104 protein-coding genes and 1 pseudogene (1 of these 105 cut by a window edge) are annotated in these 111,428 nt (G+C 71.3%); 38 read left to right on the forward strand and 67 right to left on the reverse strand.

Annotated features, from left to right (window positions below; translation table 11 throughout):
• The first annotated feature begins 24 nt into the window (after positions 1-24).
• Positions 25-585, forward strand: a complete 561-nt coding sequence (locus ACQBJO_RS00595; RefSeq protein WP_421007780.1) for a nucleotidyltransferase family protein — start codon at positions 25-27, stop codon at positions 583-585.
• Here ACQBJO_RS00595 and ACQBJO_RS00600 read toward each other — a convergent pair.
• Complete coding sequence (locus ACQBJO_RS00600) at positions 576-1,724, reverse strand: XdhC family protein (RefSeq protein ID WP_421007781.1); 1,149 nt, start codon at positions 1,722-1,724, stop codon at positions 576-578. The two genes, ACQBJO_RS00595 and ACQBJO_RS00600, sit on opposite strands and share 10 nt — an antisense overlap.
• A 112-nt stretch (positions 1,725-1,836) precedes the next feature.
• Here ACQBJO_RS00600 and ACQBJO_RS00605 point away from each other — a divergent pair, with 112 nt between their 5' ends.
• Positions 1,837-3,345 (forward strand): DHA2 family efflux MFS transporter permease subunit, encoded by a 1,509-nt coding sequence (locus ACQBJO_RS00605; RefSeq protein ID WP_421007782.1) that lies wholly within the window; start codon positions 1,837-1,839, stop codon positions 3,343-3,345.
• 147 nt (positions 3,346-3,492) lie between these two features.
• On the opposite strand, the gene ACQBJO_RS00610 is transcribed toward ACQBJO_RS00605, so the two are convergent.
• Positions 3,493-3,828, reverse strand: coding sequence for an MGMT family protein (locus tag ACQBJO_RS00610; RefSeq protein ID WP_421007783.1), 336 nt, complete (start codon positions 3,826-3,828; stop codon positions 3,493-3,495).
• 26 nt (positions 3,829-3,854) lie between these two features.
• A complete protein-coding gene (locus ACQBJO_RS00615; protein WP_421007784.1) occupies positions 3,855-4,538 on the reverse strand; it encodes a peptidylprolyl isomerase in 684 nt (227 codons plus the stop codon).
• A 39-nt stretch (positions 4,539-4,577) separates the two neighbouring features.
• Here ACQBJO_RS00615 and ACQBJO_RS00620 point away from each other — a divergent pair, with 39 nt between their 5' ends.
• Positions 4,578-5,498: an NAD(P)H-dependent flavin oxidoreductase gene (locus ACQBJO_RS00620; protein ID WP_421007785.1), complete on the forward strand. Its 921-nt coding sequence runs from the start codon at positions 4,578-4,580 to the stop codon at positions 5,496-5,498.
• 31 nt (positions 5,499-5,529) lie between these two features.
• Positions 5,530-7,014, forward strand: coding sequence for a hypothetical protein (locus tag ACQBJO_RS00625; RefSeq protein WP_421007786.1), 1,485 nt, complete (start codon positions 5,530-5,532; stop codon positions 7,012-7,014).
• A gap of 28 nt (positions 7,015-7,042) precedes the next feature.
• Here ACQBJO_RS00625 and ACQBJO_RS00630 read toward each other — a convergent pair whose 3' ends face one another.
• The 3 genes from ACQBJO_RS00630 to ACQBJO_RS00640 form a co-directional block, all read right to left on the reverse strand.
• Positions 7,043-7,684: an FMN reductase gene (locus tag ACQBJO_RS00630; RefSeq protein ID WP_421007787.1), complete on the reverse strand. Its 642-nt coding sequence runs from the start codon at positions 7,682-7,684 to the stop codon at positions 7,043-7,045.
• Positions 7,681-8,844, reverse strand: a complete 1,164-nt coding sequence (locus ACQBJO_RS00635; protein ID WP_421007788.1) for an LLM class flavin-dependent oxidoreductase — start codon at positions 8,842-8,844, stop codon at positions 7,681-7,683. The genes ACQBJO_RS00630 and ACQBJO_RS00635 overlap by 4 nt, the downstream gene beginning before the upstream one ends.
• A gap of 170 nt (positions 8,845-9,014) precedes the next feature.
• Entirely contained in the window at positions 9,015-9,974 is a 960-nt protein-coding gene (locus tag ACQBJO_RS00640; protein ID WP_421007789.1) for a 5,10-methylenetetrahydrofolate reductase, read from the reverse strand.
• Between the two features lie 80 nt (positions 9,975-10,054).
• On the opposite strand from ACQBJO_RS00640, the gene ACQBJO_RS00645 reads away from it, so the two are divergent.
• Complete coding sequence (locus ACQBJO_RS00645) at positions 10,055-10,813, forward strand: SDR family NAD(P)-dependent oxidoreductase (protein WP_255184961.1); 759 nt, start codon at positions 10,055-10,057, stop codon at positions 10,811-10,813.
• Between the two features lie 234 nt (positions 10,814-11,047).
• Here the strand turns inward: ACQBJO_RS00645 and ACQBJO_RS00650 are convergent, their stop codons facing one another.
• Both ACQBJO_RS00650 and ACQBJO_RS00655 read right to left on the reverse strand, forming a co-directional pair.
• Positions 11,048-11,515, reverse strand: coding sequence for an aminoacyl-tRNA deacylase (locus ACQBJO_RS00650; protein ID WP_421007790.1), 468 nt, complete (start codon positions 11,513-11,515; stop codon positions 11,048-11,050).
• 10 nt (positions 11,516-11,525) lie between these two features.
• A complete protein-coding gene (locus tag ACQBJO_RS00655) occupies positions 11,526-11,918 on the reverse strand; it encodes a hypothetical protein (protein ID WP_421007791.1) in 393 nt (130 codons plus the stop codon).
• A gap of 74 nt (positions 11,919-11,992) precedes the next feature.
• On the opposite strand from ACQBJO_RS00655, the gene ACQBJO_RS00660 reads away from it, so the two are divergent.
• Entirely contained in the window at positions 11,993-12,499 is a 507-nt protein-coding gene (locus ACQBJO_RS00660; RefSeq protein ID WP_421007792.1) for a DUF4395 domain-containing protein, read from the forward strand.
• An 88-nt stretch (positions 12,500-12,587) separates the two neighbouring features.
• Here the strand turns inward: ACQBJO_RS00660 and ACQBJO_RS00665 are convergent, their stop codons facing one another.
• A complete protein-coding gene (locus ACQBJO_RS00665) occupies positions 12,588-13,337 on the reverse strand; it encodes an enoyl-CoA hydratase/isomerase family protein (RefSeq protein ID WP_421007793.1) in 750 nt (249 codons plus the stop codon).
• On the reverse strand, positions 13,337-14,515 hold the full coding sequence (locus ACQBJO_RS00670; protein ID WP_421007794.1) for a thiolase family protein: 1,179 nt from the start codon (positions 14,513-14,515) through the stop codon (positions 13,337-13,339). The genes ACQBJO_RS00665 and ACQBJO_RS00670 overlap by 1 nt, the downstream gene beginning before the upstream one ends.
• A 134-nt stretch (positions 14,516-14,649) precedes the next feature.
• Here ACQBJO_RS00670 and ACQBJO_RS00675 point away from each other — a divergent pair, with 134 nt between their 5' ends.
• Together ACQBJO_RS00675 and ACQBJO_RS00680 are read left to right on the forward strand one after the other, a co-directional pair.
• Positions 14,650-14,964 (forward strand): hypothetical protein, encoded by a 315-nt coding sequence (locus ACQBJO_RS00675; protein ID WP_421007795.1) that lies wholly within the window; start codon positions 14,650-14,652, stop codon positions 14,962-14,964.
• A gap of 2 nt (positions 14,965-14,966) precedes the next feature.
• Positions 14,967-15,812, forward strand: coding sequence for an SDR family oxidoreductase (locus tag ACQBJO_RS00680; protein ID WP_421007796.1), 846 nt, complete (start codon positions 14,967-14,969; stop codon positions 15,810-15,812).
• Positions 15,813-15,845: 33 nt separating this feature from the next.
• On the opposite strand, the gene ACQBJO_RS00685 is transcribed toward ACQBJO_RS00680, so the two are convergent.
• Genes ACQBJO_RS00685 through ACQBJO_RS00715 form a run of 7 tightly spaced genes read right to left on the reverse strand, consistent with a single transcriptional unit; the run spans position 15,846 to position 24,231 of the window.
• Complete coding sequence (locus tag ACQBJO_RS00685; RefSeq protein ID WP_255184969.1) at positions 15,846-16,355, reverse strand: GyrI-like domain-containing protein; 510 nt, start codon at positions 16,353-16,355, stop codon at positions 15,846-15,848.
• Positions 16,352-16,528: a hypothetical protein gene (locus ACQBJO_RS00690; protein WP_200811194.1), complete on the reverse strand. Its 177-nt coding sequence runs from the start codon at positions 16,526-16,528 to the stop codon at positions 16,352-16,354. The genes ACQBJO_RS00685 and ACQBJO_RS00690 overlap by 4 nt, the downstream gene beginning before the upstream one ends.
• Before the next feature lie 51 nt (positions 16,529-16,579).
• Positions 16,580-17,092, reverse strand: a complete 513-nt coding sequence (locus ACQBJO_RS00695) for a GNAT family N-acetyltransferase (protein ID WP_421007797.1) — start codon at positions 17,090-17,092, stop codon at positions 16,580-16,582.
• The gene (locus tag ACQBJO_RS00700) at positions 17,089-18,957 is read right to left on the reverse strand and encodes a penicillin acylase family protein (protein ID WP_421007798.1); all 1,869 of its coding nucleotides are present in this window, start codon (positions 18,955-18,957) and stop codon (positions 17,089-17,091) included. Before ACQBJO_RS00700 ends, ACQBJO_RS00695 begins: the two co-directional genes overlap by 4 nt.
• Entirely contained in the window at positions 18,954-21,392 is a 2,439-nt protein-coding gene (locus ACQBJO_RS00705; RefSeq protein WP_430407135.1) for a GNAT family N-acetyltransferase, read from the reverse strand. The genes ACQBJO_RS00700 and ACQBJO_RS00705 overlap by 4 nt, the downstream gene beginning before the upstream one ends.
• Positions 21,389-22,726, reverse strand: a complete 1,338-nt coding sequence (locus tag ACQBJO_RS00710; protein WP_421007800.1) for a lysine N(6)-hydroxylase/L-ornithine N(5)-oxygenase family protein — start codon at positions 22,724-22,726, stop codon at positions 21,389-21,391. The genes ACQBJO_RS00705 and ACQBJO_RS00710 overlap by 4 nt, the downstream gene beginning before the upstream one ends.
• A complete protein-coding gene (locus tag ACQBJO_RS00715; protein ID WP_421007801.1) occupies positions 22,723-24,231 on the reverse strand; it encodes a pyridoxal phosphate-dependent decarboxylase family protein in 1,509 nt (502 codons plus the stop codon). Before ACQBJO_RS00715 ends, ACQBJO_RS00710 begins: the two co-directional genes overlap by 4 nt.
• Positions 24,232-24,393: 162 nt before the next feature.
• On the opposite strand from ACQBJO_RS00715, the gene ACQBJO_RS00720 reads away from it, so the two are divergent.
• Complete coding sequence (locus ACQBJO_RS00720; RefSeq protein WP_421007802.1) at positions 24,394-25,632, forward strand: MFS transporter; 1,239 nt, start codon at positions 24,394-24,396, stop codon at positions 25,630-25,632.
• Between the two features lie 136 nt (positions 25,633-25,768).
• On the opposite strand, the gene ACQBJO_RS00725 is transcribed toward ACQBJO_RS00720, so the two are convergent.
• Genes ACQBJO_RS00725 through ACQBJO_RS00740 form a run of 4 tightly spaced genes read right to left on the reverse strand, consistent with a single transcriptional unit; the run spans position 25,769 to position 29,195 of the window.
• Positions 25,769-26,914: a hypothetical protein gene (locus ACQBJO_RS00725; RefSeq protein WP_421007803.1), complete on the reverse strand. Its 1,146-nt coding sequence runs from the start codon at positions 26,912-26,914 to the stop codon at positions 25,769-25,771.
• A gap of 4 nt (positions 26,915-26,918) precedes the next feature.
• Positions 26,919-27,386, reverse strand: coding sequence for a GNAT family N-acetyltransferase (locus ACQBJO_RS00730; protein ID WP_421007804.1), 468 nt, complete (start codon positions 27,384-27,386; stop codon positions 26,919-26,921).
• A 36-nt stretch (positions 27,387-27,422) separates the two neighbouring features.
• Positions 27,423-27,554: a putative transporter small subunit gene (locus ACQBJO_RS00735; RefSeq protein ID WP_421007805.1), complete on the reverse strand. Its 132-nt coding sequence runs from the start codon at positions 27,552-27,554 to the stop codon at positions 27,423-27,425.
• A 15-nt stretch (positions 27,555-27,569) separates the two neighbouring features.
• A complete protein-coding gene (locus ACQBJO_RS00740; RefSeq protein ID WP_421007945.1) occupies positions 27,570-29,195 on the reverse strand; it encodes a sodium:solute symporter family transporter in 1,626 nt (541 codons plus the stop codon).
• A gap of 256 nt (positions 29,196-29,451) precedes the next feature.
• Here ACQBJO_RS00740 and ACQBJO_RS00745 point away from each other — a divergent pair, with 256 nt between their 5' ends.
• The 3 genes from ACQBJO_RS00745 to ACQBJO_RS00755 all read left to right on the forward strand — a co-directional run bounded on the left by ACQBJO_RS00745 (position 29,452) and on the right by ACQBJO_RS00755 (position 32,530).
• On the forward strand, positions 29,452-30,768 hold the full coding sequence (locus ACQBJO_RS00745) for an alpha-hydroxy-acid oxidizing protein (RefSeq protein ID WP_421007806.1): 1,317 nt from the start codon (positions 29,452-29,454) through the stop codon (positions 30,766-30,768).
• A gap of 61 nt (positions 30,769-30,829) precedes the next feature.
• A complete protein-coding gene (locus ACQBJO_RS00750) occupies positions 30,830-31,795 on the forward strand; it encodes a hypothetical protein (protein ID WP_421007807.1) in 966 nt (321 codons plus the stop codon).
• A gap of 108 nt (positions 31,796-31,903) precedes the next feature.
• Positions 31,904-32,530: a maleylpyruvate isomerase family mycothiol-dependent enzyme gene (locus ACQBJO_RS00755; RefSeq protein WP_421007808.1), complete on the forward strand. Its 627-nt coding sequence runs from the start codon at positions 31,904-31,906 to the stop codon at positions 32,528-32,530.
• 15 nt (positions 32,531-32,545) lie between these two features.
• Here ACQBJO_RS00755 and ACQBJO_RS00760 read toward each other — a convergent pair whose 3' ends face one another.
• Positions 32,546-34,210: a GMC oxidoreductase gene (locus tag ACQBJO_RS00760; protein ID WP_421007809.1), complete on the reverse strand. Its 1,665-nt coding sequence runs from the start codon at positions 34,208-34,210 to the stop codon at positions 32,546-32,548.
• Positions 34,211-34,348: 138 nt separating this feature from the next.
• On the opposite strand from ACQBJO_RS00760, the gene ACQBJO_RS00765 reads away from it, so the two are divergent.
• On the forward strand, positions 34,349-34,714 hold the full coding sequence (locus tag ACQBJO_RS00765; RefSeq protein ID WP_421007810.1) for a DUF2809 domain-containing protein: 366 nt from the start codon (positions 34,349-34,351) through the stop codon (positions 34,712-34,714).
• Between the two features lie 17 nt (positions 34,715-34,731).
• Here ACQBJO_RS00765 and ACQBJO_RS00770 read toward each other — a convergent pair whose 3' ends face one another.
• Together ACQBJO_RS00770 and ACQBJO_RS00775 are read right to left on the reverse strand one after the other, a co-directional pair.
• Positions 34,732-34,968 (reverse strand): hypothetical protein, encoded by a 237-nt coding sequence (locus ACQBJO_RS00770; protein ID WP_084450809.1) that lies wholly within the window; start codon positions 34,966-34,968, stop codon positions 34,732-34,734.
• Positions 34,969-35,036: 68 nt separating this feature from the next.
• Positions 35,037-35,951 carry a sigma-70 family RNA polymerase sigma factor gene (locus tag ACQBJO_RS00775; protein WP_421007811.1) on the reverse strand — a complete coding sequence of 305 codons (915 nt, stop codon included), beginning with the start codon at positions 35,949-35,951 and terminating at the stop codon, positions 35,037-35,039.
• Positions 35,952-36,048: 97 nt separating this feature from the next.
• On the opposite strand from ACQBJO_RS00775, the gene ACQBJO_RS00780 reads away from it, so the two are divergent.
• Positions 36,049-36,987, forward strand: coding sequence for an MBL fold metallo-hydrolase (locus ACQBJO_RS00780; RefSeq protein WP_421007812.1), 939 nt, complete (start codon positions 36,049-36,051; stop codon positions 36,985-36,987).
• Positions 36,988-37,087: 100 nt separating this feature from the next.
• Positions 37,088-38,680 (forward strand): HNH endonuclease signature motif containing protein, encoded by a 1,593-nt coding sequence (locus tag ACQBJO_RS00785; RefSeq protein WP_255184985.1) that lies wholly within the window; start codon positions 37,088-37,090, stop codon positions 38,678-38,680.
• A gap of 219 nt (positions 38,681-38,899) precedes the next feature.
• Here the strand turns inward: ACQBJO_RS00785 and ACQBJO_RS00790 are convergent, their stop codons facing one another.
• The 5 genes and pseudogenes from ACQBJO_RS00790 to ACQBJO_RS00810 form a co-directional block, all read right to left on the reverse strand.
• Positions 38,900-39,484, reverse strand: coding sequence for a dihydrofolate reductase family protein (locus tag ACQBJO_RS00790; RefSeq protein WP_421009286.1), 585 nt, complete (start codon positions 39,482-39,484; stop codon positions 38,900-38,902).
• 69 nt (positions 39,485-39,553) lie between these two features.
• A complete protein-coding gene (locus ACQBJO_RS00795; RefSeq protein WP_421009285.1) occupies positions 39,554-40,633 on the reverse strand; it encodes an alcohol dehydrogenase catalytic domain-containing protein in 1,080 nt (359 codons plus the stop codon).
• Between the two features lie 238 nt (positions 40,634-40,871).
• Entirely contained in the window at positions 40,872-42,410 is a 1,539-nt protein-coding gene (locus ACQBJO_RS00800; protein ID WP_421009284.1) for a hypothetical protein, read from the reverse strand.
• 499 nt (positions 42,411-42,909) lie between these two features.
• Positions 42,910-44,157: pseudogene (locus ACQBJO_RS00805) on the reverse strand (IS256 family transposase).
• 117 nt (positions 44,158-44,274) lie between these two features.
• Positions 44,275-46,056 (reverse strand): hypothetical protein, encoded by a 1,782-nt coding sequence (locus ACQBJO_RS00810; protein WP_421009287.1) that lies wholly within the window; start codon positions 46,054-46,056, stop codon positions 44,275-44,277.
• 57 nt (positions 46,057-46,113) lie between these two features.
• Between ACQBJO_RS00810 and ACQBJO_RS00815 the strand changes: the two genes are divergently transcribed.
• Both ACQBJO_RS00815 and ACQBJO_RS00820 read left to right on the forward strand, forming a co-directional pair.
• Positions 46,114-47,360 (forward strand): IS3 family transposase gene (locus tag ACQBJO_RS00815; protein WP_430407136.1). Its coding sequence is split into 2 segments (ribosomal slippage): positions 46,114-46,408 and positions 46,408-47,360, totalling 1,248 coding nucleotides; the frame shifts between segments, so codons are not numbered across the junction.
• Between the two features lie 190 nt (positions 47,361-47,550).
• Positions 47,551-48,681, forward strand: a complete 1,131-nt coding sequence (locus tag ACQBJO_RS00820) for an IS110 family transposase (protein WP_421008812.1) — start codon at positions 47,551-47,553, stop codon at positions 48,679-48,681.
• Between the two features lie 471 nt (positions 48,682-49,152).
• On the opposite strand, the gene ACQBJO_RS00825 is transcribed toward ACQBJO_RS00820, so the two are convergent.
• Genes ACQBJO_RS00825 through ACQBJO_RS00840 form a run of 4 tightly spaced genes read right to left on the reverse strand, consistent with a single transcriptional unit; the run spans position 49,153 to position 55,386 of the window.
• Positions 49,153-50,466 carry a TniQ family protein gene (locus tag ACQBJO_RS00825; protein WP_421007955.1) on the reverse strand — a complete coding sequence of 438 codons (1,314 nt, stop codon included), beginning with the start codon at positions 50,464-50,466 and terminating at the stop codon, positions 49,153-49,155.
• Positions 50,463-51,956, reverse strand: a complete 1,494-nt coding sequence (locus tag ACQBJO_RS00830) for a TniQ family protein (protein WP_421007956.1) — start codon at positions 51,954-51,956, stop codon at positions 50,463-50,465. The genes ACQBJO_RS00825 and ACQBJO_RS00830 overlap by 4 nt, the downstream gene beginning before the upstream one ends.
• Positions 51,953-52,945 (reverse strand): hypothetical protein, encoded by a 993-nt coding sequence (locus ACQBJO_RS00835; protein ID WP_421007957.1) that lies wholly within the window; start codon positions 52,943-52,945, stop codon positions 51,953-51,955. The genes ACQBJO_RS00830 and ACQBJO_RS00835 overlap by 4 nt, the downstream gene beginning before the upstream one ends.
• Positions 52,942-55,386, reverse strand: a complete 2,445-nt coding sequence (locus ACQBJO_RS00840; RefSeq protein WP_430407137.1) for a hypothetical protein — start codon at positions 55,384-55,386, stop codon at positions 52,942-52,944. Before ACQBJO_RS00840 ends, ACQBJO_RS00835 begins: the two co-directional genes overlap by 4 nt.
• A 1,548-nt stretch (positions 55,387-56,934) precedes the next feature.
• Here ACQBJO_RS00840 and ACQBJO_RS00845 point away from each other — a divergent pair.
• Entirely contained in the window at positions 56,935-57,663 is a 729-nt protein-coding gene (locus tag ACQBJO_RS00845; protein WP_421007960.1) for a hypothetical protein, read from the forward strand.
• 18 nt (positions 57,664-57,681) lie between these two features.
• Here ACQBJO_RS00845 and ACQBJO_RS00850 read toward each other — a convergent pair whose 3' ends face one another.
• The 3 genes from ACQBJO_RS00850 to ACQBJO_RS00860 all read right to left on the reverse strand — a co-directional run bounded on the left by ACQBJO_RS00850 (position 57,682) and on the right by ACQBJO_RS00860 (position 62,051).
• Positions 57,682-59,259 (reverse strand): DUF4041 domain-containing protein, encoded by a 1,578-nt coding sequence (locus ACQBJO_RS00850; protein ID WP_421007961.1) that lies wholly within the window; start codon positions 59,257-59,259, stop codon positions 57,682-57,684.
• Positions 59,256-60,527: a hypothetical protein gene (locus tag ACQBJO_RS00855; RefSeq protein ID WP_421007962.1), complete on the reverse strand. Its 1,272-nt coding sequence runs from the start codon at positions 60,525-60,527 to the stop codon at positions 59,256-59,258. Before ACQBJO_RS00855 ends, ACQBJO_RS00850 begins: the two co-directional genes overlap by 4 nt.
• A gap of 309 nt (positions 60,528-60,836) precedes the next feature.
• Positions 60,837-62,051, reverse strand: a complete 1,215-nt coding sequence (locus ACQBJO_RS00860) for an ATP-binding protein (protein ID WP_421007963.1) — start codon at positions 62,049-62,051, stop codon at positions 60,837-60,839.
• A gap of 162 nt (positions 62,052-62,213) precedes the next feature.
• On the opposite strand from ACQBJO_RS00860, the gene ACQBJO_RS00865 reads away from it, so the two are divergent.
• The 5 genes from ACQBJO_RS00865 (at position 62,214) to ACQBJO_RS00885 (ending at position 67,589) form a co-directional block, all read left to right on the forward strand.
• Positions 62,214-63,689 carry an NAD-dependent malic enzyme gene (locus ACQBJO_RS00865; protein ID WP_421007964.1) on the forward strand — a complete coding sequence of 492 codons (1,476 nt, stop codon included), beginning with the start codon at positions 62,214-62,216 and terminating at the stop codon, positions 63,687-63,689.
• Positions 63,690-63,887: 198 nt separating this feature from the next.
• Entirely contained in the window at positions 63,888-64,667 is a 780-nt protein-coding gene (locus ACQBJO_RS00870) for a fructosamine kinase family protein (protein WP_421007965.1), read from the forward strand.
• Positions 64,668-64,757: 90 nt separating this feature from the next.
• A complete protein-coding gene (locus ACQBJO_RS00875; protein ID WP_421007966.1) occupies positions 64,758-66,044 on the forward strand; it encodes a sensor histidine kinase in 1,287 nt (428 codons plus the stop codon).
• Complete coding sequence (locus ACQBJO_RS00880) at positions 66,044-66,736, forward strand: response regulator (RefSeq protein ID WP_421007967.1); 693 nt, start codon at positions 66,044-66,046, stop codon at positions 66,734-66,736. The genes ACQBJO_RS00875 and ACQBJO_RS00880 overlap by 1 nt, the downstream gene beginning before the upstream one ends.
• A 4-nt stretch (positions 66,737-66,740) precedes the next feature.
• Positions 66,741-67,589, forward strand: a complete 849-nt coding sequence (locus ACQBJO_RS00885) for a hypothetical protein (protein ID WP_255184992.1) — start codon at positions 66,741-66,743, stop codon at positions 67,587-67,589.
• A gap of 121 nt (positions 67,590-67,710) precedes the next feature.
• Here ACQBJO_RS00885 and ACQBJO_RS00890 read toward each other — a convergent pair whose 3' ends face one another.
• Genes ACQBJO_RS00890 through ACQBJO_RS00905 form a run of 4 tightly spaced genes read right to left on the reverse strand, consistent with a single transcriptional unit; the run spans position 67,711 to position 72,306 of the window.
• Positions 67,711-68,355, reverse strand: coding sequence for a LutC/YkgG family protein (locus ACQBJO_RS00890; RefSeq protein WP_421007968.1), 645 nt, complete (start codon positions 68,353-68,355; stop codon positions 67,711-67,713).
• Positions 68,352-69,818, reverse strand: coding sequence for a LutB/LldF family L-lactate oxidation iron-sulfur protein (locus ACQBJO_RS00895; RefSeq protein ID WP_421007969.1), 1,467 nt, complete (start codon positions 69,816-69,818; stop codon positions 68,352-68,354). Before ACQBJO_RS00895 ends, ACQBJO_RS00890 begins: the two co-directional genes overlap by 4 nt.
• Positions 69,815-70,579: a (Fe-S)-binding protein gene (locus tag ACQBJO_RS00900; protein WP_421008219.1), complete on the reverse strand. Its 765-nt coding sequence runs from the start codon at positions 70,577-70,579 to the stop codon at positions 69,815-69,817. Before ACQBJO_RS00900 ends, ACQBJO_RS00895 begins: the two co-directional genes overlap by 4 nt.
• Positions 70,576-72,306: an L-lactate permease gene (locus tag ACQBJO_RS00905; RefSeq protein WP_083545914.1), complete on the reverse strand. Its 1,731-nt coding sequence runs from the start codon at positions 72,304-72,306 to the stop codon at positions 70,576-70,578. The genes ACQBJO_RS00900 and ACQBJO_RS00905 overlap by 4 nt, the downstream gene beginning before the upstream one ends.
• A gap of 173 nt (positions 72,307-72,479) precedes the next feature.
• Between ACQBJO_RS00905 and ACQBJO_RS00910 the strand changes: the two genes are divergently transcribed.
• The gene (locus ACQBJO_RS00910; protein WP_421007970.1) at positions 72,480-73,208 is read left to right on the forward strand and encodes a FadR/GntR family transcriptional regulator; all 729 of its coding nucleotides are present in this window, start codon (positions 72,480-72,482) and stop codon (positions 73,206-73,208) included.
• Between the two features lie 3 nt (positions 73,209-73,211).
• Here the strand turns inward: ACQBJO_RS00910 and ACQBJO_RS00915 are convergent, their stop codons facing one another.
• Both ACQBJO_RS00915 and ACQBJO_RS00920 read right to left on the reverse strand, forming a co-directional pair.
• Positions 73,212-74,072 (reverse strand): Fpg/Nei family DNA glycosylase, encoded by an 861-nt coding sequence (locus ACQBJO_RS00915; RefSeq protein ID WP_421007971.1) that lies wholly within the window; start codon positions 74,070-74,072, stop codon positions 73,212-73,214.
• Positions 74,065-75,132: an App1 family protein gene (locus ACQBJO_RS00920; protein ID WP_421007972.1), complete on the reverse strand. Its 1,068-nt coding sequence runs from the start codon at positions 75,130-75,132 to the stop codon at positions 74,065-74,067. Before ACQBJO_RS00920 ends, ACQBJO_RS00915 begins: the two co-directional genes overlap by 8 nt.
• Before the next feature lie 89 nt (positions 75,133-75,221).
• Between ACQBJO_RS00920 and ACQBJO_RS00925 the strand changes: the two genes are divergently transcribed.
• Complete coding sequence (locus tag ACQBJO_RS00925; protein WP_421007973.1) at positions 75,222-76,529, forward strand: hypothetical protein; 1,308 nt, start codon at positions 75,222-75,224, stop codon at positions 76,527-76,529.
• An 80-nt stretch (positions 76,530-76,609) separates the two neighbouring features.
• On the opposite strand, the gene ACQBJO_RS00930 is transcribed toward ACQBJO_RS00925, so the two are convergent.
• The 5 genes from ACQBJO_RS00930 to ACQBJO_RS00950 are packed head-to-tail and all read right to left on the reverse strand — an operon-like array spanning position 76,610 to position 79,445.
• Positions 76,610-76,930: a putative quinol monooxygenase gene (locus ACQBJO_RS00930; RefSeq protein ID WP_035903762.1), complete on the reverse strand. Its 321-nt coding sequence runs from the start codon at positions 76,928-76,930 to the stop codon at positions 76,610-76,612.
• Between the two features lie 25 nt (positions 76,931-76,955).
• Positions 76,956-77,312 (reverse strand): ArsC/Spx/MgsR family protein, encoded by a 357-nt coding sequence (locus ACQBJO_RS00935; RefSeq protein ID WP_421007974.1) that lies wholly within the window; start codon positions 77,310-77,312, stop codon positions 76,956-76,958.
• A gap of 9 nt (positions 77,313-77,321) precedes the next feature.
• On the reverse strand, positions 77,322-78,200 hold the full coding sequence (locus ACQBJO_RS00940) for a bile acid:sodium symporter family protein (RefSeq protein WP_255185002.1): 879 nt from the start codon (positions 78,198-78,200) through the stop codon (positions 77,322-77,324).
• Positions 78,201-78,216: 16 nt separating this feature from the next.
• Positions 78,217-79,128: an exodeoxyribonuclease III gene (locus tag ACQBJO_RS00945; protein ID WP_421008220.1), complete on the reverse strand. Its 912-nt coding sequence runs from the start codon at positions 79,126-79,128 to the stop codon at positions 78,217-78,219.
• Between the two features lie 2 nt (positions 79,129-79,130).
• Positions 79,131-79,445, reverse strand: a complete 315-nt coding sequence (locus ACQBJO_RS00950) for a GNAT family N-acetyltransferase (RefSeq protein WP_421007975.1) — start codon at positions 79,443-79,445, stop codon at positions 79,131-79,133.
• 107 nt (positions 79,446-79,552) lie between these two features.
• Between ACQBJO_RS00950 and gdhA the strand changes: the two genes are divergently transcribed.
• Positions 79,553-80,908, forward strand: coding sequence for an NADP-specific glutamate dehydrogenase (gdhA, locus tag ACQBJO_RS00955; protein WP_421007976.1), 1,356 nt, complete (start codon positions 79,553-79,555; stop codon positions 80,906-80,908).
• A 127-nt stretch (positions 80,909-81,035) separates the two neighbouring features.
• Here gdhA and ACQBJO_RS00960 read toward each other — a convergent pair whose 3' ends face one another.
• Positions 81,036-81,296 carry a hypothetical protein gene (locus ACQBJO_RS00960; protein WP_421007977.1) on the reverse strand — a complete coding sequence of 87 codons (261 nt, stop codon included), beginning with the start codon at positions 81,294-81,296 and terminating at the stop codon, positions 81,036-81,038.
• A 31-nt stretch (positions 81,297-81,327) separates the two neighbouring features.
• Positions 81,328-81,915, reverse strand: a complete 588-nt coding sequence (locus tag ACQBJO_RS00965) for a hypothetical protein (RefSeq protein ID WP_421007978.1) — start codon at positions 81,913-81,915, stop codon at positions 81,328-81,330.
• 185 nt (positions 81,916-82,100) lie between these two features.
• On the opposite strand from ACQBJO_RS00965, the gene ACQBJO_RS00970 reads away from it, so the two are divergent.
• Positions 82,101-83,672: a DEAD/DEAH box helicase gene (locus tag ACQBJO_RS00970; protein WP_421007979.1), complete on the forward strand. Its 1,572-nt coding sequence runs from the start codon at positions 82,101-82,103 to the stop codon at positions 83,670-83,672.
• A gap of 117 nt (positions 83,673-83,789) precedes the next feature.
• Here the strand turns inward: ACQBJO_RS00970 and ACQBJO_RS00975 are convergent, their stop codons facing one another.
• Positions 83,790-84,572 (reverse strand): acyl-CoA thioesterase, encoded by a 783-nt coding sequence (locus tag ACQBJO_RS00975; RefSeq protein ID WP_421007980.1) that lies wholly within the window; start codon positions 84,570-84,572, stop codon positions 83,790-83,792.
• A 110-nt stretch (positions 84,573-84,682) separates the two neighbouring features.
• Here ACQBJO_RS00975 and ACQBJO_RS00980 point away from each other — a divergent pair, with 110 nt between their 5' ends.
• Positions 84,683-85,768 carry a hypothetical protein gene (locus ACQBJO_RS00980; RefSeq protein WP_421007981.1) on the forward strand — a complete coding sequence of 362 codons (1,086 nt, stop codon included), beginning with the start codon at positions 84,683-84,685 and terminating at the stop codon, positions 85,766-85,768.
• 6 nt (positions 85,769-85,774) lie between these two features.
• On the opposite strand, the gene ACQBJO_RS00985 is transcribed toward ACQBJO_RS00980, so the two are convergent.
• The gene (locus ACQBJO_RS00985) at positions 85,775-86,617 is read right to left on the reverse strand and encodes an SDR family NAD(P)-dependent oxidoreductase (RefSeq protein WP_421007982.1); all 843 of its coding nucleotides are present in this window, start codon (positions 86,615-86,617) and stop codon (positions 85,775-85,777) included.
• Between the two features lie 30 nt (positions 86,618-86,647).
• Between ACQBJO_RS00985 and ACQBJO_RS00990 the strand changes: the two genes are divergently transcribed.
• Positions 86,648-87,448, forward strand: a complete 801-nt coding sequence (locus tag ACQBJO_RS00990) for a maleylpyruvate isomerase family mycothiol-dependent enzyme (protein ID WP_421007983.1) — start codon at positions 86,648-86,650, stop codon at positions 87,446-87,448.
• A 20-nt stretch (positions 87,449-87,468) separates the two neighbouring features.
• On the forward strand, positions 87,469-88,479 hold the full coding sequence (locus tag ACQBJO_RS00995) for an aldo/keto reductase family protein (RefSeq protein ID WP_421007984.1): 1,011 nt from the start codon (positions 87,469-87,471) through the stop codon (positions 88,477-88,479).
• An 18-nt stretch (positions 88,480-88,497) separates the two neighbouring features.
• Here ACQBJO_RS00995 and ACQBJO_RS01000 read toward each other — a convergent pair whose 3' ends face one another.
• Positions 88,498-89,007, reverse strand: a complete 510-nt coding sequence (locus tag ACQBJO_RS01000) for a VOC family protein (protein ID WP_430407138.1) — start codon at positions 89,005-89,007, stop codon at positions 88,498-88,500.
• 78 nt (positions 89,008-89,085) lie between these two features.
• Here ACQBJO_RS01000 and ACQBJO_RS01005 point away from each other — a divergent pair, with 78 nt between their 5' ends.
• Positions 89,086-89,898 carry an AraC family transcriptional regulator gene (locus tag ACQBJO_RS01005; RefSeq protein ID WP_421007986.1) on the forward strand — a complete coding sequence of 271 codons (813 nt, stop codon included), beginning with the start codon at positions 89,086-89,088 and terminating at the stop codon, positions 89,896-89,898.
• A 168-nt stretch (positions 89,899-90,066) separates the two neighbouring features.
• On the forward strand, positions 90,067-90,516 hold the full coding sequence (locus tag ACQBJO_RS01010; protein WP_114204388.1) for a methyltransferase family protein: 450 nt from the start codon (positions 90,067-90,069) through the stop codon (positions 90,514-90,516).
• Positions 90,517-90,577: 61 nt separating this feature from the next.
• On the opposite strand, the gene ACQBJO_RS01015 is transcribed toward ACQBJO_RS01010, so the two are convergent.
• Both ACQBJO_RS01015 and ACQBJO_RS01020 read right to left on the reverse strand, forming a co-directional pair.
• Positions 90,578-91,384, reverse strand: a complete 807-nt coding sequence (locus ACQBJO_RS01015; protein WP_421007987.1) for a hypothetical protein — start codon at positions 91,382-91,384, stop codon at positions 90,578-90,580.
• 20 nt (positions 91,385-91,404) lie between these two features.
• Positions 91,405-92,196 (reverse strand): isocitrate lyase/PEP mutase family protein, encoded by a 792-nt coding sequence (locus tag ACQBJO_RS01020; protein WP_421007988.1) that lies wholly within the window; start codon positions 92,194-92,196, stop codon positions 91,405-91,407.
• A 245-nt stretch (positions 92,197-92,441) separates the two neighbouring features.
• Here ACQBJO_RS01020 and ACQBJO_RS01025 point away from each other — a divergent pair, with 245 nt between their 5' ends.
• The 4 genes from ACQBJO_RS01025 (at position 92,442) to ACQBJO_RS01040 (ending at position 95,890) form a co-directional block, all read left to right on the forward strand.
• Entirely contained in the window at positions 92,442-92,915 is a 474-nt protein-coding gene (locus ACQBJO_RS01025; RefSeq protein ID WP_421007989.1) for a pyridoxamine 5'-phosphate oxidase family protein, read from the forward strand.
• A 151-nt stretch (positions 92,916-93,066) separates the two neighbouring features.
• Complete coding sequence (gene egtB / locus ACQBJO_RS01030) at positions 93,067-94,317, forward strand: ergothioneine biosynthesis protein EgtB (protein ID WP_421007990.1); 1,251 nt, start codon at positions 93,067-93,069, stop codon at positions 94,315-94,317.
• Entirely contained in the window at positions 94,314-95,270 is a 957-nt protein-coding gene (gene egtD / locus ACQBJO_RS01035; protein ID WP_421007991.1) for an L-histidine N(alpha)-methyltransferase, read from the forward strand. The genes egtB and egtD overlap by 4 nt, the downstream gene beginning before the upstream one ends.
• Positions 95,267-95,890 (forward strand): hypothetical protein, encoded by a 624-nt coding sequence (locus ACQBJO_RS01040; RefSeq protein ID WP_185221334.1) that lies wholly within the window; start codon positions 95,267-95,269, stop codon positions 95,888-95,890. The genes egtD and ACQBJO_RS01040 overlap by 4 nt, the downstream gene beginning before the upstream one ends.
• 48 nt (positions 95,891-95,938) lie before the next feature.
• Here ACQBJO_RS01040 and ACQBJO_RS01045 read toward each other — a convergent pair whose 3' ends face one another.
• The 12 genes from ACQBJO_RS01045 to ACQBJO_RS01100 form a co-directional block, all read right to left on the reverse strand.
• Complete coding sequence (locus ACQBJO_RS01045) at positions 95,939-97,288, reverse strand: cryptochrome/photolyase family protein (RefSeq protein ID WP_421007992.1); 1,350 nt, start codon at positions 97,286-97,288, stop codon at positions 95,939-95,941.
• On the reverse strand, positions 97,288-98,298 hold the full coding sequence (locus tag ACQBJO_RS01050) for an NADP-dependent oxidoreductase (RefSeq protein ID WP_421007993.1): 1,011 nt from the start codon (positions 98,296-98,298) through the stop codon (positions 97,288-97,290). Before ACQBJO_RS01050 ends, ACQBJO_RS01045 begins: the two co-directional genes overlap by 1 nt.
• Positions 98,299-98,304: 6 nt before the next feature.
• Complete coding sequence (locus ACQBJO_RS01055) at positions 98,305-98,727, reverse strand: organic hydroperoxide resistance protein (protein ID WP_421007994.1); 423 nt, start codon at positions 98,725-98,727, stop codon at positions 98,305-98,307.
• A gap of 2 nt (positions 98,728-98,729) precedes the next feature.
• Positions 98,730-99,179, reverse strand: coding sequence for a MarR family winged helix-turn-helix transcriptional regulator (locus ACQBJO_RS01060; protein WP_421007995.1), 450 nt, complete (start codon positions 99,177-99,179; stop codon positions 98,730-98,732).
• Between the two features lie 58 nt (positions 99,180-99,237).
• Positions 99,238-99,819 carry a hypothetical protein gene (locus ACQBJO_RS01065; RefSeq protein ID WP_421007996.1) on the reverse strand — a complete coding sequence of 194 codons (582 nt, stop codon included), beginning with the start codon at positions 99,817-99,819 and terminating at the stop codon, positions 99,238-99,240.
• Positions 99,816-100,766 (reverse strand): WXG100 family type VII secretion target, encoded by a 951-nt coding sequence (locus tag ACQBJO_RS01070; RefSeq protein WP_421007997.1) that lies wholly within the window; start codon positions 100,764-100,766, stop codon positions 99,816-99,818. Before ACQBJO_RS01070 ends, ACQBJO_RS01065 begins: the two co-directional genes overlap by 4 nt.
• A 183-nt stretch (positions 100,767-100,949) precedes the next feature.
• Positions 100,950-104,591 carry a DUF2126 domain-containing protein gene (locus ACQBJO_RS01075; RefSeq protein ID WP_421007998.1) on the reverse strand — a complete coding sequence of 1,214 codons (3,642 nt, stop codon included), beginning with the start codon at positions 104,589-104,591 and terminating at the stop codon, positions 100,950-100,952.
• A gap of 40 nt (positions 104,592-104,631) precedes the next feature.
• Positions 104,632-105,390 (reverse strand): hypothetical protein, encoded by a 759-nt coding sequence (locus ACQBJO_RS01080; protein ID WP_421007999.1) that lies wholly within the window; start codon positions 105,388-105,390, stop codon positions 104,632-104,634.
• Positions 105,387-106,166, reverse strand: a complete 780-nt coding sequence (locus ACQBJO_RS01085) for a hypothetical protein (RefSeq protein WP_421008000.1) — start codon at positions 106,164-106,166, stop codon at positions 105,387-105,389. Before ACQBJO_RS01085 ends, ACQBJO_RS01080 begins: the two co-directional genes overlap by 4 nt.
• Positions 106,163-106,885: a hypothetical protein gene (locus ACQBJO_RS01090; protein WP_255185027.1), complete on the reverse strand. Its 723-nt coding sequence runs from the start codon at positions 106,883-106,885 to the stop codon at positions 106,163-106,165. The genes ACQBJO_RS01085 and ACQBJO_RS01090 overlap by 4 nt, the downstream gene beginning before the upstream one ends.
• Positions 106,882-107,616 carry a hypothetical protein gene (locus ACQBJO_RS01095; protein WP_255185028.1) on the reverse strand — a complete coding sequence of 245 codons (735 nt, stop codon included), beginning with the start codon at positions 107,614-107,616 and terminating at the stop codon, positions 106,882-106,884. The genes ACQBJO_RS01090 and ACQBJO_RS01095 overlap by 4 nt, the downstream gene beginning before the upstream one ends.
• Complete coding sequence (locus ACQBJO_RS01100; protein ID WP_421008001.1) at positions 107,613-108,341, reverse strand: hypothetical protein; 729 nt, start codon at positions 108,339-108,341, stop codon at positions 107,613-107,615. The genes ACQBJO_RS01095 and ACQBJO_RS01100 overlap by 4 nt, the downstream gene beginning before the upstream one ends.
• A 92-nt stretch (positions 108,342-108,433) precedes the next feature.
• Between ACQBJO_RS01100 and ACQBJO_RS01105 the strand changes: the two genes are divergently transcribed.
• Complete coding sequence (locus ACQBJO_RS01105; protein WP_421008002.1) at positions 108,434-109,264, forward strand: hypothetical protein; 831 nt, start codon at positions 108,434-108,436, stop codon at positions 109,262-109,264.
• Between the two features lie 37 nt (positions 109,265-109,301).
• Here ACQBJO_RS01105 and ACQBJO_RS01110 read toward each other — a convergent pair whose 3' ends face one another.
• A complete protein-coding gene (locus tag ACQBJO_RS01110) occupies positions 109,302-109,964 on the reverse strand; it encodes a 4a-hydroxytetrahydrobiopterin dehydratase (RefSeq protein ID WP_421008003.1) in 663 nt (220 codons plus the stop codon).
• Positions 109,965-110,026: 62 nt separating this feature from the next.
• Between ACQBJO_RS01110 and ACQBJO_RS01115 the strand changes: the two genes are divergently transcribed.
• On the forward strand, positions 110,027-111,428 hold the 5' portion of the coding sequence (locus ACQBJO_RS01115) for an HAD-IB family hydrolase (protein ID WP_421008004.1). 56 nt of this gene lie beyond the right edge of the window; only the first 1,402 of its 1,458 coding nucleotides appear in the window; its start codon is at positions 110,027-110,029; its stop codon lies beyond the right edge, outside the window.

A 111,428-nucleotide genomic window follows, 5' to 3' on the forward strand; every position in this document is an offset into this window, starting at 1 on the left:
CCGCATTTCCTTAAGGTCGTGCCCATGGCCCTCGTCCACGGACTCCTCCTTGCGGCCGGCGCCGGTCGTCGGATGGGCCGGCCCAAGGCTCTCGTCACCGATCCCGACGGCACCTCCTGGCTGGCCCGGGCGGTGTCCGTCCTGGACGAAGGGGGTTGTGCCGCAACGCTCGTCGTACTCGGGGCGAGCGGGGAGCGGGCGGAGCTGGACCTGCCGCACACCGCGTGGACGCACTGCCCGGACTGGGCGAAGGGGGTGGGTCACTCCCTTCGCCATGGCTTGCGTGTGCTGGGCGAGGGTGAGGCCGACGCCGCCCTGGTCCACCTCGTCGACCTGCCGGACGTCACCGCTGCCGTGGCGCGGCGGTTGCTCGGGGAAGAGGTGGGCGCGGGCTCCCTTCGCCGGGCGGTGTACTCCGGCAGGCCGGGGCATCCGGTGCTCATCGGCCGCGACCACTGGGCGCCGCTCGTCGCCGAGCTCGACGGGGACCGTGGGGCCGCGGACTACCTGCGGCGGCACGACGCCGAGACCGTCGAGTGCGCCGACCTCGCGACCGGGCAGGACGTGGACCGGCCTCAGGAGTGAGGGTGGTGGATCGGGCCGCCCCGGTCCGACAGGCGCGAGCCGGCGCCGCCCCAGCGCAGCGAGATGATCTCGGCGGCGATCGACACGGCCGTCTCCTCGGGGGTGCGGGCGCCGAGGTCGAGGCCGATGGGGGAGCTGAGCCGCGCGATCTCCTCGTCGGTGATGCCGACCTCGCGGAGCTGCGCCAGGCGCTGGTCGTGGGTGCGGCGCGAACCCATCGCGCCGACGTAGGCGACCCGCTCGAGGCGGAGGGCGACCTCGAGGAGGGGGGTGTCGAACTTCGGGTCGTGGGTGAGGACGGTGAGGACCGTGCGCGCGTCGATGCGACCGGCCTCGGCCTCCTCGCGCAGGTACTCGTGCGGCCAGCGCACGACGACCTCGTGGGCCCCTGGCAGCCGCTCCGCGGTGGCGAAGGTGGGCCGGGCATCGCACACGGTGACCCGGTAGCCGAGCAGTCGCCCTTGGTCGGCCATCGCCGAGGCGAAGTCGATCGCGCCGAAGACGATGAGCCGCGGCGGCGGTGCGAAGGCCTCGACGAAGACGCGCATGCCCTCGCCGCGACGTTCGCCGTCGGGCCCGTAGGTGAGGACCTCGGACAGGCCCTGGGCGAGCAGCCCCCGGGCGTCGTCGGTCAGCGCCGCGACCTGTCGGGTGCTCATCCGTTGGTCGAGGTGGGAGGCCGCCCGCGGCCGACCCTCGAGACCCTCCGGCCGCACGACGAGCCGCCGGCCGACGAGGGCGGGGTCCGGGTGCTCGATGACCGTCGCGACGGCGACCGGTCGGCCCGAGCGGATGTCGGCGACGACCTCCGGCAGTTCCGGGAAGGTCGTGGCGGACACCGGCTGGACGAAGAGCTCGAGCTGACCGCCGCAGGTCAGGCCCACCTCGAGGGCGTTGCCGTCGCTCACCCCGTAGCGGGTGAGGACCGGGCTCCCTTCGGCCGCGACCTCGCGGGCCAGCTCGTAGACGGCCCCCTCGACGCAGCCGCCCGAGACCGACCCGACGGCGCGGTCCTCGTCGACGAGCATCGTCGCGCCGGGCGGGCGCGGGGCGGAGTGCCAGGTGCCGGTGAGCGTCGCCAGGCCCACGGACCGACCGGCGTGCCAGGCAGTCTCGAGGTCGTCGAGGACGTCGTGCACGGGCACTCCTTCGGTCGGCGATGACGCCTGCGCAGCCTAGGCCGGTGGGCCCGGCCCCGCCTCCCGACGACGCATGGCGGGACTGTCAGCCCTCGGGCGTAGCGTCCTTCCCATGACGACCCAGGCGGGCCAGGCGCCCGTGCTCAGCGACGACGAGTTCCCCGACAACCCGTGGCCGGCGCTGTGGGCCCTCGTCGTCGGCTTCTTCATGATCCTCGTCGACGTCTCGATCGTCTCGATCGCGACGCCGGCTCTCATGGAGTCCTTCGACACGGGCATCGAGCCGGTGCTGTGGGTGACGATCGCCTACCTGCTCGCCTACGCCGTGCCCCTGCTCATCACCGGCCGCTTCGGCGACCGCTTCGGACCCAAGCGGCTCTACCTCGCCGGGCTGGCGATCTTCACCCTCGCCTCGCTCGCCTGCGGGCTCGCCCCGACGATCGGCTGGCTCATCGGCGCTCGCGTCGTCCAGGGCCTCGGCGCCTCGATGATGACCCCGCAGACGATGGCCGTCATCACCCGCACCTTCCCGCCCGCGCGGCGTGGCTCCGCGATGGCGCTGTGGGGCGCGACCGCCGGCGTCGCCTTCCTCGTCGGCCCGCTGCTCGGCGGCCTGCTCCTCGACTCGGCGGGCTGGGAGTGGATCTTCTTCATCAACGTGCCCGTCGGCATCATCGGCTTCGTCGCCGCGGCCCGGCTCGTGCCGCGGCTGCAGCAGCACGCGCACCAGATGGACTGGGTCGGCGTGGGCCTGTCGGCCATCGGCCTCTTCCTCGTGATCTTCGGACTGCAGGAGGGCGAAGGCCACGACTGGGGCCAGATCGTCGGGCCACTCACCGTCCCGATGCTCATCGGCGCCGGGGTGCTCGTGCTCGTCGGCTTCGTCGTGTGGCAGGCGCGCGGGCCGGCCGAGCCGCTCGTGCCGCTCGGGCTCTTCCGCGACCGCAACTTCTCGCTGTCCAACCTCGCGATCACCACGATGGGCCTGTCGGTGACGGCGATGATGTTCCCCCTGCTCGTGTGGCTGCAGAGCGTGCGCGGCTACACGCCGACCGAGGCCGCGCTCCTCATGGCGCCGCAGGCCATTGCGTCGATCGCCCTCGCCCGCCCGGTCGGTCAGCTCGTCGACCGCATCCACCCGCGGGTGCTGCCGACGCTCGGCTTGGGCGGCTTCGCCGTGACGCTCTTCGTTCTCTCGCGTCTGATGACCCCCGACTCGTCGATCGTCGCGGTGTGCGTCGCGATGACCTTCATCGGTGTCACGGGGGCGTGCATCTGGGGTCCGCTCGCGACGACGGCCAACCGCAACCTGCCGATCCACCTCGCCGGCGCCGGCTCGGGCATCTACAACACGACCCGCCAGGTCGGCTCGGTCATCGGGTCGGCGGCCATCGCGGCGCTGATGTCGGCCCGCATCGCCTCCCACCTCGGTCCGCAGGCGGCCGAGCGCTTCGGCTCGGGCGAAGGGAGCGCCGCCGCCGGTCCCGCAGCCCTGCCCCCGCAGGTCGCCGAGGCCCTGTCGTCCGCCTTCGCCGAGTCGCTGCTCATGCCCGCCGCGGTCCTCGCGGCCGGCGCCCTCGCCGCCCTGGCGCTGGAGCAGATGCGCCACCAGCGGGGCTGACCCCCTTCGTTGGGTTGATGTATCCGGGTGGGCTGGGACCCACCCTCATACATCGACTCGCGTGGTCGAGGTCGGGGCCACCGTTGGGTTGATGTACCTCGGTGCGCTGGGACTCACCCGGATACATCGACTCGCGCGCCCCGCCGCTCACCCGAGGTCGGCGACCGCGGCCTCCCACGCGGCGGCCAGCGCCTCCAGATCGGCGCGGTGGTCGCGGATCCGGCAGCCCAGACGGTTGGGCTTGACCTCGATGCCCTCGGCCGCCCACTCGACGAAGGCCGCCTGCCGTAGGTGCGAGGGTAGGTCGCCCGACGCATTGGTCACCCGCCACCACGTGACGTTGCCGCCGTAGACGCGCGTGATGGCGCCGACCTGACGCGGGCCGGTGCCGACGAGGGCGGCGAGGTCGCCGTAGGAGACGACCCGGCCCCGGGGCACGAGCTCGACCGCCCGCAGCACCCGCTCGACGAGGACGTCGTCCACGACTGCTCCCGTCCTCTACCCCGCGCCTACTTCTCCGCGATCGTCACGCTCTCGATGGTGTGCACCTTGGCCGGGGCGCCGTCGCCGGCGGACCCGTCGGCCTCGATCTTCTCGACCGCATCCATCCCCTTCGTCACCTTGCCGAAGAGGCTGTAGCTCGGCGGCAGCTGCACGCCCGCGTCGCCGGTGATGATGAAGAACTGCGAGCCGTTGGTGTTCGCGCCGGCATTGGCCATGGCGACCGACCCGATCTCGTAGTCGCCCTGCTGCGGCAGCTCGTCGTCGAACTCGTAGCCGGGCCCGCCGCTGCCGTCGCCCGACGGGTCGCCGCCCTGCGCCATGAAGTCCTTGATGACCCGGTGGAAGGTCAGCCCGTCGTAGTACTTGTAGCGCGCGAGCACGACGAAGTTGTTGACCGTCTTGGGCGCCTGCTTCGCGTCGAGCTCGATCGTCACCTCACCGGCGTCGGTGGTCATCGTCGCGGTGTAGGTCTTCGCCTCGTCGATGCACATCGGCGGCGCCTGCTCGAAGCTCGTGGCCCGCACCTCGGCGCCGCCCTCCGGCGGGCACTCGGTCTCGCCGCTGACCGCCGTGGTCTCGGCGCCGGACGCCCCGCCGGCCCCGGACCCGTCCCCGGACCCGTCGTCGGAGCCGCACCCGGCGAGGGCGAGCACGGCGGAGGCGGCAAGGGCGGCGGCGCGTCGGGTCATGGGCGGGAGTCTAGGAGCGCACGGAGCATGATGAGGGACATGATCGCCATCACCGACCTGCTCGGCACGACCCATCCGATCATCAGCGCCCCCATGGCCGGCGTCGCCGGCGGCCGCCTCGCGCACGCCGTCTCCGCGGCGGGCGGGCTCGGCATGATCGGCGCCCGCGGCACCTCGTCGCCGGAGTGGATCGCCGAGCAGGCGGCGATCGCGGGAGAGGGGGCCACCCCCTTCGGCATCGGGCTCATGGCGTGGGTGCCGCAGCTCGACGAGCAGATCGACGCGATCACCTCGCTCGCCGGCCTCTCGCGGCCCAAGCTCGTGTCGGTCTCCTTCGGCGACCTCGTCGAGCCCGTCGGCCGCCTGCACGAGTGGGGTCTGCTCGTCGCCTGCCAGGTCGGCAACGCGGCCGATCTCGAGCAGGCGATCGAGGCGCGCGCCGATGTCGTCGTCGCCCGCGGTGGCGAAGGGGGCGGACACGGGCGTGACGAGGTGGCCACCGACGACCTGCTCGCGATGGCCCTGGCCGCGACCGACCGTCCGGTGCTCGCCGCGGGCGGCATCTCAACCGCCGCCGACGTCGCTCGCGTCATGGGTGCCGGAGCGGCCGGGGTGTGGTGCGGCACCCCCTTCCTCACCTGCGTCGAGGCCGACAACTCGCCGGCGGCGCGGGCCGCGCTCGTCGCCGCCGACGCCACCCGCTACTCGCGTGTGCACGACGTCGCGCAGGACCTCGCGTGGCCGCGGGAGTTCGGCGGACGGGCGGTGGACACCCCCTTCGTCCAGCGGTGGGCCGGTGACGAGGACGCGATGACCGACGCCGCCCGCGCCGAGCACGCCGACGGCCGGGAGCGGGGCGACGCCGGCTACACCCCGCTCTACGCCGGGGTGGGCGTCGACCGCCTCACCTCCGAGACCGACGCGGCGAGCGTCGTGCGGTCGCTCGTGGACGGCATTTGATCTGACGTGAGCGCCGTCACAGGATGAGGGCATGAGCGACGAGACCACCGCGGGTGTGCACTTCCCGGCCGACGACCAGGGCAAGCGGTCGACGACCACCACGACGAAGGGGGTCCTCGCGGACTCGGTCCGTGGTGTCGACCCTGCGCTCGCCGAGCGCATCGACGGCGCCCGGGAGTGGCGCACCGACTACGTCGACCTCGTCCACGACGTCACCGCCGCCAGCGCCCGCTCGGCCGAGGCCGCCAGCCGGATCGCCGCCGACGGGCTCGCCTCGATGCGCCGCCGGATGGTCCTCGTCGACGAGGCCGGCAGCGAGGTGCCGCTCGAGCAGGCGCACGCGGGGATGCCCGCCGGGGCGGCCCCCTTCGGCACCGAGAGCGTGCGCGGCACGGCGGAGCCGGTCACCGAGCTGCGCGTCCCCGTCGGCGATCGCGAGCTCGCCGGCGAGGAGCTGCGCGGTCAGCTCGGCGCCTGGGTCGACGCCGGCCTCGTCGAGCCCTCCTTCGCCGAGGCGGTCGGGGAGGTCATCGACCACCCGGAGTGGCTCGCGCTGCCCGGCCACCGCGCGCTGCTCGTCGGGGCCGGCGCGGAGATGGGGCCGCTCGAGACGCTGCTGTCGTGGGGTGCCGACGTGCTCGCCATCGACCTGCCGCGCAGCCGCGCCTGGCGCTACAAGAAGGGTCTGGCGAGCCGCGGTGCCGGCACCCTGACCTTCCCCGTCGACGCCGCCGGCGACTCCGGCGCCGACGTCGTCCACCAGCCCGGGCAGGTCCTCGAGTGGGTCCGCCGGGTGCGCGGCGACGAGCCGCTCGCCGTCGGCATGCACGCCTACGCCGACTCGGGTGTGCACGTGCGGGTGAGCGCCGCGATGGACCTGCTCATGGGCGAGCTCACCGACGACGACGCGCGGACCGCGCTCGCCTGGCTGGCGACGCCGACCGATGCCTTTGTCGTGCCGCCGGAGGTCGTCGAGGAGTCCCGGCGCCGTTGGGCCGCACGGGGATTCGCGCTCAAGGGGGTGCAGGCGCCGGCCCGCGCGCTGGGCCGCGGGCGGCTCTTCGCGCCGGCCTACCGCGACGCCCGCGCGGGGGAGTCCGGCATCGCCGACGTCCTCGTGCCGCAGCAGGGGCCCAACTACGCGGTGGCCAAGCGGCTGCAGCGCTGGCGGGGCGTCGCCGCCGAGGGAGCCGGCCAGACCGTCTCCTTCAACGTCGCGCCCGCGACGTGGACCCGCTCGGTGACGAAGAACCCCGTGCTCGGCGCGGCCTACGGCGGCGCGCACCACTTCGGGGTCGAGGTCTTCCGCCCCGAGACGGTGCGGCCCCTCATGGCGGCGCTGCTCGTGCGCGACCTCGTGCGGGAGACCCCGCAGCGCGCGCACCCGGAGGAGCTCTTCAGCGAGGCGGCGGCCCACGGTGGTCTGTGGCGCGTGGGCTACGAGCCCAAGACCGCGCTCGGCGTCGCCGCCGTGGCCGGCCTGCCCGGCTCCCTTCGGCGGCGGCTGCGGGGCTGAGCGCAGCCGCCAGCCGGACGAAGGGAGGTCAGCTCCCGTCGTGCCCGCGCAGCAGCTGGCTGAAGTCGGTCACCGGGCCCAGCGGGCCGCTCGCCTCGTCACCCGTGGGTGCGAAGCCGGCGACTCCGGTGCGCTCGGCGACGACCAGGGCCGCGAGCTCGCCCGCGGCACGGTGCACGCGGCGCTCGAGGTCGGCGTCGCCACCGAAGTCCTCGGTCGCGGCGAAGACCGCGGTCGGCACGACGACCGCGCGCAGGTAGGCGAAGAGCGGGCGCATCGCGTGCTCGAGCACGAGGCTGTGCCGGGGCGTGCCCGCGGTGGCCGCGACGAGCACCGGCCTGCCGATGAGCGCGTCCTTGTCGAGCAGGTCGACGAAGGTCTTGAAGAGGCCGGAGTAGCTCGCGGTGAAGACGGGCGTCACGGCGATCAGGCCGTCGGCGGCGTCGACCTTGGCCTTGACGGCCTCCAGGCCCGGCGTCGGCCGGTTGCCCGAGACCATCGTCTGGGCCATCTCGACGGCCAGCTCGCGCAGCTCGACGAACTCGACGTCGACCGACTCGCCGCGCCCGCCCACGGCGGCGCGGGTGGCGTCGGCGAGCTGGTCAGCGAGCAGCCGGGTGCTCGAGGGCGACGAGAGCCCAGCGGTGATGACGACGACGGACCTGCTCATCGGGTGGCGACCTCCTCGCGCTGCGCCGCCGCCTCCTGCTCGGCGATGGCGACCGGGCTGGTGACGACCTTACGGTGCGGGCTGTCGGGGCCCTCGGCCACCAGCGACGCGTGGGTCGGCGGCTCGCTCGGCACGCCCTCGGGACGACGTGCCTCGAACTCCCTTCGCAGCACCGGCACGACCTCGCGGCCGAGGATCTCCACCTGCTCGAGGGCCATCTCGATCGGCAGGCCGGCGTGGTCCATGAGGAAGAGCTGACGCTGGTAGTCACCCACGTGGTCGGCGAAGGAGAGGGTGCGCTCGATGACCATCTCGGGGGTGCCCACGGTCAGCGGCGTCTGCCGGGTGAAGTCCTCCATCGACGGCCCGTGCCCGTAGACCGGCGCGTTGTCGAAGTAGGGCCGGAAGATCCGCTTGGCCTCGGCCTCGGTGTCGGCCATGAAGGCCTGCCCGCCGAGCCCGACGATTGCCTGGCTGGCGGCGCCGTGGCCGTAGTGCTCGAAGCGCTGGCGGTAGAGGCCGACCATCTGGGCGGTGTGCTCGATGTTCCAGAAGATGTTGTTGTGGAAGAACCCGTCGCCGTAGAAGGCGGCCTGCTCGGCGATCTCGGTGGACCGGATCGAGCCGTGCCAGACGAAGGGGGCGACGCCGTCCAGTGGCGCAGGGGTGGAGGTGAAGCCCTGCAGCGGCGTGCGGAACTGGCCCTTCCAGGTGACGTTCTGCTCGCGCCACAGCCGGCGGAGCAGGTGGTAGTTCTCGATCGCCAGCGGGATGCCCTGGCGGATGTCCTTGCCGAACCACGGGTAGACCGGGCCGGTGTTGCCGCGGCCCATCATCAGGTCGACGCGCCCGCCCGACAGGTGCTGGAGGAAGGCGTAGTCCTCGGCGATGCGCACCGGGTCGGTCGTCGTGATGAGCGTCGTCGCGGTCGAGAGCTTGAGGCGCTCGGTCTTGGCCGCGATGTAGGCGAGGTGGGTCGTCGGCGCGGAGGGGACGAAGGGCGGGTTGTGGTGCTCACCCGTGGCGAAGACGTCGAGCCCGACCTCCTCGGCCTTGAGCGCGATCCGGGTCATCGCGTGGATCCGCTCGCCCTCGCTCGGCGTGCGACCGGTCGTGGGGTCCATCGTCACGTCGCCGACGGAGAAGAGTCCGAACTGCATTGCCACTCCAAGTTTGTTGAATCGTCAACTAGTCCAACGGCAGCGGGCTGGCGATGCATTCCCGTAGGCCTCGAGATTCTCGGGTGACCCGAGAAACTGCCCCTTCGCAAGGGTTTGAAACCCTTGCGAAGGGGCAGTTTCTCTTGCTCAGTTGCCGTCCAGGCCCTCGGTCAGTCCCGTTCGAGCAGGGCCGCGACCTCGTGGGTCAGCTCCTCGGCGGCCTCGATCTCGACCCGCCGGCTGGAGACGGACTCGATGTTGAAGCCGAAGGGGATGCCGAGGTAGCGGCAGAAGTCGGTGAGCTCGCGGGCGGCGTTGAGCGCGTGCTGGCGGGACCACTTCAGCGGGTCGTCGGCATGGACGATCTCGTTGCGCACCCAACTGGGCACCCGCACGCCGAGCCACTCGAGGAAGCTCAGCGTCTTGTCCGACCCGCACAGCGACAGCGTGAAGATCAGCGGCGCCGGGTCGAGCTCGTCCTCGACGACGGCATAGCGGTAGTCGGAGGCGAGGTTCTTGGCCGCGCCGATGTCGTAGACGATCTGGCTGATGAAGAAGCCGGCACCCGCGTGCTGCTTGCGCAGCAGGCGCTCGTGCTCGTCACCGCGGCCCGAGTGGCGCTCGGGGATCGTCACGCCGCCGAGCGGCAGGCTCGGCCGCACCTCGCGGTGCAACTCCAGCGCGCGCGGCAGGGTCGTGCTCACCTCGGCGTCGCTGCTCGAGCTGCCGACGAAGACCGTCAGGACGTTGTCCGGCGCGGCCCGCAGCCAGGTGGCGAGCTCCTCCTCGCGGTACTTGCCGACGGCCCGGTAGACGATCGCCGGCCGGTCCCAGCGCGCGAGCTGGCGGTCGAGGTAGTCGCCCGGGTCGAGCATCGAGGCGAAGGGGAAGGGGCGGGGGGTCGCGTTGCGGTCGGCCTCGTCGGTGATGTCGTAGAGGACGAGGGCGTCGACGGGCAGGGCCTCGACGCGGGCGAGGGTCCGCGCGGCGATCTCGCTGATCCGCTCGGGGGCGGTCTCGGCGCGGGGAGGGGTGATGCCGAAGAGCAGGACCTCGCGCGGGTTGCGCACCGCGGCGGGGAAGTCGCCGGGGGAGGGGGTCTTGGATTCCTCCGGAGGGAGCTCGCTCATGCGGGCACCGTAACCGCCCACCGGCCACTGGCTAGGCTCGGCCCGACACCCGGACACCATCCCCCTTCGAGGAGAGCACCGTGCAGATCACCGACACCGCCGCCATCGTCACCGGAGGAGCCTCGGGCCTCGGCGCGGCGACCGCCGCAGCGCTCGCCGCGGGCGGCGCGCGCGTCTTCGCCTTCGACCTGCCGGCCGCCATCGAGGGTGCCCCGCAGGTCGACGGCATCGAGTACGTCGCCGTCGACGTCACCGACCCCGAGCAGGTCCAGGCCGCGGTCGACACCGCCGCCGGCGCCGGCGTCCCGCTGCGCACCGTGGTCAACTGCGCCGGCATCGGCCCGTCGATGCGCATCCTCGGCAAGAAGGGCCCGCACGACCTCGGCCTCTACGCCAAGATCATCCAGGTCAACCTCGTCGGCTCCTTCAACGTGCTGACCCTCGCCGCCGAGAAGATCTCCCAGACCGAGGCCCTCGAGCACGGCGCCCGCGGCGTCATCATCAACACCGCCTCGATCGCCGCCTACGACGGCCAGGTCGGCCAGGCCGCCTACTCCTCGAGCAAGGGCGGCATCGTCGGCCTCACCCTCCCCGCCGCCCGCGACCTCGCGCAGCACGGCATCCGCGTCATGACCATCGCCCCCGGCATCGTCGAGACCCCGATGCTCGCGACCGTCAGCGAGGAGTTCCGCGAGGGCCTGGCGAAGGGAGTTCCCTTCCCGCAGCGCCTCGCCCGCCCCGATGAGTACGCCCAGCTGGCTCTGGCGATCGTCGACCACGACTACCTCAACGGCGAGGTCATCCGCATGGACGGGTCGCTGCGCATGGCTCCTCGCTGAGTTCGCGCTTCGGTCTCTGAGGGGCGCGCCCCGCGCCCGTCTCGAAGGGTCCGTTCGCGGGCGCAGGGCTGGGGGTGGCCCTAAGGAAAAAGTCCCGACTCCTGTCGCAGACGCCTCACCGGGCGCAGCAGGGTCGGGACTTTCCCATGAGTCGGGCCGACCCCCACCCTGCGCCCGCTCCCATCTGCCCCGGTCCCTGAGGAGGGCGCCCCGCGCCCGTCTCGAAGGGGCCGGTCAGGCGGGGTCGGTGACGTCGGCGACCTGGGCGTCGAGGTGGGCGAGCATGGCGTCGGCGTCGAGGGTGGCGGCGACGCCGTGGGCGCCGGCGCCGATCGAGACGGTGCGGCCGGCGACGGTCTCGTCGGCGATGACCGGCAGGGCCCGCAGCGAGCCGAAGGGGGTGATCGTCCCCCGCTCGTAGCCGGTCACCTCGCGGGCGATCTCCTTGTCCGGCAACGAGATCCGGTTGACCGACAGCAGCGCCCGCAGCTTGGGCCAGGAGATCTGGCGGTCGCCGGGGACGAGGACGAAGAGGTGGTCACCCTCCCCCCTTCGCACGACCAGGGTCTTGATGATGTCGCGCGGCTCGACCCCGCGGGCCGCGGCCGCCTCCTCGAGGGAGCGGACCATGCCGTGCCGGGTGATCGTGTACTCGATGCCGCTGTCGGTCAGGGCTCGTGCCGCTCGGGTGCCGCCCTCCATGGTCAGCAGCCTACGGCCGCCCGAGTCGCGCTCTCAGGCGCTGGCTCAGCTCGACGTCGTGCTGGAGCCGGCTGAGCTCGGCGGCGCGAGCAGCCACTCCCTGCGTCCGCAAGTGCTCCGCCAGGTACTCCCAGTGGGCCTGCGCCATGTCGTCAGCCGTGAGGTCTTCGTCGGGCTCGTCCGGGCCGACCACGGTCACAGCCGTCTCGGCGATCTCCTCGACGGTCGTGTGCTGCCAGAGGTCGTCGGGGCCCTGGGTGGTCCAGCCACGGTCGGCGAGCAGGACCCGCCGGGTGCCGTCGTCGAGGACGGCCAGGTGGAGCGCGGACACGGACATCGACCGGGGGCCGTTGGCGCCACCGTCGAGGTCGACGACGGTCAGCAAGCGCGTCACGGAGTCCATGACGGTTCATCCTGCCAGCACGCACACATCACATGACGTTATGAATACCCAAACGCAGGCTTATGATTGGACGCATGGCCTTCTTCACCTTCCCCAACCCGGTCAACGACAAGGCGGCGCGCACGGTCGCCACCGGTGTCGTCGCGATCAGCGCGCTGACGCTCGTGAGCGGCTGGTGGTGGCTGCTCGTGCCGCTCGCGCTGGGCTTCCTCGGCCGGGTCCTCGCCGGGCCCCGGCTCAGCCCGCTCGGCTGGCTGGCGATGCGGGTCGTCGCGCCGCGACTCGGCGAGCCGGTACTCACCCCGGGCCCGCCGAAGCGCTTCGCCCAGGGCATCGGCCTGGCCTTCTCGACGACCGCAGCTGTGCTCGCCCTCGGCCTCGGCCTGCACACCGCCGCGGGGATCGTGCTCGGCGTGCTCGTCGTCTTCGCGACCCTCGAGGCGGCGCTCGGCTTCTGCGCCGGCTGCTGGGCCTTCGGTCACCTCATGCGCCTGGGCGTCATCCCCGAGGAGACCTGCGAGGCCTGCGCCGACATCACCCGTCGCCGCCCGGCGGTCGAGGAGCCGGTGACGACGGCCTGAGTCGCCGGCCCCACCTCATTCGAAGAAGAAGCGCCCGGTCGACCGGGCGCTTCTTCTTCGACTCAGGGCGTGCTGCCCCCGGCGGCTCTCAGCGACCGAGGAAGGCGTCGAAGAGCGCCTGCGTCTCGGGCAGTGCGGCCCGGGCGCGGATCGTCTCCGCCTCGTCCTGACCGCTCTCCTCACGAGAGCGAAGGGAGCCAGCCCGCAGCAGTCGTCGGGTCTGGCCGTAGGCGCCGGCCGGTCCGGCGGCCCAGGTGGCCGCGAGCTCACGGGCCCGGGTGAGCGGGTCGGCGGCGACCTCGGCGACCAGGCCCTGGTCCCGGGCCTCGTCGGCCGACAGCGGCTGGTCGCGCAGCGCGAAGGCAAGCGCCCGCTGCCGGCCCATCGCCAGGGGCAGCAGGGTCGAGGTGCCGCAGTCGGGGTTGAGTCCGATCTTCGGGTAGGCGACGACGAACTTCGTGCCTTCGGCCGCGATGACGACGTCCCCGGAGAGCATGATGCCCAGCCCGGCGCCGGCGACGGCCCCGTGGACGGCGACGGCCACCGGCTTGGCGAGCGCCTCGAGCGCGGCCACGGCCGCGTCCCCGGCGACGGCGAGCTCGTAGAGGTCACCTGCGGTGTCCTGCGAGTCGGCGAAGGAGGCGATGTCGCCGCCCCCGCAGAAGCGCTTGCCGGCACCGCTGAGGACGACGGCGCGCACCCCTTCGTCCTCGGCGGCACGCTCGGCGGCCTCGCGCAGGGCCACACCCAGCGCCAGGTCGAGGGCATTGGCCGACTCCGGCCGGTTGAGCTCGATGTGGGCGACACCGTCGGCGACGGTGTACTCGACGACCGCCATCAGATCCGCCGGAACATCGCGGCGAGCGCCTGGCCGCCCCCGATGCACATCGTGACGATGCCGAGCTCGAGGTCGCGGCGGACCATGTCCTTGGCCAGGCGCAGGGTGAGGATCGCGCCGGTCGCGCCGACCGGGTGACCCAGGGCGATGGCGCCGCCATAGGGGTTGACCCGCGCGGGGTCGAGCTCGGTGTCGCGGATGACGGCGACGGCCTGCGAGGCGAAGGCCTCGTTGAGCTCGATGGAGCCGATGTCCGAAGGGGAGGTCCCCGTCTTCTCGAAGAGCGCGCGCAGGGCATGGGTCGGCGCGTAGCCCATGAGCTCCGGCTCCATCGCGGCGGTGGCGACGGCCTCGAGGCTGACGAGACCGGTGAGGCCGCGCTCGGCGACGGCGGACTCGCGGCCGAGGACGACCGAGGCGGCGCCGTCGTTGATGCCCGAGGCATTGCCTGCCGTGACCGTGCCGTCCTTGGCGAAGGCCGGGCGCAGCTTGGCCAGGGTCTCGAGCGTGGTGTCGGGCTTGGGGTGCTCGTCCTTGTCGGCGGTGAAGGGCTTGCGGCCCCCGACCTCGAAGGGAGTGATCTCCTCGGCGAAGGCGGCCTGCGCCTCGGGGGTCGCGGCGCGGCGCTGCGACTCGAGGGCGAACTCGTCCTGCTCCTCGCGCGAGACGCCGTACTTCTTCGCGACGTTCTCCGCCGTGACGCCCATGTGGATGTCGTGGAAGGGGTCGGTGAGCATGAGGACGGTGCCGTCCTGCAGCTGGCGGTTGCCGAGCTTGTAGCCGCTGCGGGCACCGAAGTCGTAGAAGGGCATCCGAGTCATCGACTCGTCGCCGCCGGCGAGGGTGAAGTCGAGGTCGTTCCACCGCATCTCCATCGCGGCGGACCAGATCGCCTGCAGGCCCGAGCCGCACAGGCGGTTGACCGTGTAGGCCGGGACATTGGTCGGCAGGCCGGCGGTCACGGCGACGCGACGCGCGTTGTAGGCGTCGGGGCCGACCTGGCCGATGCAGCCCATGACGACCTCGGAGATGTCCTCACCGGCGACGCCGGCACGCTGCAGCGCCACCCGACTGGCCTCGGCGCCGAGCTCGAAGCCCGGGGTGTCCTTGAACATCCCGCCGAAGCTTCCGGTCGGGGTACGGGCGCCGTCGACGACGACGATCTTCTCGGTGCTCATCAGCTGCTCCGTGGTCGGTGGGTGCGTTCGGGGGTCAGCATCCCACCACCTCCTCGTAGTCCCTGAGTGGGTCCCACGTTCCGCGTGGGCGGTCGCCCAGCGACCGTCTCGAAGGGCGGTCGTAGCCTGTCCGCATGGCACTTCGCAGCGCAGAGAGCGTCCAGACCGCACCCGTCGCCGTCCTCGGGCTGATCGGCGGCTACCTCACCGCCCGCGAGAGCGGCATCCGTCCGCTCGGCGGCGTCGTCCTCGGCGCCGCGGGCCTCTTCGCCGGCCGCAGCTGGCTGGCGAAGACCGACCCGGCGACGACCGCCGCGCTGTCGGCGATCTACCTCGGCGGCTTCGGCGCCTCCCACCCGCTGGCGAAGAAGGTCGGCGCCTGGCCCGCCGTCCTCGGCGTCGCCGCCGCCTCGGCTGCCGCGTCCTACGCCCTGTCCGACCGGCGCTGACCGTGGCCACGGCTCCCATCGCCCTCACCGGGGCGACCGGCCGCATCGGGGGCCGCGTGGCTGCCCGCCTCGCGACGAAGGGGGTCCCCCTCCGCCTCCTCGTCCGCGACCCCGACCGGGCACCGGACCTGCCGGGTGCGACGCCGGTCGTCGCTCCCTTCGGCGATGGTGATGCGGTCCGCGAGGCCCTCACGGGGGTCGAGACGGCCTTCATGGTCTCCGCCTCGGAGGCGGCCGACCGGGTGCAGCAGCACCTGACCTTCGTCGAGGCGGCCGCGGCCGCCGGGGTGCGGCACCTGGTCTACCTGTCCTTCCAGGGGGCGAGCCGGGAGTCGACCTTCACCTTCGCCCGCGACCACGCGGTGACCGAGGAGGCGATCCGGGCGTCGGGGATGGCGTGGACCTTCCTGCGGGACGGCTTCTACGCCGACTTCATGCCCGGGCTCGTCGGTGACGACGGGATCATCCGCGGCCCGGGAGGTGACGGTCGGGTCGCCGTCGTCGCCCAGGACGACATCGCCGACGCTGCGGCCGCTGTGCTCCTCGACCCGGCATCGCACACGGGCCGCACCTACACGCTGACGGGGCCAGCAGCCTTGTCCTACAGCGAGATCGCGACGATCGTCGGCGAGGCGAGCGGTCGCGAGGTGAGCTATGTCGACGAGACGCTCGACGAGGCTCGCGCGTCACGGGCGCCTTACGGCGCTCCCGACTGGGAGGTCGCCGGCTGGATCTCGACCTACACCGCGGTCGCGGTCGGCGAGCACGCGGAGGTGACGGGTGACGTCGAGGCGCTCACCGGGCACCCGGCGACGTCGCTGCGCGAGGTGCTCGGCCGCGCTGGCTGAGGTGCGACGCAGGAGCCTCGAAGCCCCCCAGGCTCAGGCCCCGTAGGGAACCACCAGGTCGGTGCGCAGGGTGCTCGGGTCCATGTCGGGCGAGGGCTCGGTGACGTAGACCTCCCAGAAGGGCAGCCCCGGCTGACGACCGTCGGCGGCGACCCGCTGCATGAGATCGCCCCACGCCCCGCCGAGCCCGTCGTAGCCGCCGAGGTGCGAGATCGTCGCGACCTCGGCCGCCGGCAGCTGTGACGGGACGAAGGTGATGCCGCCCGCCTCGAGCTCCCCGTCGAGCGGCGCGGCCACGGGCATGCCGACCTCGAAGGTCATCGTCGCGCCCGGCATGCGGTGGTGCAGCGAGAAGGCCGGGCCGGCGATCTCGATGCCTTGCTCGGCGAGGGCCGGCACGAGGGCGCTGAAGGTCTCGTCGAAGATCGCCGGCATCCCGTCGGGCGCGACGTCCTTGGCCAGACGGACGACGGTCGGCACGTGCGGGCTCGACAGATAGGTGACGTCGGTGTGCGGCGGGGCGAAGTAGCTCGGCTGGCTCATGGGTCCCTCCTCGGGCTGCGGTTGTTGATCATGCCCACGGCTACCCAGGCGGCCGCGACGAGCACGCCGCCGCCGACCGGGTACCAGCGCGGCACCTCGTCGAAGAAGGCGAAGCCGAGGCCGAAGGCCATGGTGATGATGACCGCGATGATCGCGGGTGTGCGTGTCCCCATGCGGCGAGTCTGCCGGGGGCCGGGGGCGCTGTCCATGACCGGAAGGTCGGATCAGACCCCTACGAGCGACTCGAAGCGCTCACGGGTCAGGTAGACCATGCGAGCGTCCTTGTCGCCGACGCGCACCCGCTCGCCGAGCTCGAAGCCGATCTGCTGCGCGCGGAGGAGGACCGCGCGGTTGGAGGCGTCCGGCTCGCCGACGAGTCGCTGCACCGCGGGGTCGGCGAAGAGCCACCGGTAGATCCCCACGCCGACCGTCGCCGCGTCCTCGCCCGGGGCGACGAAGACGTGCGCACCCACGTCCCCCGGCTGCACGTCGTAGGCCTCGGCGACCGGGTCGTGCTCGGGCTCGTAGGTCTGCACCAGCGCCACCGGCCGCCCTTCGCTCTCGCCGATCCACGCCCAGTGCGCCTCGAGGGAGTCGACGAAGGCGTAGATGTCGCGCACCTCCTCGACGCTCTTGTCGCCCATGCCCCAGAAGCGTCCCCGTGGCTGCGTCACCCACGAGTGGATCAAGGCCGCGTCCTCCTCGGGGCGAAGGGGGCGGAAGGTCAGGTCGGTCATGTCGTCTCCTCGTCGTCGGTCAGGGTGTGCAGGTCGCCCGCACGCCAGGCGTCGTGCTGGTCATGGGCGTGCGGCGAGTCGGCCGGACCGTCGGCGCCGAGCGGCACGACCCACGAGCTCGGGCCGCCGAGCGACCACACGAGTCGGGCGGCCGGCCCTCGCCAGCACAGGTCGGTCAGGCCGGGCGCGGCGGCGGTGGCCAGCACGCAGTCCCCGTCACCGCCGAGCGGCCCGCTGGGTGGCGTGGCGGTGTGCTCCGCCCGGACGAAGGGGGCGATGTGCCGCTCTCCCCAGGTGCGGTCATCGGCGGGTGCCTGGGCGACCCGCACGAGGGCCTGCACGGCGATCTCGTCGAGGGGCAGGTCCCAGTCACACCCGACGTGGACGATCCGCTCGATGCCGGCGCCGACCCGGGCGACCGGGTCCACCCAGGGCGCGAAGAGCGCTGCGAGACCGGCGGGTTCGTGGATCGGGGCGAGTCGCGGGTGGGCCGCGACGGCGAGGACGAGCTCGGTGCGCCAGGCCGCGAAGAGGGCCGCGTCGTGGCTGCCTGCGTCCATGTGGCCGTCCCACGCGAGCAGCCGCTGGCGAAGCTCCTCGGCGGGGCCGGTGGCCGCGACCCCGCCGAGGAGAGTCTGGAAGGTCGGCCAGGAGCCGAGCCGGGTGTCGGTCTGGATCGTCGCGAGCCCCGCGACGTCCCAGTCCTCGCGCTCGCCGAGGAGCGCGGTGATCCGCTGCGCGCGGTGCGGCGCGGCGAACTCCTCGCCGAGCGCCGCGACCGAGTCCCGCCGGTCGTTGGCGTGCACGACGACCTCGCCGTCGGCGAGGTCGCGGCGTGCCGACGGCGCCGCCACCGTCCCCACCTGGCTGCCCTGACTCCGCATTTCCTCAAGGAGATGCGAACCCCCGGCGGTGACCAGGCGGCCGGCGACGCGCTCGCGGACCCGGCCGTCGGCGCCGGCGATGACGACGGCGTTGACCGGCTCGACCCAGCCGTCGAGGGCCGTGTCGACGTCGTCGACCGTCCGCGCCAGGAGCAGTCGGCGCATCGTGGCCAGCCCGATGTCGCCGTCGACGCCCGCGGGCGAGATCGGGTGGGGGACAACGAGGTCCGCGTCGGGGGCGATCTGCTGGTAGTCCGCCATCGCGTGCGTGACCGCCCAGGCGACCGAGCCGGCGTGACCGAAGTGCGGCACCCCCGGGACACCCGCGAAGGCGAGCCCGGACACGTCGATGTCGGGGGTGGTCAGCCTCACCTGCTGGTAGATGCCGGGCGCCTCGAGCACGCGGTGCGGGTCGGCGGCGATCATCGGTGCGCCCGTGTCGGTGCGTGACCCGGTGAGCGCCCAGGCATTGCTGCCGCCGAGCGGCACGCCCTCGTGGCTCAGCAGGTCGAGGGCGTCCTCGCCGAGCTGCGCGCGGACGTGCCGGCGCCACAGCAGGTGCCCGAAGTTGCCCATGAGCACGTGCTGGACGAGGAAGACTCCGGCCGGCGACCACCGCTCCCACCGCTCCGGCTGCGTGCCGGTGGCGGCGAACTCCGGTGCGCGGGAACCCCCTTCGTCAAGGCCGTCGTTGACGCCGGCGACGTAGGCGTCCACCCAGGCGAGCGTCACGTCGTCGAGACCCTCGACCGCGGCCCGGGCGATGCCGGCCAGGTCGGCGCGGGTCGCGAAGTCGTCCCAGTCGGACGGCCCGAGCAGCGTCGCCGAGGTCGCCTCGGACCGCCGCCGCTCGACCTCGATCTGCCAGGCCCGGTCGATCGCCGCCGAGCGCCCCTGCGCATAGGCGAGGTCGTCGAGCGTGGCCCCCCAGCAGAGCGGGATGCCGTGGGCATCCCGCTCCACCCGCCAGTGTCGGCTCACTCGGCCACGCCCCCTTCGCCGGCGCCGGAACTCTGCAAAACCCTAGGGTCTTGCAGAGTTCCGCCGCCGGCACTCTGCAAAACCCTAGGGTCCTGCAGGGTTGGGGGCAGGAGCTCAGGGTTGTGCGCAGCGTGGAGGGGGTTGGCGAGGTCGCCGACCCGGATGAGCGAGCCCTCGGGGTCGGTGAGGTCGACCATCTGCAGGGTGTTGCGCAGCTGCAGCCGGTTGAGGCAGGAGTGCTCGAAGCTCTCCCGCAGCAGGTCCAGCCGCGCGGCCCGCGGGTGGTCGGCCGCGTGCGCGGCGATGCACTCGGCGACGAGCGCCCAGAAGTCCTCACCGGTGAGCATCTCGTCGTCGGCGAGGATCTCGGCGACGAAGCGCAGCACGCCGTCGAGCACGTCGGTGAGCACCGACAGCGACTGCACCTGCGGGTCGAGGACGTGCCGGATGCGCTCGACCTCGGGCGGCAGCTCGCGGTCGGACATGACGACGACCTCCTCGCCGATGTCCTTCATGAAGACGCCGGTGGGCACGTGGTCCTCGAGCACGAGGATGAGGTTCTCCCCGTGCGGCATGAAGGCCAGGTCGTGCACGCCGAGGCAGTGGACGACCGGTCGCAGGTAGGCGCGCAGCATCCGCCGCACCCACTCGCCGGCCCCGATCGGGCTTGCTGCGATGAGCTCGGTGATGAGCGCGGCGCCGTCGGCGTCGCGGTGCAGCAGCCCGGTGAGGGACTGGAGCCGTTGTCCCGCAGCGAGCTTCGGCACCGGCGACTCGCGCCACAGCGCGGCGACCATCTTGGTGTGCGGGTTGGGCACCCCGAGGCGGTGGTAGGCGTCGCCGGTGTAGCCGATCGCCGCGATCTCGCGCAGCACGCGGAACCCGCAGTCGGCGAGCTCCGGGTCACCGGCGACGACGTCGGCCACCCAGTCGTTGATCGCCGGCGTCGCCTCCATGTACTTCGGCGAGAGCCCGCGCAGGAAGCCCATGTTCTGGATCGCCAGCGCCGTCTTGACGTAGTGCCGCTCGGGACGGTCGGTGTTGAAGAAGGTCCGGATCGACTGCTGCGCGAGGTAGCGGTCCCGCGTGTGGCCGAGGTGAACGACATCGCGTCGGGCCACGTCCGCGGCGAAGGTCACCGCGAGCTTGTGGTCCCACTGCCACGGGTGGACCGGCATGAGCAGGTAGTCCGCGGGGTCGAGCCCCAGCGTCTCCAGGCGAAGGGAGAACCCCTCACGGTCCGCAGGGTCGAGCTCGCCGGCGTAGAGGTCCTCCTCCGTCAGACCCTCGGCCAGCGAGAGGTGGGCGACGGTGCGGCGCACTGCGATCCACTCCAGCCGCACGTCGGCGCCGGCCTCGGGGGAGTAGGCCGCGTGGTCGGTGGCGGAGAAGCCGATCCGCCCGTTGTTGGCGATGAAGGCGGGGTGGCCCTCGGTCATCGCGGACTCGATCGTCTGGAAGTCGGCGCCGACGAGGTCGCGGCTCGTGTGCCGCGCGTGGTGCCACTTGTGCGCCAGGCTCGCCAGCGTGCCGCTCAGCTCCTCGAGATAGGTCGAGCGCAGGTGCTCGGGGATGCCGAGGACCTCGTGCAGGTCGGAGACGACGCCGAGGGCGTCGACCTCGGTGGCCTGGCCGTCGACGGTGCGCTCGATGCTCGCCGGGTCGACCCGCCAGTGCTCGAGGGCGTGCCGGGTCGCGGCGAAGGTGTAGGTCGCCGCCCCCGCCGCGATCGTCCACCGCCCGTCGGCGGTCGGCTCGGGCGCGAGCACCCGCTCGTGGGTCAGCTCGCCGATCGCCTTGGCCGCGATGTGCCGGTGGGCCCGCGCCATGACCTCGGGCTCGAGGTGCGCGACGTCGGGGGAGGGGAGCGCCCCCCTTCGTCCCTCGAGCTCGCTGCCGGCGAAGGCCGCGAGCGTGCAGAAGCTCAGCAGGGCCTCCTTGTCCGACAAGGTGATCCGGCGGTCGACGACGAAGCCGGCGGCGGCGTTCTTGGCGTGGATCGCGTGGTTGCGCACGTCCGGCTCGACGACCACCTCGGTGACCGAGGGGTCGCGGAAGCAGAAGTGCATCACCGCGCGGAAGACCTGCGAGGTCATCCCGTGCACCGGGGTCTCCGTCGGCGCGACGAGCACGTGCATGCCGAGCTGTCCGGGCTCGACGCGGTAGTGCGCCGCGAGCACCGAGTGGCCGGGGTCGTAGGTCTCGGTGAGGAAGGTCGGGACGCCGTCGACCCGCCCGAGCCACGCGTCATGGTGCGGGTCGGCGTCGATCTCGTCGAAGGCCGCCCGCGACTGCTCGGGGGTGAAGCCCTGCATGCCCCAGAAGGCGGACCGCGGGTGCGTCACCCACGCGTGCAGCAGCTCGATGTGCTCGGCGGGCACGACCGGCTCGATCGTCACCCGCCCGACCGGCGTGATCATCGCGAAGTCGCTCATCGGGACATCACCGCCTCGAGGCCACGAGAAACCACCGGCGACTCGATCTCCCCGACACCGAAGTGCTGGAAGGCGATGCGCTCCTCGACCGGGTAGACCTCACGGCCCGTGATCGCGTTGATGATCACGGAGTTGCGGTAGGCGCCCATGCCCAGGTCGGGGGCGAGGACGGAGTGGGTGTGCTCCTCGGCGTTCTGCACGAAGATCCTTCCGTCGAGGTCGACGCTGTAGTCGACCCCTGTGTCGTAGCGGTCGCGGGCGTCGCGCCGGATCCGGTCGGCGACGGGCGCGAGGAAGTGCGGGGTGCGGGGGCGGTAGCCGGTGGCGAGCACGAGTCCCTCGGTCGTCACCTCGACGGCGGCGTCCTGCTCCTCGTGGTGCACGCCGAGCGTGTAGCGGCCATTGGTCTCGTCCCAGCTCGCCTCTCGCACTTCGCTGTTCGTCAGCAGGGTGGTGGGGACGGGCGCGCCGGTCTCGACGCGGATCCGGTAGAGCGTGTCGTAGATCTGGTCGACGAGGTCGCCGCTGATCCCCTTGTAGAGGTTGCGCTGCTCGCGCAGCAGCACGTCGCGCCGTTCCATCGGCAGCTCGCGGAAGTAGCGCGCGTACTCCGGCGAGGTCATCTCGAGCGTGAGCTTCGTGTACTCCATGGGGAAGAACCGCGGCGAGCGGGTGATCCACGTCAGGTGGTAGCCGTGCTCCTGCACGCCCTCGAGCAGGTCGAGGTAGATCTCGGCGGCGGACTGCCCGCTGCCGACGACGGTCACGGATGCGTTGTCCTGCACGGCCGCTCGGTGCTCGAGGTAGTGGCCGGAGTGCGTCACCGGCCCGCCGAGGCCCTCCGCGACGGGCGGCACGGTCGGCGCGGTCCCGATGCCGAGCACGACATGACGAGCGCGAAGGGAGGTGACCGTCCCGTCCCCGAGGCGGGCCGTGACGACGTAGGTGCCATCGGCCTCGCGCTCGACGGCGGTCACCTCGTGGCCCCACCGGACGGTGTCGAGCTGGTCGGCGACCCACCGGCAGTACTGGTCGTACTCCGCGCGCAGGGGGTAGAAGCTCTCCCGGATGTAGAAGGGGTAGAGCCGCCCGATCTGCTTGAGGTGGTTGAGGAAGCCGAAGCGGCTCGTCGGGTCGGCCATCGTCACCAGGTCGGCCATGAAGGGCACCTGGATCGTCGCGCCCTCGAGCATCATCCCCGGGTGCCATGAGAACTCGTCCCGCGCCTCGAGGAAGACCCCGTCGACGTCGGGCAGGTCGTGCGTCAGCGCAGCCAGCCCGAGGTTGAAGGGCCCCAGCCCGATCCCGACGACGTCGTGGATGCGCCCGCTCATCGGGCCATCTCCACTCCCGCTCCCTGAGGAGCTTGCGAAGCAAGCGTCTCGAAGGGTGCATCCAGGCTCAGCTCGTCCATCGCGTCCTCGGCGAGCAGCGCCTCACCCGTCGCGGCGATCGTCTCGATGATCCCGCGCAGGTGGGCGAGCGAGGTCTGCGGGTTGAGCAGGGTGAACTTCAGCCACGCCCGACCGTCGATCGTCGTGCCGGCGACCATGACCGACCCGTCGTCGAGGAGCGCGTGCCGGATGCGGGGGTTGAGCGAGTCCGCGTCGGTGACACCGACCCCCTTCGGCCGGTAGCGCATGAGGACCGTGCTGAGCACGGGCTCGACGGCGACCTCGAAGCGCTCGTCGTCGCGTAGCACCTCCCACACCTGGTGGGCGCGGTCGATGACCTCGTCGAACATCTCGCCGACGGCGTCGGCGCCGGTGACCCGCAGCGTGAGCCATAGCTTGAGCGCGTCGAAGCGCCGGGTGGTCTGCAGCGACTTGTCCACCTGGTTGGGCGTCACGGCCGTCCGCGGGTTGAGGTAGTCGGCGTGGTGGGTGACGTGGGCCAGGGTCGCGCCGTCGCGCACGATGATCGCGCTCGAGCTCACCGGCTGGAAGAAGGTCTTGTGGAAGTCGACGGTCACCGAGTCGGCCCGCTCGATGCCCTCGAGCAGGTGACGACGACGAAGGGAGGTCAGCAGGCCACCTCCGTAGGCGGCGTCGACGTGCAGCCAGGCGCCGTGGTCGGCCGCGAGGTCGGCGATGGCCGCGACCGGGTCGATGACCCCGAGGTCGGTCGTGCCGGCGGTCGCGACGACGGCCATCGCCGTCTCGCCCCGCTCCCGGATGCCGTCGAGCTCGGCGGCGAGGGCGGCGGTGCTCATGCCACCGGTCTCGTCGGTGGGCACGGCGATGACCGCGCTCGGGTGCAGGCCCATGATCCGGGCGGCCTTGATGACGCTGAAGTGGCTGTGCTCGGTGGCGAGCACGCGCAGTCGCGACTGCACTCCCTCGCCGTGGCGGCGCACGGCCTCGCCCCGGGCGAGGAGCAGGCCCTGGAGGTTGGACTGGGTCCCGCCGCTGGTGAAGACGCCGTCGGCGGTCCCGCCGAAGCCGATGCGCCCGGCGGTCCAGCGGATCAGGCGCTGCTCGACGAGGGTGCCGCCGGCGCTCTGGTCCCAGGTGTCGACCGAGGTGTTGACCGCCGAGATGATCCCCTCGGCGAGGACCGCCGGCAGGGCGACGGGGCAGTTGAGGTGGGCGACGTAGCTGGGGTGGTGAAACCAGATGGCGTCGCGCAGATAGATGTCGGTGACCTCGGCCAGCGCGGCGTCGAGGTCGGCCGCGGGGCGGTCGAGGTCGACGGCGTCGACCGCGGGGGCGAGGTCGGCCACGGTCGCACCGGTCGACGGGGCGTCGGCGGCCAGGTGCTGGGCGACGAGCCGGGTCACGCGCGCCATGCCGTCGACGTAGTCGTCGGTGGTCTCGTGCGTCAGGAGGTGGGGGTTCACCGAGCGTGCTCCTAAAAGTAAGGGATACCTAACTTAGGTAGTGCTGGCCTAACATAACTGCCGTGCGCCGACCTCGCTCATCGAGATCGCGACGCTGCGCATCACCGCTGATGCGCGATGACTCCTACCCGGGCGCCTGCCCACGAGCGCGAGGAAGACCCCGTGACGACCACTGCCCCGACTGCCACTGCAGACGCCAAGACCCTTGGCGCAGAGCGGTTCCGGCTCATCACCGCGCTCTACTTCACCCAGTACCTCGGTGTGGGCTTCCTCACGATCGGGCTCGTCGCGATCCTTCGCGACGGGGGCACCTCGCTCGCCACGCTCGGTCTGATCCAGACGATCGGGCTCATCTGGCCGCTGAAGTTCCTCTGGGCCCCGCTCGTCGACCGCTACGGCAGCCGCCGCTTCGGCCACTACCGCTCGTGGCTCGTCCCGCTCCAGCTGGGGCTGGTCATCACGCTCCTGGCGCTCACCCCCTTCGTCACGCCGGCCGACCACCTCGGCCCGGTCATCGCGATCTGCTCGCTCTTCGTCCTCTTCTCCGCCACCCAGGACATCGCCGCCGACGCGCTCACCGTGCGGCTGCTCGGCGACGGCGACCGTGGGCTGGGCAACGGCATCCAGGTGGGCGGCAACTACCTCGGCAGCGTCGTCGGCGGTGGCCTGGCGGTCGTCGTCTACGACCAGTGGGGCTGGGTCCCGGCGATCCTGCTGCTCGCCCTGCTCACGGCCACGGCCCTGGGCGTCGTCATCGGCTTCCGCGAGCCGGAGCGGGAGGTGCTCGTGCGTCGTGCCGGGCTGCGGGAGCTGCTCACCGTCTTCGGCCAGCCCGGGTGCCGCAGCTGGGTGCTCGTCGTCGTGCCGCTCTACTACATCGGCGCCGCCGTGGGCTACGCGATCGTCTCGCCGGCCCTCGTCGACGCCGGGTGGTCGCTGACGAAGATCGGCTTCGTCTCGGGCGCGATCGCCTCGGCCCCAGCGGTGCTCGCCGCACTGGGTGCCGGAGCCCTGATCACCCGCTGGGGTCGTCGTCGGGTGCTCGTCCTCGGTGGTGCGCTGCTCGCCGTGGCGACCCTCGGCCTGCTCCCTCTGGCCCTCGGCGAGACCTCGACCGTGTGGACGACCGTGGCCCTGTGCGCCTTCATGGCCGCCTACGCCGTGGCCAATGTCGTCGTCTACACGATCAACATGGACTTCGCCCGGCCCGACTCGGCCGGCACCGACTTCACGACGCTGACCTCCTTCGCGCTCGCGATCTCCTTCGTCGCGGCGGCCGTGGCGCTCACCGCCGCCGCGTGGATCGGCTACGAAGGCGTCCTCGTCGCCTCGATCGTCCTCGTGCTGCTCGGCACCGCCCTCGGCCTGCGCCACCAGCGCCGCCACGGCGTCACCGCCTGAGGTCGGCCCCTCCCCGAGGCTGCATTGCCCAACGGCAATGCAGCTTCCCGCCCCTCTGGTCCGCATTTCCTTAAGGAAATGCGGCCTCCTGCGCCCTGAGTTCGCATTTCCTTAAGGAAATGCGAGCCCGGGCCGGTCAGGGGTGGTGACGCCAGGCGGCGGTCGTCGTCGCGACGACGACGGCGCCGCTGGGCTCGGTGGCCATGGCGGCGAGCCGGCCGGGCAGCTCGGTGGTCGCCAGGTCCTCGGCCCCCGGTGTCGTCCACACGACCCGCGTCGTCCCGTCCCGATCGTCGGCAGCGCCGCCCGCGGGCTCGCTGTGCGCGACGGTGTCGACCTCACCGGCGGCCACCCGGATCACCGGGGCGGAGGAGTGCACCACGTCGGACAGCACCGTCCGCGCCCGCCCCGGCACCACCCGACCGTCCGCGAGGTCGACCCGCCACAGTGCGACGTCCTCGTCGCTGCTGCCGGCGACGACGCAGTGGTCGTCGGCGCAGTCGACCGCCGTCGGACGTTGCGTGCCGGCCCCGGTCGAAGGGAGCGACACCTCGCGCCACGGACCGGCCGGGTCGGCAGCGGTCCACAGGACCGCCTCGTCGCGGATGCGCTCGCCGAGCACGGTCACCCAGCCCACGGCGACCAAGCCCCCGTCGGGCAGGTCGGTCACCGCGCCGGGGGAGGGCTGTCGGTCGGCGGTCGCAGCCAGGCCGCTGCCGGGCCGCGCCGCCCGGGTCCACCGGTCGCCGTGCCGCGTCCACACCGCCACGTCGAGACCGTGCCGGCCCGGGTCGACCCAGCTGCCGAGGATCACCGGGCCGGCCTGCGCGGCAGCGGTGCCGGCGATGCCGCCGGCGTCCCACCCGCCGAAGGTCTCGAAGGTCTGCGGCTGCTCGACCACCTCGTCGAGGTCGCCGCTCCACACGGTCCAGCGCACGTTGCCGTGCGCGCCGGCGCGGTGCCCGCCGAGGGCGACGACCTCCCCTTCGTGCTCGCTGACGGAGAGCAGCTCCGCCTCCCGTCCGGCCCACTCCCAGCGCGTGTCCATCGCGACCGGCCGACTGCTGCCGTCCGGGCCGACGACCGTGAGCGAAGCCCGCTCCCGGGCGCCCTCGTCGTAGCGGCCGACGAGCAGCCCGTCATCGATCCCGGTCAGGGTCACCACCCGCCCCGGACCGGGGAGGTCGACCGGCTGCCACCGGCCGGCCTCCGCCGCGGGGCTCGTGCACGCGACGAGGGTCAGCGCGGTCGCCGCGACGAGACCTGCGACCCACGGGCGCACGGGATCACAGCTCGCGCAGGTAGCAGAGCATGCGGTGGTCGGCGCCCGGGTGGACGTTGAAGAACCCGTGCCGCTCGTAGAAGCGGCGGGTGTCCACGTCGATCTCGTCGACGTTGATGTGCAGCTCGGCGGCTCCCTTCGCCACGATGCGCTCGACCGCGGTGGTGAGCAGGACCGTGCCGATGCCCTGGTCGCGCAGCTCCGGCACGACGTAGAGCTCCTCGAGCTGGCCGAGCAGCCCGTCGTAGTAGGGCGTCGGGCGCAGCGTGAGGTACGCGAAGCCCGTTGTCGCAGCGCCCTCCTCGGCCAGCAGCACGAGCACGTCGTCGCGGGTCAGCAGGTGCTCGAAGCGCCCGGCGAAGTCTGCGGCGCTCGGTGTCGTCTCCTCGTCGAACTCGACGTTGAAGTCGTGGAGCAGCCGCCCGACGACGTGGGCATCGGGCGGACCGGCGGGGCGGACGGTCGCTGCCATCCACCCAGTGTGGCGCCTCCGGCCCGCCCCGTGCGGTCAGATGATCCGGCGCCCCTCGTCCTTGGCGGCGCGCCACTCCTTGTAGAAGGCGACGCAGATGACGCCGAGGATCACGGCCACGATGGCCGGCCAGACGAGGATGTAGAGGGTCAGTGCGGTGATCGACATGGTGGTCCTTCCGGGTCAGGCGCGAGCGGGCTCGAGGTCGGGGTCGTCGTCGCCGGCGGGCTGGGCGTCCGCCGCCTCGTCGTCGGTGAAGTCACCGGTCCGCCGCGAGATGAGGGCGAAGTCGAAGGGCTCCTCGCGGGAGGCCAGCGACATGACGACGCAGACGATCGTCGAGACGGCATAGGCGGTGAGCGAGCCGGACAGCGCCGGGTACTGCGAGATCACCCCGATGGCGAAGGGGGCGACCCCCACCGCGAAGACGGCACCGAGGGCCATGCCCACCCGGGCACCGAAGAAGCCGAAGGCCATCAGACCGATGACGATGCCGGCGCCGACGATGCCGACGACGTCGATGACGAGGTCGAGCGCCCCGGACTGCGGCAGCCAGCCGAAGCGCACCGGGAGGAAGACCGCGAAGGCGACGAGGACGGAGACGGTGAAGGCGGCGTTGGTGACCTTCGACCAGTAGAAGGAGGCGATGACGGGGAAGACGAGGCAGCCCCACATCGCGCCGACGAAGACGAGCAGGTCGAGGATGTTGAGCTCGAGGGCGGCGAAGAGCACCGCCGCCACCGTGGCGACGACCATCGTCAGGCGCCCGATGAGCAGCATCGTCGCGGGGTTGATCGTCCCCTGACGGCGGGCGCGGTCGCCGTAGATGTCGGTCATGACGATCGACGAGAGCGCAGCCAGGTCGGAGTCGGCCGTCGAGGACAGCGACCCGATGATCATGACGAAGAAGACGACGATGAGCGGGGTCGCGAGGTGGCTCGCGGCCATCTGCGGCAGCAGGTTGTTGGGGTCGCCGCCGGCCGGGTCGATGCCGGCGTAGAGGGCGAGCACGCCCATCATGCCGACGCCGATGATCGTCGCTCCGTAGCCGATCGTCGCGGTGACGAAGGTCGGCTTGATGAGGTCCTCGCGCACGGCGAAGAGTCGCTGGGCGATCGTCTGGTTGCCGATGGCGTAGGCGAGGACGGCCGCGATGTAGGGCGCGCCCTGGCCGAGGAAGGCCTCGGAGGAGAAGAAGCTCGACTGGTGGGCGGTGAGGTTGCCGGCGCCCTCGCGCAGCAGGTCCGGCCCGCCGAGGACGAAGAAGAAGGCGGGGACGAGGACGACAACGGCCAGGAGCATGGCGACGACCTGGGCGAAGTCGGTGAGCACCGAGGCGCGGAAGCCCGACCAGATCGTGTACATGAGCACGCCGGCCGCGATCATCAGCACGCCCTGGATGAAGCTCATCGGCGAGAGCATCGCGATGAGCGCACCGCCGGCGATGAAGTTGGACATCAGCGAGATGACGCTGCCGAGGACGTTGGAGATCGCGAGCATCAGCTGGCTCGAGCGGCCGTGCCGCGCCCGCATGGCCTCGGCGAGGGTGTGCGCGTGGGGGGCGACCGCCCGGATCCGCCGGCCGAAGGGGTAGATGAAGAGGATCATCAGCGCGCCCCAGAGCCCGTAGTGGATCGGCCCGGAGATGCCGTAGGTGTAGCCGGAGGTGACGGAGGCATACATCGACGAGGCCCAGATCCACGTCGCGGTCATCGTGGCCGCGGAGATGCCGAAGCCGATGTTGTGCCCGGCCGTCATGTACTCGTCGGCATTTTCCTCACCGCGGCTGATCTTCACCGACATGACCATGGTCAGGCCGTAGAAGAGGACGAGCAGCAGCACGATCGTGGCGATCCCCAGGGGTGGGTGGCGTCGACATGCCTTCCTTCCGATGTGGTGTTGTGCGTGGCGTTGAGCGGAAGGCAACTCGCAGGCCAACGAAGGGCTAATGGAGGCAATCACGCCCAAACCACCCCAGAAGCCCATGAGGTCAACGAAAGGTCAGGGTGCGGACGGGGTCCTCGTTGTGGCCGATCTCACCGGTTCGGGGCCCTAACCTGCGCTCATGACGACTCCGCAGCCCGCCCCCGGTCGTGCCCGCCAGGACGCGATCTACCGACCCGGTGCGCTCGGCATCGCGCCCACCGTCCCGACGGACGTCGCCGAGCTCGAGCGTCGCGCACGAGCAGCGTTGAGCCGCAAGGCCTGGGCCTACATCGCGGGTGGAGCCGGGGGCGGTGCGACGATGCGCGCCAACCGCGCCGCCTTCGACCGCTGGCAGGTCGTGCCGCGGATGCTGCACGCGACGACGACGCGCGACCTGACGACGACGGTCCTGGGCACCGAGCTCGCCGCCCCGCTGCTGCTCGCGCCCGTCGGTGCCGCCGGGCTGGTCACCGACGACGCCGACCTGCTCATCGCGCAGGGGGCGCACACCAGCGGCGTGCCCTACGTCTTCTCCTGCCAGGGCTGCTCGCCGATGGAGGAGACGGCGCAGGCGATGGCCGGCACCCCCTTCTGGTACCAGCTCTACTGGTCGACCGACGAGGACCTCGTCGACTCGATGATCGGCCGCGCCGAGGCGGCCGGGGCGCAGGCGCTCGTCGTCACCCTCGACACGACCATGCTCGGCTGGCGCACCGCCGACCTCGACCTGGGGTCCCTCCCCTTCGCCCGGGGGCAGGGCATCGCCCAGTACACGTCCGACCCCCGCTTCATGCAGCTGGTCCGCGAACGGCTCGCCGACACGGCGCGCGCCGCGCAGTCGCTCGGGATCGACCCGCGCAAGCCGCTGCAGGCGGCCCGTGCGGCGAAGGGAGGAGTCGGCACCCTGCTCTCGATGAGCCGCGAGCACCCCGGCGGCGTCCGCGACAACCTGCGCTCGCCGGAGCCGCGGGCGGCGGTCGAGACCTTCCTCGACATCTACTCCAACCCCGCGCTCTCGTGGGAGCACATCGCGACCCTGCGGGAGCGCACCCGCCTGCCCGTGGTGCTCAAGGGGATCCTCCACGAGGACGACGCGCGGCGGGCCTTCGACGCCGGTGTCGACGCCGTCGTCGTCTCCAACCACGGTGGGCGACAGGTCGATCGGTCGATCGCGGCCCTCGACGCGCTGGTCCGCGTGCGCGACGCGGTCGGGCCCGAGCCGACGGTGCTCATGGACAGCGGGGTGCGCTCCGGGGCGGACCTCTTCGTCGCGCTCGCCCTCGGCGCCGACGCCTGCCTGCTCGGCCGCCCGCACGTCTACGGCCTCGCGATCGACGGCGCCGCCGGGGTCAGCGCGGTCATCGACAACGTGCTCGCCGAGCTCGACCTGACCATGGGTCTCGTCGGGGCCGCCACCATCGCCGACATCACCCGGGAGCTGCTCGTCGAGGCGTGAGGGGAGTCCTCCCCCGCGTCGCTGCTTGCCGCGGTGCGCCACATGCGATGGGGTGGGGCCCATGAGTCAGCCTCCGTACCCGCCCGACCAGCCGTCGACCCCGCCCGGATCCGGTGGCCAGCCGCCCTACGGGGGCTCCCAGCCGCAGGGCGGCCAGCCCTACGGGTCGCCGTCGCCCTACGGCAACCAGCCCGGCCAGCCGAGCCAGCAGCCCTACGGCAGCCAGCCGAGCCAGCCCTACGGCACGCCGCCGGGGGCGGGCGCACCGCCGCCGCCCGGTGCCGGCGGTGCGCCGGCCTACGGCGGTGGCAGCATGCCGCCCCAGTTCGGCGGGATGCAGCCGCCGTACAGCCCGATCGACGCGCTGACCTACGGCTGGCAGCTCTTCACGAAGAACGTCGGCCCCTTCATGATCATCACCGCCGTCATGCTCGTCATCAGCGCGGCGATCAGCTTCGGCACCAACCTCGCGACGACCGGAAGCCTCCTCGGCACCGGCAGCACCATCGACCCGGTGACCGGCCTGCCGGAGAACTACCTGCTCCACCAGCTGATCTCGCTGATGACGAGCTTCGTCTCCGGCATCATCAGCTGGGTGCTCGGCCTGGCGCTGGTGCGCGGTGCGCTCGACGTCGTCGACACCGGACGCACCGACCTGGGGGCGATGTTCACCCGCATCCCGTGGGGTCAGGCGATCATCGCGGGCATCATCGTCATGATCGTGACCTTCGTCGGCACCCTCATGTGCATCCTGCCGGGCATCGTCGCGGCCTACCTGCTCTACTACACCAACATGGCCGTCCTCGACGGCGAGTCGGGTGTCGACGGCATCGTGGCGAGCTTCAGCTTCACGACGAAGAACGTCGGCCCGACGCTGCTGCTGGCGCTGCTCGCCATCCTCATCATCATCGTCTCGCTGTGCACCCTCGGCCTGGCGCTGCTCATCACCGTCCCGGTGCTGTCCATCGCGGCGGCCTACACGTGGCGGGTGCTGCAGGGCCGTCCGGTCACCCCGGCCCCGGCCTGACCCGCACCACACCTGCCGAAGGGGAGGTCCTGCGCTCGGCGCGGGACCTCCCCTTCGTCATGGGCCTGGTCCGGCGACGCTGTCGGCCGGACCTGTCAGGGTGAGGCCATGACCGATGTGTGGGACCTCGTCCACGCCGAGCGCCGGGCGCTCGCCGACGACCTCGAGCAGCTGACCGACGAGCAGTGGCGCACGGCCTCGCTCTGCGACGGGTGGAGCGTGCACGACGTCGCGGCGCACCTCGTCGCCAACGCGCTCGCCACCCCCTTCGGCCTCGTGCGGGGGATGGTGCGGGCTCGGGGCAACTTCGAGCGGATGACCCAGGAGGGCGTCGACCGGCACCGCGGGGCGACGCCCCGCGAGACGCTGCGCCGACTGCGTGAGGTGGCCGGTCGGCGGACCGGGCCGCCCACCCGGCTCGCCCCGCTCGAGAGCCGCCTCGTCGAGGAGGTCGTCCACGGCGAGGACATCCGGCGACCAGTCGGCATCGGGCACGACTACGCCCCCGAGGCGGTCGAGGGCGCGCTGCGCTACCAGGCGCGCACGCCCGCCGCCGTCGGCGGAGGTCGCGAGACCGTCGCGCGGGTGACGCTGCGGGCCACCGACCTCGACCTCACCCTCGGCGACGGACCCGAGGTGCGCGGGCCAGCCCTCGCCCTGCTGCTCGTGATCGCGGGGCGCGACGTGGCGATGGCGGATCTCGACGGCCCGGGGGTCGGCCTGCTCGAGGCGTGACCGACCCCGAGGAGGTCACCGCCCGTCGGCGATGATCTTCGCGATGTTGCGCTCGGCGAGCGCGGTGATCGTCAGCGAGGGGTTGGCCGTGCCGGTGCTGCCGGGGATGCCGGCACCGTCCATGACGTAGAGCCCGGGGTGGCCCTTGATCCGGCCGTAGGCGTCGGACGCCCGGCCGATGACGGCTCCGCCGAGCGGGTGCGCCGTGAAGCTCGTCCCGACGTCGGGCACGCCGAGGACGGGCACACCCACCCCGACGCCCGCGGCCTCGGCGACCTTGTTCTGCATCTCGCGCAGCGCCTCCTCGGACGCCTTGTTGCCGTCCTCCGGCCAGTCGACGATGACGTCGTCCTTCGCCGCGCTGTGGACGAACCTCGCGCGCTGCGGGTCCATGACCATGCCGAGCGAGCCGAGGATGCCGGCGTTGACCTGGACGCCGAGGGTGTACCAGTTCTCCATCCGGGCCGGCAGGTCGAGGCCCCTGTCGAGGATGGTCGACGCGGAGGGTGACCCCTGCGCCAGGCCCTTGGACAGCGAGATGAACTGCACCATGGCGGCGTCGCCGTTCGTGCCGAAGCCCTCGCCGACGGAGTCGTCGAGGCGCGGCAGGGTGCCCTCGGACCGGGCGCGGACGAGCAGCTCGGAGGTGCCGATGCTGCCGGCGCCGAGGACCAGCCGGTCGCAGGTGACCGTCCTGGACTCGAGGACATCGCCCGTGGGGTCGACGACGCGCAGGTCGACGGTGTAGCGGCCTCTGGCGTCCTGGCCGATGCGGTCGACGACGTGCCAGTGGTGCACGGTCACCCTGCCGGTGGCCTCGGCCTGCGGCAGGTAGTTGAGGGTCAGGTCCCACTTCGCGCCGTTGGCATTGCCGTAGTTGCTCTCGCCGATGGTGGCCGAGCGCCGCGAGCGGCCCTGCAGCTCGGCCCGCACGACGTCCCAGTCCCAGATGCCGTCGAGGGGGTCGGGGGTGTAGCCGGCCGCGCGAACGTTGGCGTCCCAGCGCCGGGAGTGGCCGAAGGGCGCGCTGTCGTAGATCTCCCGCGGCATCGGGGAGGCCCGGAGCATCCTGCGGGCCCTGGGGTACCAGGTGCGGTGCATCTCGGTCTGGCTCACCGTGTCCCCGAAGAGGTGCTCGAAGTACTCCTTCGGCGGCTCGAGGAGCACGCCGGTGAAGACGATCGAGCCGCCACCGACGGCCGCGCCTCGCCACACCCGCAGGTGCTCGTAGGTCGTGTCGTCGAGCACGCCGCCGAAGCGGTCGACCGGCTGCGGGATGCCGGCGAGGTTGGTGAAGGAGTGCTTGTGCCAGATGCCGCGACCGTCGAGCACCATGTCGCCGGGGTGGATGCGTCGCCACGGGTCCCGGGGCCAGCGGGAGCCGCGCTCGAGCATCGCGACGGTGGCGCCGGCCCGGCCGAGGCGAAGGGCGGCGACGCTGCCTCCGAAGCCGGTCCCGATGACGATGACGTCGGTGTGCGAGGCGATCTTCTTCGGTGCGCGGAAGACCTCGGGGACGGCGAGCCGGTGCTTGGCGTGGGCGAGCCGTTCGGTGGGCAGCGTGTCGTCGGTGCCTGGTGGCGTCGGGCTGGCGTGGGCGTTCGTGGCCGGCAGCGCGGTGAGTGCGGTGGCGGCGCCCGCCCCGGCGATGACGGCGCGGCGCGTGGGCTGTGCGGACATGGGGCTCCTCCTCGACGGAGTGCCACCCCGGGGCGCACCGCCATTGGTGTTCCGATGGCGAGAACCTACTCGCGGGTAGGGATCGTGCAGCGGGAAGCCTCACAGCGAGATGCCAGCGCGGCGTGCTGAGGTGTCGCCGTGCGCCGCCTCCCCGCCCTCCTCCTGCTGGCCGTCGTCGTGGCGAGCGGGCTTGCCCTGCAAGGGTTTCGTGACCTGCCGTGGACCGATGCGGCCGGCAGCATCCTCTACGCGATGGCGGCGGTCTTCTCCCTTCGCCTGGTGTGGCCGGGGCGAAGGGGGCCGCGTCCGCTCGTCGTCGCCGGGGTGGCCCTGGTGCTGTGCGTCCTCGTCGAGCTCGCCCAGCTGACCGGGCTGCCGGCGCGGGTGCCGGGGCTGCGGCTCCTCCTCGGGACGACGTTCGCCCCGGTCGACCTCCTCTGGTACGCGGTGGGCGCACTGGGAGGTGCCGGGGCGATGGTGCTGGTGGGACGTCTTCGTCCCTGAGGGGAGGCCGGGTCGGCTCAGTCCTCCGGCAGGGCCGCGAAGGTCTGCTTCATCTCGTTGTACCAACCGAGCGCCTTGCGGGGGCGGCGCCAGCGCTTCTTCATCTCGTCGCGGGCGGGCTGGTGCGCGGCGTCGCCGGCCTTCTCCATCGCCTTGAGGTGCTGGTCCTGGGCGTTGATGACGTCGTCGTGCGTCTCGCCTCGGTGAGCGAGGTCGCAGGGGCCACCGAGCTGCTGGCAGGTCATGGTCTTCATCGGGTGATCCTCTCGTGGTGGTCTCGTGGTGGTGACGATCGGGGACGTGCGGATGTGACCGGTGGGCCTCAGGAGGAGCGTCGGGTGTCCTCGCGCCGGGTGACACGCTCGAGCACCTCGGGCTCGGCGCGGAAGGTGACGCCCTGCACGACGCCGTCCACGACGTCGAAGTCGAAGAGCACCCTGGCCTCGCCACGGTGGAACCACGCGGCGCCGGGGCGCTCGTCGACGATCACGGCGAGGGCTGCGTGGGCGCTGCCGTTGAAGAACTCGGCGATCTCCCGCTGCCCGTCGACCCGCTCGGGCGTGCCGCTCGCGACGGCGGCGGCGTCGGCGGTGATCGTGGCGTCCGGTGCGAGCAGCCGCAGCAGGGAGTCGAAGTCGCCCTCGCGCGCGGCCGCCATGAAGGCGTCGACGACCGCCCAGTCCGCCCTGTCCGCCGCTGCCCCCGATCCCGGTGGTCTGGGTCCCACGTCCCGCGTGGGCGGTGCGACGAAGGAGCCTCGAGACCCGGAGCCCCGCCCCCGCACCTTCCCCCGCGCCCGCGAGGCGAGCTTGCGCGCCGCGACGGGTGTCGTGTCGAGGATCGCGCCGATGGTCGCGAAGTCGAAGCCGAAGCTGTCGTGCAGCACGAAGGCGACCCGCTCACCCGGCGTGAGGCGGTCGATGACGGCCTGCAGCGCGACCCCGACGGTGTCGGCCAGGACGACGTCGTCGGCGATGTCGGGAGCCGTGATGGTCGGCTCGATCTCGCTGTGCGGCACCGGAGTTCGTGACTTGAGCCGGTCGAGGCACAGGCGGGTGGTCACCGTCGTGAGCCAGGCGGGCAGCGACTCGATGTCGGTGTCCGTGCCGTGCAGTCGCAGCCATGCCTGCTGCACGACGTCCTCGGCCTCGGCGTGGTCGCCGAGGATGCGCGTCGCCAGGCCGACGAGCCGTGGGCGCTCCGCCTCGAAGTCCTCTGCCTGCTGTGCCGGGTCCATGACCGCTCCTCTCGGGTCGATGCTGTCACCGATCTGACGACACCGGCACCACGGATGTGACCGGGCCCGTCACGCCGGGCCCGGATAGCCTGACCGGATGCGTCTGAAGCCCGGCCGCCCGGACCTCGCCACCTACGCCTCACGCCTCGACGTCCCGGTCGCCGGGGAGGGTGCGCTGGCGGTGACCTTCATGGGTGTCTCGACGCTGCTCGTCCAGGACGGTGAGTCCGCCGTGATGACCGATGGGTTCTTCTCCCGGCCCGGTCTGCTCCAGGTGGGTCTGGGCAAGGTCGCGCCGTCCGTCGAGCGCATCGATGCCGCCCTGGACCGAGCCCTCGGCGATGCGGGCCTCGACGGGCTGGACGCGGTCGTCCCCGTCCACACGCACTACGACCACGCCCTCGACTCCGCCGTCGTCGCCGAGCGCACGGGTGCCCTGCTCGTCGGCGGCGAGTCGACGGCCAACCTGGGCGTCGGCGGAGGTCTCGACCGGGAGCGCATCCGGGTCATCGCCTCCGGCGACTCCGTGGAGTGCGGTGCCTTCTCCCTGACCTTCGTCGCATCGAGCCACTGCCCGCCGGATCGGTACCCGGGCGACATCGACGCCCCGGTGACCCCACCGGCCAGGGTCGGTGCCTATCGCTGCGGTGAGGCGTGGTCGATCCTGCTCACCCACCGCAGCGGCCGGACCGCCCTGCTGCAGGGGAGTGCCGGCCACGTGCCAAGCTCGCTCGTCGGCCACGTCGCAGAGGTCGCCTACCTGGGTGTGGGGCAGCTCGGGGTGCAGTCCCAGGAGTACATCGAGGCCTACTGGGAGCACACGGTCCGCGCCGTGGGGGCCCGCCGGGTCGTGCTGACGCACTGGGACGACTTCTTCCGTCCGCTCGACCGACCGCTGCGCGCCCTGCCCTACGCGGGTGATGACGTGGACGTCACGATGAGCGTCCTCGGGCGCCTCGCCGACGAGGACGGCGTCGCCCTCCACCTGCCGCGGCTGTGGCGGCTCGAGGACCCCTGGGCGGGCCTCGGCGGCTGACGTCGCACGGGCCAGTTGTCCACAAGCTCGCGGCGAAGTTCCTTGAATTCACAGGGCTCAGAGGGTTCCCCAGGCCTCACGTCGAACGTATGATCGAAGCATGTCAGAGGCGACGCAGTGGGGGGATCTGGGGCTCGTGTCGGGCCTGCGGGACTCGGTGCGCGCCCTGACGATCGCCGCCCTCGAGATGCCGGATCTGTGGCAGGCGCCCGAGGAGGAGCTGGCCGACGGGCTGGCCGCGATCGGTCGGGCCCGGGCGGTGCTCGAGGCGGCCGAGGTGGCCCTCGTGCGCGAGGGCATCTCGCGGGGTGTGCCGCAGCGGCAGTCGTGGTCGGACACCGACTGGGTCGGGGTCAGCGAGGGCCGGTCGGCGCCGCGGCCGGCGGTGCGTCATGTGGCGTCCGTGGTGCGGGTGGCCAGGGCGGGTCTGCGGGCCGGCTCCGCGCTCGTCGACCCCACGCACGACGACGAAGGGGGCGGCGCCCCCCTTCGCCCGGAGGCACCCGAGCAGGTGGCTGGGGAGTCGGAGCCGGGAGCAGGGGAGTGGGGTGAGCGGCCGCCGCCGGCCGGCCTCGCCGGGGTGCTCGCCGACCTCGAGGGTGGCCAGCTGCCGCTCGGCAAGGCCGATCAGCTGGTGCGCTTCCACGACGGGGTGCGGCGGGTCGCCGACCCGGAGCTCCTGGAGGCGGACCTGGGGGTCCTGCTCGATGCAGCGCGTGACGAGGTCGTGCGCACCGGCCCGGGTGGGCGGATCTCGGCTCGGGTCCCGGGGCTCGACGAGCGCGGGCTGGCGACGGCGATCACGCAGACGACGCGGATGCTGCGTCCGGCCAAGGACCTCGCGGCGGATGACGAGCGGGCCAGGTCGGCGCGGTCGTTGACGAGTCACACCGATGCCAGCGGGCTGACGCGCTACAAGCTCGTGCTCGACGCCGAGGGCGCGGCGATCGTCGACGCGGCGGTGGCGGGGTTGTCGAAGCCGGTCAAGGGCCCCGACGGTGAGCGTGACCCGCGGCCCCCGGCGCGGCGCCGCGCCGATGCCCTGGTGACGGTCGTGGGTCGTGGGGTGTCCAGCCCGGGTGAGGTGGGCACGAGCGACAAGGCGCAGGTCATGGTGACGATCTCGATGACCTCGTTGCTGACGGCCACGGACGGGACCTGCGGGGTGTGCGGGTCCCGCCGACCGGGTGGCGCCTTCGGGCCGACCGGCATGCCCTTCAGCGACACGCATCCCTTCGGTCACCGCGCGGATCTCGGCGGCTGTGGCGACGCACCCGGCTCGAAGGGGGTCGGGCTGGGTGCCGGAGGAGTCGCCGGTGGCGGTCACGCCGGCGGGGTCACGGCCTCGGGCGCGGTGCTGTCCCCGGCGAGCGTGCGCAAGCTGGCCTGCGAGGCAGGGGTCATCCCGGTGATGCTCGGCAGTGACGGCGAGCCGCTCGAGCTGGGCCGCGCCACGCGGTTCTTCACCCCCGGGCAGAAGCGGTTGCTGTGGTTGCGGGACGGTGGCTGCACCTTCCCGGGGTGCACGATGCCCGCGCACTGGACCGACGCGCACCACGTGCAGTACTGGTCGCTGGGTGGGCGCACGGACATCGGCAATGCGGCGCTGCTGTGCGAGCGGCACCACACCCGAGTGCACCAGCAGGAGCTGACCTGCACGATCCGTGACGACGGGGTGACCTGGCACCTGTAGCCACCCCGCCCCGCGCCCGACCCCGGCCCGGGTCGGGCGCCTCCGCACGCCCCGCGTCCGAGTTCAACAGCCAGGGACGTCGCATTTTCCTTGAGGTCGTGCGAAGTCGGGGGAGGGGCGTCGCATTTCCTCAAGGTCGTGCGGCCCGCAGCCGGAGAGGAGCGCCCAACTCTGCAAGACCCTAGGGTCTTGCAGAGTTGTGCGCCCGGACTTGCCCGGCTACGCCCTTCGCTCGCAGGTGATGACCTGCACGCCGCTGGCGAGGCCGACGACGTCGACGGTCTCGAAGAGCGTGGGGGCGAAGCCTCCGTCGAAGAGCGGGACCCCAGAGCCGATGACCGAGGGGTTGAGCTTGATGACGAGCCGGTCGATCTCCGGCAGCTGGGCGTGGGCGAGGCGGCCGCCGCCGACGAGCCAGATGCCCAGACCGTCTTCGGCCTTGAGCTCGCGCACCCGGGCGAGCGGGTCATCGGAGACGACCTCGACAGCCGCCGCGGGCGCGGACCCGAGCGTCGTCGACACGACGAGGTGCCGCAGGTGCGGGTAGGAATCGTCGATGCCGGCCGCGAGCCCGATCTCGTAGGAGCGCCGTCCCTCGATCACCGTGTCGAAGACCCGGCCCGGCTCGGTCAGACCCATCGCCTCGCGGGCCGGTCCGGGCAGCGTCTCCGGGTAGTGGGTCGCGATGAACTCGACGAGGTCCGGCGTGACCGCCATGAAGTCCTCGCCGCTCGGGTCGCCGCCGTCCGGCCCCGCGATGAAGCCGTCGAGCGTCGCCGCGACGTAGTAGGTGAGTGTGCGCATGGTGCCCCTTCCGTCAGGCGGCACGCTACGGGCCGAAGGGGGGTGTGTCGCAGCGAATTTCGCCCCGCCTCAGCGCGACGGGTCGATGATCGTCATTCCCGCGACGCTCGCCGTGTCGAAGCCCGGCAGCAGCGCCGCGGCCTCCTCGAGACCGATGACCCGCTCCACGAGGCGCTGCGGAGCGAGGTCGCCGGACTCGATGAGCGCGAGCATCCCCGGGTAGTCGACGGCGGCCATGCCATGGCTGCCGAGCACGTCGATCTCCGACCCGATGACCCGCGCCATCGGCACGCGCGGGTGACCGTCGACAGGCGGCAGCAGGCCGACCTGGACGTGCCGACCGCGTCGCCGCAGGCTGAGCAGCGCTGTGGCACAGGTCTGCTCGCTCCCCACGGCGTCGACGGCGACGTGTGCCCCGCCGTCGGTCAGCTCCATGAGCGTGGCCTCGACGTCCGTGGGCTCCACGGCCGTGGCCGCGTCGTCCGCACCGCCCACGCCGCCAGCGAGCACGGTGTGCACCGCGCCGAGCTCGGCCGCCACGGCCAGCGCCGCCGGTTTGCGGTCCACCGCGATGACCCGGGCGCCGAGCGCCCGGGCGATCATCACCGCGCTCAGCCCGACGCCGCCGGCGCCGACGACGGTGACCCATTCCCCCTTCGTCAGGCGGGCCCGGGCGACGAGGGCGCGATAGGCGGTGGCGAAGCGGCACCCCAGGCTCGCCGCGGTCGCGAAGTCCACCGACTCGGGGAGAGCCACGAGGTTGGTGTCGGCAGCGTGCAGCACCACCTGCTCGGCGAAGGACCCCCAGTGCGTGAAGCCGGGCTGCTCCTGGTCGGGGCAGACCTGCGCCTCGCCGGCCGCGCACCACGAGCACCGTCCGCAGCCGCAGACGAAGGGCACGGTCACCCGGTCGCCGACCCGCCACCGCTGCACGCCGGCACCGACCGCGCTCACGACCCCCGCGAGCTCGTGGCCCGGCACGTGCGGCCAGGTGATCCCGTCGTCGTGGCCGGCCCAGGCGTGCCAGTCGCTGCGGCAGAGCCCGGTCGCCCGCACGTCGACGACCACCCCACCGTCAGGGGCGAAGGGGGCCGACACCTCCCTGACCTCGGGCTGGGCTCGGACCTCATCGATGACCACGGCGCGCACGGCGCCATCGTGTCAGGCCGATGCTGCTGTCCGGGTTCGAAGGAATCTGATCACTGGAGGAGGACCTCACGGGGATTCTGATCACTTCGTGATCGAGCATTCTGACCATGGGCGTGCCTGTTGGAGTTGACCGGAGGGCGACGTCGACCTCTGCTGCGAGGGTGTCCACCATCCTCATGCAGGCGAGTTATCGCCGTCTGGCGTGGCCCAAATCTTCGTCGACAAGTGGTTCGGGTGGTCACGAAAGGCTGGGCCCCTCTGGTGTTTCCGCCGGTTCGCGCTCGTTTAGGGTCTTCGAGGCAAGCTCTTGGTTCGCGAGGATCTGGATGCCGGGAAGATCAGTGAGAGAATCCCAACCGGCTCCGACGATGGGATTACGTGGTGCCGTCTCCAAGAGGTCCTCAATCGCTGCCTGTACGCGCGGCGGTCGTGGAGCCATGGGTGGGCGCGCGAAGATCCTGTCCCGTAGTCGTTCGCCGAGGTCTGTACGCCTGGCCAGTGCGGCAGTCAGGAGTTCGACGTCGTTGGACGTGGCGTCGGCGATGGGGAGCACCTCGGAGATCAGGTGGTCCTCAGACAGAGTCTCGATGACGTAGTGGGGCTCGAGGGTGACGACAAGCCCGATGAACGGGCGATCGCGAGGGATATGGGTGAAGTTCGGGTGACGAGTGCGGATGAGATTGGTCGTGGTCTCGAGCTGCTCCCTGGCCTTCTCGATCTTCTTCATGGCGGTTGAGGAGTCCCCCTGTCGCGCATCCAGGTCGGGTCGTCCGCTTTTGCACTCGACGAGCATCACGCACTCTGCCGTGACGACGATATAGTCGCAGCTCTTCCTGCTGTCTTTGCCGTAGGTGATCTCGCGGTGGACCTGCGCGTGCGTGAGAAGGTCCAACTGTGCGCCGATGTAATTCTCGAAGGCATCTCCGAGCGCCTGGCCGAAGGTCTTACCGAAGACGTCGAGACCGAGGTAGTAGAGGCCGGTGGGAGTGAGTTGGCCCATCAGGAAGTGTGGCGCGGGACCAACCAGGTCCTCCCCGACGTCGAGAAGGGGCCGTCTCTCCAGGGGGCTTTGGGACCACTTCGGAGATGGCTGGAACACATTTGCCCGGGCCTCTGCCTGGGCGTCGGGGACAGACTGGGCGAAACGCCGCGTGATGACGGACCTCACCTGATCCGCGCTGAGCGGGGAGAAGAGCGGTGCGACGTGGGGAGCGGTCAGGGTCGCCCACCCGATGGCGCCGTTGTTGCTGCCGAGGGCCACGAGCATGATCCAACCGATTCGCCAGTAGTCGACAAGCGTGACGCCGAGGTGACTCTGCCAGTCCGCCGGCGTCGGTCCGTTGACCACTTGAGGCAGGTAGTCCGCTGTCAGGGCGTGCAGGCGACCGAAGGCCTCCGGCCCCATGCTCTGGGCAGGATATTGCTCGTGGGCCATCCGGGCGAGAATCGCGCTCACGTCGAGGTTGCCCTCAACCACTTCGGGTTCGGGGAGGTCAATGTAGGCGCTGCAGAGGACCTCGAGGCTTGGGATCCTGCGCGGCCACGAGCGGTCGTCCGTGCCGTGCTGCAGCGCAACTCGCGCGATCCCGGCGATGGTGAACTCCTGGACGACGCCGAGGGACTCGTCCGTCGAATATCGCCGGTTAGCGGCTTCCCACGCACGACCGGAGAGCTCACGCAGCAGCGGGGTTAGCGGGTACCTACGGATCTCACTGGCGAAAGTGGTGTAGTTGCGCGCGAAGGGGGGCCGGCGGCGCTCACGTCGTTCACGGTCCATCGGGATACCTCGTCGCCCTACTCGCTTTGTGATGCACGAATCCTCCCCTTCGTTGTCAGGCGCTACTCCATCTCTGCCGGCCGGTCGTCGCTCTAGTGCGGCCCACCCAGGCACCGTAGGTGCCTCCGGGAACTGGGGTGGCGTGGTTGTGGGGGTGACTGGATCACATCAAGAGTAGGGGTCCTGGCCGAAGCCGTTCTGCTGACTCAACCGAGCGAAGTGAAGAGCAAGGACTGCCGATAGGAGGACACTCTCATCACTCGTGAGGACGTCGTCCTTCGAGGCTGGGATCACCACCGCGGCCAATGCTGTTGTTGCGGTCCCTGCTTCCTCGGCGGCGACCTGCGACTCCAGGGTGCGAAGCGCTTCAGCGGCGGCGCTGTTCGTCAGACCGTTTGCCGTCCCTGTCGGCTGTGGTCGGCCTTCGTCAGACGTGCTGGGTGAGACGGGGGTCAAGCCCCGGGTAGTGGTGTAGCGCCTGCGTGTTCCTTCTGGTGGTTCAGGCGGTCAATGCGGGCAGGTTGTCGCCTCCGATCTCGGGGTCGAGGGCGGGCACGATGTTGACGCGGCATCTGGCGAGGACGTCGAGGCCGAGGTAGCGCCGTCCTTCGGCCCATTCGTCGGTTTGTTCGGCCAGGACGGCTCCGACCAGGCGCACGATCGCGGCGCGGTTGGGGAAGATTCCAACGGAGTCGGTGCGGCGTCGGATTTCGCGGTTGAGGCGTTCGGCGGGGTTGTTCGACCAGATCTGGGTCCACACGTCTTTGGGGAAAGCGGTGAAGGCCAGGATGTCCGCTCGGGCGGCGTCGAGGTGTTCGTGGACGTCGGGAAAGCTTGCCGTCGACGTAGTCCAGCAGCCGGTCGAACTGCGCCTGCACGGCGTCCTTGTCGGGCTGGTCGTACACCGAGTGCAACATCGCTTTCACGGCCGGCCACATCGACTTGGGTGTGACGCTCATGAGGTTCGCGCTGTAGTGGGTGCGGCAGCGTTGCCAGGCCGCGCCGGGCAGGTTCGCCGCGATGGCCTCGACCAAGCCCTTGTGGGCGTCGCTGGTCACGAGCCGGACGCCGGTCAGGCCGCGTGCAGTGAGGTCGGCGAAGAACTCGTTCCACGCCGCTCCGGTTTCCGAGGTCGCCACGCGCAGTCCGAGGACTTCGCGGTGGCCATCGCCGTTGACGCCGACCGCGACCAGCGCGACGGCGTTGATCACGCGTCCGCCCTCGCGGACCTTCATCGTGAGCGCGTCCGCGGCGACGAACGTGAACGGTCCTGCCTCGGCCAAGGGGCGGTGGCGGAACTCGTCGACGATCTGGTCGAGGTCAGCGCCATGCGACTGACTTGGGACTTGCTCAGGGAGTCGATCCCCAAGGTCTTGACGAGCTTGTCCATGCGGCGGGTGGACACGCCGGCGAGGTAGCAGTCGGCCACGACAGTGATCAACGCGGACTCCGCGCGTTTGCGGCGTTCGAGGAGCCATTCGGGGAAGTAACTGCCGGTGCGCAGCTTCGGGACGGCGACGTCGACGGTGCCGACGCGAGTGTCGAGGTCGCGGTGGCGGTAGCCGTTGCGCTGCGCCGACCGACCTGGGGTGGGCCGGCCGTACTCCGCGCCGATCACCGCATCGGCGTCCGCGGACAACAGGGCGTTGATCATGGTCTGCAGCAGCGATCGCATCATGTCCGGTGATGCTTCGGACAGGGCTTCACCCAGGAGGCCTGCAGGGTCGACAATGTGTGGTGCGGTCATCGTGATGACTCCGTTCGAGAGTGCTGTGAGACGTTCGCTCGAAGGATCACGCGGTGGCCGCGCCTATGTCCATCACGGTGATGAACTCGGCAACCGCGCTACACCACTATCGGGGACTCAACTGACGGGGATCGAAGCTTGAGCGTAGATGGCATTGTCAGCGCGTTCTGCGCCCTCTAGAACTCTCGCCACCTCAACTGCGGTGCGTTCTGGGGCTGTGATGAGGCGGCCAATGGCAGGGATTAGTTCAGGGACGCTAGCCGCGTCCCGCTCGGCTGCTCGCCTCAGGATCCAGCCGGCCTCGCCCGGCTCGAGTAGGGCGGCTACACGCGCCCACGTAGCTCCCAGGGTGGGCGGAGGGCTCTCATGCAGGAGCTCGGTGATGGTGGCCGAACGAAGTTCGTGGAGGCCGCGCCAGGCTCCCTGGTCCTCAACAATGATGTGCTCGTCGCGGAGTATGGCAAGGGCATCGCCGACTGGCGCCTCATCGCCTGGAGGGGCTAGAGCTGCTGCTAGGCGGTTGGAGTCAAGGGAGAGTCCGAGCGCATGGGCAGCTGTAAGTAGCCGCGCCGCGTCTCGCTGCAACCGCCGATCCGGGCGAGCGAGATCGGCTACTTGAGTGCTGAGGACTTGGCGCAGCCGCTGACCCGTTGTGAGGACAGCCAAGAATTCCATCAGTAGTCCCTCGCTCTCGGCAAGGGCCTCTTGCACATCCATACGCAGAGATATCCCCATGTCCTGTGCACGTGATCCAATCTCTCTCGCCGTGGCAAGGTCGAGGTGGGGTTGGACGACTCGGGTTGCACCAACCAGCAAGCTTGGATGGAAGTCCTCTGCTCGAGCAGCACCCAGCAGATAAGTGTGCTGGGTTTCTCGCAGCCGTTTAGCAGCGTCGGGCCAAGCCGCGGTTGCGGGCCGGCCGAGATCGTCGGCGACTACGAGTACTGGACTATGTTCCCTCGGGCGCATGAGACGTACGTGACGACTCAGCGAAACCGCATCGTTCTCGGTCGCCACCCGACGAACTCTCAGGACCCGTGACGAGGGAACCAAGTCGCGGGCAGCCCGCCAGAGGAGGACCGACTTGCCAGAACCGGACGGGCCAAGAATCAGCACGCTGTGCTCGTCGCGCAGGCCCTCTGCACAAGCGACGAGTTCGATGGGGCGGATGACATCAAGGTTGGCCGCCACGTGGCCAGGCTGGCCGTCCATGCCGAGATAGAACGTTCGGGCCGGGACGGCGTCGGGTGCAAGGAAGTCGGCGGGTTCACAGACGCCCGCTTGCTGGGCTCGGTCAAGTCCGTGCGTGTCGACGGCATCTTGGACGCTGGAGACAACCTGATCTACGTCGGTCGTCCGGAGCCGGCGTGCTGCCTGGGGCTTACTGTGGCGCTGAGCTGCCGAAGCATCTGCGATCAGCTCGGTCAGCCTGCCCACAGTAAGTCCACACACGGTGGCGGGGCGTCCTGTCGACTGTGCCAGGAGTCGTTCACTCAGTTCTCTCACGCGGTACGGCAGTTGAACCACGTGGGCCCGCGACACGATGCTTTTGGCCTCGCCACCGCTATATTTGAGGTCGATTAGCGCATTGACGACGTTTTCGACGCCCTGAGTCTGCTGACTGGAAAGTACGTCAAACCAGCCAGTGAAAGAGAGGCCAGACCCCAAGGTCCCGTCGGTGACCAGGGTGATCTCGGAACCTCTCCCACTTGCTTCCGCATGGGCTAGAGCCATGGCAACCTCAGCCGCAGCAAGACGCCCTTGGCCGGCTCTGACCTCCTTCATCTGCACGAATGTCTGGGCGCCGTTCGCGTGCTCGCAGTCGGCATCCTCATAGCCCTCTGGAGTGATACAGACGAAGGGCAGCTCACCAGCGTGGCCGGCGACCAGCATGTACACGCATACTGAATCGCCCCGGCGTGTCCGGAGGCTCCGTTCCTTGGGAAGGATGGAGTCATGTCAGGGAGTACATCGAAGAGGTATCCGGCCGAGCTGCGTGAGCGGGCGGTACGGATGGTCGCCGAGGTCCGGGCCGAGCACGAGTCGGAGTGGGCCGCGATGAGCCGGGTCGCCGAGCTGCTGGGGGTGGGCACACCGGAAACGGTGCGCAAGTGGTGTCGCCAGGCGCAGGTGGACGCCGGCCAGCGCCCGGGGGTCACGTCCGAGGAGTCGGCAGAGCTGAAGCGGCTGAAGCGGGAGAACGCCGAGCTCAAACGCGCGAACGCGATCCTCAAGAGCGCGTCGGCTTTTTTCGCGGCCGAACTCGACCGGCCACAGCGCTGATCGTGCGCTACATCGACGAGCACGTCGGTGAGCAGCACGAGGACGCCGACGGGCAGGGTCTGCGATGGGGTGTCGAGTCGATCTGCGCCGCGCTCACCGAGCTCGGCTGCAAGATCGCCCCCGCGACCTACTACGAGCACCGAGGCCGCCAGCCGAGCGCCCAGCAGGTGCGCGACGAGGAGCTGAAGCCGATGATCGAGCAGGTCCACGCGGCCAATTACGGCGTCTACGGCGCACGGAAGGTGTGGCTGACGCTCAACCGTCAGCGGGCAGCCGACGCAGCGCCGATCGCGCGCTGCACCGTCGAGCGGCTCATGGGCGAGCTTGGGCTGGCAGGCGCGGTGCGCGGGAAGGTCAAGCGCACCACGATCAGCGACCCGAAGGCCCCGAAACCGCTTGACTTGGTCGATCGCAACTTCGAGCCGTTGGCGCCGGACCGGCTGTGGGTGGCCGACTTCACGTACTGCTCGACGTGGTCGGGCTGGTGTTACACCGCCTTCGTCATCGACGCCTACGCCCGGCGGATCCTGGGCTGGTCGGTGTCGACCACGATGACCAGCCAGCTCGTCCTGGACGCAGTCGAGCAGGCCATCTGGACCCGCGGCCGCGAAGATCGTGGCGGTGACCTGACCGGCCTGATCGCCCACCACGACCACGGCGCGCAGTACATGTCCGTGGCCTACTCCGAACGGCTCGACACCGCGGGAATCAAGCCCTCGACCGGCCTCGTCGGCTCGTCGCACGACAACGCGCTGGCCGAGTCGATCATCGGGCTCTACAAGACCGAGCTGGTCAAGCGACAGCGGCCGTGGAAGGGCTTCGACGACCTCGAGATCGCCACCGCCGAGTGGGTCGACTGGTACAACTGTGAGACTGCTCAGGCGTCCGCTGGCCAGGGTCTGACCCCTGGTTACAACTGACTCGTCCATGGACGGTGTCCTTCGAGTGGACCTGTCGGCCCTGAGCCAGCGGATGCGTCCCGGTGATCAGACCGGCCGGGCAGTGACCTGATAGAAGCCTGATCTGACCAGGTCTCGTCACAGTTCTGTCCCGCTCCGGCCGGTCCGTTCGCTGTCCCGCACCGATCAGTGGAGGCCAGCAGTGAGCATCATGACGAATCCGACCCCATCACGTCCACGCCACAACGAGGCACGGCGCCTCATCGTCGGCGTCGACACACACAAGGACTTCCACGTCGCGGCAGCCCTTGATGATCGCGGTGCTCTGCTCGAGATCGCTCGCTTCACCGCCACACGGGCCGGATACACCAGCCTCGCGCTGTGGGCCGAGGGCCTGCGCCGACAGGTCACTGGACAGCCTGCTGACACGGACCTCACGTACGCCATCGAAGGCACCAGTTCGTATGGGGCCGGACTGGTCGCGGCCCTGCGGTCCTCGGGCGTCACGATCCATGAAGTCGCCCGCCCCAACCGGCGAGACCGTCGCCTGCGCGGCAAGACGGACGCCTTCGACGCCGAGAACGCCGCACGAGCCGTGCTCGCGGGGACCGCCACAGGAACCGCGAAAACCGCGGACGGTCACGTCGAGATGATCCGCGTGATCAAGTGCGCCAAGCACACCGCCGTCAAGGCGCGAGCGGCCACCATGATCAGCCTGCGCCATCTGATCGTCACCGCCCCCGCCGACCTGCGCGAGCAGCTCGAGCCGCTGACCAAGATGGCCCTGCTACGACGCTGCGCCGCACTTCGCCCTGGCGAGGTCCACGACCCCACCGTCGCAACGAAGTACGCGCTGCGCGCGATGGCCCGCCGCTGGCTCCACCTCAGCGAGGAGATCGCCGAGCACGAAGCACACCTGGACCGGTTGACCACCGCGACAGCTCCCCAGCTCCGCGAGGGTTGCGGCATCGGTCCCGACGCGGCCGCCGAGCTGCTCACCGTCATCGGCGACAACTTTGCCAGGGTTACCAGCGAAGCCGCCCTGGCCAAGCTGTGCGGCGTCAACCCCATCCCTGCCTCCTCCGGCCGGACCAATCGTCACCGACTCAATAGGGGCGGACACCGGCAGGCCAACGCGGCCCTCTACCGCATCGTCATCGTCCGCATGCGGCTGGACGAGCGCACCAAGGCCTACGTAGCCAGGCGGATGGCCGAGGGCAAGACCAAGTCCGAGATCATCAGATGCCTCAAACGACACCTCATCCGGGAAATCTGGCGCAACACGCGACACCTACGACAGCAGGCGCCAACCGCGCGAGCCGCGGTCCAGTCCGCCGCTTGACTGATATAGAAGCGTCCACCGCCGACCCCACGAGTACTGCGACGACCTCACCCCAGTGCAGGCCGAGCAGGCTCACTACGCTCACCACCAGGCCCCAGAAACCGCTGGAGTCTCAAACTAGAAGGTCTCCGGACACACCGGGGCGGTTCATACGTCGACCTGCCACGTCACGCCCGCGACGTTGCGTGAGCCCTGTCGGAGGTCGTCCCAGAGATTCTGTGGGTCCATGGCGCGCCGACGATCAAGCGTCGTTTGAGTGGCTGCTCCGTTCGGTTGTTCTTTGCGCGCAGGACGCCGCGGGGTCCTCGACCGAGTCTGACCTGAGGGTGCCCCTCGCTTCCGCTTTGGAGCCACGGCTTGCCCCCCAAGGTTGGTGTCCGGCCTTCTTCCGACTATCTGGTGCCATTCAACTCGCTTTTGGGGGTCCAGTGGCTCCTCGCGAACGACATTTGTCAGGTAGCCGGTCGAGCGCTACTCAGTCTGGGATGCCTGGTCGGCTTCAGTCGACCGCCGGTCGCTTAAGAGGGAGCGCGAGACTCGCCCTACTGCGTCGAGGTAGTCGCCGAACTGCGCAGTTGACTCCAGGTGCCACCACAGGCGCCGTAGTGGGACCTGTCTTGTCCCGGGCCAGCTCAGGTGGTCACAGGCCTCTTTGAGGGTGCCTCCGGTGCTCAGCATGAACGCGGCTTGCGCAGCGGCGATCTGGACGTCTCGGGTGGACAGCCAGGGCGTGAAGTCGGTCAGAGCCGGTACAACCAGATGCTCGGGGAGCATGCGGGGGAGAGCGGTCATCGCGGCGACTCTGGTTCGCGGAGTCACGAGGGGCCGGTGCTCGCTGGGGATACGGATGTCGCGCGCCCATGGGTCGAGGAAGTGGCCCGGCTCATTGACGTAACGCGTCAGGTCCGACCGAAGACCGAAAGGACTCGTCGCACCGAACTTCTGCAGGATGTGGTTGAGGTAGGCGCCCTTGTGCTTGTCACGGATCAAGTCATTGAGGCTCTCGGGCCATTCGTCGATCGGAGTTTCGACGGCGATGAAGGCGTCGGGCAGGAGGCTGGCCATGAAGCTGGGCTGCCAGACATCAGTCGGCTCGAGCGTGGCGGAGCCTCGTCGGCTTGCGAGGACAGCGGTGGCCGCCAGTAGTTCGGTGAAGCCGTCCCGGACGGATACCCGGTGGAAGGACCGCCTGCCCGCGAGGATGTCCTCGAGGTCGGCTTGGGTGTCGATCAGGTCTTCCCACTCGGGCGGGGTGGCGTTGTCGGGCTCGCCCTTGGCGCAGGGGCGCAGCAGCGCTTCGTGCTTCAGGCATGCGGTCACCCAGGGGTAGCGCCAGATGAGCACGTCGACGTCCGGCCGCTCCCGGTCACAGAGAGGGCACCAGCGCCTCCACCGAGGGTGTGCGATCCACCCGACACGGCCTACATCAGAGGCGCGCGCAGTACCGAAGACAGGATCGAAGACTGTGGTGGCTCCCTTGTCGAGGCTGACGGTGATGCCTTGGTGGGCGGCCATCTGCATGGCCAGGACTTCGGGCCCGGTGAGGTTGAGCCGTTGAGCTGTGGCCTCTGCGACAGGCCGGGTCATGGAGATTCCGGACGTGCAGGCGGTGCGGCCGCGATGTAGCCGATTGGCCCAGCGGCGACTGATGGGCTCGACGAGGGTGGCTGGGTGGCACTGGTACTCGTCGGCGGTGCGTTCGAGGTACGCGGGCCAGGCCTCCCCTTCGAAGGGGGCGACGCGCAGGGCGAGGGGTGTGACGTTCTCGTTCAGGTCGGGGGTCATGGAAGCGCCTCCGATGTGCAGGGGCACCACGTGGCGGTGGGGTCGGCGTTGCGGCACAGGGGTGACTGCGCCCTTCTGAGGGAGCAGGTGCCGAACTCTTCGGTGATGTCCGGTCTGCGGTGCCAAGTGGCCCGAGCGGTCTGGTGGGGGAGCAGGTCAGCAGTGCTCTGGGCGGCGTTGAGCAGGTCGTCTTTCAGGTGGTGGAACCTCGCCGAGAAGCAGTAGCGCGTCCAGTTGCGGGCTTTGTCCGGCGGGATGCCCAGCGTGGCCCCGGCGTCGGCCCACGTGGTGCCCTCGTGCATGCGGACGAGGATCATCGCGAGGACCGCACGGATGATGAGTTGATCGGGGCGCGTGCTCGTCCGCCACTCCGCTGGAAGAGCGCAGGGCCACGCCAGTTGCGGTACATCGTCGGGAGTCCAACCGAGCAGCGGCAGCGTCTGTCGGTCACGTGCTCGTTGTCGGCCCAGACGAATGTGGGCCCTTCCCACGCGAGCGAGGGCGGCAGTCGTCACGGGGGTCAGGGCAGCAGCCGGGCGCGTGGCTCGAGCGAAGGTGTCTCGGTGGGGATTGCGGATGCCGGCGGCACGACACCACTCGAGGAGCTCGTTCGCTGCCTGTTCGACCGATTCGGCGACGACAAGGGGCGCGGCGTCGGTGACGAGCTGGTGAACGTCCAGCGCGTCGCGTGGTGGGGCTGTCCAGCGGTGGTTTCGCAGCACGGGGTTGGCGCGGCTGCGTCCGAGCGAGATGGAGATGCCGATGGCGGCCTGCCACGCCCTCAGCGTCTGCAGACTGCTCTGTCGCCTGCCTGCGACGACGCCGGTCTGCGAGGCGATGGTCGTGCGGAAGTTCCTCGTTGACGCGCTTGCGTCGGGAGGACAATGCCGCACGTCCCCTTCGGCAAGGTCGGCCCCGCAGGTTCCGGAGCCGAGGGGGAGGTCGCAGAAGCGGGAACCGATCCGAGTCTCTGTACGCGAGGGTGCTGTGGCGTTGAGGCCGTTGTACCGGCCGATGACCCGTTCGCACCGGGGGCATTGGTGCTCCAGCCAGCACCCGTGAAGGGTGCAGGTGGTGATCCACGGGATGCGCCACTCCAGGCGCCAGACGCCGTCGGTTCGTAGGCAGGCAGGGCAGTAGCGTCCGCCGGCGAGGAAGACCCACCCTTGGTTCGTCACTCGCTGGGTCGCGGCCATCCGATGTCGCTGAAGGACTTCCAGTCCGGACAGGTCGAACGCAGACTGGTCGAGGCTGGCCAACTGCATCTGCAGGACCTGCGCCGCTTCAAGGTTAAGAACCTCGGCGGTCGCCGAGGCGGTCTGCGCGTCGAGCAGGACACCGTGGTATCCCGGCCACCGGCCGCCACACCGAAGTCCGACGCGGTCGGCCAACGTGGAGACGGTCGCGTCGTAGTGGGCTGCTGTGCGGGTGAGGTATCCGTGCCACGCCTCGTCCGGGTGCGGGGCGACACGCAGAGGTAGCGGGGTCATGCCTTGACCTCCGTGGACAGGCTCGCCCGTGCGGGGTCGATCTCCGAGTAGGTCGCCGTCAGTGCCTTGTGGTCGAGGGTGGCCTCGTTCGCGACGGCGTAGTTCGCTGCCGAGGTCACCCACCTGATCGCGAGGCCAGGGCGCCCCAGAGACCCTTCAACCAGCGCGCGGAGCGCTCCTCGCCTCAGGCTGAACTGGTTCGCGCCCCCAGGTAGGGCCAGGTGGTCCTTGAGCTCCCGCAGGAGTCGTTCCCATCCCGTCGTGCACCGACCGTCTGGGGTCTTCCAGTCGCCACACATGACCCAGTCGTGAGCAGACAGACGCACCTGTTCGCCGGCGGTGCCTTGGAAGATGCCGTCTCGCTTGAGGTCGGCCCCGATGATGACGGCGGGAACAGGGATGCCCGTGATCAGGCTCTTCAGGCCGGTGGCCAGCGCTGTTGAGTCCTTTGAACCTGCGCCGAGCATGCCGTGGACGTCGTCGACGATGTACCCCTGGAACCCGACCTTTGGCGTCATGTGGCGGATGGCGGAGACGCAGTCGGCCAGCGACGGACGCTTCGAATCCACGAGCGCTCCGACGCTCTGAGCCAGAGATCGAGCTACGCCAGCGGCGCCCGTCTGGCGACGTACTTCGGCGTAGGCCCACGGTCTCGGGTGCACGCACGTGGGGTGCGGCGGTGGTCCAGTCTGTGCCCTCGCGGTTTGCTTCAGAGCGACGGACAGCGCGGCGAAGGTCTTCCCGGCCAGGGGCGAACCATCGATGATGACGACGTCGCGGCCACCCAACGGAGCGCGACGGCTGCGGTGTTGCGCTCGGACAATGGCGTTCTCGACGTCAATCGTGTCGTCCGTGACGAGCGGGCCGATGCCGAGGTTCCATGCCACGAACGTCTCGAGAGGCTCGCCGGCGTGGGGTTTCGTGCGGTGCTGCAGCCACTCGATGTGCGCCGGCCAAGTCGAGGGGTCGTCGGCGTTGAAGGTGCTCACGAGGCCTCCTCGCGGCCGAGGAAGGCGCTGTCGGGGGAGTAGTCGTCGAGGTTGTCGAGGTCGATCTCCTCGTCGTGGTCGGCCAAGTCGGCGTCGAGGACGGCGTCGCTGTCGGCCGTGATTCGGACGACTTCGCCTCGGAGGGCCTCGCGGTCGTCGGCGCCGCCGAAGGCGAGCTCGCGGAACTCGGGGCTGGCGTCGGCGAGGTCGTGCGCGTAGTCATGGGCGCGGCTGGCCTCGAGGGCCAGGATGCGGGCCTCGTTGCGCTCGGTGAACTTCTCGGGCGCCCAGCGGTTGACGAACTCGGCGCTGGCGCTGGTGAGGTCTGTGGCGCTCAGGGGACGGGAGTGGCCACGGATGAGTTGCTTGCGGATGGCGGTGTCGAAACTGTCGCTGCAGGGCATGAGAGCCTCCGGTGACTCGCCAGCTCGTGGAATGCACAGCCACTCCCCGGTGATGGGGTGGCGCGCGTACACCCGGCTGACGTCCCAGCGGTCGTAGAAGACCAGGAGGGGCGTGGCTGGCGTGCCGACCCCACGTGCGAGGTGCTGACGAAGGGAGACCAACGTTGCGTTGTTGTAGACGCGCCCGTTGATGTTGACCCCGTAGGGCTGGACCAGGCACTTCTTCGACGACAGCAACTGGATGAGCCGGTAGGGGTCGGTCGGTACGGTGACCTCGCCTCCTGATTCGAGGTAGGCCTCGAAGACACCAGCTGGGCACAGTGGCGTCTGGGAGTCGTGGAGGTCGGCGAGTCCCTGGTGTTCGCGCCAGTGGTAGATCTCCAGCACGTACTCCCACAGGGCATCGCGTAGGTCCTGAACTGTCAGTGTGGCGAGGTCCTCGACGCCCTTGGGGTGGTTGTTGACGTTGGCGCCCTTGTACGCGGTCAAGAGGGACTGGACCTCGCGCCAACCGTTGTGGAGGGACTCGACCACTCCCTTCGCATGGGCAGCTCGGGGTGGGCAGAAGATCACGTCCACGTCGATGCGGGCGCAGGCGGACATCAAGTGTTCCGAGTCGAACTCGCGCCCGTGATCGACAACGATCGCGCTGGGGATGAGCGCCGGTTTCGTTCCCAAGATGTCGGGGTGGTTCGAGTCGCCCGGCTCACCGGGGTCGTGATTGATGGCGATCAGGCGAGGCATCCCGTGGTGGTGGATGAGTTCGTAGGGGTAGCCGGATCGGGTCACGGTTGGTCGGCCGATGTCCCACAGAAGCATGGTCACGTCCCGGGTCGTCGCTGATCCGGTGATGACCCGAAGGGCGAGGACGCAGCGGGTGAAGACGTCGATGGCGGTGAGGATCGTCGAGCGGATCCAGCCGAGTCGGGGGTCGAAGACGTGGATGTTGGTGGTCGTTGCGTCGATCTGGACGATCTCACCGGGTCGAGAGACGAGCCGTCGGCCGTAGACGACGTCGGGCTTCAGCGCCACGCGTTCTCGGCCTTTGGCCTCGTGATGGAGGTCGAGGGACCGGGAGAGTTCGCCGATGATGATGCGCAGCTTGTAGTCGGTCAGCTCCTGGCCGACACCAGCCTGAGCCAGAGCTGCCTTGCCGAGCACCAGGAGTGCCTTGTTGCTCGTGCGGGCTCGACCGGGTTGCGCGTGGAGGAACTCGGTCAGCACCGCGATCACCTCTTCGTCGGCACCAGCCAATCGATGCTTGCGGGTCTTCTTGTTGCCGTGGATCAGCGCTTCGATTCCGTTGAGGTCGACGGCGTCGAGTTGGCGTCGAAGTTGCGGGACCGAGGTGGCGGACTCGCCCCGTGCTTTTAGCTCTTCGGACTTCGCCCTCCATCGTTCGCCCTTGTTGTGCACCAGCGGGTCGTAGGTGGGCGAGAGCACGCCCCGCGCGCGGTCTGCCTCCGGGGTGCCGTGGCGGCTGCCGGTGGCAGCCTGCTTCAGGTCGCGGTAGCGAGTCTCGATCCGCTTGCGCTCCTCGTCGGGGAGCTCAGCCAACAGCGGTGACTGGAACTCGGCCTCGGTCTCGGTGTCGGGTGTCGCCGGTTCCGGGTCCGCGATGGCCGCGAACAAGGAAGCGATGGGGACCCGTTGGAGACCGGACCCGTTGTCGATCAGGACTTCCAGCCTTTCGGTGGACCCACGCTCGTAACTGACGATGCGGGCGGTCTTCTTTTCGTACGTGACGAGGGTTCCCGGCGCGACCTTGCGCAGGCGCGCTGGTGTGGAGTCGCTCGAGGCGGCTGGTTCGGGCTGATCGTTCACAGACTGATGAGGCATGGGTTGCTCCTGGTCGAGAGGGGGCGGCGGCGGACGACCGCGTCGGGTGTGAGTGCTCGGGCGAGGTCGATGAAGAGGTGGCGAGTGGCGACGAGGTGCCAGACCGCGGCGTAGTTGGGCGACGCGCCGGCGCCCAAGGTCTGGGCTGCTTGCAGCACCTGTTGGGTGGCGGGCATCCCCTTCACCGCGGCCCGCCACGTGGGGGTTGATGGCGTGGCGTGGCGGTGTGAGTAGACGAGTGAGACATTGCGTTGGTGCTGAGGCGAGAGCTCGTCGCGCAGTTCGTAGCGCCAGCCCATGGCGCGCGCTGTTGCTTGGGCGAGCAGGAAGATCGCCACGGCCTCGGGCGTCTCGAGCCGCTTCCGGCGGGTGACGTCCACCAACGTGGTACGTCCGTCGACCGTCAGATGGAAGGCGTCCGGGACATGGGTGCGCACGCCCGAAGGGAAGGCCCACGCCAGCCGCAGGGGCTGCGTAGCCATCTGGACGACCGCGTGCCGCATGAGCAGCTCGCGATAGTGCTCCTGCTCGTTCCTCGATTCGAACCAACCGGCGTGCGCCTCGTGCGCCTGCGAGGGGAGTGCCATGCGCCCGATGTAGTTGCGCATCCCCTTATAGGACACCGGCCGGCGCACTTCCAGAAGGGAGTCCGGAGTCAAAGCCGCGGCCTCGTCGAGGGACAGGTCCTCGACCCGACTGGCGTCCATCACGCCGGACCGCCGGCGGACAGTCACCCGCGTCAGTCGGACCACGTCATCGAGACGGTCACCGTCAGCTGCCAGCCGGACCTCGGCCCAGTTAGCCGACGGGCCTTGGACCCGAGGCAGGTAGTCGACTCGGCTGCCCAGCCGGTGTGACGCCTTCGTCACGGTCGTCACGAGCTCCCACCGCCTCTAGAGGGGCCGATTGGTGCTGTTGACAGGTACTTGCGGGGTCGCCAAACTGGCATGCGTAGACCTCCAAGGGTCGAAGTTCTGGATTGAAGGGCGCGAACCTCATTCGCGCTTCGATGCGTCAGCCGGGTTGCAGCCCGGCTTTTCGCATGTCTGGGGGTGTTGGGCTCCAGACGCTTCGCCCGGAGGCGGCTACATGGCGTCACCTCGACCCATGCCTCGACGCCATACGTCAGCCACCACGCGGCTGACGGTGACGTTGTCCCGGTCAGCGACCGAGTCGATGTCCGCGGCGACGTCGCGGGGGAGGCGGACCTCGACCCGCACGGTGGGCGCGGAGGATTCTGGTGAGATCCGGGGACGCCCGCGACGAGCAGCGAGCGTGGGTCGGTGAACTGGATGTTCGGGCAAGGGAAATCTCCTCTCGCGAGCGTGTTTGGCCCGGTCGCGCTGGTCAGGCGCACACGCGTTGGCTAGCCGCGCGGAGGGTTGGTAAGTCCCTTGGCTGTATATGGGTGGTTGGTGCACCCCAGCGACCATTCAGTTGTTGTCGGTCTCTTGGAGATCAGTGGATGACGCGCGAAACGTTACCGGTGATCGACCGACGCGCAAGGCCTGCGACCCGACCACCCAGCAACGACATCGCGACCCTTGTGGCGGGCTTCGTACTGCGAAAGGGTGTGCGCGGGAGGTGCCAGTGAACCGAGGACGACCAGGGACGTGCGGGGTCTACTCGAACATCTACCCCCAGACGCGATGCGTCTTGGACGGCCGACATCGGGGGGCGCACCTCGACGAGGACGACGCCGAGTTCTTCCACGCAGTCAGGAGCCCGTGGCACGACGTGACTGGCATGACCGAGCCCAGGCGTAGAACGACGGACGTGTCGCGCCTTGACCTTCCAGAAGGGGTTGTGGCCGAGTTGGCAACTCCACGTGAGCATTTCGTTCACACGCACGCTGTCCCGGTCAATCGGGCGTGGTGGGACGCCGCACTCCGAGAGTTTGGACTGCCGGGCGGGCCCGTGGTTCCTGACGGCGAGGGGACGCTTTCACGCGGTTCTGTATTCAAGCTCGGAGGAGCTGTGGGCGAGGCGACCTCCGACGATGACGTCCTGTCCTTCTTGTGGCACGTTCTCGCCTGGGGCGCGCGAGGTCGCAACAACCGTCGCCGGCTGCGGTCCGTCGCCGAACTCATGCCCGAGGCCGCAGACCTGCTGCGCCAAGCGTGCATCGCGGCCCGCGAGAGCCCGGTCGCGGGATACGAGGTCCTCCGGCCGAAGGGCAGGAGCAACGCCATCCCCTGGCTGGGGCCGGCCTTCTTGACCAAGGTGCTCTACTTCGCCGGTGGCGGGGCGAGTGGTCACCGTGCGCTCATTCTTGATGACCGCGTGGCCGGCGCCCTGATCTATCACGGGTGGTGGTCGCTGAGAACGGGTGGCAACTGGCCGACCCACACGTACGAGCGGTACTGCGACCTGCTCACGTGGTGGGCTGCGGAAGCCAGCGAACAGGTCGGCCGCGAAGTTGCGGGCGATGAGCTGGAACTCTGGCTCTTCCGCCAAGGGGCGAACAGCGCGTAGTGGTGGACGTGCGGCTACCTACGCAGGCCCGGGTTCCGTCTCCCGGTGGACAGGAGCCCCTGCGGCTGCCTGGAGCTCTTGGGGCCACAGGCCCGCACTTTGGTGGTACTGGGTTGCTTCGGGTGACTCTGCGAACTCCAGGAGGGCGCCGACCTTTGTGCGCAGCACGTCGCGTACTTCGACGGGGGTTGCGAAGAAGAACTCGCGACGCAAGTTGACCTGGTTCATCCGCAGTGCGGCGAACTCCTTGTGGAGCTCATTCTCGAGCGTGACGGCGTCGTCAGAGAAGTAGATCGCGTGCACGTCGAAGGGGAACGGGACTGAGGCGTCTCCGAGTTCACGAACGCGGTCCATGGGGTCGAGTCGCCGCGTCATGCCGATCTTGACCACGTTGGGCCCGAAAGTGCCCACGTTGCTGATGACGTAGACGTACCCCGCTCGGATGTTGGCAGCGCGGAAGTCGTTCTGTTCGATGGCCTCGTCGATCTGAGCAACACGCTTCTCAAGTTCGGCGATGTCCTCGGCGGAGCCGTTCTCCCGCAGACGCTGTAGGGAGTTCTCGTAGTGGCTGCGTTCCTTGTCGAGTCGCTCTCGCTCTGCCGCCAGCTCTTGTTCGGCGCGCCGTTCCTCACGCAGTCGTTCGCGCTCTTCTCGGGCTGCTTCTCGTTCCTCTTGCACTTTGAACAGGTAGTCCGACGTCAGCTCAAGTTCCTCGACTCGGAGAGCGTGGTACGCGGGCGAGACGGCTAGTTCCATCATGGCCCCGAGCCGCGCGACGGTGTCCATGCAGCGGTCGAGCCGTTGGAGGGCGGACTGGATCGACCCCGCCCGCAGGGAACGTACGCAGGAGTCGGCTTCTGCGTTGTAGGCCCGAAACATCAGTTTGCTGAAGTCGCGAGTCATCTTCCTGCCCTGGGCGAGAGAGTTGTTGTACGCGAATCGATCAGACGAGTCGATCGCGCGTCGCTCTCGAACGGTGTCCTTGATCCGGTCGCGCAGTGACTTGAGGCGTTCCTTGTACTCGTCGGCGTTCTCGAGCGGGTGGTGATACTCGTAGATGCCCACCTGTTGAAGCAGCAGGGCGTCATCCAGCTCAACCAGATCCCGCCGTCGTTGCGCGATCTGCTCCTCGAGGTCGTGCAGGTCACTCGCGGAGCCGCCGCCGGAGGGGAAGTCGCTGCGGTGGGCAGGCTCCTCCTGCGGCGGGGCCGCGGCCGATCCGCCAGCCAGATCGGAGGTGTCGGAAGCGAGGTGGTCGTCGTCGACCGAGGTTGTCGGCTCCACCATGCCGAGTTCGCCGTCGCCACTCGACTCAGCAGCTTCGACGTCGTCCACGACTTCTTCATCGATGTCCGGGGTCTCCTCGACGTCCACGTCGAGGTCCTCGTCCGAGAGCGGTTCCGGCTGGCTTACAGCATCATGGGCATCGACTGACCCGGTAGGCGTGTCGCGGTCCTGTTCCTGGGCTGCGACCCAGAACTGCCAGCCGGCCGGAGCCGGTGGCCATGACGGGTCTGGCTGCCAGTCGGGGCCGGGCCGCCACCCCTCCGGGGGAGAAGGCCACTCTGGTGGAGGGTTGAAGATCCAGTCCGTCATCCGCGCACACCGTCGGGCACGGAGATGGCTGCCAACGAATGAGCGTTCTTCGACAGCACCGCGTTCAAGTGCTTGAGAGTCTCCACGGGAGTGACTCGCGCGAGGTTGATCTCCTCGAAGTCTTCGCGACGCACGGCTGCTGCGATCAGCGGTGTCCGAGTCTCCAGGCCGGTTGCTTGGTCGACGTGGTCGACGCCAGCTACTAGAGCCACGTAGTCGATATGACCTGTTCGGTCGGCCTCCCACAACTCATGCAGCGTGCGCAGCGTGATCGAGTAGATCAGGTTCGCGTAGCGCTCACGTTGCTCCTTGACCGGCAGGGCCGTCTCGTCGATTTCACCGCGGGCCTTGACGTACTTGAAGGCACGCGTGGTCGGCAGATCGTCCGGCGCTGGGAGTTGCAGCGAGATCGAGAGTTCCCGGTTCTGCTGCTCGTAGGTGAAGTCGGCGTGAGGTTCGAACTCCTTGGGATACACGGAGCTCTCGAAGACGATCGAGCAGTACTCCTCCACGGCAGACGCCTCACCTCGGCTGTAGCGCGCGATGAGGTCGTCGAGCTCGGAGTTCTGTCGGTCTACCTCCTGTTGGCGCAGCTCACACTCCTTGTCGTAGCGGGCGCGGTCACGCTCCAGAGCTGCCTTTCGCTCGTCCTCCGCTGCCTGGTGCAGTTGCAGCTGCTCTAACTGCTTGGTCGGGAGCTGCGCTGTCTCCGCCTGCCATTCCATCCAGCGTCGCTCGAAGTCCGCCCGCGACGCGTGCCACCGTTCCTGGTACTTCTTCTGACCGAACACGCCCGCCAGACCTGCCGGCTTAGCTGGGGGTTCGAAGACGGGCTCCGGCGGGGCTTGGAGCGGCGCCGGCTGAGGAGCCGGTGCGGCGAACTCGGACTCGAAGGCCGGGTGCTCAGCGACCTGGCGGAACTCATCGAGGTCCACGTGGTCGTCCACCGCGAGGGTGTCCGCCAGAACTCGGTCGAACTCCTCCGAAGCCACGATGAGCTGTGCGTTGCCCCAGGCGACGTAAGCCAGCATTGCCTCGTCGTGCAGGCGTTTCGCTTCCCGCTCCGCCTGCGCGCGTTCACGACCCATCAGAGCGTTGATGCCGGTTACGGCGTCAATCGCGTCCTGCTTGGCGTCGTCTGCCGCCACCTCTAGGTCTGCCGCGTCCTGAACGGAGGCCCAACTGTCCTTGTCCGCCTCGGCCCTCTCCAACGCCGCTGCGTGGCGCTTGGCGGCGAGCGACCCCCGATTTGGCTCTGACATCAGCACATCCCCTCCTGGTTCGAGCTCCCCCGATGAGTCTAGGGAACGTCCCGGTTATAGGTCTTTATAGATCGCTCGATCTATAAAGATCTATGACCGGGCGGTGGCTACGGCGCCCGAGAGCGACGACCGTTGGGTGAACCATAGGCGGAGGGGCCGACAGCCCGGGACGCGTCGCCCCTCTGCTCAATTTCCTCGTTCAGAATGATCAAAATCCTCGTTCACGAGCGCGTTTTGATCACGTTGATCATTCTCCTCGTTCAAAACGGGCCGAATGATCAGAATCGGTAGTTCCCGGACAGCTGCGGCGGTTGGTCAGGTCTGCTCGCGCAGGTACCGCCCGAAGTGCGGCACGGTGAAGGCGATCCGGCCGCGTTCGGCGGAGTAGATCAGGCCCTTCTTCAGCAGGGCGTCGCGGGCGGGGGAGAGCGACTGGGGCTTCTTGCCGAGCGAGGTGGCCACGGCCGAGGTGAGGACGGACTCGATGTCGTCGAGGCTCTCCTCCCCCTTCGCCGCGATCTCGGCAGCGACATCGGCCATCGCCTTGAGGTACTCGCGCTCACCGGGGGTCGCGCGCTCGTAGCGCGAGCCGAAGAAGCCGACGGCCAGCTCGGACTCGGCCTCGGGGGAGGCGACGCGCACGTCCTCGGCGCGGATCGGCGACTGCGGTGCCTGGTCCCACACCGCCTTGCCGTAGGCCTGGATGAAGTAGGGGTAACCGCCGGTCGCGTAGTAGAGCGCGTCGAGCGCGGCCTGCTCGTACTCCGCGAGCTCGTCGGCGGCCGGCGCGGTGAGCGCCCGATCGGCCTCCTCGCGGGCGAGTCGGTCGATGCGCTGGTAGCGGAAGAGCCGCTCGCTGTAGGACTTGCTCGCCGACAGCACGGACGGCAGGTGCGGCAGGCCGGCGCCGACGACGATGAGCGGCAGACCCGTCTGGCTCATCTCGTGGCAGGCCGCGCAGATCGCCGAGATGTCCTCGGGGCCGAGGTCCTGCATCTCGTCGATGAAGACCGCGACGCCGCGGCCCAGGTCCGCCGCCAGCCCGCCGACGTCGGTGAAGAGCTCGACGAGGTCGATCTCGATGTCACCGGAGTCGGCGCGCCCCTTGATGGCCGGCGCGTCGATGCCGGGGTTCCACACCTCGCGCAGCTTGGTGCCGGGCTTGGCGTCCCGCTGGGCGAAGGACTTGATGACGCCCAGGACGTGCTCGACCTCCTCGGCCTGCGTGTGGCCGAGCTCGCGGACCGCCTGGTGCAGCGCGCTGGCGAGCGGCCGGCGCAGCCCCTGGTCGGGGCGAGCCTCGAGCTTGCCGGTGCCCCACTTCGCGCGGACGGCGGCGGAGCGCAGCTGGTTGAGCAGCACGGTCTTGCCGACCCCGCGCAGCCCGGTGAGCACGAGGGAGCGCTCCGGCTTGCCGGCGACGATCCGCTTGAGCACGACGTCGAAGCGCGTCAGCTGCTCGTCGCGACCGGCGAGCTCGGGCGGGCGCTGGCCGGCGCCGGGGGCATAGGGGTTGGTGATCGGGTCCACGATGTGACCGTATCCGGCTGTCTAGGCGAAGGGGGATATCTCGCCAGATTCGATGATCGGCGCGTCGCCCCCTTCGTCCGATCGTGACGTCTACGCCCGTCTAGGCCGTCGCCGATATGGACCGATCCATGAGCATCGTCGCGGCGGTGAGACACTGCTCACATGCCCGCAGCAACCCCTTCGTCGTACTCCATCACCATCCGCCTGCACACCTCGCCGGACTACGCGGTCGTCGGTCGCATCGCGACCGCCATCGCCGAGCAGGGCGGCATCGTCACCGCCGTCGACATCGCCGACTCGCGCCACGACCGGCTCGTCGTCGACGCGACCTGCTCCGGCTTCGACGTCAACCACACCGACGACCTCGTCGAGGCCGTCGAGGCGATCGACGGGGTCAAGGTGCACAAGGTCTCCGACCGCACCTTCCTGCTCCACCTCGGCGGCAAGATCGCGGTGAAGTCCAAGGTCGCGCTCAAGACCCGCGACGACCTGTCGATGGCCTACACCCCGGGCGTCGGCCGCGTCTCGTCGGCGATCGCCAAGCACCCCGAGGACGCCCGCCGCCTGACGGTCAAGGGCAACAGCGTCGCCGTCGTCACCGACGGCTCGGCCGTCCTCGGCCTGGGCAACATCGGGCCCGAGGCCGCGATGCCGGTCATGGAGGGCAAGGCGGCGCTGTTCAAGCAGTTCGCCGACATCGACGCCTGGCCGATCTGCCTGGCCTCGCAGGACACCGAGGAGATCATCCGCGCTGTCGAGATGATCGCGCCCGGCTTCGGGGGCATCAACCTCGAGGACATCGCGGCCCCGCGCTGCTTCGAGATCGAGCGCCGGCTGCGCGAGAGCCTCGACATCCCGGTCTTCCACGACGACCAGCACGGCACCGCGATCGTCGTGCTCGCCGCCCTGCGCAATGCGCTGCGCGTCGTCGACAAGTGGCTCGAAGAGGTGCGCATCGTCGTCTCCGGTGGTGGTGCCGCCGGCTCGGCGATCGTCACCCTGCTGCTCGCCGCCGGCGCCAAGGACGTCGTCGTCTACGACCGCGAGGGACTGCTCTCCTCCGACGACGAGTCCCTGACCGGCGCCAAGCGCGAGCTCGCCGAGCGGACGAACCCGCGCAAGGTCCGCGGTGACCTCGCCGACGGGCTGCAGGGCGCGGACGTCTTCATCGGTGTCTCGGCGCCCAACCTGCTCAAGGCCGAGTGGATCCGCGACAACATGGCCGACGACGCGATCGTCTTCGCCCTGGCCAACCCCGACCCGGAGATCGACCCGGCCGAGGCCGCGAAGTACGCCAAGGTCGTCGCCTCCGGCCGCAGCGACTACCCCAACCAGATCAACAACGTGCTCGCCTTCCCGGGCGTCTTCCGCGGGCTGCTCGACGCCCACGCCGAGGACGTGTCGATCGAGATGCTCATCCGCGCCGCCGACGCGATCGCGGCGGTGGTCAAGGACGAGGAGATCAACCCCTCCTACATCATCCCGAGCGTCTTCCACCCCGACGTCGCCGACACCGTGGCCGTCGCCATCGCCGGCGAGGGCAAGACCTCGGCCGGCGCCACCGGCCCCATCAAGGTCGGCTCGCGCTCCACCGCCGCCCCCGTCGACGAGACCGGCACGCTGCCCCAGGTCCGCTGACCATCAGCGCAGGACGAAGGGGGATGTCGGCGCACATCAAGCCGAAGTCCGTCGGACCGACGTGACAGCGTCGACCGACGAAGGGACTTCGGCGGGCGCCGGCGTCCCCCTTCGTCCGGAGCGGGGAGAGGCGCCGGCGTCCCCTTCGTCCGGAGCGGGAGTACTGAGCACGAGTCCGCGGGTGGCACCCTTGACCACGTGAAGCCTCCCCGCACCTATCGCAAGGACACCTCGGCAGCCCCTCGCGGCTACTCCTCCTGGGAGGCGGCCGGGCTGCTGTGGCTCGCGGAGGCGCAGGAGCAGGGCGGCGCCCGCATCGCGCAGCTGCAGGACGTCGACCTCGACCACATCGACCTGCTGCAGTACGACGCGGGTCCGTCGACGAACCTCCATGCCGACGGGCTCGGGGTGGCGCTCGCGGCGACGCACGCGGCGGGGGCGCCGGCCTTCGGGGCGCCGCCCGCGCGGTGGACGAGCCACGGTTTCGTCGGCCCGGCCGACTCCCCGCTGCCGATGCCGCTGCAGCCCACCGAGCGCTGGGGCGAGTTCTTCGGCGAGCAGCGCATCCGCCACATGCTGCAGCTCGGCCGCGCGCAGGGCCTGTGGGAGGACGACAGCGCCCTCTTCGAACGGGTTGCCGACCGTCTCGTGTCCGGCGAGTTCGACGACGGTCGGCCGCCAGCCCGCCTCCACGGCGACCTCTGGGCGGGCAACATCATCTGGACCCGCGAGGGGCCCGTCCTCATCGACCCGGCCGCGCACGGCGGTCACGCCGAGACCGACCTGGCGATGCTGCTGCTCTTCACCGCGCCGCACATCGCCCGCATCATCGCGGCCTACGACGAGGCCGCCCCGCTCGCCGACGGCTGGCAGGAGCGGGTCGGCCTGCACCAGCTCTTCCCGGTCATGGTCCACGCCGTCGTCTTCGGCGGCGACTACGTGCGCCAAAGCGTGGAGATGGCCCGGGCCTACGCCTGACCGGACCTGACGAAGGGGGGGATGACCCCCCCTTCGTCTCGGGGGAGATCGGGGCAGACCCGGACGTCTCGGATCCCTAGGTTGGATGCCGTGACCACCCAGACCATCACCCCGCCCCTCGAGCGGCTGTCCCTCCCGCGGCGTTGGCTCGCCGGCTGGGGGAGCGTGCTGCTCCTCCTGACGAGCACCGTGACGTCGATCGGCGCGATGCTGCTCGTCACCCTCGTGCTCGTCGCCGTCGCGCTCATCACCGCCGGCGGCGTCGGGATCCTGCTGCTCGTGCCGCTCGTGTGGCTCTGCGGCGTCCTCGGGCACGCGGAGCGGCACCGGATCATCGCGCTGACCGGGCGTCAGGTGCACCCGCCGGCGCGGCGGGCGCAGCCGCTGTGGCGGCGGCTCTTCTTCGACGTGCACTCGTGGCGCAGCACCGCGTACTTCGCGCTGCACGCGCTGTGGGGCAGCTTCATGGGCTGGCTCACGCTGGCGGTCCTCACCCAGGCGCTCCTGCTGCTCTTCGTGCCGCTGCTCGGCAGCCGCCTGCCCGACAGCGGGATCTCGGTCTTCGGGTGGATCCCCGTCGACGGGGTCATCGGCCTGGCCAGCGCCTGGACCATCGCGCTCGTCACCCTCGTCGTCATGCCGCTGGTCGCCCACGGGCTCACCTCGGTCGACGTCATGCTCGCCCGCTGGCTCCTCGGGCGCGACGAGCGCAAGGTCGTCGAGCACCTCACCGCCCGCGTCGACACCCTCAGCGAGTCGCGCCGCGAGGCCGTCGACTCCGTCGAGGCCGAGCGTCGCCGCATCGAGCGCGACCTGCACGACGGGCCGCAGCAGCGGATGGTCGCGATCGCGATGACCCTCGGCATGGCCAAGGAGGCGATCGACCGCGACCCCGCGGCGGCCGCCGAGCTCGTCGACGAGGCACACCGCAGCGCCAAGGAGGCCATCGTCGAGATGCGCCACGTCGCCCGCGGCATCGTGCCGCCGATCCTCGCCGACCGCGGTCTCGAGGCGGCGTTGCCCGCCCTGGCCGCCCGCGCCGCCGTGCCCACCTCCGTCGAGGTGCACGAGGTCGGCCGGGTCGACCCGACGACCGAGGCGATCGCCTACTTCGTCGTCAGCGAGGCCCTGACCAATGTCGCGAAGCACTCCCGCGCCGAGCACGCCCGCGTCGTCGTGACGAAGGACGAGCAGCACGTCGTCGCCACGGTCACCGACGACGGCCGCGGCGGTGCCGACCCCTCCCGCGGCACCGGCCTGACCGGCCTGCGGCAGCGCGTGAGCGCCGTCGACGGCACCCTCGAGGTCACCTCCCCGACCGGGGGACCGACCACCCTGACCGCAACCCTCCCCCTTCGCCCCGGACGGAGCCTGTGATGACCGAGCCGACCATGACCCAGACCGACGAGACCCCCGCGACCCGCGTGGTCCTCGCCGAGGACTCGGTCCTGCTGCGCGACGGCATCGTGCGCCTGCTGACCTCGGCCGGCTTCGACGTGGCGGCCGCGTGCCCCGACGCCGAGACCTTCGTCGCCGCCGTCGACGAGCACGGGCCCGACCTCGTCGTCGTCGACGTGCGGATGCCCCCGACCTTCACCTCCGAGGGGATCGTCGCGGCGCTCGCGGTGCGCGACAAGCACCCCGAGACCGCCGTCATGGTCCTGTCGCAGTACGTCGAGGAGCAGTACGCCACCGAGCTCGTCGCGGCGAGGTCGAAGGGGGTCGGGTACCTCCTCAAGGACCGCGTCGCCGACACGAGCGACTTCATCGGCGCGCTGCGCGACGTCGCCGCCGGCGGCACGGTGCTCGACCCCGAGGTCGTCACCCAGCTGCTCACGCGGGCCCGGCACGCCGACCCGCTGGCCGCGCTCACGCCGCGCGAGCGGGACGTCCTCGGGCTCATGGCCCAGGGCCGGACCAACTCCGCGATCGGCAAGGAGCTCCACATCTCCGACGGGGCCGTGGAGAAGCACGTGACCTCGATCTTCACCAAGCTCGACCTGCCGCCGGCAGAGGGTGACCACCGCCGGGTGCTCGCCGTCCTGCGCTGGCTCGACCAGGAGGACTGAGACGATGACGACCACCCCGCTGCCGCCCCGACCGGGCGAGCCCACCGACCCCGAGCTGCGCGATCGCTATCGCACCGACGCCTCGCGCGAGCGTGAGGCGCGTCGGGCCGAGACGGTCCGCCTCGCGGCGGAGCCGCGCCCCTCGCGCACTCCCGTCGGCCCGATCCGGGTCCTCGCGCTGCTCGTCGCCGTCGTGCTGGTCGTCGTGGCAGGTCTGAGCCTCGTCGGCCCGATGCTCAAGCAGTCGGCCACCTCCGACCAGCGCATCACCGCCGCCGGCTCCCTCGAGATCAACGCCCAGGTCGGTGACGTCCGGGTGCGCGCGGCCGAGCCCGGCGAGACGCCGCACGTGACGACGACGCGCACCTGGGGGCTGTGGGAGCCGCGCACCAGCGTGCGCACGAGCGGCGACACCACGCGGCTGTCCTCGTCGTGCACCGGGCCGGCGATCGGCACGGTCTGCGAGGTCGACTGGCTCGTCGTCGTGCCGGCCGACACCGAGGTCGACATCGAGCAGGGCGTCGGCGCGGTGAGCGTGGAGGGCATGACCCGCGACGTGGACGTCGAGGTCGGCGTCGGTGACGTGACCGTCGCCGAGGCCGAGGGCGAGCACCTGAGCGTCGACATCGGCGTCGGGGCGCTCGACTACGAGGCCGTCGAGCCGCCCCGGACGGTCGAGGCGAGCGTCGGCGTCGGCGAGCTGGTGGTGCGGGTGCCCGACACCGTGGGCTACCGGGTCGCGACCTCCAGCGGCTCCACCGAGGTCGCCAACTCCATCGGCAGCGACCCGTCCGCGAGCCGCCGGATCACGCTGGACAACGGCGTCGGGGCGATCAGGGTCGACCCGAGCTGAGCCTGCGCCCCGCGCAGCCGAGCGCTGCCCCCAACTCCGCAAGACCCTGGGGTCTTGCGGAGTTGGGCGCGCAGGACCTTGGGGTCCTGGTGCAGGTGCAGGTGCAGGGGCGCGGCCCGGATCAGCCCTCGACGAGCAGGACGACCAGGTTGCGCGGGCCGTGGACGCCCTCGACCCGCTGCAGCTCGATGTCGCTCGTGGCGCTCGGCCCGCTGATCCAGGTCAGCGGCCGGGCGTCACCGGCGTCGGGCCGCAGCCGGGCCACCGCATCGGGCACGTCCTGCACGACCTGGTCCGCGCGCACGACGCACACGTGGGTGTCGGGCACGAGGGTGAGCGCCCGCCGGCCCTGGTCCGCGCGGTGGTCGAGCACGATCGTGCCGGTGACCGCGATGCCCAGGGCCGCCGCGGTGACGACGCCGTCCGTGGCGTCGAGGTCCGCGTGCGTGCGGGTCTGCGTCTCACGTCGCACCTCGGCGACCTCGGCCACGGCGTCGACCCACGTGGGCTCCAGGCCCTCGGGGACGACGACGCTGCCGCAGCCGCGCTCGCGCAGGGCGGCCGTGATGGCCACGGCCACCCCGTCGGGGCCGACCCGGACGACGTCGGCCCGGTAGTCCTCGACCGTCTCGACGAACTGCGTCAGCCCGTCTGCGCCGACCGCACCGCTGCCGGTCAGCGGCTCGCGGGGGGTCGCGCCGGCCGACGTGGTGACGTCGGTGGTCGCGTCGCGGACCCGGCGCAGAATCTCCTCGCGTGCACTCATCGGTCATCGCCTCTCTCGCGAGCCCACCACTGGCGGAAGCTCTCGGTGGGTGGGGTGGGGACGTCGCGCGCACTGGTCCACGCGCCGAGGCCGGGCAGTGATCGGATCGTCCGGTCGCCGACGACCCGGCCGACGAGGCTCGAGGCCCGCTGGGCGCCGGCGAGCCGCTTGGGGTCGGAGAGCACCCACGCCGCGGCCTTCATGGCCGCGCTCTCGGCGGCGTGGCCCTCCTCGGTGACCCGCCCGCGCAGCTCGACGAGCAGCTCGGGGATGTTGATCCGCACCGGGCACGCGTCGAAGCAGGCGCCGCACAGGCTCGAGGCATAGGGCAGCGACTGGTCGACCGCGCTGCTGGTGCCGCGCAGCTGCGGGTTGAGCACCGCGCCGATCGGACCCGGGTAGACGGAGCCGTAGGCGTGGCCGCCGGTGCGCTCGTAGACCGGGCAGACGTTGAGGCAGGCCGAGCAGCGGATGCAGCGCAGCGCCTCACGGCCGACGGTGTCGGCGAGGACGTGGCTGCGACCGTTGTCGAGGAGGATCACGTGCACGTCCTGCGGGCCGTCGCCGTCATGGGCGCCGGTCCACATCGTCGTGTAGGGGTTCATCCGCTCGCCGGTGCTCGACCGGGGGAGGAGCTGCATCATCGGCGCGAGGTCGTCCCACGTCGGCAGGACCTTTTCGATGCCCACGACGGAGATGAGCGTCTCGGGCAGGGTCAGGCACATCCGGCCGTTGCCCTCGGACTCGACGACGACGAGGGTGCCGGTGTCGGCGATGGCGAAGTTGGCGCCGGAGATGCCGACCCTGGCCCGCAGGAACTTCTCGCGCAGGTGCAGGCGCGCGGCCTCCGCCAGGCGTGCCGGGTCCTCGGTGAGGTCGTCAGGGGCGGGGCGGCCCACCTTGGCCATCTCGCGGAGGAAGATCTCACGGATCTCGTTGCGGTTGCGGTGGATCGCGGGGACGAGGATGTGGCTGGGGCGGTCGTGCCCGAGCTGGACGATGAGCTCGGCGAGGTCGGTCTCCCACGCGTGGACGCCGGCCTCCTCGAGGGCCTCGTTGAGCTCGATCTCCTGGGTCGCCATCGACTTGACCTTGACGACCTCGTCGACCTCCTTGGCCCGCGCGATCTCCAGCGCGATGCGGTTGGCCTCGACGGCGTCACGCGCCCAGTGGACCGTGGCCCCCTGCGCGACGAGCGACTCCTCGAGCTGCTCGAGGTAGTCGGCGAGGTGGGTCAGCGCCTCGTCCTTGGCGTCCGCGCCGGCAACCCTCAGGGCCTCCCACTCGGGGAGCTCGTCGACGACCGCGGCCCGCTTGTCGCGGATCGTGTGGGTCGCGTGGCGCAGGTTCTTGCGCTGCTGGGTGTTGTCGAGCGCCTCACGGGCGGCCTCGGGGAAGGCCGGCATGCCGATGAAGGTGGACGACGTCTGCTGGACCGGTCCGCCTCGTGCCTGCGTGCTCATGCGGGGTCCTCCTCGGTGCTGGCCAGGATCTCCGCCAGGTGCATCTGCCGGACCCCCGACCGCTGCCGGTCGAGCATCCCGCCGATGTGGGCCAGGCAGGAGTTGTCGCTCGCGACGACGACCTCGGCGTCGGTCGAGCGGATGTTGCGGCACTTGTCGGCGCCCATCGCGACGGAGACGTCCGCGTTCTTCACCGCAAAGGTCCCGCCGAAGCCGCAGCACTCCGTGTCGCCAGGCAGGTCGACGAGCTCGAGCCCGCGGACCGCGCGCAGCAGCTGCAGCGGCTTGTCGCCGACCCGCAGCATGCGCAGCGAGTGGCAGGTCGGGTGGTAGGTGACCCGGTGGGGGAAGTGCGCCCCGACATCGGTCACGCCGAGCACGTCGACGAGGAACTCGGACAGCTCGTGGACCCTGGGCGTCACCTCCTGCACCCGGCCGAGCAGCCGCTCCTCACCGGCCTGCCGGGCGATCGTCGCGTGCTGCTCGCGCACCGAGCCGACGCACGAGCCCGACGGCGCCACGACGGCGTCGTAGCCCTCGAAGACGTCGGCGAAGCGCTGCACCATCGGCACGGCGTTGCGGCCGTAGCCGGTGTTGGTGAGCACCTGGCCGCAGCAGGCCTGCTCCATGGGGAACTCGACCCGGACCCCGAGCCGCTCGAGCAGGCGCACGGTCGCCTTGGGCGTGCCCGGCCACATCGTGTCGTTGAAGCACGTGGCGAAGAGGGCGACCTTGAGGTCGGTGCGGGCCGGCGCGGTCACGGGAGCATCCACGACAGGACTGTCGACTGCAGGCCGACGATGAGGCACATGACGACGATGAGTCCGATGCTCCAGGGGAGCACCTTGCGCAGGATGGCGGACTCCTGGCCGACGAGACCGACGGCCGTGGCCGCGATCGTGAGGTTCTGCGGGCTGATCATCTTGCCGACGACTCCTCCGGAGGTGTTGGCCGCGACGAGCAGGGTCGGGTCGATCCCCGCCCGCTCGGCGGCGCTCTGCTGCAGGGTGGCGAAGAGCGCGTTGGCGCTCGTGTCCGAGCCGGTGACCGCCGTGCCGAGCCACCCGAGCAAGGGGCTGAGGAAGGCGAAGGCGGTTCCGGTCCCGGCGATCCAGGCGCCGATGGTGATCGTCTGCCCGGAGAGGTTCATGACGTAGGCGAGGGCGAGGACCGAGGCGACGGTGACGAAGGCCCAGCGCATCTTCACCGCGGTCTCCTTCATCTCGGCGGCCAGGCCGGAGAAGCCGATCCCGTAGGCCAGGGCCACGACGACGGCGCAGGCGAGGAGCATGGTGCCGGGGGAGGAGAGCCAGGAGAAGGAGTAGGTCGCCGAGGCGTTGACGCTGCCGTCGTGGGTGAGCACCTCACCGGCCAGTCCGGGCCAGGGGATCTTGACGTTGGTCCCCGTGAGCCAGGTGTCGACGGCCGGCACGAGCTTGGCGATCGAGAAGACGGCGACGACGAGGACGTAGGGGAACATCGCCCAGGCGATGCGGCGCGGCGTGAGGGCGCGGGCCTGGGAGTCGAGCTCCTCGGGCGTGATCTGGTAGGCGTCGGCCGACCCGCCGCCGGTCGTAGGGCCGTCGGCCCCGGCGAGCGCGAACTGCTGCTCCCGCTCGACCTGGAGCGACTCGGTGGCCTCGTCACCGCCGGTCGGCTGCCAGGTCCGCAGGAAGGCGACGGCGACGGCGAGCGAGACGAGGGAGGCGATGATGTCGGTCATCTCGACCGAGATCCACGTCGCCGAGACCCACTGGGTGATGGCGAAGGCGAGGCCGATGACGACGGCGGCCGGCCAGGTCTGGCGGACCCCCCTTCGCCCGTCGACCATGAAGACGAGGAGCAGCGGTACGAAGATGGCGATGATCGGTGCCTGGTGGCCGACGTAGGCACCGATCTCCTCGTAGGGGATGCCGGTGAGGTTGCCGGCGGTGAGGATCGGGATGGCGATGGCCCCGAAGGCGACGGGGGCGGTGTTGGCCAGCAGCACGACCGTGGCGGCGCGAAGGGGGGCGAAGCCCACCGCCATGAGCATGACGCCGGTGATGGCCACGGGGGCGCCGAAGCCGGCGAGGGCCTCGAGGAGCGCGCCGAAGCAGAAGGCGATGATGATCGCCTGGATCCGCGGGTCGTCGGAGATGAGCCGGAAGGTCGCGCGCAGGTCCTCGAAGTGACCCGAGCGCACCGTGACCTCGTAGAGGACGATCGCGGTGAAGACGATCCACATGATGGGGAAGAGGCCGAAGACGGCGCCCTCGGTCGCCGCGAGCGCGGCGAGGTGGGCTGGCATCCCGAAGAAGACGACCGCCACGAGGATCGCGACCGCCACGGCGGTCAGGCCGGCCCAGTGCGCCTTCCACTTCAGCAGGCCGAGGGTGACGAAGATCGTCACCAGCGGCACGAGGGCCACGAGGGCTGAGACGGTGAGGCTGTCGAGCACCGGAGCGATCTCCGGTGTGAAGTCCATCGGTACGGCGGTGGGGGTCATCGGGGCTCCGGGTGCACGTCGTCGGGCGGGAGGATCGACGTAATGGTCGGACCATTGCGTCGAGGATCGACCGTAGACCCGGTGAGGCCATCCCGTCAATGGTCGGACCAAAAGAACCGATAATGGTCCGACCACTTCTCCCGGCCGCCGCGAGGCCGTGCCATCCTGTGCTCGTGATCGAAGATCCCAGCCCCGCGAGGCCCGGAGCGGGCCTCAAGGCCTACGAGGTCGTGCTCGCGTGGGTCGACGAGCGCATCCTCGACGGTCGGCTGCGGGTCGGCGACACCCTGCCGGCGGAGCGCGAGCTGGCCCGGATGCTCGACGTGGGTCGTGCTGCGGTCCGCGAGGCGGTACGCACGCTCGAGGCCCAGGGGGTCGTGCGTTCGTCGGTCGGGGCCGGTGGCGCCGGCGGGACGATGATCACCGCGGTGCCCAGCGGCGCCCTCGCCCGTCTGCTGCGCCTGCACGTGGCGCTCGCCAACTTCCCGCTGCCCGACGTGCTCGAGGTGCGGGTGGCTCTCGAGACGGTGAGCGTGCGCCTCGCCGCGGCCCACGCGACACCGGAGCAACTGGCCGAGATGACCCGGCTGCTCGACCTCATGGAGACCCCGGGGATCGACCGGGAGCGGTTCAACGACCACGACACCGCCTTCCACGTCGCGCTCGCCGAGGCCGCGGGCAACCAGCTGGCTCGCGACGTCACCGCAGCCATCCGTGAGTCGATGCGGCTGCCGATCCTCGACGCCTTCCGCACCGTCGGCGACTGGGACGAGGTCGCCGACAAGCTGCGGGCGGACCACCGGCGGATCCACGCGGCGATCGCGGCCGGCGACGGTGATCTCGCGGCGGCGGCCACGGAGGAGCACATCCGCTCGGCATGGCGGCTGATCACCACCGACTGACGGCTACTTGAGGAACTTGCTCGTCCGCCGGTCGGCGAGGGGCTTGCCGCCGGTCTGACAGGTGGCGCAGTACTGCAGCGACCGGTCGGCGAAGCTCACCTCGCGCACGACGTCACCGCACACGGGGCAGGCCTCGCCAGTGCGTCCGTGGACCCGCATCCCGGCCCGCTTGGCGTCCTTGAGTTCCTTCGCCGGCTTGCCCGAGGCAGCCGCGACGGCGTCGGTCAGGGTCGAGCGCAGGGCCTGGTAGAGCGTGTCCACCTGCTCGTCGGTCAGGGTCGACGCCTTGGCGAAGGGAGACAGCCTTGCCACGTGCAGGACCTCGTCGGAGTAGGCATTGCCCACCCCCGCGATGACCGACTGGTCGCGCAGCACGCCCTTGATCTGGGCGGAGCGGCCGGCGAGCAGCTCGCCGAAGGCCTCGCGGGTGAAGTCGTCGGCGAGCGGGTCGGGTCCCAAGCTCGCGATGCCCGGCACGGCCTGCACGTCGCGCACGAGGTAGGCGGCGAGGCTCTTCTTCGTGCCGGCCTCGGTGACGTCGAAGCCCGAGCCGTCGACGAGCCGCACCCGCAGCGCGATGGGTGACTTGCCGGGCCGCAGCACGGTGCGCGGCAACTCCTCGGACCAGCGGACCCAGCCGGCGCGGGCGAGGTGCAGCACGAGGTGGATGCCGTCGCAGTCGATGTCGATCCACTTGCCGTGGCGGGTCACCCCGTCGACGGGCGCGCCGGCGAGGGCCTGCGGTGGCGGGTCGAAGGTCTTGAGCACGGAGAAGGACGCGAGCTCCAGCGACTCGACCGCCAGCCCGGCCATCCGCTCGCCGAGGAAGTCGACGAGCCCTTGGACCTCCGGCAGTTCAGGCACCGGTCCGCTCCGTCCCGAGGGCCTCGCGCATCTGCTCGAGCATCGTCCAGCCGTCGTTGGCTCGGCAGATCGGCAGCTCGACGCCGACGTGCTGCTCGAAGTCGTCGGTCGAGATCGGGGTGAAGTGGCTGAGCAGCTGCTCCGTCGTCGACAGCACACGGATCCCGATGGCGCGCACCCGCTCGGGCAGCTGCTCGGCGAACTCGCCGTAGAGGCTCGGGTCGTGCTGGCCGTCGTCGCCGATGAGCACCCAGCGCACCTCGGGCAGCTCCCGCCCGAGCCGGTGCAGCGCGGCGCGCTTGTGGTCCTGCCCGGAGCGGAACCAGCCGGTGTTCGTCGGCCCCCAGTCGGTCATGAGCATCGGTCCGAGCGGGTAGCCGGCGCGGCGCAGGAAGCGGGTGAGGGCGGGCACGAGGTTCCACGCGCCGGTCGAGACGTAGACGATCGGCGCGCCCGGGTGCTCGGCGAGCAGCTCGCGGTACATCGTCGCCATGCCGGGGACGGCACGGCGCGTGCCCTCGTGGCGGAAGAAGGTGTTCCACGCGGCGATCATCGGCCGCGGCATCGTCGTCGTGATGATCGTGTCGTCGATGTCGGAGACGATGCCGAAGGTCTCGCCCGGCGCGACGACGAAGACCGCCGCCGTCGTGTCGGCGGCGCGTGGCGAGGAGATGCTCAGGTCGTGCCAGCCGGGCTCGAGCCCGTGGTCCGTGATCGTCAGGTCGAGCAGCCCGGAGCGATCGACCCGGGTGCGGAACTCGCGCTCGCCGATCGTCACGGTGACCGGCTCACCCGCCGCCGGGGTGGTGAAGAAGACGCGCCACCCCCTTCGCTCGTTGTCGGCGGTGCGCAGCTCAAGCCACGTGGCGCGGGCGTCGGCGGCGGCCGGGGCGTAGGGGCGCCGGGTCATGAGGACCCGGCCGAGGACGCGGATGCGGTCGGTGCTGCCGTAGCCGGTGTGGGCGAGCACGCGGGTGCCCCAACCCCGGCGGCGCATGGCGCCGGCCACCTGGCGGTTCCAGGCGTCCTCGAAGATCGCGGCTGCGTGCGGTCGCGGCATGGGCCCGAGCCTAGTGGTCGGTCGGCGGCGATCGTCGCCGCACCGGGGCCTCTCTGGCAGAGTGACGCCCGGCGAAGGGAGTGCACGCGGTGGCTGTGCAGGTGGCGGGGGACGAGGTGGTGGACCTCGTGACGATGGGGTGCGCGTGGACCCTCGACCTGTCGGCGCTGCCCGCGGCTGCCGCCGCCGAGATGCGCGCCCGCTGGGGGCGCTGCGCCGAGCTCGCGGCCGACCCGACGACCTTGCTCCTCGACGACGAGCCGCAGATGCTGCGCGTCGGGCTGGCCGGCGACGGGACGGGAGCCACGGTCGTCGCCAGTGACCTCGAGCGCCTGCCCTATGTCCTCTCGCGGGAGATCACCCGGCTGGGCCTGACCCGGCTGCGCGGCCGCGTGACCCTCCTGCACGCCGCGGCGCTCGCCGACCCCGACGGCCGCGCGGTCGTGCTCGTCGCCCCCTCCGGAGGGGGCAAGTCGACGGCGACCTCGGTGCTCGGCCAGCGGCTCGGCTATGTCACCGACGAGTCGGTCGTGCTGCGCGGCGACGGGCGGATCGCGCCGCACCCGAAGCCCCCTTCGCTCGTCATCGACCCTGCCGACCCGTGGCACAAGGCCGAGCCGTCGCCGGACGAGTCGGGTCTGGGCCCGACCCCGCCTGCGCCGCGGATCGCCGCCCTGCTCACCCTCGCCCGCGATTCCGCGGTGACCTCTTCGCGGATCGAGCCGGTCGGGCTCGTCGACCAGCTGCTCGCCGTAATCCCGGAGACCTCGTCGACGTGGTGGCTCGACGACGGCCTCGACCGCCTCGCCCGCGCCGTGACGGCCGGCGGCGCCCCCGCCCGCCTCGTCTACGCCGAGGTCGCCACCTGCCACGAGCTCGTCGCCGAGCACCTGGCGCAGGCCGCTCCCGTCGAGCCGACCTGGGAGCACCTGCCCCCGCGCCCGCAGGAGCGCCTGCCCCGCGACGAGGTGCCTCCGACCGCCCCCAGAACGTCGCAGGACCCTAGGGTTTTGCGAAGTTCGGACGACAGAACTTCGCAAAACCCTAGGGTTTTGCGCAGTTCGGACGACGGGGAGTCCCCGGCGCCCCGGGATATGGAGTTGCCCCGGGACCTGGAGCCGGAGGGGGCGGCCAGGGTCGTCAGGGCGCCGTGGTCGGACGCCATCGCCTGCGACGGCGAGGTGCTCGTGCTCGCCGGGGCACGCCCCCTTCGCCTGGCCGGTCCGGGGGCCGTGGTCTGGCGGGCTGCGCGCGAACCGGTCACCGTCGCCGAGCTCACCGCCACCGTCGTCGCGGAACTCGGGGAGCATCCCGAGGCAGACCGGATCGTGGGCGAGGCGGTCGCCGAACTGATCGACCACGGGGCACTGCGGCGGGTCGCCTCACCCGCCCCGTGACGTCCGGGTCACGCAAAAAAATCCCCGGCCTCGCACGAGGATGAAGCTCCTGCGAGGCCGGGGAAGGTCCTGCTGAGTGGTCAGTCGACCTTCAGCTCGCCCATCTCGTCCCAGCCGCTGCCCTCGACGGTGCGGCTGATGACGCGCGGGGTCTCGGTGATCGCCGGGCGCATCGACTCCATGGCCGCCGCGAAGTGGTCGCTGCCGACGTGGGCCTCGGCGGCGTCGTCCTGGAAGGCCTCGACGAGCACCCACTCGTCCTTGGTCTCCAGGCTCCTCGACCACTCGAAGAAGATGTTGCCCGGCTCGGCGCGCGTGGCCCGGGTGAACTCGTCCACGATCTCCGGCCACCGCTCGGTGTACTCGGGCTTGGTGCGGAACTTCACGACGATGAGGATCATGACTCCACTGTAGTCTCCGGGCGCGTCAGCCCCGGACGAAGGGAGCAACCCGGTCCTTGGGCCGGCCGATGATCGCCCGGTCGCCCTTGACGACCACCGGGCGCTGCATGAGGCGCGGGTGCTCGACGAGGACGGCGACGACCTGGTCGACCGTCGCGACGTCGGCGTCGGTCAGGTCCTGGTCCTTGAAGAAGGAGTCGCGGCGCACGAGGTCGGTCGGCTCGTCCTCGAGCTTGCCGATGAGCTCGCGCAGCGCGGCCTCGTCGAGGGGCTGCTTGAGGTACTGGTGCACCTCGGCATCCACCCCGGCGCCCTCGATCGTCTCGACGGCGGCGCGGGAGGTCGAGCACTTCGGGTTGTGCAGCACGGTGACATCGCTCATGGGGTCAACCTAGACGGCCGGGACGACAGCCCGCTCGGGCATGCGGTTGAGGGCGATGCCGAAGGCGAAGCCGAAGATGTTCATGACGATCGAGTAGACGGCGGCGGGGATGGCGATCTCGGTGCTGCCCATGACGCTCAGGGCGAGGGTCATCGCGAGCGTCGTGTTGTGGATGCCGACCTCGAAGGCGGTGGCCACGCCCTGCGGACGGCTCAGCCGCAGCAGTCGGGCGACGACATAGCCCAGCGTGAGGGAGAGGCCGCACAGCAGCGCGACGACCACGCCTGCGGACTGCGCGTAGTCGACGACGTTGTCCCGCTCGGCGACGATCGCGCCGATGGCGACGAGCACGAGGAAGACGATGGCGAAGATGCGGATCGGTCGCTCAGCGCGCTCCGCGATCGTGGGCCGCGCCGAGCGGATCCACATGCCGATGGCGACCGGGACGAGCACGACGGCGACGACGCTGGCGAACTTGCCGAGCTGCACACCCACCCCTTCGCTGCCCGCGTCGAAGTGGTTGACCGCCCACCCCGTGATGAGGGGGAGGGTGACGATGCACAGGATCGAGTTGAGCGCCGTCAGCGTGATGTTGAGCGCGACGTCGCCGCGGAAGAGGTAGCTGAACATGCCGGCCGTCGTCCCGCCCGGGGCCGCGGCCAGGAGCATGACACCGACGGCGAGCAGCGGGTCGAGGTCGAAGAGCCGGATGAGCCCGTAGGCGAGCACGGGCAGGAAGAGCATCTGCAGCCCCAAGGCCACGACGACCGCTCGCGGGGCCTCCCGCACCCGGGTGAAGTCGGCCCGGGTGAGCGACAGCCCGAGTCCGAGCATGACGATGCCGATGGCGATGGGGAGCCCGATGGTCAGGGCCGGCGACTGGTCCATGACGAGAGGTTACCCGTCAGTAGTCGTAGTCCACCACCACTGCCGCGTGGTCGCTCACCCGCTCCGGTCCGCTGGCCGGCCGGTCGGTGCCGGCAGCGACCGCGCGCTTCGCCAGGTCGGGGGTGGCCAGGTGGTAGTCGATCCGCCAGCCGGTGTCGCGGTCAAAGGCGCCGCCCATCCACGACCACCAGGACATCGGGCCGGTCGTGTCGGGGTGCATGCGCCGCACGACGTCGACGAGGGTGCGCGGCGAGACGATCGAGTCGAACCACTCGCGCTCCTCGGGCAGGAATCCCTCGGACTTCTGGTTGGCGCGCCAGTTGGTGACGTCGAGCTGCGTGTGCGCGACGTTGAGGTCGCCGAGCAGGAGGAACTCGCGCCCCGCCGCCCGTGCCGACTTGCGGGAGCGGTCGAGCTGACGGGCGAAGGAGGCGAGGAAGCCCATCTTGCGCTCGTACTTCGCCCCGCCGTCCGGGGCCTCGCGCCCGCCGGGCTTCTGCAGGTGGGCCGGCAGCCCTCCCTTCGGCAGGTACAAAGAGGCCACGGTGAGGGGCTGGTCGGAGAGGTCCACCTCGACGTAGCGCCCCTCGGAGGCGAAGGGGGACAACCCGCGCGCCATCGTGCCCGGCGGGGACGGCTCGGTGTGCAGGTGCTCCTCGCCGGGTGCACGCATGAGGACCTCGCCGTCCCAGGTGCGCACCGCCGCGGGGCGGGTGCGGGTGAGCACGGCGACGCCGTTGCGGCCGGCGATCTGGCCCGGCTCGTAGGTCAGGTGGTGGTCACCGAAGACGCCAGGGGGCAGCTGCGCGGGCGGGCAGCGCACCTCCTGGAGCGCGACGACATCGGGCTCGCGCTCGGCGAGCCATGCCTCGAAGCCTCGGCGCTGCGCCGCCCGGATGCCGTTGACGTTGAAGGTGGCGACGCGCAGGGTCACTGCGGGATCGCGGCCAGGTCTTCGGGGGTCGGCTGCGCGATGGTGGCGCCGTGGTCGGTGTGCTTGGTCAGCCACTTCTTGACGTAGGGGCAGACCGGCACGACGGTCAGGTCCTCCTCGCGGGTGGCCCGCACGGCCTCCTCGACGACGATGCCGGCCAGGCCCTGCCCGCCGAACTCCTCGCCGACCTCGGTGTGGAAGAAAACTCGGCGACCGTCGTGGTCGACGAACTGGGTGAAGCCGGCGACGACGCCGTCGGAGCTCACCTCGAAGCGGTCGGGTCCGGTCTCTTGGCTCACGGAAGCGCTCATGGCGCCAAGCCTCGCACGTGACAGGGACAACCCTCGGACAGCCCGGCAGCCCCGAACCCGCGGCGGTTAACGTGAGGCGACCCCACCCCCTTCGAAGGAGATCGGCTGTGACCACCCAGGCCCTGCACCCCAACTTCCAGGGGCACTTCGACGAGGTGATCGCGCGCAACCCCGGTGAGCGCGAGTTCCACCAGGCCGTCTACGAGGTCATGCAGTCGCTGTCGCCGATCGCCGGCCGCGTCGACGAGTACGCGCAGTGGTCGATCCTCAAGCGGATGTGCGAGCCGGAGCGGCAGATCATCTTCCGCGTGCCGTGGACCACGGACTCCGGGGACGTCGAGATCAACCGAGGCTTCCGCGTCGAGTTCAACTCCGCGCTCGGCCCCTACAAGGGCGGCCTGCGCTTCCACCCGAGCGTCAACCTGTCGATCATCAAGTTCCTCGGCTTCGAGCAGGTCTTCAAGAACTCGCTGACCGGCATGCCGATCGGTGGCGGCAAGGGTGGCTCCGACTTCGACCCCAAGGGCAAGTCCGACGCCGAGATCATGCGCTTCTGCCAGTCCTTCATGACCGAGCTCTACCGCCACATCGGCGAGTACACGGACGTGCCGGCGGGTGACATCGGCGTCGGCGGGCGCGAGCTGGGCTACCTCTTCGGCCAGTACAAGCGCATCACCAACAGTTGGGAGGCCGGCGTCCTCACCGGCAAGGGCCTGTCGTGGGGTGGCTCGCAGGTGCGCACCGAGGCGACCGGCTACGGCACCGTCTTCTTCGCCCAGGAGATGCTCAAGGCGAAGGGGGAGTCCTTCGACGGCAAGCGGGTCGTCGTCTCGGGCTCCGGCAATGTGGCGATCTACGCCGTGGAGAAGGTCCACCAGCTCGGCGGCACCGTCGTCGCCGTCTCCGACTCGGGCGGCTACGTCGTCGACGAGTCCGGCATCGACCTGGCCCTGCTGCAGGAGGTCAAGGAGGTGCAGCGTGGTCGCCTCACCGACTACGCCGAGGCGAAGGGAGGGTCCGCCCGCCACATCGCCGACGGCACCATCTGGGACGTGCCCTGCGACGTCGCCCTGCCCTGCGCCACGCAGAACGAGCTCTCCGAGGAGCACGCCCGCACCCTCGTGAAGAACGGTGTCCGGCTCGTCGCCGAGGGCGCCAACATGCCGTGCGTGCCGGAGGCGATCGAGGTCTTCCGCGACGCCGGCACGCTCTACGCGCCGGGCAAGGCCTCCAACGCCGGTGGCGTGGCCACCTCCGCGCTCGAGATGCAGCAGAACGCGAGCCGCGACTCGTGGGGCTTCGAGGAGACCGAGCTGCGCCTCGAGGAGATCATGCGCGACATCCACGCCAACTGCCTCGAGACCGCCGAGGAGTTCGACGTCCCGGGTGACTACGTCGCCGGCGCCAACCTCGCCGGCTACATCAAGGTCGCCGACGCCATGGTCGCCCAGGGCGTCATCTGACCCCCGCTCCTCCACCACCTCGACCACAAACTGTGGCTGGCCACACCTCGAGTGGTCAGCCACAGCTCGTGGTGCAGCCGGCGATACGAGCTGTGGCTGGCTGTTCGCGCATGGACGGGCTTGCGGCTCATGTGCACCCGCAGCAGTCACAGCAGTCATGGTCCTCGAGGTGCACCAGCTCGAAGGGGGTCCCGAGACACAGTCGGACCATCCCCGCGGCATGGATGCTCGTGCAGATCTCGAAGCCCCCGCTCTCGTGGAGGCGCAGCAGTTCCGTCGCCGTGAGCATGGCACTCGCCTCGAGCGGGCTGAGCTCGGGTGAGTAGAGGCGGGCGCGCAGTTTCGTGAGCTCGGCGGTGTGGTCAGGGCGCTGGGTGTGTCGGGTCATTCCGCCACCCTGAGCTGCGCCGAAGGGGGTGTCAGCTCCCGCCGTCGGGTCGTAGCTGACCTGCAGCTTCCAAACTCAGCCAGCCGTATCCGAAGACGTGGGCCGACAGGACATCGACCTCTCGCCGTGGCGTGCCGAAGAAGGCTCCGATCCGGTTCAGGACGCGCGGGTAGGGCTTCTCCCGGCCCCCGCCGGTCCGGGTCCAATTGGAGTTGGGCACGACGAGGAAGAGGTGCTGCACGTCCTGCGCGATGTGCGCCTTCCACATGTCCTTGAGGTCGTGGTTGTTGTTGAGAGTGCCACCACGCTCGACCTCGGCCATGACCCCGCGACCGGGTGACAGTGAGTAGACGAAATCGGGCCGGGCGTGAGTGACGATCCCATCCTGCCGAGTGAGCACGACCTCCTGCGCGAAGCCCAACTCGTCCGTGAGGATCTCCGCGACAATGTCCTGGATGTCCTTGCTCGGCGCATTGACGACGTGCGCCTGATTGATGGCGGCCTCGCGCTCGGCGAGCTCGTCGCGCAGGTGGTCGGCGAGCATGGCGACGGCCTCGACCTCACGACGCTCGTCGTCGTCCAAGCTGCTGCGCGCGAAGGAGCGCATCTCGATCGGCATGTCCGCAGCTTGGCAGCTGCCGACGACACCCACGGTCGGGCGCCACCCCCTTCGCCGCTACACTCGACGAAGCAGCCGTTCAGTTCTGCAGCGAGCTGCTTCTCCTTTTGCAACGATGCCATCGCGCCGCGAGCGTCCCCTGCCCAGCAGCAGGCATGACCCGCGCCGGGCAGAACCGAAGCATCATGACTCCGTCTGGAGCACCCTTTTTCGTGACGACCACGACCTTCGCCGACCTCGGCGTGCCCACCTCCCTGACCTCCGTCCTGGAGCAGCAGGGCATCACCACCCCGACCCCGATCCAGGCGGCCACGCTGCCGGACTCCCTCGCCGGCCGTGACGTGCTCGGCCGCGGGCGCACGGGCTCGGGCAAGACCTACGCCTTCCTCCTGCCGCTCGTCGCCCGCCTCGTCGAGTCGGGCACGCGCCGCCAGGCCAAGCGCCCCCGCGCGCTGATCCTCGCCCCGACCCGCGAGCTCGCGATCCAGATCGAGGACTCCCTCACCCCGCTCGCGCAGGCCGTGGGCCTGCGCAGCCGCACCGTCTTCGGCGGCGTCGGCCAGAACCCCCAGGTCAAGGCCATCGCCGCCGGCGTCGACGTCGTCGTTGCCTGCCCGGGCCGCCTCGAGGACCTCATGGGCCAGGGTCACGTCGACCTGTCGGCCATCGAGGTGACGATCCTCGATGAGGCCGACCACATGGCCGACCTCGGCTTCCTCCCGGGCGTCAAGCGCATCCTCGACAAGACCCCGCGCGGCAGCCAGCGGATGCTCTTCTCCGCGACCCTCGACGGCGCGATCAACCAGATCGTCAAGCGCTACCTCGAGCAGCCGGTGACCCACGAGGCCGACTCGGCCCAGTCGCCCGTCGCGAAGATGACCCACCACGTCCTGCACATCAGCAGCAACGACCACCTGCCGGTCCTCACCGACCTCGTGGCCGCGCCGGGCCGCAAGGTCGTCTTCACCCGCACCAAGCACCGCGCCAAGAAGATGGCCCGCCAGCTCAACGCCGCCGGTGTCCCCGCGGTCGAGCTGCACGGCAACCTCAGCCAGAACGCGCGCACCCGCACGATGGAGGCCTTCCACTCGGGCACCGCGCAGACCCTCGTCGCCACCGACATCGCCGCCCGCGGCATCCACGTCGACGACGTCTCGCTCGTCATCCACGCCGACCCGCCGGTCGAGCACAAGGCCTACCTCCACCGCTCCGGTCGCACCGCGCGCGCCGGCGCCGAGGGCACGGTCGTCACGCTCATGACCGACGATCAGGTCCGCGACGTCCGCGACCTCACCCGCAAGGCCGGCATCAAGCCGACGACCACCCGCGTCGGCGTCGGCCACGAGCTCCTCGCCGAGCTCGCCCCGGGCGAGCGCACCTTCCCCGGTCCCTTCGTCGTCGAGGCTCCTGCCCAGCAGGGCAACGGCCGGGCGAAGGGAGGTAACCGCGGCGGTGGTCGAGGTGGCCAGGGTGGCCGAGGCGGTCAGGGCGGCCGCAGCTCGCAGGGCCGTGGCGCCTCCGGCGGCCAGGCATCCGGCCGCGGCGAGCGCGGCGGCGCCGGGCGCAACCGCAACGGCGGCGGTCAGGGCGGTGGCTCCGGCCGCGGCCAGGGCGGCCAGTCGCGCAGCGGTGGCAGCCAGGGCAACGGCGGCGGTCAGCGTCGCGGGGGCCAGGGCGGCAACCGCCAGGGTGCCTCGCGCGGCGGCAGCGTCGTCGCCTTCTCCTCGAGCAGCTCCGGTCGCAGCGGCCGCCGCTGACGGGAGCTTCCTCCCTTCGTCGGCCTGATCGGTCGCGAGTCAAAGACACCCCGCGTCTCCACGGACGCGGGGTGTCTTTGTCCCACGGCGGCTCGGCCGCAGATCGCGCGCGGCTCCCTAGCCGAAGACCGCGACCGTCTGCCGGCTGATCGCGACGAGCCGCCCGTCCGGGTGCCAGACGCGGGCGTCGGTGTGCCCGTAGCCGCCACCGGCGATATCGGTGCGCACGGCGTAGGGCCAGTGCGCGTCGGGCTCAGCCGTGACGTCGTCGACGATCTCGAGGGTCCACGTCATGCTGCTGCCCGGCTTGAGCTCCGACAGCATCTGCACGATCGCCGGGGGCCAGCAGTCGACGAGCGTGACGAAGTGCCGGATGTCGAAGGTCGGCGGCGCCTGCCGGAAGCGCATCCACCCGTCCATGTGCGAGGTGCTCGCGCCGGAGTAGGGGAAGCCGCCGTCGGCCAGCCGCATGTCGAGGTGCTGGAAGAAGTCGGGCGTCATGCCGGCGATGTGGGGGAAGGGCTCGATCGTCTCGGGCGCCGCCATCTGCGGTGCCTCGGCGGTCGGCGCCACGCTGATCGCCGACTCGCGCGGCGTGCCGAAGGCACCGAGCGCGACCGCCACGGGAGCGCCCTCCTGCCGCAGGGTCGCCAGGACCTGGGTGGCGCTCTTGCCCGACCGCAGCACCTCGACCTCGGCCTGCGCCGCACCCGGCGCCACCGGCGCGACGAAGTTGACCGTCAGGCTGCGCAGTGATGCCGCCTGCGGCACGTGCGGCAGCATCGCCGAGACGAGCAGCCCGCCGACGAGCCCGCCGAAGGTCGCGCGGCCCTGCCCCCAGCCCTCCTCGACGTGGACGTCGCCGGTCGCGGCCTGGTCGAGCATCTCCTGCAGATCCATGCGGTCAGCATAGGAAGGGGAGGCCTCCCCATCGCAGCCGGCCTGCCGCCTCCGTAGGGTCGGTGGCACAGGGCTGCACAGGGCGACGGCCCGGCGACGAAGGGGAGGACATGGCACCGGTCAGCGAAGGCGCCGACACCACGCGACTCGACCAGATCGCGGGTGGTCTGCGCGCCAACGCCCATGCGACCCGCACCGTGGGGGTGACCGGCAGCCAGCTCGTGACCGTCCTCGCGGAGTCGTGGATGGGCCCGGACATGGAGCACTTCGCCGCCGAGTGGAGCGCGGCCCGGCCCAGGATCGACGCCGCCGCCGACATGCTCAGCCGCCTCGAGCAGGAGCTGCAGCGCCAGGCCGCCGACCAGGAGCGGACGAGCAGCCGCTCGGGTGGCGGAGGCGGCTCGGGCTCGGGCGGTCCGGGGCCCAGCAGCGCCGCGACCGACGGCTCTCCCGAGCCGCACCGTGACGGCGACGGTCCCATGGAGCGCCCGGGCAGCGTGTTCGACCGGATGCGAGGCGTTCTCGAGAGCGTGGGGCTGTGGGGCGAGGACCCCGTGACGGAGGTCCCCGAGGACAAGCGACCCGACGACCCCGGCGTCGACGGCGTCACCCTCCCCGCGGGAGCCGACCCCGACGACCCCCTGGTCCAGGAGCTGATGGCCTCGCCGCGTGGCCGCGAGACCCTCCAGTGGATGACGGACAACGACGTCACGCTGGCGCCGGCCGAGGGCTCGGGCACCTACTACGACCCCGAGAGCAACACGATGTACATCGCGAGCTCGGCGGACGGCTCGTCGGCGATCCACGAGGCGAGCCACGCCCAGTGGGACGCCGAGGGCACTCGTGCGGACGCGACCAAGGTGTCGCAGGAGGACTACGTCCGGAGTCAGATCGACAACGAGGTCGACGCCACGACGGAGGGCATCTACTACGACAAGGAGATGCGCATGCGTGGCTACCCGATCGAGCGGTCCACCACCGAGGTCAACTACGACACGGCTTACACCGAGGCGATCGACGCGGGCAAGACACCCGAGGAGGCCGACGCCGCGGGGCGCGAGCGGGTGCGTGAGATGTTCGTGGCGGGCGAGGACGGCGCCGTCGAGTTCGAGACCTCGACCACCGGTGAGGGCTACGAGGAGTACTACGCCGACCAGTGGCAGGACGTCCGCGAGGACGCCGGCGAGGGCGGCTGATCGTCGTCAGCCCTGCTGCCGCAGGATCGCCCGGTACCCCTCGCGATAGGTCGGGTACCGCAGCTCCACACCCGTCGCCCGCAGGCGCGCGTTGAGCAGGCGCCGGCCCGTCGGCTCGAGCATCCCGGTGGGCTCGGGCCGCGGGACCCCCAGCTCGTCGGCCACGAGGTCGCGCACGTCGCCGGCGAGCGCCGGCTCGTCGTCGGTGCCGACGTAGAGGTCTGCCGGGTCCGCGGCCATCGTCAGCAGGTGGGTGATCACGGCGGCGGCGTCCTCGCGGTGGATCCGGTTGGTCCAGCGCCCGGGGTCGGGGTTGTCGCCGGCCTGCACCCGCTGCACGAGCCGGCTGCCGGGCCGCCCGTAGAGACCGCTGAGGCGCAGCACCGTGCCGTGGGGGAGGGCCGCGTGCAAGAGCGCCTCCGACTCGAGGAGGATCTGCGGCCGATCCGCCTGTGGCGCAACGGCTGTCGTCTCGTCGAGATCTCCCTCGAGGTCGCCGTAGACGCTCGTCGACGACACGAGCACTGCCCGCCGAGGAGTGCCGCCTCGCAGCACCGCATCCAGGCCACGCCGCACCGCCTCGACATAGGTCGTGCGATAGCCAGCAGGATCGCGCCGGTCCGGGGTCATCGTGATGACGAGCAGGTCCGCCGGCAGGTCGGGCACGTCGCCGGCCACCAGGTCAGCGGCCACGCCCCGGATGTGCGGCGGCAGGGCCGCGACGGTGCGACGCACCCCGGTGACGTCCACCCCCTTCGCATGTAGCGCGGTGCCGACGCGGATCCCGAGATCACCGCATCCCAGCAGCACAGCGCGAAGGGGGGAGCTGTCCAGTCCGTCCGTGGTCACGGCCCGATCCTCGCACCCTAGGGTGAGGCCATGACGCGACCTGACCCGCTCGACCTCTGGGAGCAGGCCTCCCAGGACCTCCTCGCCGTCCTGCGCGACCTCGGCGACGACGACTGGGACCGGCCGGCGCTGCCGGGCTGGACCGTCCAGGACGTGCTCGCCCACCTCGCGCACCTCGAGTCGGAGGCCGCCGGCATGCCGCAGCCCGAGGGTGGGGAGATCGACGTCGAGTCCCGGGCCAACCAGCCGATGCCGACCGACCTCACGCACGTCGGGGTCGAGGCCCGTCGGGGGCGTTCTGCCGCAGAGCTGCTCAACGAGTTCGAGACCGCGTGCGCGCGTCGCCGTGGGGTCTTCGCCGGGCTCGACCTCACCGACCCGTCGCAGCCGGCGCCCGGCATCGTCGGCGCGCTCGGGTGGGACCTGGCGACGCTGCTGCGCAACCGCCCGATCGACCTGTGGGTGCACGAGCAGGACATCCGCCGGGCGACGGGCCGCCCCCTGACGACGACCGGGGTCGGGGCCGTGCACGTCGCCGGCATCATGACCCGCGCCTTCCCCGTAGCCCTGCGCCGGCTGCCCGTCGGCACGGCCGTCGTCGCCGAGATCTCCGGCCCGCAGGGCCGGGTGCTCGCCGCCCGGGTCGGCGACGACGGGAGGGCTGCTCCCTTCGACCCGAGCGAAGGGAGCGACGTCACCCTCGCGATGGACGACGCCACGTGGCTGCTGCTCACCGGCGGCCGGATCGACCCGGAGCAGGCGGACGTGCAGGTCACCGGCGACGAGGGCATCGCGCAGGTCGTCCTCGGGCGGCTCAACGTCACGCCCTGACCGGGCGTAGCGTGAGCCGCATGGAGTACCGATACCTCGGCAAGAGTGGTCTCAAGATCAGCGAGATCGCCTACGGCAACTGGCTCACCCACGGCTCGCAGGTCGAGGCCGACGCCGCGACCGCCTGCGTGCGGGCGGCGCTCGACCACGGCATCTCGACCTTCGACACGGCCGACGTCTACGCCAACACCAAGGCGGAGAGCGTCCTCGGCGAGGCGCTCAAGGGCGAGCGGCGTGAGTCGCTCGAGATCCTCACCAAGGTCTACTGGCCGACCGGCCCTGGCGGGCACAACGACTCCGGCCTGTCCGCGAAGCACATCCGCGAGTCGATCGACGGCTCGCTGCGCCGGCTGCAGACCGACTACGTCGACCTCTACCAGGCGCACCGCTTCGACACCGAGACGCCGCTCGAGGAGACGATGCAGGCCTTCGCCGACGTCGTGCGGCAGGGCAAGGCGCTCTACATCGGCGTCAGCGAGTGGACTGCCGAGCAGATCCGCGAGGGCCACCGCCTGGCGAGCGAGCTCGGCATCCGCCTCATCTCGAGCCAGCCGCAGTACTCGATGATCTGGCGGGTCATCGAGGGCGAGGTCGTCCCGACCTGCGAGGAGCTCGGCCTCTCGCAGATCGTGTGGAGCCCGGTCGCCCAGGGCATCCTCACCGGCAAGTACCAGCCCGGTCAGCCCCTGCCCGAAGGGAGCCGCGCCGCCCACGAGGAGGTCGGCGGCTCCATCTCCGGCCGGGTCCAGGACGATGCCTTGCTCACCGCGGTCCAGGGGCTGCGGCCGATCGCCGACGAGGTCGGCCTGTCGATGGCCCAGCTCGCCGTCGCGTGGGTGCTGCAGAACCGCAACGTCGCCGCGGCCATCATCGGCGCCTCCCGCCCGGAGCAGGTGGAGGAAAACGTCGCCGCGTCCGGCGTTACGCTCGAGCCGCAGGTCCTGGCGCAGATCGATGCCGTCCTCGGCGAGCACGTCGAGCGCGACGCCGGCCTGACCGAGGCCAACGCGCCCAAGCGTCGCCCGAGCTGACCGCGGGGGCGGCCGGGCTCACCCCTGCCCGGCCGCCCACTCCCGCACCCGCGCCGCCGACTCCTCGTCGGACAGGTCCTCGACGCGGGTCATGACGGCCCAGCGCAGCCCGTGCGGGTCGCGGATCGAGGCGAAGCGGTCGCCGGAGACGAAGTCGGCGAGCGGCTCCCGGATCGTCGCGCCCGCGGCCTGCGCCTCGGCGACCACGGCGTCGACGTCGGGCACGTAGAGCGCGATCGAGGAGCAGACGACGTCGTCCTCGTGGGGTGCGACGAGACCGAAGTCCGGCATCGGGTCGGAGATCTGCAGCCGGCCCCGCCCGAAGTCGAGCGTCGCGTGCGCGACGAGCGTCCCTCCCTTCCCGTCCGGCATGTGCGTCACGTCGACCGTGCGCGCGCCGAAGACCCGCGCGTACCACGCGATCGCGCCCTGCGCATCCTGCACGGTGTGGAAGGGGGTCAGGCTGGTGAACCCGTGCGGCACGCCGTGGTCGGTGTGCTGGCCGGTCGCTGCGGTGGTGGTGTCCATGGGCACGACGCTAGGCAGCCCGAGGGCGGGACGCTTGAAGATCTGCGCCAACCTCGTGGGTGCCCCTACGCTCGGCCCGTGAGCGAGGCGATCCTGCGCAAGGGCCAGCTGCGTCCGGACGCCCGGGCGCCGGTCTCCCGGATCCTCCCGACGGCGGAAGGAGAGCCCCTCGCGCGGTGGTTCTGGTTGCCGGAGTGGGACCTGCCGGAGGGGGCGGTGCACGAGGCGCTGACGCTGCCCTTCCCTGCGTGCCAGCTCGTCGTCGAGGCCGATGCGGTGCGGGTGTACGGCCCGGTCTCCCGGGCCTGGCGGCGCGACCTCACCGGGCGCGGCTGGGTCGTGGGCGCCCTGCTGCGTCCGGGGGCGGCCCATGCGCTCGTCGGCGACGTGGGCACGCTGCGGGACCGCGACACCGAGACGAAGGGGGCGACCCGCCTCCACGCGGACGTCACCCGGGTCATGGACGGCCCGGGCGACGCGGACGAACGGCACACCGCCGCAGCGCGGCTGCTCGAGGTCTGGCTCGCCACGCAGGTGGGGGCGGCGGTGGCCGCGGATCCCGACGCGGTCCCGGCCCGACGTCTCGTCGAGCTGGCCGACAGCGACCCCTCCCTGCTGCGGGTCGACGACCTCGCCGCGCGACTGGGTGCGTCCGTGCGCACCGTGCAGCGCTTGGCGAGCACGCACGTCGGGATGAGCCCGGGGGAGATCATCCGTCGCCGCCGGCTGCAGGAGGCGGCCGAGCGCGTCCGTGAGGAGCCTGGAGCCGACCTGTCGACGATCGCCGCGGACCTCGGCTACGCCGACCACGCCCACCTCACACGCGAGTTCGGCAGGATGCTCGGCTTCACCCCGACCGGGTACCGCGCCGGGGGCACTGAGTCACACTGACTCATTGTCCGGACCGCTGGGTCGCGGCACAGCCCGGCCCGGGAATGGCCAGTCGAAGAAGGAGCGCGACATCCAGGTCGCGGATCTTCTTCGACTCGCGGAGGGGGTGAGGTTCCTCGTCATCGTCGGGGCCTGTCCACGGAGCGCCGACGCGACTACCGTTGGTGCATGGAGCCCCTCTCGATCCTGCGCTCGCCGCCCGTCGTCGGGCTGGCCTCGCTCGCGGCCCAACGCCTGCTGAGCCGCGGGGCGTCCACGTCACCGGCCACCTCGCTCCTCGGAGCGGCGGTCGCCGCGGTCGGCCTGGGGGTCGCTGCCGCCGGCATCCGGGAGATCCGCGCCGCGGGCACGACCCTCGATCCGACCCGTCCGGCCGACGCGAGCAAGGTCGTGCGCCAGGGCATCTATCGCTACTCCCGCAACCCGATCTACCTCGGTGACGCCCTGCTGCTCGCCGGCTACGCGATCCACCGCCGCGACCTGCTCGCCATCCTGCCGGTGGCCGGGTTCGTCGGGGTCATCGACACCTTCCAGGTCTCGGCCGAGGAGGAGGCGCTGCGCGACCGATTCGGCTCGACCTACGGCGACTACGTGGCGAGCGTGCGGCGCTGGTTGTGACCCGCGCGGGACCGGCCCGCGCCCGTGCAGGACCGCGCCCAGGCCGGCTCACGCCAGTTGCTCACGCCAGCTGCTGCCCGGAGGTCGCCCGGGTGACCCGGTCGTGCAGGTCGACGAGCACGGACGCGTCTCCGTCCGGGGCGGGGCCGGTCACCGACAGCAGCTCGCACACGGCACGGCGGGCGCATGCCCGCTCGTAGTCCCTGAGCCACCTCTCCGCGGTCCGCTCGGCGCCACCGAGGTACGGCCAGCCCACGTGGATCCTCGGCATGCCGACCCGGTGGGGCTTCGGCGTCAGCCGGGCCCGGGAGGTCTGGTGCAGTCCGCACAGCCGCACGTAGAGGTCGTCCGAGCCGAGGTCGACGAGGGTCGTCAGGTCGGGAGGCCCGCTCGCCAGGCCGGTGATGATGACCCGCAGGCCGGCTGCGGTTCGATAGGTGCGCACCCCGAGGTCGGGGTGCCTCGCCGCCCACCGGGCGATGCGCTCGAGCGCGGGCCCGGGGTCGGGCTCCACGGTGCGAAACAGCTTGCGCTGCGGAGCCGGCAGGTCGACGTCGGCCACGAGCAGCACATCGGTGTTGAGCACCTCGACGCCCATCCGGTTGCGCGTCACGGCCCCGATCAGTGCACCGTCGGCGCCGCGCACCTCGTGGAGGACCTCCTCGCGCAGGGGCGTGCGGGGGTAGTAGTCGAAGCCGGCCCGCCCGCGCGTCAGCTGGTCGACGGCCGCGGCGAGCCGGTGCTGCGCGCGCACGGCCGCGTCGGCGGCCGACTCGAGCGACCACCCCCAGATGCGCAGGGGGAAGTGCCGCCCCTCGTGCTCGACCTCGGTGCTCGCGAGCTGCCAGTGCTGGGGGAGGGGCCGCATGCGCCCGAGTCTGCCGGACGTCAGCCCGGCTGGCCGGCCAACCCGGCCCGGCCCAGCCACGGGCCGGTGAGCTCGGCGACCGACTGGGTGAGCGCCTGTTGCAGCAGCGGGCCGAAGGTCACCCGGCGCACCCCCGCGTCGCGCAGCTCCTGCAGGGATCCCGAGGGGGCGCCGTCGACGGGGTGGGCGGTGACGTTGAGCGGCAGCGAGGTCGCCCCCATGAGGGTGGCGAGGGTGGCGGCGTCGGGGATCTTCACCGGGTAGACGCAGCGAGCGCCGGTCTCCTCGCACGCCCGGATGCGGGTGATCGCTTCGGCGACCGGGTCGGGGAAGCGGTCGGTGCCGTGGAGCAGCGCGTCGGTGCGCGCGTTGATGACGAGCTCGACGTCGGCCTCGTCGGCGGCCTGGCGGAGCGCCCCGATGTAGTCGGCGTGCTCGGCGACCTCGCGCACCCGGTCCTGAGAGTGCACGGTGTCCTCGACGTTGATGCCCACCGCACCGGCGTCGAGGACCCGCTCGACGAGCTCTGCGGCCGGGGTGTCGTAGCCGGACTCGACGTCGGCGCTCACCGGCACGCGCACGGCCGAGCAGATCCGACGGATGCCGTCGAGCGCGTCGTCCAGGGTCATGCCCTCGCCGTCCTGCTGCCCGCGCGAGTCGGCGAGCGGGTGGCTGCCGATGGTCAGGGCGGGGAAGCCCGCGTCGACGACCGCACGCGCGGACCACACGTCCCAGACGGTGGGCAGGACGAGGGTCTCGTCGGTGTGGTGCAGGCGGAGGAGGTCGCTGGCCAGGCTCTTGAGATCGCTCATGGCTCCACCCTCCCAACTGGCGAAGGGGGCGACAAGGCCTCAGCCGATCAGGCCGGCGTCCCGGGCGAGCGAGACGGCCTCGCCGCGCGTCGCGGCGCCCGGCTCGGCACGGAGCACCCGAGGCGGGCCCCGACATCGGTCAGGTGCGCTGTCGGGTGCCTCAGATCCGCGGGTCCCGTGTGTCGACACGAGTGGAGCGGGTAGTCAGCCGGCGAAGACCGCCCCGAGAGCACAAGGAGCGCACGATGAGCGAGACCGAGATCGAGACCGTCGCCAAGATCATGCGGGAGACGAGGATCGCCGTCCTCACCCACGTCGAGGACGGACGTCTGGTGTCGGTGCCGATGGGCACCCAGGACCTCGACGACCCGGGCACCATCCACTTCATCACCGAGGCCGACACCGACAAGGTGCGGGCGATCACGACCCACCCCGAGGTCAACATCGCGTACGCCACGGACGACGGCTGGGTGAGCGTCAGCGGCACGGCCCGTCGCAACGACGACCGGGAGCTGCTCGGGCGGCTGTGGGACGCGTCGGCCGGTGCCTTCATGGAGGGCGGCCCCGATGACCCGAACAGCACCCTGATCACGGTCACGGCCGACACCGCGCGCTACTGGACCTCGCCCGGCACCGTGGCGACGGTCGTCCAGATGGCCAAGGGACTCGTCAGCGACGGGCGGCCCGACCTCGGCGACACCGGCACCGTCAGCCTCTGAGCGACGCCGCGTCCCCCGACGTGTCGCGCCGCCCCCACCCGGGGCCACGACGCTCGCTCGTCGGGGGAAGCGCGTAGCGTGGAACCCGTCCGAAGCTCCACTTCCCCGGTGCCCGACGGTGGTCGTCAACCTCCGTCGCATGGAGGACAGCATGACCACGATCTCACCCCGACCAGATCTCGCCGCGTTGACCGAGCGGTTCCTCGCCGTCAGGGCACGGACCGACCGGCTCACCCGGGACCTCGGTCCCGAGGACCAGACGCCGCAGTCGATGACCGAGGCCAGCCCGACGAAGTGGCACCGAGCCCACACCACGTGGTTCTTCGAGGAGTTCGTCCTCGGCGCCGACCCTGCCTACCAACCGCGCGACCCCGCCTTCCGCTACCTCTTCAACAGCTACTACGAGGCCGTGGGGGAGCGTCACCCCCGCGCCGCGCGCGGACACGTGACCCGCCCGGGCGTCGCCGAGGTCGCGGCCTACCGCCAGGACGTCGAGGAGCAGCTCGTCGCCCGGCTCGAGGACGGGACCCTCGACGAGGCGCTGCTCGACCTCGTCGAGCTCGGCTGCCACCACGAGGAGCAGCACCAGGAGCTGCTCCTCATGGACCTCAAGCACCTCCTCTCGGGCAATGTCCTCCAACCGGTCTACGTCGAGCGGGCGCTCGACCCCGACCCCGCGGCCGACCCGGTCCCGCAGCGCTGGACGCACGTGCCCGGTGGGGTCACGCACATCGGAGACGACGGCAGCGGCTTCGCCTTCGACAACGAGCGCCCGCGTCACCGGGTGTGGCTCGACGACGTCGAGGTCGGCACCCGCCAGGTGACCAACGCCGAGTGGGTCCGGTTCATCGACGACGGCGGCTACGCCCGCCCCGACCTGTGGCTCTCCGACGGGTGGGCGACCCTGCAGGCCACGGGGTGGGACGCGCCCGGCTACTGGCGCCGGGACGACGACCACGGCTGGACGACCTTCACCCTGTCGGGACGCCGTCCGGTGGTGGCCGCCGAGCCGGTGTGCCACATCTCCTTCTTCGAGGCCGATGCCTTCGCCCGGTGGGCGGGCCACCGCCTGCCCACCGAGCAGGAGTGGGAGGCCCGCGCCGTGAGCGGTCACCAGACGCACGGCGGTCTGCTCGACCCCGAGCGCTGCCACCCCGGGCCCGCGGCCGAGGTCACCTTCGGCGACGTCTGGGAGTGGACGGCGAGTGCGTACCTGCCGTACCCGGGATTCGAGACGGCCCCGGGCGCCGTGGGCGAGTACAACGGCAAGTTCATGAACGACCAGCACGTCCTGCGGGGCGCCTCAGCGGTCACCCCGCCGGACCACCCGCGCACGACCTATCGCAACTTCTTCCCCGCCGCGTCCCGGTGGGCCTTCTCCGGACTGCGACTCGCCCGGTGAGCCGCGCCGAGCTCGAGGCCGACCTGCGCTCCGGCCTCTGGTCGCAGCCGGCGACCCTGCCGCCACGCTGGTTCTACGACGAGCGGGGCTCCCGCCTCTTCGACGAGATCACCACCCTGCCCGAGTACTACCCGACGCGTGCCGAGCGGGAGATCCTCTCCGACCGAAGCGGCGAGATCATCGCGCTGAGCGGCGCGCGCAGCCTCCACGAGCTGGGGGCGGGCACGGCGACCAAGACCCGTGAGCTGCTCGACGCCCTCACCGCGCAGGGGCGGTCCGCGCTCTACGCGCCCCTCGACATCAGCAAGGAGGTCCTCCTCGAAGCCGCCGACCGTCTGCGCACGGACTACCCGGCCCTGAGGGTGGAGCCGGCGGTCGCCGACTTCCACCACCTGCCACCGCTGTCGGGGGAGCCGGGCGAACGCCTGCTCGTCTTCCTCGGCGGCACGATCGGCAACTTCGAGGAGGACGAGCGCTCCGGGTTCCTCGACATGGTGCACGCGGCCCTCGCCCCGGGCGACCACCTGCTCCTCGGCGCCGACCTCGTCAAGGACCCGGACCGGCTCGTCGCGGCCTACGACGACGGGGCAGGAGTGACCGCGCGCTTCAACCTCAACCTCGTCGACGTCATCACCCGCACCACGCCCGTCACGGGCCTGTCCCGCGACGACCTCGTCCACGAGGCCGCGTGGGACGACCGCGCCTCGCGCATCGAGATGCGGCTGCGTGCGGTGCGTGACATCACGGCCGACTTCACCGGGATCGGTCGCACGTGGCGCCTGGCGAAGGGGGAGCACCTGCGGACCGAGATCTCGCGCAAGTTCGACCTCGGCCTGCTCCGTGACGAGCTGACCGAGCACGGCTTCGAGCCGGTGACGAGCTGGACCGACGCGGCGGACGACTTCTCGCTGACCCTCGCCCGGGTCGCCGGCCGTGACGACGGCACGCCGTGACCCGCACCCTCCTCGAGCGCTTCCACGGGCGCATCCTCGGGGCGGGCAGCAGCAGCGGGCTGCGGCTGGTGGTCGGCGACTGGTGGGACTCGCCCCTCGGGGCCTTCACCGATGTCATGGTCGCGACGCCTGACGACCGTCGGGTCCTGCTGGCGCCGGACGACGAGGTCGCTCAGTACGTCGCCGCCACGTACTCCTTCGACGAGGTCCGGGTCGGCCCGGTTGCCCTGCAGGTCGACGATGACGTGTGGCGCCTCGACGCAGGCCCGTTGCGGTGCACGATCGGTCTGGGAGGGCGCACGGCCCTCGGCCTGGTCCTGCGAACCGTGCCCGAGCGGGTGGGGCGCAGCCGCGCCTTCGCGCATCTCGCCGACCCCATCGCGCGGCGGCTGCTTCCGGGGGTGCGCACCGTCGGCAGCGCCGGCGGTGGGCGGCGCGAGTACTACGGGGCGCACGACCAGCGGCAGGTGACGTCGCTGTCCGGCACCTGGTCGGGCCAGTCCATCGGCGGCCTCACCCCGGTCACGCCGCCGCCACGATTCGGCTTCAGCTCCACGCCCGCGTCACCCAGCCTGACGCGGGTGACGACGACCGTCGAGCGAGGCGTCGACGCGGACTGACGAGCGCAGTCGGGGCAGCGTGATGCCCGACCCGGCGAGCAGCTCGCCTCAGGTCGCCTCGTCGTAGCGCGCCAGGGCCTCGAGCCGCTCCTCCGCGTGGTCGACGATCCGCTCCGGGTAGTCGTGCGCGTACCCGTCGTCGTGCTTCCACGGCTCGTGCGCTGCGGCGCCCTCGAGATGGGCCAGCTCCGGCACCCACCGGCGCACGTACGCACCGTCGGGGTCGAAGCGCTTGCCCTGCGTGACGGGGTTGAAGACACGGAAGTACGGGGACGCGTCCGTGCCGGTGCCGGCGACCCACTGCCAGCCGTGGTTGTTGGACGCGAGGTCCCCGTCGACGAGGTGCTCGAGGAAGTGCCGCGCGCCGACGGGCCACCACACGTGCAGGTCCTTGGTGAGGAAGCTCGCCGTGGCCATCCGCACCCGGTTGTGCATCCATCCCTCGCCGAGCAGCTGGCGCATGCCGGCATCGACGATCGGGTAACCGGTGCGCCCCTCGCGCCACGCCTCGATGGCGTCCTGCGGTTCGTCGTAGCGAAGGGGGAGCGGCCGCAGGTCCTGCCACGCGGAGTCCGGGTTGGCCCAGAGCACGTCGGCGTAGAACTCCCGCCAGGCGAGCTCCGTGCGGTAGCTCTCGGCACCCGCGCCGCGCTCCCCGCGCAGGTCGTGCAGCAGCTGGCGGGGGTGGACGACCCCGAGGTGCAGGTCCGCGGACATCCGCGAGGTGCCCTCGACCGCCGGGAGGTCGCGATCGTGGTCGTAGTCGGCCAGCGCCTCGTCGCGGAAGCGCACCCAGCGCCGCCGGGCGGCGTCCTCGCCCGCGGTCGGCAGGTCGATCGGGCACTCGCGGGCCGCCTTGTCGAGCATCGCCTCGACCCGGCCGTCGGTGTCGGCCTCGATCCACTCGACCCCACGCGGCGCACTCGTCGGCTCGTCCCAGCCGTGCTCGCGCCACGCGGTGGCGAAGGGGGTGAAGACCTTGAAGGGGGTGCCTCCCTTCGTCCGCACCGTGCCGGGGTCGACGGCAAAGGGCGAGCCGGTGGCCACACCCTCGACGCCGATCTCGCGCAGCGCGGCGACGACACGACGATCGCGCTCGACGCCGCCGGGCTCGTTCTCCCGGCTGACGTGGACCGAGGTGGCCCCGACCTCGCGGGCGACGCGCGGCACGACCTCGGCCGGGTCGCCGAGCCGAATCACGAGGCGACCGTCGAGGGAGGCGTCAAGTGCTCGCAGGGTGGCGGCCAGCCACGCGGTCTTCGCCGCACCGGCCGGCCCCCACATCGTCGGGTCGATGACGAAGAGGGGGAGCACCGCGCCGCGTGATGCGGCTTCCCGCAGGGCTGGGTGGTCGCGCAGGCGCAGGTCCCGGCGGAACCACATGAGTGAGGGCGCCATCAGAGACGGACGAGCATCTTGCCCATGTTGGCACCGTCGAGCAGGTCCATGAAGGCCTGCGGGGCGGCGTCGAGACCGTCGCGGAAGGTCTCGTCCGAACGCAGCCGCCCCTCGGCGAGCCACTGGGGCGCCCGGGAGTGGTACTCGGCGACGAGCTCGGGGTACTGACCGACGACGAAGCCGCGCAGGGTCAGCCCCTTGCCGATGGCGAGGGCCAGGTTGCGGGGTGCGGAGGGCGGCTCGGTCGAGTTGTACTGCGAGATCGCCCCGCACATCGCGACCCGACCGAAGGTCGACAGCGCGCCGATCGCGGCCTCGAGGTGCTCGCCGCCGACGTTGTCGAAGTAGACGTCGATGCCGTCGGGCGCGACCGAGGCCAGCCCCTCGGCGACGGGACCGTCGCGGTAGCTGAAGGCCGCGTCGTAGCCCAGCTCGACCACGCGGGCGACCTTGTCGGCCGAGCCGGCGGAGCCGACGACCCGGCCGGCGCCCAGCGCCTTGGCGATCTGGCCGGCGGCCTGCCCGACGGCGCCGGCCGCGCCGGAGACGAAGACGGTGTCACCCTCGCGCATGCCGGCCACGGCGGTCAGCCCGACGTAGGCCGTCAGGCCGGTGAGGCCGAGGACGCCGAGATAGGTCGAGGCGGGCGCGGCGTCGGTGTCGACGACCCGCACGGACTTCGCCGGGAGCACCGCGTGCTCGCGCCAGCCGAGGCCGTGCAGCACGTGCTGGCCCACGGCGACGTCGTCGGAGCGGGAGGCTATGACCTCGCCGACGGCGCCGCCGTCGAGCGGGGCGTCGATCTCGAAGGGGGCGACGTAGGACTTCACGTCGTTCATCCGACCGCGCATGTAGGGGTCGACCGACATGACGACATTGCGCACGAGCACCTGGCCGTCGGCGAGCGGCGGCAACTCAACGGTCTCGAGGCGGAAGTTGTCGGCCGTCGGCGCGCCCTGCGGGCGCGAGGCGAGGACGATCTGTCGGGTGGTCGTGGGGATCTGGGTCATCGGCGATCAGTCCTGCGTGACCGTGACGGTGACGTCGATGTTGCCGCGCGTCGCGTTGGAGTAGGGGCAGACCTGGTGTGCCTGGTCCGCGAGCTGCTGGGCGGCCTCGGCGTCGAGGTGGGGCAGGGTGACCTCGAGCTCGACGGCCAGCTGGTAGCCGCCGCCCTCCTTGGGGCCGATGTGCACGCGCGAGCCGACGGCGGAGTCGGCGACGTCGACCTTGCCGGCGCGGGCCACGGCCTGCAGCGCCGAGTGGAAACACGCGGCGTAGCCGACGGCGAAGAGCTGCTCGGGGTTGGTCCCCTCGCCCGACCCGCCCATCTCCTGGGGGATCGCGAGGTCGAGGTCGAGGCGGCCGTCGCTGGTGCGGCCGTGCCCGTCGCGGCCGGCACCGGTGGCGAGGGCCTCTGCGGTGTAGAGAGTCTTCATCGTCATGCTCCTTGGGTGGGGGTGGGGTCGCCGACGGATGCGCAGAACCTCTGGGCCAGGCGACGCAGGGTCGCCAGCTCCTCGGGCTCCATGTCGACGGCGTCGTACAGGCGGCGCTGGATCGCCGCGACCTGCGTCTCGAGGTCCCGACCGGCGGTGGTCAGGTGGATCGTCACGCGGCGGGCGTCCTCCCCTTCGCGACGGCGCTCGACGAGACCGCTCGCCGACATGCGCTTGAGAAGGGGGGAGAGCGTCCCGCTGTCGAGGTGCAGCGCCTCGCCGAGCTCGGTGACGGTGCGGCCGTCGCGCTCCCACAGGGCGAGGAGGGTGACGTACTGGGTGTACGTCAGCCCGATCTCGGCGAGGCCGTCGCGGTAGGCCGCGGTCGCCGAGCGCGACGCCGAGTAGAGGGCGAAGCAGATCTGCTGGTCGAGCTGGTGGTCCGTCTGCACCTCTGAAGCATTGCACGCAATTGGTTTGCGCGCAATCTATTCGGGCGGATCGAGGTGTTCAGCGCGCGATCGGCACCGGCAGGCCGGCGAGCTCGACGCCGGTCCGCTCGGTCACCGCGCCGTCCGGCGCCACGGTCACCTCGTGGAGCACGAGGTCGCCGTCGGTGACCGACCACAGCCGCACCTGCCAGGGCCCGTCACCCGCGACCCGGGGCGGCTCGGCGAGCGCGCGCACCTGCTCCCTCGCCTCGTCGACCTGCTGCCGGGCGTCCGCCCCGGTGGCGGGGCGGAGGCGCAGGTCATCGGCAGAGGTCAGGAGCTGCCACCCCTTCGCCATGTCACGGGTGGCATCGGCCCGCGCGGTCGCCAGCTCGAGCGCCTCGTCGGCGGAGCCCACCCGGGTGCCGTCGATCTGCGCCCAGCGCTCGGGATGGCCGCTCAGCACGACGACCCGGCCGTCGTCGGCGACGGCGACGAACCACCGCGCCGGGTGCGAGGGGCCGCGCCAGAGGACGTCGAGGAGCCGCCACCCGCGCAGCGCCGCCACGGGCACGGGCCGCAGACGGGTCCTGGCGTCGGAGACGACCGACGCGAGCATCGGCTCGTCCGTCGTCGTCGAGATGGTCGCGATGTCGGTCATGAGTTGTCCTCGTCCCACTGCTCGCCGTAGTAGTCCATGTAGGTCTCGTCGCCGTCGCCCGTCGACGGGGAGTAGTAGCCGCTCTCGAAGAGCTCGCGGATCGCGGCGCGCCCGGCGGCGTCGGCCTCCTCGGGGCTCGCGCCGGCGGCGACGGCCTCGTCGTGGGCCACGAGGTAGTTGGTGATGTGCTGTTCGTCGACCGACAGCGCGCTCTCGCCGTCGGTCGCCTGGTAGTAGTAGGCCTCCTGGGCCATCGCCTCGACCTCGCCGTCGATCTTCGCCGTGACGTACTCGTCGCGGGTGACCTCGGTGGTCTCGACGGTCAGTCCTTCGACGTCCGAGCGGGCGTGACTCGCCTCGTGGATGAGCGACCACTCGTCGGCCGTGGAGCCGAGGACGATGACGTCGGTGCCGGGGTTGTAGTAGGTGCCGCCGTTGCCTCCCACGACGACCTCGATGCCCTCGTCGGCGAGCCACTGCAGCAGCTCGCGGCCCTGCTCCGTCTGCATCAGCTCGGGCACGCCGGGGTCGTCCGGGTCGAGCCCCTCGGGCAGCTCGGCGCCGGGGGAGCGGCCGATCTTGGTCAGGCCGTGTCCCGGCTTGGTGTCCGTGTCGCCGTCCCCGGCGGCGGGCTCGGGGCTCACGCCCGGGGCGAAGGGGGCGCCCCCCGGCCTTGTCGTGCTCACCTCGTCCTGGTCCCCGGCCTGTCGCCGCAGGTCGCCGGCGAAGCCGTCGAGCCGGCTGGCGAGGTCGTCGACGACCCGGCTGGCGCCGGCCCAGCCGTGCGCGAAGTGCTCGACGTCGGGGCCCTGCCAGGCGTCGCCGAGCACCGTCAGCAGCCGGCTGCCCGTGGTGCCGACGTCGCGCACGTCGTCGGCGCACCGCCCGAGCTGGGCGGCGATCTCGTGCAGGCGCGCGGTGTCAGCGCCGTGGGTCACCGGACTCATGGTCGGAGCCTAGGGAATCCGCCGCGCTGACGGCAGGGGGAGCGCTCCCCACGCCGTCCGGCCCCCGAACTTCGCAAAACCCTAGGGTCTTGCGAAGTTCCCCCGGCCCACTCCGCAGGACCCTAGGGTTTTGCAGAGTTCGAAGGGGAGATCGGCGCCGGCTGCCGGCGGGCTCCCCGGGGCTCAGGCCTGGTCGTCGGGAGCGCCCACGGTCTCCTGCACCGGGCCCTCCGCCGTGATCTCGACGACCGGCTCACCGTCGACCGGAGGCATGCCCGGGTCGACCGCCTCGGTCGGCGGGGCGGCGAACTCGTCCTCGGTGCCCGGCTGCCGGTCCGTGCCGGGGAAGCGGCGCAGGTCGAGCGTCACGGGGAAATCGGTGACGGCCGGGCCGAAGCCCGTCATCGGGTCGGGCAGTGCCGCCAGGTCGACCGGGCCGGGGGTGTGACCACTCGCGACGAAGCGCGCCGCCCGGCGCGACTCCGCGGACGCGGCGTTGACCGGGAAGGTGTCGTAGGCGACGCCGCCCGGGTGGGTCACGTGGTAGGTGAAGCCACCGAGCGAGCGGCCGGTCCACCGGTCGACGAGGTCGAAGACGAGCGGACCGTGGACCCCGATCGTCGGGTGCAGCGCCGACGGCGGCGCCCAGGCGCGGTAGCGGACGCCACCGACGAAGGCGCCGGAGCTCCCCTTCGCCCCGACGGGACCGCCCCAGCCCTGCTCGGCGACGGGGACCATGGGCACGGGCACGCCGTTGCACGTGACGACGTGCCGGCCCTCGACGAGGCCGACGGCGCGGACCTGGACCTTTTCGACCGAGGAGTCGACGTAGCGGGCGGTGCCGAACTGGCTGACCTCCTCGCCGAGGACGTGCCACGGCTCGATCGCGGTGCGCAGCTCGAGCTCGACGCCGGCGATCGTCGTGTCCCCCAGCCGCGGGAAGCGGAACTCGAGGAAGGCGTCGAACCACGCCGGGTCGATGCGCCCGGCCCCGGCCCGCTCCAGGTAGCGGTTGACGTCGTCGAGGACGTCGCGCAGGTCGGCGGCGACGAAGGCCGGCAGCAGGTAGCGGTCGTGCAGCCGGGTGCCCCAGTGCACGAGCGGCCCCGTGTAGGGCTCCGCCCAGAAGCGGGCGACGAGCGCGCGCACGAGCAGCGCCTGCAGCAGCGCCATCCGCGGGTGCGGCGGCATCTCGAAGCCCCGCATCTCGAGCAGCCCGAGCCGCCCGCGCTCGGAGCCGGGCGCGAAGAGCTTGTCGATGCAGAACTCCGACCGGTGCGTGTTGCCCGTGATGTCGGTGAGCAGGTGGCGCAGCAGCCGGTCGGCGAGCCACGGGCGCGTGTCGCGCTTGGGCCGCAAGGTCTCGTCGAGCGGCTCGGTGACGTCGGACTCGACGTGCTCCATCGCGATGACGTGGTCGAGCTGCGCGAAGGCGATCTCGAGCTCGTAGAGCGTGTCGGCGCGGCCCTCGTCGACGCGCGGCGCCTGCGAGGTCGGGCCGATGAAGCGCCCGGAGAAGAGATAGCTCAGGGCCGGGTGGTGCTGCCAGTAGGTGACGAGCGAGCGCAGCAGGTCGGGTCGACGCAGCAGCGGGCTGTCGGCGGCCGTCGGTCCGCCGAGCGTCAGGTGGTTGCCGCCGCCGGTGCCGGTGTGCGCGCCGTCGAGGTCGAACTTCTCCGTCGACAGGTGGATCTGGCGCGCGTGCTCGTAGAGGCCCTCGGTCTGCTCGACGAGCTCGGCCCACGAGGCGGTCGGCGCGACGTTGACCTCGATGACGCCGGGGTCGGGCGTCACCGACATCGTGCGGACCCGGTCGTCGCCCGGCAGCGGGTAGCCCTCGAGGACGACCGCGTGGCCGGTCTCGACCGCGGCGCCCTCGACGGCGCCGACGAGCTCGAGGGCGTCCTCGAGGTGCGACACCGGCGGCAGGAAGACGAAGAGGTGCCCGTCGCGGTGCTGCACGGCCAGGGCGGTGCGCGGCGACTCGTCGATCGGCAGCACCCGGGCGGGTGCGGCATCGCTGGCCGGCAGCGTCGTCGGGTCGAGGGCGGGCAGCGCTCCGCGCGGGTCGAAGGGGGACCGCTCCGGCTGGTCGGGGCCCTCCGTCCAGGCGATCGAGGACAACGGCAGCCGCAGACCGGCGGGCGAGTCGCCGGGCACGAGGGCGAGGAAGCCGCGGCGGGTGCGCCACGTCGTCGTCGCCCAGCCCTCGCCGTCGGGGGCGGGGAAGACCGGCAGCACCCAGGCGGCCGGGGTGTCGAGGTCGACCTGCTCGTCGACCCGCGCGACGACGGCCGCGCGGTGCTCGGCGTCGGCGGCGTCCTCGCTGTCGGGGGCGACGTCCCCGGCGGAGGGGCCGTCGCCGTGGGGCAGGCGGGCCTCGGTGACGACCTGCTGCAGCGGGTCCTCGACGGCGGCGACGAGCTGCTCGGGCGGGATGCCTAGCCGCCGGGCGATGCCGAGCGCGAGGTCGCGGGCGGCGCCCGCGGCCTCCGGCGAGCCGGACTCCGCGCGCGCCTCGCCCCAGGGGTCGTCGAGCAGCTCCTGCGCGCGCCACAGCGGCTCGCCGTCGGTGCGCTCGCTCAGGCCGATCTGCCAGCGGGGGAGCGGTTCGCCGGGGTACCACTTGCCCTGGCCGTGGTGGCGCAGGGTGCCGGGCCCGGAGAGGCGCCGGGCGAGGGCCATGGCGAGCTCGCGCTTCTCCTCCCCGTCGGCGGCGGTGTGCCACTGCGGGTCCTTGGTCCCGCCGGCCGCGACGAAGGTCGGCTCGCCACCCATCGTCAGGCGCACGTCGCCCTCGACGAGCAGCCGGTCGACAGCCTCGCCGAGCTCGGTGATCCGGTCCCACTGCTCCTGGCTCACCGGCTTGGTGACGCGTGGGTCCTCGGCAAACCGGGTCACCGTGTTGCTGAAGTCGAAGCTCACCTGCGTCGGGGCGGTCGCGCCGCTGATCGGTGCGGCGGAGGCCGGGTGCGGGGTGCACGAGAGCGGGATGTGCCCCTCGCCGCAGAGCAGGCCGGAGGTCGCGTCGAGGCCGATCCAGCCGGCGCCGGGGACGTAGACCTCGGCCCAGGCGTGCAGGTCGGTGAAGTCCTGCGCCGGGCCGTTGAGGCTGTCGTCGCCGACGGCGCTGAGGTCGGCGGTCAGCTGCACGAGGTAGCCGGAGACGAAGCGGGCGGCGAGGCCGAGCTGCCGCAGCGCGGAGACGAGCAGCCAGGCGGAGTCGCGGCAGGAGCCGATGCCCCGCTCGAGGGTGTGCTGCGGGGTCTGCACGCCGGCCTCGAGACGCACCGTGTAGTCGACGCTCTCGCGCACGGCGCGGTTGAGGCCGACGATGAAGTCGACGATCGGGGTGCCTTCGCCGACCTGCGCGTCGCGCGGCCCGGTGAGCAGGCCGGGCAGCACCTGCTCGAGCCACGCGCTCACCTCGGGGGCCGGGCCGCTGCCCTCCGCGCCGTCGTCGACGGGGCGCAGGTAGGGCGCGAGGTCCTCGCGCAGCTGCTCCGGGTAGGCGAAGGGGAAGGTCGCGGCCCAGTCCTCGACGAAGAAGTCGAAGGGGTTGATGACCGTCATGTCGGCGGTGAGGTCGACGGTGATCTCGAGGCGGGAGACCTTGTCGGGGAAGACGACTCGGGCCAGCCAGTTGCCGAAGGGGTCCTGCTGCCAGTTGAGGAAGTGCTCGGGCGGGTCGATGCGCAGCGAGTAGCTCGGGATCGGCGTCCGCGAGTGCGGCGCCGGCCGCAGCCGGATCGTGTGCGGGTAGACGTGGACGGGCTCGGCGAACTCGTAGGCCGTGCGGTGCTCGAGGGCCACTCGGATGGTCACCCTCACCACTCTAGGCACGCCGAGGGTGCCTGGGCGGGGACTACCGGGCGAGTCTCGAGATGATGTCCTCCGCGTGGCGCTCGAGGGTGGTCATGTCGCTCGCCTCGTCCGTGCTCGTCTGGGTGAGCGTGATGAGGCTGTGCCCGACGCGGACGACGAGGTAGTCGGCGTAGATGCGCGTCTGCCGCCCGCCGATCTCCCCGAAGGTCGTGATCCGCACCGCGAAGGTCTGGTCGCCGAGCGTCGCGGTGGTCCGCGGCTCGGCGAGCAGCCGCAGGTCGATCGGCCCGGCCTCGTCCCGCCCGGTGAGCGAGAAGGAGTCGCACCCGGCGAGGGCGGCCCCGGCCTGGTCGAGCAGGGTCGCGCCGACCGGGCGCGAGTGCGACTCGATCCGCACGTTGTGCGCCTGGAGCCCGGTGCCCTTGCCCTGGGTCCACCCGCGGGTGACCGCGACGGTCCGCGACCGCTTGAGGTTGGTGGCGTACCAGCCGAGGCGCAGCACGTCGATGCAGGGCTTCGGGTCGGTCTTGCGGTACTGCGCGCTCGGCTCGGGCCCGGGCTTCGCGCTGCGCGGCAGCCCGGCGAGGGCGGCCTCGGCCTGGGCCTCGTCGAGCTGTCGGCCGGCTCGCTCGAGGCGCGGGTCGGTCGTCGGCGACGAGGTGACCGGCTCGGGCGTGGGCACCGGCGTCGGGGCGGTGGCCGAGGGCGAGGAGGCGAAGGGGAGGTCCCCGCACCCCGTGAGGAGCAGGAGCGAGGTGGCCAGGCAGGTGAGCCCGCGCGCCACCCGGCGCGCGGTCACGGCTCGAGCCCGTCGACGGCCGCGCGGGCGGCGGACTCGGTGACCTCGGTGTCGGGCGTGGTGCCGTAGGCGCCGTTGGCGACCGAGACGGTGTTGTGCCCGACCTTGACGACGACGTAGTCCATCGACAGCGTCTCGAAGGTCTGCCGGGCGGTCAGGCGGTAGGCGATGGTCCGGTCGCCGAGCGTGGGGAAGGTCAGCGGCGTCGCCTCGTAGGTCGTCCAGTTGCCCGTGTCGGTCTGCTTCACCTCGAAGCTCGAGCAGTCGCTGACCCGCGCCCCCGCCTCGTCGAAGAGGCCCGTCGGGTAGGGGTCGCCGAAGGAGTAGAGCCACATCCCCAGGTGGCGGCGCGTCCCGGGCGGCGCGGGGTTGTCGGCGCGACGGAAGTTGGCCTGCACCCGCGCCTTCTCGGTCCGGCGCACCTCGTCCCAGCCGGGACCCTTCTGGATCAGGGCGGCGCAGCTCGAGGGCTCGACCTCGTCGGCCTGCGTCTCGAAGATCGTCGCGACCTCGTCGTCGACCCAGCCCGACCCGAGGTCACCGGCCGACGGCAGGGCGGCGCGCAGACCCCCTTCGTCCATGACCCGACCGGCCCCGGTGACCGTGCCGGGGTCCTCGTCCGCCGCCGACGACGCGGACGTCGATGAGGTCGACGGGGAGCCGCTGCTCGACACGGTGACCGTCTCGGTCGCCGTGCTGCCGACACCGGGGACCAGGCCGCACCCGGGCAGGAGCGCCACGGCGGCGGCGAGGGCCAGCCCCCGGGCCCGGGTCACAGCGCCTCGAGCTCGGCGACCGTCGCGCCCACGAGCTGCTCGACGGCCTCGCTGCGATAGGTCGAGGCCTCGCCGGCGCTCTGCACGACGTGGACCCGGTTGTTGCCGAGGGAGGCGCTCGCGACCTGCACGACGCCCCCGCCGAAGGGATCGCCCTCGGTGGTGTTCTGCACCCGGATGGACCACGTGCGGTCGCCGGCGGGCTGGAGCGAGACGGGGTCGAGCTTCCAGTCGGTCGTGCCGTAGCGGTCGATGATCTTGAAGGTCGAGCACCGGCTCAGGGCCTGGCCGGCGTCGTCGAAGAGTGCCTCGGGCACCGGCTCGTCGTAGCTGGTGACCTTGACCGACAGGACACCGCGGCCGTTCTCGCCGACATAGGACTTCTCCGCGCTCGCGACCTTGTGCTCCTCGAGGTCGTCGGCCGTCGTGCCCTGCAGGCGCACGTCGTCGCAGACCGCGGGATAGGTCGTCGAGTCGGGGTCGGGTCCCTCGGACTCCGAGGTGTCGAGGGTGAATCCCGAGGGCGGCTGGTCGTCCGCGGGCAGCACCGACCGCAGCTGCTCCTCGGTGAGCTGGCCGCGCCCGCCGGCCTCGGCCGTCGTCGAGCTCGACGGGGTGTCGCGGCCGAGGGTCGGCACGCACCCCGCGGTCAGGGCCAGAGCGGCGATGCCCACGACGGCCGGGGTCGTGGCGGCCCGGCGGGGCGCGCGGACGCTCACTTCAGGTCCTCGAGGACGCCCTGGGCATAGGTCTCGAGGATCTCCTCGTTGTTGGCGCGGAACCCGGTGAGCATGCGCACGTTGACGAGGTTGTGGCCGCTGCGCACCCACAGGTAGTCGATGGCCAGGTCGCTGTCGCGGTTGCCGATGCGCACGGCGAAGCTGCGGTCGCCGAGGGCCGGCGTGGTGATGTGCGTCGCCGTCCACGTGCCCTTGCTGGCGCCCGGCTCGGTCGCGGAGGTGAAGTCCGAGCAGGTGGCCAGGGCGGCGCCGGCCTCGTCGAAGAAGCGCGTGGGGAAGGCCTCGTCGTAGGTCCACAGGGCGATCGAGATGCTCGGCGGCGGCGTGCCGCCGGCCTTGCGGGTGTAGCGCACGCCGGCGCCCTCGCTGCGGTGCTCCTCGCGCCAGTCGCGGACGTCCGGCGCGTCGAGGTAGACCGCGAGGCACTCCGTCGGGTCGGCGACCCGCTTGCTGTGGACGGCGGCGTCGAAGCCTCCGGGGTCCTTGACGAAGCCCTTGGGCGCCTCGTCGGTCGACGGCAGCGCGGCCTTGATCTGCCGCGGGGTGAGCTCCTGCTGCTCGGGCGCGTCAGCGGTCTCGGCCTCCCGGGTGCTCGTGACGGTCACCGTCGACGGCTCGGCCGGGGGCGGCGCGTCGTCACCCCCGCACGCGGCGAGGGTGAGGGCCGTGATCACGGCGAGGGCGAAGGGGGCGGCGCGGCGCGTCGTCATGTGGCCTTCTTCAGGTCGTCGAGGACGCCCTGCGCGTACCTCGTCATCAGCTTGCCGTCGTAGCTCTTCTCGCGGCTGAGCACCAGGACGGTGATGACATTGTGCCCGCTGCGCACGTAGAGCCGGTCGACGGAGTGGTCGAACTCCCGGCTGCGGATCCGCACGCCGAAGGTGCGGTCGCCGAGCTGCGGGACGGTGATCGCGGTGGCCCCGTCCTTGCTCTCGCCGACGCTGCGCGACTGGGTGTACGAGTCGCAGCCGGTGACCTCCTCGCCCGCGTCGTCGTAGAGGGAGAGCGGGTAGGGCTCGTCGAAGGACTGGACGTAGGTCGCGATGATCAGCCCGCCGTCGGCCTGGTTCTGGCTGAAGCGCGCCTGCTCGTGGACCGTGCGGTGGTCGTCGGTGAAGGTCCGGGCCTCGGGACTGTCGAAGAGGATGCTCGCGCACCCGGGCGGGTCGTAGGTCGACTTGTGGTTGCCGAAGGTCGAGGTGTCGACGTGCCAGGTCTTGTCCGGCATGTCGGCGAGGGTCGGCAGGGCCTTGCGGGCCGTCGCCTTGTCGATCTCCTGCTGCTCCGGCAGGTCGAGGGCCTCGCCGACCTCGGTGGTCACGGTCACCGTGCCGGGGTCCGGGGGCGGGGTCGACTCGTCGCCGCACCCGGCGAGAGGCAGGATGGCCGCGACGGCGAAGGCGGCCGCGAGACGACGGTGGTGTGTGGCGAGCATCGCCGTCAGCATCCCACGCAGGGGCCGCTCCGGCGCGCCCGGCGCGGGCCGCGGACCGTATCCTCGGGGCGAGACGACCCCGGGAGGGACCAGTGGAGCAGATCTCCAGGCGCACGCTGCTCGCCGCGATCGGCACGGTCGGCACGACCGCCGTCGCCGGCTGCGCGGACGACTCCGAGCCCGTCGACATCGCCTCGACGTACCGCGTCGGCGGGGACGGTGGCTCGGGGAGCGACACCGGGAGTGGCTCCGGCTCCCCCTCCGACAGCGCGAGCCCCACCGACTCCGCCCTCCAGACGGTGGAGCTCGACCCCCCGGACTCCCTGCGCGGCCGCTGGGCGGCCATCGCGGCGGTGTGGACGGCGGCCGAGGTCTCCGACGACGGGTCCGGCCCCCGCGCCACGAACGGCGACTGGGAGTACTCGATGGAGCTCGGCGAGTGGGCGCACCTGCTGCGCTACAGCGATGGTCGGGCGCTCCTCGTCGGCCAGTCCAACCCCGACCTGATCCGCTCCGTGGCCGACGAGAAGAAGATGCGCAAGGCGCTCACCGCGGGGGCCCCGAGGTGGTGGAACGACTTCGACGAGCTGCTGCCGAGCAATGCCTCGGTCGGCTTCGTCCTGGGGTGGGACCGCAAGCGCTGGCAGCGGGTCTCGGGCGTGCCCAGCGAGGGCGGCTTCGACAAGATGACCTTCTACCCCCGCGACGACGACACGACGATCGAGTGGCTGCTCCTGTGGGGGCAGGAGGGCGAGAGCGACCACTCCAGCGCGCTGCGCTCCGCCGCCTCGGCCGTCATCAAGGCGGGCACCCGGGTCAACATGTCGCAGCTGCAGCGGCTCGGCCCCGGCATGCAGGCCGACCAGCTCAAGGACGCCGTCGCGGCCGCGAAGGCCTTCGAGGGCAAGGGCCGCCGCCGCTGAACCGAGCCCGCCCGCGGAGGTGGGGACCCCCCCTTCGTCAGGCGTGCGGCTGCCAGGTGCAGACGCAGGCGAGGTTGCCGTCGGCGTCCGCCAGCACCCACCACGCCGGGGCGTACTCCTCGGTGACGAGCCGGCCGCCGGCCGCGACGACCGCGTCGACGCGGGCCCGTGCCTCGTCGTGGGGGACGTAGACGTCGATGTGCAGGCGGCCGCGGTCGTCGCGGGGCTCGCTCGTCTGGAACCAGATGGTCGGCATCTGGCCGTCGGGCGAAGGGAGCGTGTCCGGGTCCCCCTTCGCCGGCTCGTGGCCGGTCAGGGCGGTCCAGAAGGGCCGGATCCGGTCCGCGTCGGCCGTGTCGATGCCGACGGTCAGCGAGGCGCCGACCTCGGGCTGCGGGCTCGCACCGCGGTCGGAGGCGATCCGGCTGATCTCGCCGGCGAGCGAGATGTCGCGGTCGGTGATGCCGCCGGCGTCGTGGCTGACGAGCGCCAGCCCGACCCAGCCCCACCGCAGGTCGATGTCGGGGTGGTGGTCGGCCTCCTCGGCGACCTTGGCGATCTCGTTGACGAGGGCGAGGGACTCCTCGAAGCCCTTGGTGCGCAAGCGGGTTCGCAACATGCCGTTGACCTCGCGCCAGTCGCGTGGCGCCCGGTCGGCGACCTGGGAGCTGGTCAGGGTCTGCAGGGCGTCGTCGCTCATGTGACCCACGTTAGGCCCTCGAGGTGTTCCCGGCAGGCCCCCGCGTGGATAGCCTCGCGAGCATGACGGCCGCCGCATTCTTCGACCTCGACCGCACCCTGCTGCCCAAGGCCTCCGGCCCGGCGCTGTCGGCCGCCATGCGCGACACCGGCGTGGTCTCCGCACGGATGCCGGGGGAGGCGCTGCTCTTCGGCTACTTCAACCTCCTCGGTGAGTCCCTCGGCTCGATCGCGCTCGCCCGTCAGGCGGTGCTCGTGGCCAAGGGCAAGCCCGCCGACGCCTTCGACGAGGCGGCCCAGCTGGCCGCCGACGTCCTCGAGCCGATGGTCGGACCCTTCGCCCGCATGCTCATCGAGGAGCACCACGAGGCCGGGCGCCTCGTCGTGCTCGCGACGACCACCCCCGAGCACCTCGTCCTGCCCCTCGCCGAGCGGCTCGGCATCGACTACGTCATCGCCACCCGCTACGAGGTCGGCGACGACGGCTGCTTCACCGGGCGCAACGACGGGCACTTCGTGTGGTCGATGGGCAAGGTGGCAGCGGTGCGCGACTTCGCCGAGGAGGAGGGCATCGACCTCGACGCGTCCTTCGCCTACTCCGACTCGATCTACGACGCACCGCTGCTGCGGGCCGTCGGCAACCCCGGTGCGGTCAACCCCGACCCGCGGCTGCACGCCCTGGCCGTCGCCGCGCGCTGGCCGGTGCTGCACTTCGACACCTCGCCCGGGGTGATGAAGCTGCCGGTCATCGGCATGGAGCTGCAGCGCGCCATCGCCCTCCTCTCGCGGCCCGAGGTCTTCCCCTACGCGAAGTTCACCGTCCGCGGCGCGGAGAACATCCCAGCCGACGGGCCGGCGATCCTCGTCGGCAACCACCGCTCCTACTTCGATCTCGTCGCGATGGCGGTCGCCTTCCGCCGCACCCCGCGCTCGGCGCGCTTCCTCGGCAAGAAGGAGCTCTTCGACGTGCCCGGTCTGGGGACGATCTTCCGCGCCGGCGGCGGCATCAGCGTCGACCGTCGGCAGGACGACCCCGACAGCCCCGACGCCTTCGCCTCCGCCGTGCGGGCCCTCCGCGGCGGCGAGCTCGTCGCGATGATGCCCGAGGGGACGATCCCGCGGGGCATCCACTTCTTCGAGCCGGGCATGCGCGGCTTCCCGGGCGCCGCCCGCCTGGCCCACCTCACCGAGGTGCCGGTCATCCCCTTCGCCATCACGGGGACCGAGAAGGTCTGGCCGCGCAGCTCCAGGGTGCCGCGGATGCTCACCAACCCGTTGACCCGGCCCGAGGTGACGGTGACCTTCGGCGAGCCGGTCGACCTGAAGTACCGGTCGGTGCCGCGCGACATGGAACGGATCCTCGAGGCGATCACCGAGATGCTGCCCGACGACGTCCGCGAGCCGGCCCGACCGACCCTCGCCGAGATGGCCCTGACCTATCCCGACGGCATCGTGCCCGACGAGG

The organism is Janibacter zhangyanbonis (assembly GCF_050507325.1).
Taxonomy (GTDB): domain Bacteria; phylum Actinomycetota; class Actinomycetes; order Actinomycetales; family Dermatophilaceae; genus Janibacter.

Bases quoted from the DNA above. Each gene is read 5' to 3' on its own strand.
- ACQBJO_RS00595 (WP_421007780.1), top strand. From the start codon at position 25: ATGGCCCTCGTCCACGGACTCCTCCTTGCGGCCGGCGCCGGTCGTCGG.
- ACQBJO_RS00605 (WP_421007782.1), top strand. From the start codon at position 1,837: ATGACGACCCAGGCGGGCCAGGCGCCCGTGCTCAGCGACGACGAGTTC.
- ACQBJO_RS00615 (WP_421007784.1), bottom strand. From the start codon at position 4,538: ATGACCCGACGCGCCGCCGCCCTTGCCGCCTCCGCCGTGCTCGCCCTC.
- ACQBJO_RS00620 (WP_421007785.1), top strand. From the start codon at position 4,578: ATGATCGCCATCACCGACCTGCTCGGCACGACCCATCCGATCATCAGC.
- ACQBJO_RS00625 (WP_421007786.1), top strand. From the start codon at position 5,530: ATGAGCGACGAGACCACCGCGGGTGTGCACTTCCCGGCCGACGACCAG.
- ACQBJO_RS00630 (WP_421007787.1), bottom strand. From the start codon at position 7,684: ATGAGCAGGTCCGTCGTCGTCATCACCGCTGGGCTCTCGTCGCCCTCG.
- ACQBJO_RS00635 (WP_421007788.1), bottom strand. From the start codon at position 8,844: ATGCAGTTCGGACTCTTCTCCGTCGGCGACGTGACGATGGACCCCACG.
- ACQBJO_RS00640 (WP_421007789.1), bottom strand. From the start codon at position 9,974: ATGAGCGAGCTCCCTCCGGAGGAATCCAAGACCCCCTCCCCCGGCGAC.
- ACQBJO_RS00650 (WP_421007790.1), bottom strand. From the start codon at position 11,515: ATGGAGGGCGGCACCCGAGCGGCACGAGCCCTGACCGACAGCGGCATC.
- ACQBJO_RS00655 (WP_421007791.1), bottom strand. From the start codon at position 11,918: ATGGACTCCGTGACGCGCTTGCTGACCGTCGTCGACCTCGACGGTGGC.
- ACQBJO_RS00660 (WP_421007792.1), top strand. From the start codon at position 11,993: ATGGCCTTCTTCACCTTCCCCAACCCGGTCAACGACAAGGCGGCGCGC.
- ACQBJO_RS00665 (WP_421007793.1), bottom strand. From the start codon at position 13,337: ATGGCGGTCGTCGAGTACACCGTCGCCGACGGTGTCGCCCACATCGAG.
- ACQBJO_RS00670 (WP_421007794.1), bottom strand. From the start codon at position 14,515: ATGAGCACCGAGAAGATCGTCGTCGTCGACGGCGCCCGTACCCCGACC.
- ACQBJO_RS00675 (WP_421007795.1), top strand. From the start codon at position 14,650: ATGGCACTTCGCAGCGCAGAGAGCGTCCAGACCGCACCCGTCGCCGTC.
- ACQBJO_RS00685 (WP_255184969.1), bottom strand. From the start codon at position 16,355: ATGAGCCAGCCGAGCTACTTCGCCCCGCCGCACACCGACGTCACCTAT.
- ACQBJO_RS00690 (WP_200811194.1), bottom strand. From the start codon at position 16,528: ATGGGGACACGCACACCCGCGATCATCGCGGTCATCATCACCATGGCC.
- ACQBJO_RS00695 (WP_421007797.1), bottom strand. From the start codon at position 17,092: ATGACCGACCTGACCTTCCGCCCCCTTCGCCCCGAGGAGGACGCGGCC.
- ACQBJO_RS00705 (WP_430407135.1), bottom strand. From the start codon at position 21,392: ATGAGCGACTTCGCGATGATCACGCCGGTCGGGCGGGTGACGATCGAG.
- ACQBJO_RS00710 (WP_421007800.1), bottom strand. From the start codon at position 22,726: ATGAGCGGGCGCATCCACGACGTCGTCGGGATCGGGCTGGGGCCCTTC.
- ACQBJO_RS00730 (WP_421007804.1), bottom strand. From the start codon at position 27,386: ATGGCAGCGACCGTCCGCCCCGCCGGTCCGCCCGATGCCCACGTCGTC.
- ACQBJO_RS00735 (WP_421007805.1), bottom strand. From the start codon at position 27,554: ATGTCGATCACCGCACTGACCCTCTACATCCTCGTCTGGCCGGCCATC.
- ACQBJO_RS00740 (WP_421007945.1), bottom strand. From the start codon at position 29,195: ATGGTCATGTCGGTGAAGATCAGCCGCGGTGAGGAAAATGCCGACGAG.
- ACQBJO_RS00745 (WP_421007806.1), top strand. From the start codon at position 29,452: ATGACGACTCCGCAGCCCGCCCCCGGTCGTGCCCGCCAGGACGCGATC.
- ACQBJO_RS00750 (WP_421007807.1), top strand. From the start codon at position 30,830: ATGAGTCAGCCTCCGTACCCGCCCGACCAGCCGTCGACCCCGCCCGGA.
- ACQBJO_RS00755 (WP_421007808.1), top strand. From the start codon at position 31,904: ATGACCGATGTGTGGGACCTCGTCCACGCCGAGCGCCGGGCGCTCGCC.
- ACQBJO_RS00760 (WP_421007809.1), bottom strand. From the start codon at position 34,210: ATGTCCGCACAGCCCACGCGCCGCGCCGTCATCGCCGGGGCGGGCGCC.
- ACQBJO_RS00770 (WP_084450809.1), bottom strand. From the start codon at position 34,968: ATGAAGACCATGACCTGCCAGCAGCTCGGTGGCCCCTGCGACCTCGCT.
- ACQBJO_RS00775 (WP_421007811.1), bottom strand. From the start codon at position 35,951: ATGGACCCGGCACAGCAGGCAGAGGACTTCGAGGCGGAGCGCCCACGG.
- ACQBJO_RS00780 (WP_421007812.1), top strand. From the start codon at position 36,049: ATGCGTCTGAAGCCCGGCCGCCCGGACCTCGCCACCTACGCCTCACGC.
- ACQBJO_RS00785 (WP_255184985.1), top strand. From the start codon at position 37,088: ATGTCAGAGGCGACGCAGTGGGGGGATCTGGGGCTCGTGTCGGGCCTG.
- ACQBJO_RS00790 (WP_421009286.1), bottom strand. From the start codon at position 39,484: ATGCGCACACTCACCTACTACGTCGCGGCGACGCTCGACGGCTTCATC.
- ACQBJO_RS00800 (WP_421009284.1), bottom strand. From the start codon at position 42,410: ATGGACCGTGAACGACGTGAGCGCCGCCGGCCCCCCTTCGCGCGCAAC.
- ACQBJO_RS00820 (WP_421008812.1), top strand. From the start codon at position 47,551: ATGACGAATCCGACCCCATCACGTCCACGCCACAACGAGGCACGGCGC.
- ACQBJO_RS00825 (WP_421007955.1), bottom strand. From the start codon at position 50,466: ATGACCCCCGACCTGAACGAGAACGTCACACCCCTCGCCCTGCGCGTC.
- ACQBJO_RS00830 (WP_421007956.1), bottom strand. From the start codon at position 51,956: ATGACCCCGCTACCTCTGCGTGTCGCCCCGCACCCGGACGAGGCGTGG.
- ACQBJO_RS00845 (WP_421007960.1), top strand. From the start codon at position 56,935: ATGACCGAGCCCAGGCGTAGAACGACGGACGTGTCGCGCCTTGACCTT.
- ACQBJO_RS00850 (WP_421007961.1), bottom strand. From the start codon at position 59,259: ATGACGGACTGGATCTTCAACCCTCCACCAGAGTGGCCTTCTCCCCCG.
- ACQBJO_RS00865 (WP_421007964.1), top strand. From the start codon at position 62,214: ATGCCCGCAGCAACCCCTTCGTCGTACTCCATCACCATCCGCCTGCAC.
- ACQBJO_RS00880 (WP_421007967.1), top strand. From the start codon at position 66,044: ATGACCGAGCCGACCATGACCCAGACCGACGAGACCCCCGCGACCCGC.
- ACQBJO_RS00885 (WP_255184992.1), top strand. From the start codon at position 66,741: ATGACGACCACCCCGCTGCCGCCCCGACCGGGCGAGCCCACCGACCCC.
- ACQBJO_RS00890 (WP_421007968.1), bottom strand. From the start codon at position 68,355: ATGAGTGCACGCGAGGAGATTCTGCGCCGGGTCCGCGACGCGACCACC.
- ACQBJO_RS00895 (WP_421007969.1), bottom strand. From the start codon at position 69,818: ATGAGCACGCAGGCACGAGGCGGACCGGTCCAGCAGACGTCGTCCACC.
- ACQBJO_RS00905 (WP_083545914.1), bottom strand. From the start codon at position 72,306: ATGACCCCCACCGCCGTACCGATGGACTTCACACCGGAGATCGCTCCG.
- ACQBJO_RS00920 (WP_421007972.1), bottom strand. From the start codon at position 75,132: ATGCCGCGACCGCACGCAGCCGCGATCTTCGAGGACGCCTGGAACCGC.
- ACQBJO_RS00930 (WP_035903762.1), bottom strand. From the start codon at position 76,930: ATGATCCTCATCGTCGTGAAGTTCCGCACCAAGCCCGAGTACACCGAG.
- ACQBJO_RS00935 (WP_421007974.1), bottom strand. From the start codon at position 77,312: ATGAGCGATGTCACCGTGCTGCACAACCCGAAGTGCTCGACCTCCCGC.
- ACQBJO_RS00940 (WP_255185002.1), bottom strand. From the start codon at position 78,200: ATGGACCAGTCGCCGGCCCTGACCATCGGGCTCCCCATCGCCATCGGC.
- ACQBJO_RS00950 (WP_421007975.1), bottom strand. From the start codon at position 79,445: ATGAGCGCTTCCGTGAGCCAAGAGACCGGACCCGACCGCTTCGAGGTG.
- ACQBJO_RS00960 (WP_421007977.1), bottom strand. From the start codon at position 81,296: ATGACCCGACACACCCAGCGCCCTGACCACACCGCCGAGCTCACGAAA.
- ACQBJO_RS00965 (WP_421007978.1), bottom strand. From the start codon at position 81,915: ATGCCGATCGAGATGCGCTCCTTCGCGCGCAGCAGCTTGGACGACGAC.
- ACQBJO_RS00970 (WP_421007979.1), top strand. From the start codon at position 82,101: ATGACTCCGTCTGGAGCACCCTTTTTCGTGACGACCACGACCTTCGCC.
- ACQBJO_RS00975 (WP_421007980.1), bottom strand. From the start codon at position 84,572: ATGGATCTGCAGGAGATGCTCGACCAGGCCGCGACCGGCGACGTCCAC.
- ACQBJO_RS00980 (WP_421007981.1), top strand. From the start codon at position 84,683: ATGGCACCGGTCAGCGAAGGCGCCGACACCACGCGACTCGACCAGATC.
- ACQBJO_RS00990 (WP_421007983.1), top strand. From the start codon at position 86,648: ATGACGCGACCTGACCCGCTCGACCTCTGGGAGCAGGCCTCCCAGGAC.
- ACQBJO_RS00995 (WP_421007984.1), top strand. From the start codon at position 87,469: ATGGAGTACCGATACCTCGGCAAGAGTGGTCTCAAGATCAGCGAGATC.
- ACQBJO_RS01000 (WP_430407138.1), bottom strand. From the start codon at position 89,007: ATGGACACCACCACCGCAGCGACCGGCCAGCACACCGACCACGGCGTG.
- ACQBJO_RS01010 (WP_114204388.1), top strand. From the start codon at position 90,067: ATGGAGCCCCTCTCGATCCTGCGCTCGCCGCCCGTCGTCGGGCTGGCC.
- ACQBJO_RS01015 (WP_421007987.1), bottom strand. From the start codon at position 91,384: ATGCGGCCCCTCCCCCAGCACTGGCAGCTCGCGAGCACCGAGGTCGAG.
- ACQBJO_RS01020 (WP_421007988.1), bottom strand. From the start codon at position 92,196: ATGAGCGATCTCAAGAGCCTGGCCAGCGACCTCCTCCGCCTGCACCAC.
- ACQBJO_RS01025 (WP_421007989.1), top strand. From the start codon at position 92,442: ATGAGCGAGACCGAGATCGAGACCGTCGCCAAGATCATGCGGGAGACG.
- egtB (WP_421007990.1), top strand. From the start codon at position 93,067: ATGACCACGATCTCACCCCGACCAGATCTCGCCGCGTTGACCGAGCGG.
- ACQBJO_RS01045 (WP_421007992.1), bottom strand. From the start codon at position 97,288: ATGGCGCCCTCACTCATGTGGTTCCGCCGGGACCTGCGCCTGCGCGAC.
- ACQBJO_RS01050 (WP_421007993.1), bottom strand. From the start codon at position 98,298: ATGACCCAGATCCCCACGACCACCCGACAGATCGTCCTCGCCTCGCGC.
- ACQBJO_RS01055 (WP_421007994.1), bottom strand. From the start codon at position 98,727: ATGAAGACTCTCTACACCGCAGAGGCCCTCGCCACCGGTGCCGGCCGC.
- ACQBJO_RS01065 (WP_421007996.1), bottom strand. From the start codon at position 99,819: ATGACCGACATCGCGACCATCTCGACGACGACGGACGAGCCGATGCTC.
- ACQBJO_RS01070 (WP_421007997.1), bottom strand. From the start codon at position 100,766: ATGAGTCCGGTGACCCACGGCGCTGACACCGCGCGCCTGCACGAGATC.
- ACQBJO_RS01095 (WP_255185028.1), bottom strand. From the start codon at position 107,616: ATGACGACGCGCCGCGCCGCCCCCTTCGCCCTCGCCGTGATCACGGCC.
- ACQBJO_RS01100 (WP_421008001.1), bottom strand. From the start codon at position 108,341: ATGCTCGCCACACACCACCGTCGTCTCGCGGCCGCCTTCGCCGTCGCG.
- ACQBJO_RS01110 (WP_421008003.1), bottom strand. From the start codon at position 109,964: ATGAGCGACGACGCCCTGCAGACCCTGACCAGCTCCCAGGTCGCCGAC.